109 protein-coding genes, 2 tRNA genes and 1 pseudogene (2 of these 112 cut by a window edge) are annotated in these 114874 nt (G+C 56.9%); 56 read left to right on the top strand and 56 right to left on the bottom strand.

Annotation, left to right across the window (positions count from 1 at the left end; translation table 11 throughout):
• From parE to IFT53_RS18610, 3 genes are all read left to right on the top strand, one after another.
• Positions 1–166 carry the 3' portion of a DNA topoisomerase IV subunit B gene (gene parE / locus IFT53_RS18600; protein WP_192066824.1) on the top strand. 1901 nt of this gene lie to the left of the window's left edge, so the window shows 166 of its 2067 coding nt (coding positions 1902–2067); its start codon lies beyond the left edge, outside the window; its stop codon occupies positions 164–166.
• 119 nt (positions 167–285) lie between these two features.
• Positions 286–621: a Grx4 family monothiol glutaredoxin gene (gene grxD / locus IFT53_RS18605; protein WP_042619730.1), complete on the top strand. Its 336-nt coding sequence runs from the start codon at positions 286–288 to the stop codon at positions 619–621.
• Between the two features lie 135 nt (positions 622–756).
• Complete coding sequence (locus IFT53_RS18610; protein WP_192066991.1) at positions 757–1965, top strand: multidrug effflux MFS transporter; 1209 nt, start codon at positions 757–759, stop codon at positions 1963–1965.
• A gap of 70 nt (positions 1966–2035) precedes the next feature.
• Here IFT53_RS18610 and IFT53_RS18615 read toward each other — a convergent pair whose 3' ends face one another.
• The 5 genes from IFT53_RS18615 to IFT53_RS18635 form a co-directional block, all read right to left on the bottom strand.
• Positions 2036–2860, bottom strand: a complete 825-nt coding sequence (locus IFT53_RS18615) for an inositol monophosphatase family protein (RefSeq protein WP_192066826.1) — start codon at positions 2858–2860, stop codon at positions 2036–2038.
• 63 nt (positions 2861–2923) lie between these two features.
• The gene (locus IFT53_RS18620; protein ID WP_192066827.1) at positions 2924–3751 is read right to left on the bottom strand and encodes an inositol monophosphatase family protein; all 828 of its coding nucleotides are present in this window, start codon (positions 3749–3751) and stop codon (positions 2924–2926) included.
• 32 nt (positions 3752–3783) lie between these two features.
• Complete coding sequence (gene ttcA, locus IFT53_RS18625) at positions 3784–4674, bottom strand: tRNA 2-thiocytidine(32) synthetase TtcA (protein ID WP_192066829.1); 891 nt, start codon at positions 4672–4674, stop codon at positions 3784–3786.
• 70 nt (positions 4675–4744) lie between these two features.
• Positions 4745–5674 (bottom strand): glutaminase, encoded by a 930-nt coding sequence (locus tag IFT53_RS18630; protein WP_042619368.1) that lies wholly within the window; start codon positions 5672–5674, stop codon positions 4745–4747.
• A gap of 65 nt (positions 5675–5739) precedes the next feature.
• Positions 5740–7608, bottom strand: a complete 1869-nt coding sequence (locus IFT53_RS18635) for a L,D-transpeptidase family protein (RefSeq protein WP_446737694.1) — start codon at positions 7606–7608, stop codon at positions 5740–5742.
• A 465-nt stretch (positions 7609–8073) separates the two neighbouring features.
• Here IFT53_RS18635 and fumC point away from each other — a divergent pair, with 465 nt between their 5' ends.
• Both fumC and IFT53_RS18645 read left to right on the top strand, forming a co-directional pair.
• Positions 8074–9465: a class II fumarate hydratase gene (gene fumC / locus IFT53_RS18640; protein ID WP_042619367.1), complete on the top strand. Its 1392-nt coding sequence runs from the start codon at positions 8074–8076 to the stop codon at positions 9463–9465.
• A gap of 311 nt (positions 9466–9776) precedes the next feature.
• Complete coding sequence (locus tag IFT53_RS18645; protein ID WP_042619366.1) at positions 9777–10838, top strand: GGDEF domain-containing protein; 1062 nt, start codon at positions 9777–9779, stop codon at positions 10836–10838.
• A gap of 30 nt (positions 10839–10868) precedes the next feature.
• On the opposite strand, the gene IFT53_RS18650 is transcribed toward IFT53_RS18645, so the two are convergent.
• Genes IFT53_RS18650 through IFT53_RS18660 form a run of 3 tightly spaced genes read right to left on the bottom strand, consistent with a single transcriptional unit; the run spans position 10869 to position 13731 of the window.
• Positions 10869–11477, bottom strand: coding sequence for a pyridoxamine 5'-phosphate oxidase family protein (locus IFT53_RS18650; RefSeq protein WP_192066831.1), 609 nt, complete (start codon positions 11475–11477; stop codon positions 10869–10871).
• Positions 11478–11506: 29 nt separating this feature from the next.
• The gene (locus IFT53_RS18655) at positions 11507–13324 is read right to left on the bottom strand and encodes a monovalent cation:proton antiporter-2 (CPA2) family protein (RefSeq protein WP_192066832.1); all 1818 of its coding nucleotides are present in this window, start codon (positions 13322–13324) and stop codon (positions 11507–11509) included.
• 38 nt (positions 13325–13362) lie between these two features.
• The gene (locus IFT53_RS18660; RefSeq protein WP_192066834.1) at positions 13363–13731 is read right to left on the bottom strand and encodes a gamma-butyrobetaine hydroxylase-like domain-containing protein; all 369 of its coding nucleotides are present in this window, start codon (positions 13729–13731) and stop codon (positions 13363–13365) included.
• Between the two features lie 181 nt (positions 13732–13912).
• Between IFT53_RS18660 and moaA the strand changes: the two genes are divergently transcribed.
• The 5 genes from moaA (at position 13913) to mobB (ending at position 18341) form a co-directional block, all read left to right on the top strand.
• Complete coding sequence (gene moaA, locus IFT53_RS18665; protein ID WP_446737695.1) at positions 13913–14902, top strand: GTP 3',8-cyclase MoaA; 990 nt, start codon at positions 13913–13915, stop codon at positions 14900–14902.
• A gap of 175 nt (positions 14903–15077) precedes the next feature.
• Positions 15078–15980, top strand: coding sequence for a DMT family transporter (locus IFT53_RS18670; RefSeq protein WP_192066838.1), 903 nt, complete (start codon positions 15078–15080; stop codon positions 15978–15980).
• A complete protein-coding gene (locus IFT53_RS18675; RefSeq protein ID WP_192066839.1) occupies positions 15977–17191 on the top strand; it encodes a multidrug effflux MFS transporter in 1215 nt (404 codons plus the stop codon). The genes IFT53_RS18670 and IFT53_RS18675 overlap by 4 nt, the downstream gene beginning before the upstream one ends.
• Positions 17188–17817: a molybdenum cofactor guanylyltransferase MobA gene (gene mobA / locus IFT53_RS18680; protein WP_192066841.1), complete on the top strand. Its 630-nt coding sequence runs from the start codon at positions 17188–17190 to the stop codon at positions 17815–17817. The genes IFT53_RS18675 and mobA overlap by 4 nt, the downstream gene beginning before the upstream one ends.
• Positions 17814–18341: a molybdopterin-guanine dinucleotide biosynthesis protein B gene (gene mobB / locus IFT53_RS18685; RefSeq protein WP_192066843.1), complete on the top strand. Its 528-nt coding sequence runs from the start codon at positions 17814–17816 to the stop codon at positions 18339–18341. Before mobA ends, mobB begins: the two co-directional genes overlap by 4 nt.
• A 77-nt stretch (positions 18342–18418) precedes the next feature.
• Here mobB and IFT53_RS18690 read toward each other — a convergent pair whose 3' ends face one another.
• The 13 genes from IFT53_RS18690 to IFT53_RS18750 all read right to left on the bottom strand — a co-directional run bounded on the left by IFT53_RS18690 (position 18419) and on the right by IFT53_RS18750 (position 34060).
• Positions 18419–20020 (bottom strand): peptidoglycan DD-metalloendopeptidase family protein, encoded by a 1602-nt coding sequence (locus IFT53_RS18690; protein WP_244656384.1) that lies wholly within the window; start codon positions 20018–20020, stop codon positions 18419–18421.
• 307 nt (positions 20021–20327) lie between these two features.
• A complete protein-coding gene (locus tag IFT53_RS18695) occupies positions 20328–20981 on the bottom strand; it encodes a protein-L-isoaspartate(D-aspartate) O-methyltransferase (RefSeq protein ID WP_192066845.1) in 654 nt (217 codons plus the stop codon).
• On the bottom strand, positions 20978–21754 hold the full coding sequence (surE, locus tag IFT53_RS18700; RefSeq protein WP_192066846.1) for a 5'/3'-nucleotidase SurE: 777 nt from the start codon (positions 21752–21754) through the stop codon (positions 20978–20980). Before surE ends, IFT53_RS18695 begins: the two co-directional genes overlap by 4 nt.
• A gap of 19 nt (positions 21755–21773) precedes the next feature.
• Positions 21774–23057 (bottom strand): serine--tRNA ligase, encoded by a 1284-nt coding sequence (gene serS, locus IFT53_RS18705; protein WP_192066848.1) that lies wholly within the window; start codon positions 23055–23057, stop codon positions 21774–21776.
• Between the two features lie 92 nt (positions 23058–23149).
• Positions 23150–23962, bottom strand: coding sequence for a twin-arginine translocase subunit TatC (gene tatC / locus IFT53_RS18710; RefSeq protein ID WP_192066850.1), 813 nt, complete (start codon positions 23960–23962; stop codon positions 23150–23152).
• Positions 23959–24801, bottom strand: coding sequence for a Sec-independent protein translocase protein TatB (gene tatB, locus IFT53_RS18715; protein ID WP_192066851.1), 843 nt, complete (start codon positions 24799–24801; stop codon positions 23959–23961). Before tatB ends, tatC begins: the two co-directional genes overlap by 4 nt.
• 62 nt (positions 24802–24863) lie before the next feature.
• Positions 24864–25097, bottom strand: coding sequence for a twin-arginine translocase TatA/TatE family subunit (locus IFT53_RS18720; protein WP_042619352.1), 234 nt, complete (start codon positions 25095–25097; stop codon positions 24864–24866).
• Positions 25098–25256: 159 nt separating this feature from the next.
• Entirely contained in the window at positions 25257–25988 is a 732-nt protein-coding gene (gene scpB / locus IFT53_RS18725) for an SMC-Scp complex subunit ScpB (protein ID WP_192066997.1), read from the bottom strand.
• On the bottom strand, positions 25978–26808 hold the full coding sequence (locus IFT53_RS18730) for a segregation and condensation protein A (RefSeq protein ID WP_192066853.1): 831 nt from the start codon (positions 26806–26808) through the stop codon (positions 25978–25980). Before IFT53_RS18730 ends, scpB begins: the two co-directional genes overlap by 11 nt.
• 50 nt (positions 26809–26858) lie before the next feature.
• Positions 26859–27875, bottom strand: coding sequence for a beta-N-acetylhexosaminidase (gene nagZ, locus IFT53_RS18735; RefSeq protein ID WP_192066855.1), 1017 nt, complete (start codon positions 27873–27875; stop codon positions 26859–26861).
• Between the two features lie 81 nt (positions 27876–27956).
• Positions 27957–30947 carry an SPOR domain-containing protein gene (locus tag IFT53_RS18740; protein ID WP_192066856.1) on the bottom strand — a complete coding sequence of 997 codons (2991 nt, stop codon included), beginning with the start codon at positions 30945–30947 and terminating at the stop codon, positions 27957–27959.
• A gap of 66 nt (positions 30948–31013) precedes the next feature.
• Complete coding sequence (gene argS, locus IFT53_RS18745; protein WP_192066858.1) at positions 31014–32771, bottom strand: arginine--tRNA ligase; 1758 nt, start codon at positions 32769–32771, stop codon at positions 31014–31016.
• Between the two features lie 71 nt (positions 32772–32842).
• A complete protein-coding gene (locus tag IFT53_RS18750) occupies positions 32843–34060 on the bottom strand; it encodes a deoxyguanosinetriphosphate triphosphohydrolase (RefSeq protein ID WP_192066859.1) in 1218 nt (405 codons plus the stop codon).
• 192 nt (positions 34061–34252) lie between these two features.
• Between IFT53_RS18750 and erpA the strand changes: the two genes are divergently transcribed.
• Together erpA and xth are read left to right on the top strand one after the other, a co-directional pair.
• Positions 34253–34582, top strand: a complete 330-nt coding sequence (erpA, locus tag IFT53_RS18755) for an iron-sulfur cluster insertion protein ErpA (protein ID WP_042619345.1) — start codon at positions 34253–34255, stop codon at positions 34580–34582.
• Between the two features lie 94 nt (positions 34583–34676).
• Positions 34677–35471, top strand: a complete 795-nt coding sequence (gene xth, locus IFT53_RS18760) for an exodeoxyribonuclease III (protein ID WP_192066861.1) — start codon at positions 34677–34679, stop codon at positions 35469–35471.
• An 89-nt stretch (positions 35472–35560) separates the two neighbouring features.
• On the opposite strand, the gene IFT53_RS18765 is transcribed toward xth, so the two are convergent.
• From IFT53_RS18765 to IFT53_RS18775, 3 genes are all read right to left on the bottom strand, one after another.
• Positions 35561–38404 (bottom strand): valine--tRNA ligase, encoded by a 2844-nt coding sequence (locus tag IFT53_RS18765; RefSeq protein ID WP_192066863.1) that lies wholly within the window; start codon positions 38402–38404, stop codon positions 35561–35563.
• A gap of 258 nt (positions 38405–38662) precedes the next feature.
• Complete coding sequence (locus IFT53_RS18770) at positions 38663–39592, bottom strand: PopZ family protein (RefSeq protein WP_192066865.1); 930 nt, start codon at positions 39590–39592, stop codon at positions 38663–38665.
• A gap of 206 nt (positions 39593–39798) precedes the next feature.
• Entirely contained in the window at positions 39799–40470 is a 672-nt protein-coding gene (locus IFT53_RS18775) for a protein-L-isoaspartate O-methyltransferase family protein (RefSeq protein ID WP_192066867.1), read from the bottom strand.
• 253 nt (positions 40471–40723) lie between these two features.
• Between IFT53_RS18775 and IFT53_RS18780 the strand changes: the two genes are divergently transcribed.
• The 8 genes from IFT53_RS18780 to IFT53_RS18810 all read left to right on the top strand — a co-directional run bounded on the left by IFT53_RS18780 (position 40724) and on the right by IFT53_RS18810 (position 45047).
• On the top strand, positions 40724–40876 hold the full coding sequence (locus tag IFT53_RS18780; protein WP_065701140.1) for a DUF3309 family protein: 153 nt from the start codon (positions 40724–40726) through the stop codon (positions 40874–40876).
• A 140-nt stretch (positions 40877–41016) separates the two neighbouring features.
• A tRNA-Cys gene (locus IFT53_RS18785) sits at positions 41017–41090 on the top strand.
• 190 nt (positions 41091–41280) lie between these two features.
• Positions 41281–41952 (top strand): outer membrane protein, encoded by a 672-nt coding sequence (locus tag IFT53_RS18790; protein ID WP_192066868.1) that lies wholly within the window; start codon positions 41281–41283, stop codon positions 41950–41952.
• 157 nt (positions 41953–42109) lie between these two features.
• Positions 42110–42397, top strand: a complete 288-nt coding sequence (locus IFT53_RS18795; protein WP_042619339.1) for a hypothetical protein — start codon at positions 42110–42112, stop codon at positions 42395–42397.
• A gap of 74 nt (positions 42398–42471) precedes the next feature.
• Positions 42472–42717, top strand: a complete 246-nt coding sequence (locus IFT53_RS18800; protein ID WP_192066870.1) for a DUF982 domain-containing protein — start codon at positions 42472–42474, stop codon at positions 42715–42717.
• Between the two features lie 51 nt (positions 42718–42768).
• Positions 42769–42891 carry a hypothetical protein gene (locus tag IFT53_RS23990; protein WP_269082250.1) on the top strand — a complete coding sequence of 41 codons (123 nt, stop codon included), beginning with the start codon at positions 42769–42771 and terminating at the stop codon, positions 42889–42891.
• A gap of 407 nt (positions 42892–43298) precedes the next feature.
• A complete protein-coding gene (locus IFT53_RS18805) occupies positions 43299–44072 on the top strand; it encodes a competence/damage-inducible protein A (protein ID WP_192066872.1) in 774 nt (257 codons plus the stop codon).
• A gap of 129 nt (positions 44073–44201) precedes the next feature.
• A complete protein-coding gene (locus IFT53_RS18810; protein ID WP_192066873.1) occupies positions 44202–45047 on the top strand; it encodes a universal stress protein in 846 nt (281 codons plus the stop codon).
• An 81-nt stretch (positions 45048–45128) separates the two neighbouring features.
• On the opposite strand, the gene IFT53_RS18815 is transcribed toward IFT53_RS18810, so the two are convergent.
• From IFT53_RS18815 to IFT53_RS18830, 4 genes are all read right to left on the bottom strand, one after another.
• Positions 45129–45902, bottom strand: coding sequence for an amino acid ABC transporter ATP-binding protein (locus IFT53_RS18815; protein WP_192066875.1), 774 nt, complete (start codon positions 45900–45902; stop codon positions 45129–45131).
• Positions 45903–45913: 11 nt separating this feature from the next.
• Positions 45914–47071: an amino acid ABC transporter permease gene (locus IFT53_RS18820; RefSeq protein WP_192066877.1), complete on the bottom strand. Its 1158-nt coding sequence runs from the start codon at positions 47069–47071 to the stop codon at positions 45914–45916.
• A gap of 3 nt (positions 47072–47074) precedes the next feature.
• Entirely contained in the window at positions 47075–48271 is a 1197-nt protein-coding gene (locus IFT53_RS18825) for an amino acid ABC transporter permease (protein WP_192066878.1), read from the bottom strand.
• Between the two features lie 94 nt (positions 48272–48365).
• Complete coding sequence (locus IFT53_RS18830) at positions 48366–49388, bottom strand: amino acid ABC transporter substrate-binding protein (protein WP_042619331.1); 1023 nt, start codon at positions 49386–49388, stop codon at positions 48366–48368.
• Positions 49389–49821: 433 nt separating this feature from the next.
• Here IFT53_RS18830 and IFT53_RS18835 point away from each other — a divergent pair, with 433 nt between their 5' ends.
• Positions 49822–51006, top strand: coding sequence for a cystathionine beta-lyase (locus tag IFT53_RS18835; RefSeq protein ID WP_192066879.1), 1185 nt, complete (start codon positions 49822–49824; stop codon positions 51004–51006).
• Here IFT53_RS18835 and IFT53_RS18840 read toward each other — a convergent pair.
• Together IFT53_RS18840 and IFT53_RS18845 are read right to left on the bottom strand one after the other, a co-directional pair.
• Positions 51003–52172, bottom strand: coding sequence for an FAD-dependent monooxygenase (locus IFT53_RS18840; protein WP_192066881.1), 1170 nt, complete (start codon positions 52170–52172; stop codon positions 51003–51005). The genes IFT53_RS18835 and IFT53_RS18840 overlap by 4 nt on opposite strands.
• Positions 52173–52196: 24 nt before the next feature.
• Entirely contained in the window at positions 52197–52442 is a 246-nt protein-coding gene (locus tag IFT53_RS18845; RefSeq protein WP_192066883.1) for a zinc-finger domain-containing protein, read from the bottom strand.
• Between the two features lie 153 nt (positions 52443–52595).
• On the opposite strand from IFT53_RS18845, the gene IFT53_RS18850 reads away from it, so the two are divergent.
• The 4 genes from IFT53_RS18850 (at position 52596) to IFT53_RS18865 (ending at position 55110) form a co-directional block, all read left to right on the top strand.
• Positions 52596–53384: an alpha/beta fold hydrolase gene (locus tag IFT53_RS18850; RefSeq protein WP_192066884.1), complete on the top strand. Its 789-nt coding sequence runs from the start codon at positions 52596–52598 to the stop codon at positions 53382–53384.
• A 132-nt stretch (positions 53385–53516) separates the two neighbouring features.
• Positions 53517–54341 carry a serine O-acetyltransferase gene (gene cysE, locus IFT53_RS18855; RefSeq protein ID WP_042619328.1) on the top strand — a complete coding sequence of 275 codons (825 nt, stop codon included), beginning with the start codon at positions 53517–53519 and terminating at the stop codon, positions 54339–54341.
• A gap of 94 nt (positions 54342–54435) precedes the next feature.
• Positions 54436–54639: a DUF3126 family protein gene (locus IFT53_RS18860; RefSeq protein WP_042619327.1), complete on the top strand. Its 204-nt coding sequence runs from the start codon at positions 54436–54438 to the stop codon at positions 54637–54639.
• A 396-nt stretch (positions 54640–55035) separates the two neighbouring features.
• Positions 55036–55110: transfer RNA gene (locus IFT53_RS18865), tRNA-Glu, on the top strand.
• A gap of 90 nt (positions 55111–55200) precedes the next feature.
• On the opposite strand, the gene recJ is transcribed toward IFT53_RS18865, so the two are convergent.
• From recJ to rpiA, 5 genes are all read right to left on the bottom strand, one after another.
• Positions 55201–57003 (bottom strand): single-stranded-DNA-specific exonuclease RecJ, encoded by a 1803-nt coding sequence (recJ, locus tag IFT53_RS18870; RefSeq protein ID WP_192066999.1) that lies wholly within the window; start codon positions 57001–57003, stop codon positions 55201–55203.
• Positions 57004–57100: 97 nt separating this feature from the next.
• Positions 57101–57301 carry a hypothetical protein gene (locus IFT53_RS18875; RefSeq protein ID WP_192066886.1) on the bottom strand — a complete coding sequence of 67 codons (201 nt, stop codon included), beginning with the start codon at positions 57299–57301 and terminating at the stop codon, positions 57101–57103.
• Positions 57302–57736: 435 nt separating this feature from the next.
• Positions 57737–59125 (bottom strand): glutathione-disulfide reductase, encoded by a 1389-nt coding sequence (gor, locus tag IFT53_RS18880; RefSeq protein ID WP_042619724.1) that lies wholly within the window; start codon positions 59123–59125, stop codon positions 57737–57739.
• Between the two features lie 130 nt (positions 59126–59255).
• Entirely contained in the window at positions 59256–59861 is a 606-nt protein-coding gene (locus IFT53_RS18885; RefSeq protein WP_192066888.1) for a DUF2059 domain-containing protein, read from the bottom strand.
• 17 nt (positions 59862–59878) lie between these two features.
• Positions 59879–60577 carry a ribose-5-phosphate isomerase RpiA gene (gene rpiA, locus IFT53_RS18890; protein ID WP_042619324.1) on the bottom strand — a complete coding sequence of 233 codons (699 nt, stop codon included), beginning with the start codon at positions 60575–60577 and terminating at the stop codon, positions 59879–59881.
• 204 nt (positions 60578–60781) lie between these two features.
• Here rpiA and IFT53_RS18895 point away from each other — a divergent pair, with 204 nt between their 5' ends.
• Complete coding sequence (locus IFT53_RS18895; RefSeq protein ID WP_192066890.1) at positions 60782–61474, top strand: HAD family hydrolase; 693 nt, start codon at positions 60782–60784, stop codon at positions 61472–61474.
• Positions 61475–61591: 117 nt separating this feature from the next.
• On the opposite strand, the gene rpsD is transcribed toward IFT53_RS18895, so the two are convergent.
• On the bottom strand, positions 61592–62209 hold the full coding sequence (gene rpsD, locus IFT53_RS18900) for a 30S ribosomal protein S4 (protein WP_042619322.1): 618 nt from the start codon (positions 62207–62209) through the stop codon (positions 61592–61594).
• 443 nt (positions 62210–62652) lie between these two features.
• Here rpsD and IFT53_RS18905 point away from each other — a divergent pair, with 443 nt between their 5' ends.
• Positions 62653–63636 carry a TerC family protein gene (locus tag IFT53_RS18905; protein WP_042619321.1) on the top strand — a complete coding sequence of 328 codons (984 nt, stop codon included), beginning with the start codon at positions 62653–62655 and terminating at the stop codon, positions 63634–63636.
• A gap of 37 nt (positions 63637–63673) precedes the next feature.
• Here IFT53_RS18905 and IFT53_RS18910 read toward each other — a convergent pair whose 3' ends face one another.
• The 8 genes from IFT53_RS18910 to IFT53_RS18945 all read right to left on the bottom strand — a co-directional run bounded on the left by IFT53_RS18910 (position 63674) and on the right by IFT53_RS18945 (position 70390).
• On the bottom strand, positions 63674–65194 hold the full coding sequence (locus IFT53_RS18910; protein WP_192066892.1) for an ATP-binding protein: 1521 nt from the start codon (positions 65192–65194) through the stop codon (positions 63674–63676).
• Positions 65195–65325: 131 nt separating this feature from the next.
• Positions 65326–66198, bottom strand: a complete 873-nt coding sequence (locus IFT53_RS18915; protein WP_192066894.1) for an EamA family transporter — start codon at positions 66196–66198, stop codon at positions 65326–65328.
• A gap of 38 nt (positions 66199–66236) precedes the next feature.
• Complete coding sequence (locus tag IFT53_RS18920) at positions 66237–66872, bottom strand: LysE family translocator (RefSeq protein WP_192066895.1); 636 nt, start codon at positions 66870–66872, stop codon at positions 66237–66239.
• Between the two features lie 83 nt (positions 66873–66955).
• Positions 66956–67468, bottom strand: coding sequence for a GNAT family N-acetyltransferase (locus IFT53_RS18925; RefSeq protein WP_192066897.1), 513 nt, complete (start codon positions 67466–67468; stop codon positions 66956–66958).
• Between the two features lie 70 nt (positions 67469–67538).
• Positions 67539–67775 carry a DUF1127 domain-containing protein gene (locus IFT53_RS24085; protein WP_192066898.1) on the bottom strand — a complete coding sequence of 79 codons (237 nt, stop codon included), beginning with the start codon at positions 67773–67775 and terminating at the stop codon, positions 67539–67541.
• 365 nt (positions 67776–68140) lie between these two features.
• On the bottom strand, positions 68141–68971 hold the full coding sequence (gene murI / locus IFT53_RS18935; protein WP_244656385.1) for a glutamate racemase: 831 nt from the start codon (positions 68969–68971) through the stop codon (positions 68141–68143).
• A complete protein-coding gene (locus IFT53_RS18940; RefSeq protein WP_192066900.1) occupies positions 68952–69782 on the bottom strand; it encodes an RNA methyltransferase in 831 nt (276 codons plus the stop codon). Before IFT53_RS18940 ends, murI begins: the two co-directional genes overlap by 20 nt.
• A gap of 77 nt (positions 69783–69859) precedes the next feature.
• Complete coding sequence (locus tag IFT53_RS18945; protein ID WP_192066902.1) at positions 69860–70390, bottom strand: hypothetical protein; 531 nt, start codon at positions 70388–70390, stop codon at positions 69860–69862.
• 209 nt (positions 70391–70599) lie between these two features.
• Between IFT53_RS18945 and IFT53_RS18950 the strand changes: the two genes are divergently transcribed.
• Both IFT53_RS18950 and IFT53_RS18955 read left to right on the top strand, forming a co-directional pair.
• Complete coding sequence (locus IFT53_RS18950) at positions 70600–71814, top strand: NADP-dependent isocitrate dehydrogenase (RefSeq protein ID WP_192066903.1); 1215 nt, start codon at positions 70600–70602, stop codon at positions 71812–71814.
• 107 nt (positions 71815–71921) lie between these two features.
• On the top strand, positions 71922–72548 hold the full coding sequence (locus IFT53_RS18955; RefSeq protein ID WP_192066905.1) for a glutathione S-transferase family protein: 627 nt from the start codon (positions 71922–71924) through the stop codon (positions 72546–72548).
• Between the two features lie 136 nt (positions 72549–72684).
• Here the strand turns inward: IFT53_RS18955 and alaS are convergent, their stop codons facing one another.
• Positions 72685–75348 carry an alanine--tRNA ligase gene (gene alaS / locus IFT53_RS18960; protein WP_192066906.1) on the bottom strand — a complete coding sequence of 888 codons (2664 nt, stop codon included), beginning with the start codon at positions 75346–75348 and terminating at the stop codon, positions 72685–72687.
• Between the two features lie 191 nt (positions 75349–75539).
• Positions 75540–76628 carry a recombinase RecA gene (gene recA / locus IFT53_RS18965; protein WP_042619314.1) on the bottom strand — a complete coding sequence of 363 codons (1089 nt, stop codon included), beginning with the start codon at positions 76626–76628 and terminating at the stop codon, positions 75540–75542.
• Positions 76629–76875: 247 nt separating this feature from the next.
• Between recA and IFT53_RS18970 the strand changes: the two genes are divergently transcribed.
• From IFT53_RS18970 to IFT53_RS18980, 3 genes are all read left to right on the top strand, one after another.
• Positions 76876–77814, top strand: a complete 939-nt coding sequence (locus tag IFT53_RS18970) for a PfkB family carbohydrate kinase (protein ID WP_192066908.1) — start codon at positions 76876–76878, stop codon at positions 77812–77814.
• Positions 77815–77844: 30 nt separating this feature from the next.
• Positions 77845–78768 carry a pseudouridine-5'-phosphate glycosidase gene (locus IFT53_RS18975; RefSeq protein WP_192066910.1) on the top strand — a complete coding sequence of 308 codons (924 nt, stop codon included), beginning with the start codon at positions 77845–77847 and terminating at the stop codon, positions 78766–78768.
• A gap of 383 nt (positions 78769–79151) precedes the next feature.
• Positions 79152–79802, top strand: coding sequence for an outer membrane protein (locus IFT53_RS18980; protein ID WP_192066911.1), 651 nt, complete (start codon positions 79152–79154; stop codon positions 79800–79802).
• A gap of 119 nt (positions 79803–79921) precedes the next feature.
• On the opposite strand, the gene IFT53_RS18985 is transcribed toward IFT53_RS18980, so the two are convergent.
• Positions 79922–82156 (bottom strand): OmpA family protein, encoded by a 2235-nt coding sequence (locus IFT53_RS18985; protein WP_192066913.1) that lies wholly within the window; start codon positions 82154–82156, stop codon positions 79922–79924.
• A 337-nt stretch (positions 82157–82493) separates the two neighbouring features.
• On the opposite strand from IFT53_RS18985, the gene IFT53_RS18990 reads away from it, so the two are divergent.
• From IFT53_RS18990 to IFT53_RS19010, 5 genes are all read left to right on the top strand, one after another.
• Entirely contained in the window at positions 82494–83267 is a 774-nt protein-coding gene (locus IFT53_RS18990; protein WP_192066915.1) for an ABC transporter substrate-binding protein, read from the top strand.
• Positions 83268–83382: 115 nt separating this feature from the next.
• Entirely contained in the window at positions 83383–84186 is an 804-nt protein-coding gene (locus IFT53_RS18995; protein ID WP_192066917.1) for an ABC transporter permease, read from the top strand.
• Positions 84183–85013 carry an ABC transporter permease gene (locus IFT53_RS19000; protein ID WP_192066918.1) on the top strand — a complete coding sequence of 277 codons (831 nt, stop codon included), beginning with the start codon at positions 84183–84185 and terminating at the stop codon, positions 85011–85013. The genes IFT53_RS18995 and IFT53_RS19000 overlap by 4 nt, the downstream gene beginning before the upstream one ends.
• A 163-nt stretch (positions 85014–85176) precedes the next feature.
• Positions 85177–85443: an usg protein gene (locus IFT53_RS19005; RefSeq protein ID WP_042619307.1), complete on the top strand. Its 267-nt coding sequence runs from the start codon at positions 85177–85179 to the stop codon at positions 85441–85443.
• Between the two features lie 75 nt (positions 85444–85518).
• Entirely contained in the window at positions 85519–86343 is an 825-nt protein-coding gene (locus IFT53_RS19010) for a class I SAM-dependent DNA methyltransferase (RefSeq protein ID WP_192066920.1), read from the top strand.
• A gap of 69 nt (positions 86344–86412) precedes the next feature.
• Here IFT53_RS19010 and IFT53_RS19015 read toward each other — a convergent pair whose 3' ends face one another.
• The 3 genes from IFT53_RS19015 to IFT53_RS19025 form a co-directional block, all read right to left on the bottom strand.
• Positions 86413–86904 (bottom strand): Lrp/AsnC family transcriptional regulator, encoded by a 492-nt coding sequence (locus IFT53_RS19015; protein WP_042619306.1) that lies wholly within the window; start codon positions 86902–86904, stop codon positions 86413–86415.
• Between the two features lie 65 nt (positions 86905–86969).
• The gene (locus IFT53_RS19020; protein WP_192066922.1) at positions 86970–87602 is read right to left on the bottom strand and encodes a uracil-DNA glycosylase family protein; all 633 of its coding nucleotides are present in this window, start codon (positions 87600–87602) and stop codon (positions 86970–86972) included.
• Positions 87603–87609: 7 nt separating this feature from the next.
• Positions 87610–88188, bottom strand: coding sequence for a thermonuclease family protein (locus tag IFT53_RS19025; protein WP_192066924.1), 579 nt, complete (start codon positions 88186–88188; stop codon positions 87610–87612).
• 107 nt (positions 88189–88295) lie between these two features.
• On the opposite strand from IFT53_RS19025, the gene IFT53_RS19030 reads away from it, so the two are divergent.
• Positions 88296–89831 carry a sensor histidine kinase gene (locus IFT53_RS19030; RefSeq protein ID WP_192066925.1) on the top strand — a complete coding sequence of 512 codons (1536 nt, stop codon included), beginning with the start codon at positions 88296–88298 and terminating at the stop codon, positions 89829–89831.
• Here the strand turns inward: IFT53_RS19030 and IFT53_RS19035 are convergent.
• Both IFT53_RS19035 and cobT read right to left on the bottom strand, forming a co-directional pair.
• Entirely contained in the window at positions 89828–90247 is a 420-nt protein-coding gene (locus IFT53_RS19035; RefSeq protein WP_192066928.1) for a diacylglycerol kinase, read from the bottom strand. The genes IFT53_RS19030 and IFT53_RS19035 overlap by 4 nt on opposite strands.
• Before the next feature lie 7 nt (positions 90248–90254).
• Positions 90255–91277 carry a nicotinate-nucleotide--dimethylbenzimidazole phosphoribosyltransferase gene (cobT, locus tag IFT53_RS19040; protein ID WP_042619716.1) on the bottom strand — a complete coding sequence of 341 codons (1023 nt, stop codon included), beginning with the start codon at positions 91275–91277 and terminating at the stop codon, positions 90255–90257.
• Positions 91278–91441: 164 nt separating this feature from the next.
• Here cobT and cobS point away from each other — a divergent pair, with 164 nt between their 5' ends.
• The 3 genes from cobS to IFT53_RS19055 are packed head-to-tail and all read left to right on the top strand — an operon-like array spanning position 91442 to position 93114.
• Complete coding sequence (cobS, locus tag IFT53_RS19045) at positions 91442–92197, top strand: adenosylcobinamide-GDP ribazoletransferase (RefSeq protein ID WP_192067002.1); 756 nt, start codon at positions 91442–91444, stop codon at positions 92195–92197.
• Positions 92198–92215: 18 nt separating this feature from the next.
• Entirely contained in the window at positions 92216–92410 is a 195-nt protein-coding gene (locus IFT53_RS19050; RefSeq protein ID WP_192067004.1) for a DUF1289 domain-containing protein, read from the top strand.
• Positions 92407–93114 carry a TIGR02281 family clan AA aspartic protease gene (locus IFT53_RS19055; RefSeq protein ID WP_192066929.1) on the top strand — a complete coding sequence of 236 codons (708 nt, stop codon included), beginning with the start codon at positions 92407–92409 and terminating at the stop codon, positions 93112–93114. Before IFT53_RS19050 ends, IFT53_RS19055 begins: the two co-directional genes overlap by 4 nt.
• Positions 93115–93128: 14 nt before the next feature.
• On the opposite strand, the gene IFT53_RS19060 is transcribed toward IFT53_RS19055, so the two are convergent.
• Positions 93129–96566: an AsmA-like C-terminal region-containing protein gene (locus tag IFT53_RS19060; protein WP_244656550.1), complete on the bottom strand. Its 3438-nt coding sequence runs from the start codon at positions 96564–96566 to the stop codon at positions 93129–93131.
• 135 nt (positions 96567–96701) lie between these two features.
• On the opposite strand from IFT53_RS19060, the gene bcp reads away from it, so the two are divergent.
• The 13 genes from bcp (at position 96702) to IFT53_RS19125 (ending at position 110051) form a co-directional block, all read left to right on the top strand.
• The gene (gene bcp / locus IFT53_RS19065; protein ID WP_192067006.1) at positions 96702–97169 is read left to right on the top strand and encodes a thioredoxin-dependent thiol peroxidase; all 468 of its coding nucleotides are present in this window, start codon (positions 96702–96704) and stop codon (positions 97167–97169) included.
• An 86-nt stretch (positions 97170–97255) separates the two neighbouring features.
• Positions 97256–98521 carry a M23 family metallopeptidase gene (locus tag IFT53_RS19070; RefSeq protein WP_244656387.1) on the top strand — a complete coding sequence of 422 codons (1266 nt, stop codon included), beginning with the start codon at positions 97256–97258 and terminating at the stop codon, positions 98519–98521.
• Between the two features lie 209 nt (positions 98522–98730).
• Positions 98731–100245 carry a DEAD/DEAH box helicase gene (locus IFT53_RS19075; protein ID WP_042619298.1) on the top strand — a complete coding sequence of 505 codons (1515 nt, stop codon included), beginning with the start codon at positions 98731–98733 and terminating at the stop codon, positions 100243–100245.
• Positions 100245–100664: an NUDIX domain-containing protein gene (locus tag IFT53_RS19080; protein ID WP_192067008.1), complete on the top strand. Its 420-nt coding sequence runs from the start codon at positions 100245–100247 to the stop codon at positions 100662–100664. Before IFT53_RS19075 ends, IFT53_RS19080 begins: the two co-directional genes overlap by 1 nt.
• A 137-nt stretch (positions 100665–100801) precedes the next feature.
• A complete protein-coding gene (locus IFT53_RS19085; protein ID WP_192066934.1) occupies positions 100802–101875 on the top strand; it encodes a branched-chain amino acid ABC transporter substrate-binding protein in 1074 nt (357 codons plus the stop codon).
• Positions 101876–101955: 80 nt separating this feature from the next.
• Positions 101956–102633: a ribulose-phosphate 3-epimerase gene (gene rpe / locus IFT53_RS19090; RefSeq protein ID WP_042619297.1), complete on the top strand. Its 678-nt coding sequence runs from the start codon at positions 101956–101958 to the stop codon at positions 102631–102633.
• A 127-nt stretch (positions 102634–102760) separates the two neighbouring features.
• On the top strand, positions 102761–104062 hold the full coding sequence (gene purB / locus IFT53_RS19095) for an adenylosuccinate lyase (protein ID WP_042619296.1): 1302 nt from the start codon (positions 102761–102763) through the stop codon (positions 104060–104062).
• Positions 104063–104285: 223 nt separating this feature from the next.
• Complete coding sequence (locus IFT53_RS19100) at positions 104286–104858, top strand: RBBP9/YdeN family alpha/beta hydrolase (RefSeq protein WP_192066936.1); 573 nt, start codon at positions 104286–104288, stop codon at positions 104856–104858.
• A gap of 155 nt (positions 104859–105013) precedes the next feature.
• A complete protein-coding gene (locus tag IFT53_RS19105; protein ID WP_192066938.1) occupies positions 105014–107551 on the top strand; it encodes an EAL domain-containing protein in 2538 nt (845 codons plus the stop codon).
• 312 nt (positions 107552–107863) lie between these two features.
• The gene (gene purC, locus IFT53_RS19110; RefSeq protein ID WP_042619710.1) at positions 107864–108628 is read left to right on the top strand and encodes a phosphoribosylaminoimidazolesuccinocarboxamide synthase; all 765 of its coding nucleotides are present in this window, start codon (positions 107864–107866) and stop codon (positions 108626–108628) included.
• A 17-nt stretch (positions 108629–108645) separates the two neighbouring features.
• Positions 108646–108888, top strand: a complete 243-nt coding sequence (purS, locus tag IFT53_RS19115; RefSeq protein WP_192066940.1) for a phosphoribosylformylglycinamidine synthase subunit PurS — start codon at positions 108646–108648, stop codon at positions 108886–108888.
• A 17-nt stretch (positions 108889–108905) separates the two neighbouring features.
• Complete coding sequence (gene purQ, locus IFT53_RS19120) at positions 108906–109577, top strand: phosphoribosylformylglycinamidine synthase subunit PurQ (protein WP_192066942.1); 672 nt, start codon at positions 108906–108908, stop codon at positions 109575–109577.
• A 60-nt stretch (positions 109578–109637) separates the two neighbouring features.
• A complete protein-coding gene (locus IFT53_RS19125; RefSeq protein WP_192066943.1) occupies positions 109638–110051 on the top strand; it encodes a hypothetical protein in 414 nt (137 codons plus the stop codon).
• A gap of 72 nt (positions 110052–110123) precedes the next feature.
• Here IFT53_RS19125 and IFT53_RS19130 read toward each other — a convergent pair whose 3' ends face one another.
• The 3 genes and pseudogenes from IFT53_RS19130 to IFT53_RS24190 form a co-directional block, all read right to left on the bottom strand.
• Positions 110124–111956 (bottom strand): methyl-accepting chemotaxis protein, encoded by a 1833-nt coding sequence (locus tag IFT53_RS19130; protein WP_192066945.1) that lies wholly within the window; start codon positions 111954–111956, stop codon positions 110124–110126.
• A gap of 127 nt (positions 111957–112083) precedes the next feature.
• A complete protein-coding gene (locus IFT53_RS19135) occupies positions 112084–112293 on the bottom strand; it encodes a DUF1127 domain-containing protein (protein ID WP_244656388.1) in 210 nt (69 codons plus the stop codon).
• A pseudogene (locus tag IFT53_RS24190) lies at positions 112281–112383 on the bottom strand (DUF1127 domain-containing protein); the annotation flags it as partial. The pseudogene IFT53_RS24190 and the gene IFT53_RS19135, both read right to left, overlap by 13 nt.
• Before the next feature lie 92 nt (positions 112384–112475).
• Here IFT53_RS24190 and IFT53_RS19140 point away from each other — a divergent pair.
• Positions 112476–113894, top strand: coding sequence for an aminotransferase-like domain-containing protein (locus tag IFT53_RS19140; protein WP_192066948.1), 1419 nt, complete (start codon positions 112476–112478; stop codon positions 113892–113894).
• 134 nt (positions 113895–114028) lie between these two features.
• A protein-coding gene (gene purL / locus IFT53_RS19145) for a phosphoribosylformylglycinamidine synthase subunit PurL (protein WP_192066950.1) crosses the window boundary here: on the top strand, positions 114029–114874 show its 5' portion. Its footprint extends 1389 nt past the window's final position; 846 of the gene's 2235 nt are visible here — the first part of the coding sequence; the start codon lies at positions 114029–114031; its stop codon lies off the right edge, out of view.

A 114874-nucleotide genomic window follows, 5' to 3' on the forward strand; every position in this document is an offset into this window, starting at 1 on the left:
AACCACCATGGACCCGTCCAAGCGCACACTGCTGCGGGTGGAAATCGATGATGTGGACTTTGAGGGAACCCGCGAAGCCGTTGATAATCTCATGGGTTCAAAGCCCGAGGCGCGTTTCCGTTTCATTCAGGATCGCTCGGCATTTGCGGAAAATCTCGATATCTGACGAGGCCGGTTTCGGGCGGATTTGATTTTTTGCCATTTCCGGCTGGAAATCGTGCGCTCCCGTGTTATCTAAGAACAAACGAAGCAGCGGCCTTGAACCGCATGTGAAAGGATATGGCCATGAGCGGCATTCACGAAATGATCGACGGAGAAGTGAAGAGCAACGATATCGTGCTTTTCATGAAGGGTACCCCACAGTTTCCACAGTGTGGTTTCTCCGGTCAGGTCGTTCAGGTTCTTGATTACCTCGGCGTGCAGTACAAGAGCGTCAACGTGCTTGCCGATGCAGATCTGCGCCAGGGTATCAAGGATTACTCCAATTGGCCCACCATCCCTCAGCTCTATATCAAGGGCGAGTTTCTCGGCGGTTGTGACATCATCAGAGAGATGTTCCAGTCCGGCGAACTGCAGGACCATCTTCAGGAACAGGGTATCAGCGTCCGCGGCGCGGCATGATTCCGGCCGGTGCAGACCGGCCCCCCTACTTTTAAAAACCTGTCTAGGCGTTGCCCCAAGCAACGCCTTTGCCGTTCTATTGGGACAAATTCTGTGACAAATCCTTCACAATCAGATCCGGCGCGCACCATATCCATGGGGCGTACGGAATTCATCGCGCTGGCAGCGGCGTTGATGGCGCTCAATGCGCTGGCAATCGACATCATGTTGCCGGGCTTGCAGGAAATCGGCGCTTCGCTTGGCGTCGATAATGAAAATCACCGTCAATATGTCATCTCGGCCTATCTGATAGGCTTTGGTATTTCGCAGCTCTTCTACGGCCCGCTCGCTGACCGTTTCGGTCGCCGCACGCCCATGTTGGTCGGCCTGGCGATCTACATCATCTCGTCCATCGCCGTCATTTTCGTGCCGTCCTTTGCAGGCCTTCTCGTGCTGCGCTTCATTCAGGGCATCGGCTCTGCTGCAACGCGCGTCATCACCATTTCCATCGTTCGCGATATCTATGGCGGACGCCAGATGGCGGAAGTCATGTCGCTCATCATGATGGTGTTCATGGTCGTGCCCGTCATCGCGCCCGGGACCGGACAGATCGTTCTGTTCTTCGGTGATTGGCACCTGATCTTCGGCTTCATGGCGGGCATTGCCGCCATCGTGACCCTGTGGATGTATCTTCGCTTGCCGGAAACCCTGCATGCTGAAGATGTGCGTCCGCTCACCGTCGCCTCTGTCTTGCAGGGCTTCAAGATTGTGCTGACCAACCGGATAGCGCTTTGCTACACCATCGCCAGCACGATTATCTTCGGTGCACTCTTCGGCTTCATCAACTCGGCGGAGCAGGTCTATAAGGGCATTTATGGACTGGGGCCTTGGTTTGCTGCCGCCTTTGCGGGCGTCGCACTCTTCATGGCGTTGTCCTCGTTCCTCAACTCCAAGCTCGTTGGCCGTTTTGGCATGCGTAAGCTGTCGCATGGATCGTTGATCGGTTTCATTGTCATCACTTTCGTGTGGCTCTTGGCACAGATGTACGGGCCACAGCCCATGCCATTCGTGCTGTTCATCGTCATGTTTGCGCTTGCCATGTTCCAGTTCGGCCTCATCGGCTCTAACTTCAACTCGCTTGCCATGGAACCGCTTGGCCACGTCGCTGGCACGGCCTCATCGGTCATCGGCTTCATGAGCACCATCGGCGGCTCGCTGATCGGTGCGGTCATCGGCCAGGCCTATAACGGCACGGCATTGCCCATGGTGGCTGGCTTCTTCATCGTGTCGGTCGTGGGGCTGTTGTTCGTACTGCTCGGCGAAAAGGGCGTCCTGTTCCAGCCGCAGAACAAACCCACGCATTGAACATGCGAATACAGAAAAGGCGCGGATGGTAACATCCGCGCCTTTTTCGTTTGTACGGCAGAGCCTTGGCTCAGACCGTGAAAATCTTCTCGCGCAGCAATTCCCAGGTCTCCTCATTCGCCGTCAGCAAAAGCCCGCCATCGACATGGTGCGGCAGGTAAGGCGAACCATCAAGACGTGCTGCGTAAGCGCCGGATTCCTGCGAAATCAGGGTGCCAGCAAGGTGGTCCCAAGGCATCAACTTGTTGTACATCAGGAAGTGCATGTGGCCGCCGCAGAAAATGCGGTACTCATGGGCTGCGCAGCGATAGCTTGTGAACAGGCGCACATCGGCCAGATTGTTCAGCAGCCGGCGGCGCACTTCACCTTCAAAATAGCCGGTGTTGGCGATGCCCACCATTTGTGAAAGCTCTGGCGGTGGCACGACGCTCATCTGGGTTTGTGAGCCATCGGCGCTGCACATCCATGCGCCAGAACCCTTCTCGGCAATCACCCAGTCGTTGCCCATGGGATCGTAGATCAGGCCGGCAACCGTCTCGCCCTTGGAAATGACGCTCAGCATGACGCCGAAAAGCGGCAGACCCGCTGCGAAATTGAAGGTGCCATCGATGGGATCGACAACCACGGCCAGATCCGCCTGACCCAGCTTGTTCAGCAGGGACGGATCGGCAGCAACCGCTTCTTCACCCACAAACAACGCATCCGGCATAAACTCGGCAACGCGCGCGCGGATCAGGCGTTCGGCAGCCTCATCGGCCTCCGTCACAAGGTCGATGGCCTCAGTCTTGATCCGCACATCGCCCTCGCCCAGATTGCGAAACCTTGGCAGAATTTCCACTGCCGCCGCCTCTTGCAGGGCGTTGGCAAGAGATGCGATGTCGAGTTCCACGGTCATGGGTCGTTCCTTCCTCAAGGCATGTCGCACCAGTTGACGACATGCGTTACAACTGGTCTCAAATCATAGGCCGACGATTTCGCGCCGCAGCATCTTCCAGCTTTCCTTGTCAGGGGCAGACAGGATACCGCCTGCCAGATCTCCGGGACGATAGGGCGTGCCATCGAATTTGGCAGTATATCCGCCCGCTTCCTGGTGGGTCAGCACACCGGCCAAATGATCCCAGGGCATCAGCTTTTCATGACCTATGAAGTGTATCTTGCCGCTGGCAACAAGCCAGTATTCGTGGGCCGAGCAATTCAGCGAAAGCGCCATCTTGGCCTTCGTCATGTTGGCAGCGATAACCGGGCGACGCTCCTCGACGCTATGCCCCCACGAAAACACGCCGACCATCTGCGAGAGCTCGACCGGCTTGGCGACATCAAGTTTGGCCTCAGCGCCGTTCTTGCGGATCAACCTTGCGCCAGCGCCTTTCACGGAGACGACCGTATCACCCATCACAGGATCATGGATGATGCCTGCAACGGTCTCACCCTTGATGGTCACGGCCAGCAACGTTCCGAAGGCTGGCAGGCCAGAGGCGTAATTGAACGTGCCGTCGATGGGGTCGATCACGAAGGCCAAGGGAGCATCGACCAGAGCGGGCACAACCGAGCGGTCAGCATCATAGGCCTCTTCACCGACAATATGGGCCGTTGGAAAACGCTCCAGCAGCGCGGCGGTGATGCGTTTTTCCGCCAGAAGATCGGCTTCAGTGACGAGATCGATGACCGAGGTCTTTTCCGAAACATCGGAGGCACTGAGGTTGCGAAAGCGCGGCATTATCTCAGTTACGCCAGCATCGGCAACAATGGAAACAAGGTAATAGAGATCGGAATCAGAAATGGTCATGAAGGGCTTCTTTTAAGGATGAAATGCTGTGCTCACGTAAGCTCCAAGCGTGACGGCTCCGTGACAGCAAGGCCCGCAAAATCAAAAAGCTTCGGGTCAAGCAGATGCGACGGATTGACGTGGGCCATGGCGCGCAACATCACATCCTTGCGGCCAGGCATGCGGCGCTCGATATCCGCCAGCATGTCCTTCATCGCATTTCGCTGCAAACCATCCTGTGAACCACACAGATCACAGGGAATAATCGGGAACTCCATGGCTGCGGCAAATTTCGCCATATCGTCTTCGGCGCAATAGGCCAGCGGACGCAGCACCATCAGGTTGCCTTCGTCGTTCATTAGCTTGGCCGGCATGGCCGCCAACCGTCCGCCGTGAAAGAGGTTCATGAAAAATGTTTCGAGAATATCTTCGCGATGGTGGCCCAGAAGCAGCGCATCACAGCCTTCTTCGCGCGCAATACGGTAGAGATTACCGCGGCGCAGGCGCGAACAGAGCGAGCAATAGGTGCCGCCAGCAGGCACTTTTTCCTTCACGATGGAATAGGTGTCGCGGTATTCGATGCGGTGCTGCATGCCGATCTTGGTCAGATATTCCGGCAATATGTGCTTGGGAAAGTTTGGCTGACCCTGATCGAGATTGCAGGCAATCAGCTCCACCGGCAGCAGGCCACGCCATTTCAAATCCAGCAGCAGCGCCAGTAGACCATAGCTGTCCTTGCCGCCTGACAAGCCCACCAGCCAGCGCTTCTGACCCTTCAGCATATCGAAATCATCGAAGGCCTGGCGCACATTGCGCAGCAGGCGCTTGCGCAGCTTGTTGAACGATACGGATTGCGGCACATGCGCAAACAGCGAATGAGCACCACTCTGCTCATCAAGCTCGACGCCCTCTGGCATGTCATCGATTTCTGCGGCAATGGTCATGGCAATCTCGCTTGGTCCTGAACGTTTGAAGCGTCCCGGCCTCAGGCAATGCCCGCATATGAGCGGAAGATCAAGCCCCGAATACGGACCAGCCCATTTCGTTGGCCAGCATTTCAAGTGCTGCAGAACCCAGTGCGGAGTTGCCGACCTCGTTCAGCCCCGGAGACCAGACGGCGATGGATGCCTTGCCGGGTGCGACCACCAGAATACCGCCGCCAACACCGCTCTTGCCCGGCAGGCCGACATGATAGGCAAAGTCACCAGACCCATCATAGTGTCCGCAGGTCAGCATCAGCGCGTTGATGCGTCGCGCCCGCTTGTCCGATACTACCGAATGGCCCGTAACCGGGTTGCGGCCATGATTGGCAAGAAACAGCCCTGCCCGCGCCAACTGAACGCAATTCATGGAAATGGCGCATTGGTGGAAATAAACGCCCAGCGTATGTTCTACCGGGTGGTGAAGATTGCCGAAGCTGCGCATGAAATTGGCGAGCGCCAGATTTCTGAAGCCCGTTGTCTGTTCAGATTTTGCGACTGAGTTATCGATCGAAATCGTATCGTCATTGGCCAGATACTGAATGAAGCGCAGCAACTCGCCAATGGCCTCGCGCGGCTGGTGACCTGCCAGCACCATGTCGGTGATGACGATAGCGCCAGCATTGACGAAGGGATTGCGCGGAATGCCCGCCTCGCGCTCCAACTGAACGATGGAGTTGAATGAGGACCCTGATGGTTCCCGCCCCACCCGCTTCCACACACTTTCCCCGGCTTTGCCCAGCGCAAGCGTCAGCATGAAGACCTTGGAAATACTCTGAATCGAAAAAGGAACCCGGGCGTCCCCGGCCACATAGGTTTCGCCATCGACAGTGGTCACGGCAATGCCAAATTGCTTGGGGTCAACCTTGGCCAGCTGCGGGATATAATCAGCAACCTTGCCCTCACCCAGACGGGTTTGCATGTGCTTGCAAATGGAATCGAGTACCGTCTGAATGTCCCGCATGGCCCCTGCCTTTTGATAATAAAAAAGCGCCCGTCAAGGCGCTTTCTGTTTTTGCTCGCTCGCTATCAGATGGATGACGAGCGCGTCTTGGTCGTCGCGTCAAAGGCCTTCATGACGTAGCTGTCGCGGTCATAGACGTCGTCGAAATACTGCACGTGGCCGTCCTTGTCTGGCCATGCCGTGAAGTAGGCAACATAGACGGGGATCTTGCCCGGCACCTGCACGGCGCGGTTCTGGCCTGCGGCAATCTGCTTGTCGACGTCGTTGATGCTCGTGCCCAGAACGGCAGCGGCCATGCGGCGCGGATCGACAAGACGAATGCAGCCGTGGCTGAGAGCCCGCATATCGCGGCTGAAGAAGCTCTTGGCTGGCGTGTCGTGCATGTAAATGGCGTGGGAGTTCGGGAACAGGATCTTCAGGTCACCCAGCGCATTGTCGCTGCTCGGCGGCTGGCGAACCGAGATCGCGTTGGTCGAACCGTACCAGTCAACGCTGGACGAAGACACGGTGCGGCCGTTGACGGAGACTTCATAGCCCTGACGATCCAGATAGGATGGATCACGACGCAGCTTTGGCAGCATTTCATTGACGATGATGGACTGCGGAACGCCCCAGTAAGGGTTAAATTCAACGGTCTGAATCTCATCCTGGAAGAAGTAGGTCTGGTTGGCCTTGGAGCCAATGACCACCTTCATGCCGAAATCTTCCTTACCTTCATTATGGTAGTAAGCCATGAATGCGGGCTGGTTGATGAACACGAAGCGGTCACCCAGATCTGCTGGCAGCCAGCGCACCTGTTCCATCGCCACTTCAAGCTTAGCGATCTTGGCTTCGTTGCTGTCACCGGTCATGGCGCGCACGGTTGCGCGGCCAATCACGCCATCGGCCTTTAAGCCATTTTCAGCCTGGAACGACTTCACCAGATCGACCAGATCAGGCGTGTATTCGGGCGTCTGCTGATAGCCAGCCAATGTCATGGCGTGCTCGGTCTTCAACCCGGCAGATGAGCGGTGCTCGATGGCCTTGACGACCATCGCCATCTCGGCGTTGTTTTCACCCGGCTTCAGAACGAGGTCTGTGGGAACCGCGATCTTGCTGGTGCTATCACGGTCCTCATTGCGCAGCTTCACGAGCTCCGCCTTAAGGGACTGGTATTCGACATTGGAAGGCTCGCGGCTGCGAAGATAAGCGCCGACATCAGGGCTCATGCTGGCAAGCTTCAGCACCGGTGCGAGATTGACCGTCTTACGCTTGAAATCATGGTAGCCAGACAGTTTGTTGGGATCGACGCGGCCACGCGCCGTGTCCTGCACATAGGTCAGAACCTTGACGGACAATGCCAGTTCAAACTGCATCATCGCAGGCGGAATATTCTGCTCGTCGGTCAGGGCAACATTCTGGACCTGCGCCTGCGGCTCTGCGGAAATGCTGGCGGTCACATCCTGCGATGGTGCGGAAACGGCATAGTCGGCAGGGTTGAGACCGCTGTCACCGACTGTTTCAAAGAATGCGAGGACGGCGCTTGCGCGTTCGCTGATGTCGCCGTTCGAGACCCAGATGGGCGCACCACCGGCATTGTAATAGGCTTCCACAGCCTTGGCGATTTCAGGCGTTGCGGAAACTTTGACACCGGCAAGACCAGACGAAAACTTCGAGCTGTCGATGACGCGCGTGCTGTCTGCCTTGTAGGTATAATAGCGAGGGCCGGCCACGCGTGGCAGCGGCTCTGGGTCCACATCACGGGTGGCAGCGATGCCTGGCTGGGTCACACCCGGAAGACTGCGCTCCTGACGCTCACGTTCACGCTCAACCTTGCCCGGTCCACCACGCAGAAGATCCATGAGAGTGACGGCACTGGCGGTGCTTGGCACGCCAGCCGAAACGGAAAGACCGAGAGCCAAAATCCATGCTGCCGATATTTTTCCTGATGTGATTTTCAATGTAATCCTCGCCGCGTCCCGCGCCATCATTCATCGATGCGCATATGAGAAGTATGTGTCTGTCTAGCTGATTGGTCTTCCTTTGGGAAGAAACGGAAGAAGGCCAATCCTTTATCAGACATGGGTTTCCAGCCCGACAAAAATCGTGCTGGCGTGGGCTCCACGTTTGGCCAGAATAGTTAAATTTCTCTTTAGTTTCTTATCATTGAGCAAACAAGTTTTCGTCACGCGGGTGCACATTGAGCGTCATTTCCGTGCCTCCAGTAACGTGACCCAAATGCCACGCTGCCGGACTTTCGGAACCAAGCCATGCGCGGCATCAAATCCGTGGCGAAATATGGTGTCCGGCTGCTGCGACAGGCTTTCCATGATTGCGCTATCCCTTTATATGTCGGCCCGCGCGCAAAGCCTTAAGCGAAAAGCTGGCTTGCCGGAGGATACACAGGAGAGGCAGGACTGATGACAGCCACACGCACTGAAACCGACACATTTGGCCCGATCGATGTTGCAAGCGACCGTTACTGGGGCGCCCAGGCACAGCGTTCGCTTGGAAACTTCAAGATCGGCTGGGAAAAGCAACCCGCATCGGTCGTACGTGCGCTCGGCATCGTCAAGCAGGCCGCTGCCCGCACAAACATGGCACTGGCCGGTCTCGATGCGAAGATTGGCGACACCATCATCCAGGCCGCACAAGAGGTCATCGATGGCAAGCTCAACGATCACTTCCCGCTCGTAGTGTGGCAGACCGGTTCCGGCACGCAATCCAACATGAATGCCAACGAAGTCATTTCCAACCGGGCGATTGAAATGCTCGGTGGCGAGATGGGCACCAAGAAGCCCGTTCACCCGAATGACCACGTCAATATGAGCCAGTCGTCCAACGACACATACCCAACGGCCATGCACATTGCCTGCGCCGAGCAGATGGTTCACCACCTGCTGCCAAGCCTCAAGCACCTGCATGCGAGCCTGGATGCCAAGGCAAAGGGCTTTGCCCACATCATCAAGATTGGCCGCACCCACACTCAGGACGCAACACCACTCACGCTCGGCCAGGAATTTTCCGGCTATGCAGCGCAGGTCGCTTCCGCCATCAAGCGCATCGAACTCACTCTGTCGGGTCTTTATGAACTGGCACAGGGCGGCACCGCCGTCGGTACGGGTCTGAACGCGCCCGTCGGCTTTGCAGAACAGGTTGCCGAAGAGATCGCAAAGATCACCGGCCTTCCTTTCGTAACAGCCCCCAACAAGTTCGAAGCGCTGGCTGCCCACGACGCGATGGTCTTTGCCCATGGCGCCATCAATGCCGCGGCGGCCGCACTGTTCAAGATTGCCAACGACATCCGCTTCCTCGGTTCCGGCCCACGCGCCGGTCTTGGTGAACTGGCATTGCCTGAAAACGAACCCGGCTCATCCATTATGCCGGGCAAGGTCAATCCGACCCAATCGGAAGCTCTGACCCAGGTCTGCGCACACATCTTCGGAAATCAGGCGGCGATCACATTCGCAGGCAGCCAGGGCCATTTCGAACTCAACGTCTACAACCCAATGATGGCCTATAACTTCCTGCAGTCGGTACAACTTCTGGGCGATGCAGCAGTGTCCTTCACTGATAACTGCGTTGTTGGCATTGAAGCCCGTGAAGACAACATCAAAAAGGGCGTCGAAAACTCGCTCATGCTGGTCACAGCCCTCAATGGCAAGCTGGGATATGACGCCTGCGCCAAAATCGCCAAGACCGCGCACAAGAACGGCACGACGCTCCGCGAAGAAGCGGTCGGCGGTGGGTATCTCACCAATGAAGAGTTCGATCAGTATGTTCGTCCGGAAAACATGATCGGCCCTAAATAACATAAGACTATGGAGGCGGCCCTCATGAACCGCCTCCATTTTTTTCGATAATTTTGACGATTGTTAAGACAACAAAAAAATTTTGGCCCTATAAGAAATTACCACTATAATTTTGGCTGCATGGTGATATTGGGTGCTACCCACGATTTTGTTAGGCGAATCTAATTATTTAAAAACAAGGCCTTACAGAGCCGTGGACATATTGGAATATTCGTATTTTCGACAAATACCGATTTTCGTTAATTGAGATTTCCATTAGAACTTTATGATGATCGCGGATTACAGACGCACATATTGCCGGGAGTGACTTGATGAAGATGCCGTCGACGTCCAAGGGATTGGATATATCCGCGCAGATTCTGTTTGCCATGCGCAATATGGGCGTTGTTCCCATTCCGCGCAATTACAGCCTGTTCTACGAAGCCTATATCGGCTCCAATCCGGATTTGACCAAGGATCTCGCTGCGCTGGGTAATAATGCGACGCAGGAAGATCTGGACGAACTCGGTTCGCGCTATTTCGATCATAACCAGGGGCAATTGCTGGAATCGGCCCGTGCAAAGCTGGCGACGGAACTCAGCCGCGTGCTCGGTGTTCTTCAACACGAGCAGACGAACCTTGAGAATTACAACCGCATTCTGGATGAAACCCGTGCCGGTATTGCGGATAAGAACCACGCAAGTACCCATCTTCTGCGCACCGCTGTCGCCATGCTTGTCGAGGCGACTGGAAACAAGATGGCGGAAAACGAGACGACATCTAAAAGCGTGGATCGCCACGCCGAGGAAATGCAGCAGGTTCGCCTTGAGCTTGATGAATACAAGCGCATCGCCAACACCGATTCTCTGACACGGCTTTCCAACCGCCGCGCTTTCGATGAAAAGCTGGCCTCCATGTATGACAGCACCATCGGCCTGCAATTTTCCGGTCTTGTGTTGGTGGATGTCGATAATTTCAAACGTATCAACGATACGTTCGGTCATCCCGTGGGAGACAAGATCCTCGCCAGCGTCGCCTCGGTCATCCGTGCCTGCGTGCGCAAGGATATCTTTGTTGCCCGTAGTGGCGGTGAAGAATTTGCCATCATTCTCGAAGGCAGCAGCCAGGAAGAAATCAACGTGATGTGCGAACGTATCAGAACAACGCTTGAGAAAACCCCGTTCCGCCACTCGAAATCCGGGATCGACTACGGTCAGGTCACAATATCTCTGGGCTACACGATGGCATCGCAGGCGCAAAATCCCGGCGAGTTCTATGCGAACGCCGATATCGCGCTTTATCAGGCCAAGGAAACAGGACGGAACCGCACCGTGCTTTTCCAGGACGGCATGCAGAAAAATTATGGCGGCAAGAGCTGGCTTATCTACAAGTAGAAAACCGCACCACAGCGGTTTCTCACTCACTCACCACATGGTTTTCTCAGCGATTTTCGGCCACTCGCGATCATAGGTTTCCTGATCGAAATCCGCTTTTGCATCTTTAACCAGTGCGCCCGGTGTGGGTAAGGACGCGGGATCAAGGAAATTGTCCGGGTTCCACAGTTCTGAGCGCAGCAATGCGCGCGCGCACTGAAAATAGACCTCACCGATCGTGAAAACAACGACCGTTCGCGGGTGCTTGCCATCCATCTCAAAGCTCTGAAGCAATTCGGGGTCGATTGACACCTCGGCAGTTCCGTTCACACGCATCGTTGTGTTGGAACCGGGAACCAGAAACAGAAGGGCGACGCGAGGATCGCGCACGATGTTGGTCAGCGAGTCGATACGCTTGTTGCCATGCCAATCCGGCAGCATCAACGTCTTGTCATCCACGACCCTGATAATGCCGCCCTTGTCACCACGCGGTGAGCAATCCAGGCCCTCTGGCCCCACGGTTGCCAGCGCCATAAATGGCGATGCTTCGATCATCCGCCTGTAGCCCGGCGTCAACGCCTTGGTGACCTTGGTGTAGGAGGTTTCCTTCACCTCGCCATAGATGGCTCTCAGTTCTTCGACGGAACGGATGATTGTCATGATGTCCTCTCCCTGCCTCGCATAGCGCGTCAGCCTTGCTCCTGCGCCTCTTCCCGGGCCTCTCGTTCTGCGCGCTCGCGGGCCGTGCGGGCAGCCACCAGGTCGGCTGGCTGAGAATTGCCGCGCACCAGCGAGCGCCCGGCATAGATACCGCCAACGACCTCGAGCGCGAACCGCTCCTTGTCGACATCGCGGAATTCTTCCACCAACCGCTCGGCAAGATCGGTTTCCTCACCAATAGCGGTCAGCACCTTTCCACTGAAATCCAGAGCCGACTCATAGGTCTCGCGGATCTGATAATCGACACCCGCCTTCAACAGATCCAGCGCATGGCCTCGATCATAGGCGCGCGCCAGCACCGGCACCAAGGGAAATTCGTGCTTCACAATTTCGGCGATCCGAACGGCAGCGTCCTTGTCGTCCACGCAGATCAGCACGGCCCTAGCCGACCCTGCCCCTGCCGCATGCAGAATTTCGGACCGTGATCCGTCGCCATAATAGACCTTGAAGCCGAAACCGGCAGCGTCGCGCACGAAGTCCGCATCCTTATCGATGAGCGACAGCGTGTATCCACGCGCCAGTAGCGGCTGGCTGACAATCTGGCCGAACCGGCCAAAACCGATCATGAGAATGCTGCCCTCGACATTCTCTGGCAGATCAAGATCGCCGGTATCGGGAACATGCTTGGGCATGATGCGATCATGAGCAATCACCATCAGCGGCGTCAGGATCATCGAAATGATGATGGTCGCCGTCAGCACCGCATTGGCTTCAGCGTCGAGTATTCCAGCCGCAACGGCTGCCGAATAAAGCACGAAGGCAAATTCGCCACCCTGCGCCATCAGCACGGCCCGCTCTATGCTTTCGCGCTGGCACGTTCCCAGCATCCGCGCCACGCAGTAAATCAACAGCGCCTTGATGAGCATGTAGGCAATCACGCTCATCACGACCAGTTGCCAGTTGGCGGCAATCACAGTCAGATCGATCGCCATGCCGACGCCGAGGAAAAACAGGCCGAGAAGAATGCCGCGGAAGGGTTCGATATCGGCTTCCAGCTGGTGCCGGAACGAGGATTCAGACAGCAGCACGCCCGCCAGAAACGCGCCCATCGCCATGGAAAGCCCGCTGACCTGCATCAAAAGTGCCGAACCGAGAACCACCAGCAAGGCCGCCGCCGTCATCACTTCCCGCGCGCCGGATGCCGCCAGCAGCCGGAAGAACGGGTTGAGCAGATAGCGACCAGCGACGACAAGCGCCACGACGGCGGCCAGCGCGATACCAATGGAGGTCATCCGCTCCGTCAGCGTCACGGCTTCGCCACCCGCACCCAAAAACGCGACAAGCACCAGAAGCGGCACGATGGCCAGATCTTCAAACAGAAGAATAGCGATGATGCGCTGGCCTTTCAGCGTCGACATGCTGTTGCGCTCCTGCAGCATCTGCATGACGATAGCAGTCGATGTCAGCACAAAGCCGGTGCCAGCGACAAAGGATGGAATAAGCGAGAAGCCGAGCGCAAGGCCCACCATCGTCAGGCCTGCCATGCAGGTCAGCACCTGAAAGGCACCTAGCCCGAAAATATCCTTGCGCATGGACCACAGCCGCGATGGCTGCATTTCCAGCCCAATGATGAAGAGAAACATCACCACGCCAAGTTCGGCTATATGGATGATGGCTTGTGAATCGGAAAAAGCGCCGAACCCGAACGGACCTATGACGAGACCGGCGGCGAGATAGCCGAGGACCGAACCGAGACCTATTCGTTTGAAGATAGGGGCCGCAATAACCCCCGCCGCCAACAGGACGACCACTTGCGCCAGATCGTTTGCATTTCCCTCGACTGCCAAGTGTCACCCCTGTCCCTGCATGAATTCGTTTATGTCTGCTAGCGGAGTTTAGGCTCCCTGCTCAAGCCTTTTTCCTTCAGCTCCTGCTCATATTCAGCGAACAGTGTGTCACCCGTCTGCCCAAGCTCCAGCAGATATCTCCAGGTGAAAATTCCGCTATCATGACCGTCATCGAACGCGATGCGCACGGCATAATTGCCCGTGGCGACAACGGCGCGGATGCCAACGTTGCGCTTGCCCGGAACGGTAACCTTCTGTCCCGGGCCATGGCCCTGAACCTCAGCTGACGGCGAAAGCACCCGCAGCATTTCGGCGGGCAGATCATGAGAGGCGCCATTGTCGAATGTCACGACGAGATGTCGCTTGTCTTTCGAGACGCGCAGTTCCGTGGGCCAGGGATCACTCATTTTTCATTTCCGCAACATGATAATATACTGCACACTTATGACCTTGCCGCTCTGCGGGCAAGACACTACATGAAGGCCCAAGCCTCGCCCGCCTCCCAAAGAATGCACTGGAGACCTCAGTTTGAACAGCTTTCTCGGTTCGCTGCCCCACGCGAATTCCCTGACGGAAAGCACGGCACCGATGGTCGATCCCTTCGGTCGCGCCGTCACCTACCTGCGTGTGTCGGTTACGGATCGCTGCGATTTTCGCTGCACTTACTGCATGTCCGAACACATGACCTTTCTGCCCAAGAAGGATCTTTTGACGCTGGAAGAGCTGAACCGGCTCTGTTCCGCCTTCATTTCCAAGGGTGTGCGCAAGATCAGGCTCACAGGCGGCGAACCGCTTGTGCGCAAGAACATCATGCATCTCGTCCGTGACCTCGGTCGCCATGTGCAGGCAGGTACGCTGGACGAATTGACGCTGACGACCAACGGGTCGCAACTGGCAACCCATGCAACAGAACTGTTCGATTGCGGTGTTCGCCGCATCAACGTGTCGCTGGATACGCTCGATCCCGAAAAATTCCGGCAGATCACCCGCTGGGGTGATTTCTCAAGGGTCATGAGCGGTATCGATGCCGCCCTGGCTGCGGGTATCAAGATCAAGCTCAACGCCGTGGCGCTGAAGGATTTCAACGAGCATGAAATTCCTCACCTCATGCAGTTCGCCCATGAGCGCGGCATGGATCTGACCGTCATCGAAACCATGCCGATGGGCGAAATCGAGGAAGACCGCACGGATCGCTATTTGCCGCTGTCGCAGGTGCGCGCATCGCTGGAAGAGCATTTCACGCTCGACGATATCGGCTACCAGACCGGCGGTCCGGCGCGTTATGTCCGCGTCAAGGAAACCGGCGGTCGCCTTGGCTTCATCACGCCGATGACGCATAATTTCTGCGAAAGCTGCAATCGCGTCCGCCTCACCTGCACCGGCACGCTCTACATGTGCCTTGGCCAGGATGATGCTGCAGATCTGCGCACGGCGCTGCGAGCTTCCGATGACAACGCACTTCTGTCACAGGCCATCGATGATGCCATTCTGCGCAAGCCGAAGGGGCATGATTTCATCATCGACCGCACGCACAAGCGCCCCTCTGTTGCCCGCCACATGAGTGTGACCGGCGGCTAATGGCATTTTCGGAATCCAGGCCCGTCTGACGCGAAGCTTTATTCCGTCTTCCAATATAATTCGATTGAATTCGCCTCGGCAGCATGCCACGCATTCAATGTAAGAGGAGTGGGCGGAGTCGTACGATGTGCCAGGCACCATCACGGACACCGTTGTATCTGGGAATGTGAATAAAATGGCACTGACGGACAATACGCGCGGCGCGTTGCTCATGACGCTCGCGATGGCTTGCTTCACCATAAATGACGCCTTCACCAAATCCGTCACGCCCTACATCAACACAGGCCAGATCCTTTTCGTGCGTGGCATCATCACATGCGTGCTGGTCTATGTCATTGCCCGCCAGATGGGTGCGCTGCGACCGATCAAAATGATGCTGCGGCCCATCATCGTCGCTCGCTGCCTGTGCGAGGTTGCGGCATCCATTCTTTACCTCAGCGCGCTGGCGGTCATGGGGTTTGCCAATGTGGCGGCCATCATGCAATCGCTCCCACTGGCGGTTACACTGGGTGCCGCCATCTTCCTGCGCGAACCCGTTGGCTGGCGGCGCTGGAGCGCAATTCTGGTCGGCTTTGCCGGCGTGCTCATCATTCTTCGGCCCGGCCCAGATGGCTTCACCACGGCAGCTTTGCTGGTCGTTGGCGCCGTTTTCGTTACAGCCGGGCGCGATCTGCTCACACGGCGCATGTATACCGATGTCCCGTCCATGACGATTACAATGACCACCGCCTTCGTCAACACGCTGTTTGGCGCAGCCCTGGTCCTGCCGTTTGGCGGCTGGCAGCCGATGGACGGCTATATCTGGTCGCACCTCTTCGCCTCTGCCGTTCTCGTTGTCATCGGCTATCAGGCTGTCATTCTGTCCATGCGCCGGGGCGAAATCGCCTTCGTGGCGCCGTTCCGCTACACCAGCATGATCTGGGCCTTCTCCATAGGCTTTTTCGTGTTTGGAGAGGAATTGAACGCCTTTATCCTTGTTGGCACGGCCATCATCGTTGCCTCTGGGCTTTACACGTTCTATCGCGAAAGCAGGCGCAAACAGCCCCCCATTGCTAAAACCTCTACGAGAATACCATGAGTGCGGTCGTCTTTCTAAAGCGGTCGACGCCGCCGCATATTGCGACGCTCGTTCTGATCTCAGGCGTTGCGGCGCTGAGCATGAACATCTTCCTGCCCTCGCTTGCGGCCATGGCGGTTTATTTCGAGACCGATTACGCCGTCATGCAGTTCGCAGTCTCGGGCTATCTGGCAACCACAGCTATTCTGCAACTCGTCATCGGCCCATTGTCGGATCTGTTCGGGCGTCGTCCGGTCATGCTTGTTGCCCTTGCGGTCATGGTCATCGCCACCCTCATCTGCGCGTTTGCCCCCAATGTTACTGTCTTCATGATCGGGCGCATGCTGCAAGCGGTCGTGGCATCAGGCTTCGTACTGGCGCGCGCCGTTGTGCGGGATATGGTTCCGGCAGATCAGGCGGCGTCGATGATTGGTTACGTCACCATGGGCATGTCCGTCGTTCCCATGGTCGGCCCCACCATCGGCGGTTTCCTCAATGAATTCGCGTCCTGGCATGCTAGTTTCATACTGCTCGCCTTTTGCGGCGCGGCGATCTTCACCCTGGTCTTTTTCGACCTGGGCGAAACGAACACACAGAAATCATCAAGCTTTTCCGCCCAGTTCAATGCCTGGCCGCAATTGCTGCGCTCCAGCCGCTTCTGGGGCTACGCGCTAACGTCTACATTCTCGTCAGGCCTGTTCTTCTCCTTTCTGGGTGGCGCGCCCTTCGTTGGCAATGTGCTTTACGGCCTGTCACCGGCAGTGCTCGGCATGCAATTCTTCTTCATGGCGGGCGGCTACATGTTCGGTAACTTCCTGTCCGGGCGCTATGCGCAGCGCATCGGTATCTCGCGCATGATGCTGGCAGGAAACGCCATTGCAGCAGCCGGCATTTTCGTTGCGCTGGTGCTGTCCTATCTGGGGCTGAACAGCCATTACGAATTCTTTCTTCCGCTTGCCCTGATCGGCCTCGGCAATGGCGTGACATTGCCCAGCGCCAATGCTGGCATGGTCAATGTCCAACCGCATCTGGCCGGTTCGGCATCCGGCCTTGGCGGTGCCTTGACCATTGGCGGCGGGGCGGGCCTTGCTGTTCTAGCGTCATCGCTGCTTTCAAAGGAAGCAGGCACCACGCCGTTATTGCTGGTCATGACGGTGAACGCGCTTCTTGCGCTGGCAGCAAGTGCCTATACAGGCATGCAGGAGAACCGCCATATACGAGGCATGAAATGAACCAAACAAATATGCTGCCTGGCCTCATCCTGGCCGGTGGACTATCGCGCCGCATGGGCACAAACAAGGCGCTCAGCCACCTCGGCGAAAAGCCGCTTCTGTCGCACGTGATCGATAGAGTAACACCGCAGGTGTCACAGCTTGTGCTGAACGCGCCGGAAAACTGGGCTCTCGCCTTCGCGCTTCCGCTGGTGCCAGATACCAAGTCCGGTCACGCCGGACCACTGGCCGGTATTCTGGCGGGCATGCGCCATTTTGCGGCTCACGCGCCTCAGGCCACCCACTTTCTGACTGTGCCTGCCGATAGCCCGTTCTTTCCGGCGGATCTTTCGACGCAACTCACGCAGCACGTTACAGGTGAGGATGCCATCGTCATCGCCGCGTCCAGCGGCCATGTTCATCCAGTCTTCGGTCTGTGGCCGGTCTCGATTGCTGACGATCTTGAGCTATGGCTTGATAATGACAACAATCGCCGTATCCGCAGCTATATCGCGCGGCACGTCACGCTTGGCGTAGCATTTCCCCCGGTAGAGAGCGCAACGGCCTCCATTGACCCGTTCTACAACATCAACACGCCGGATGAACTCGCAACCGCCGAGACATTTCTGAGGAGCCTGTCTGAATGACTCCAAAGGTATTTGGCATTTCCGGCTGGAAAAACTCCGGCAAGACCGGCCTTGCCGTTCGCATCGTGACCGAGCTGACTGCCCGTGGCTATCGTGTCTCCACCATCAAGCACGCGCATCATGATTTTGATATCGACAAGGTCGGTGCCGATAGCTGGCGGCACAGGCAGGCTGGCGCACATGAAGTTACCATCGTCTCAGGCACACGCTTTGCCATCATGCACGAATTGCGGGGCGGGCCGGAGCCGTCATTCGAGGAAATCCTCGCCCGCATCGCCCCTTGCGATCTGGTCTTGATCGAAGGTTACAAATACGAGCCCATTCCCAAGATCGAGGCACGCAGGCGGGACGCCGCAAAGACCGAGCCGCTTGCACCCAACGATGCAAATATCATCGCCATCGCCGCTGACCACCCCGTGCCCGACACCACGCTGCCGGTCTTTGATCTCGACGACACGGCAACCATTGCCGACTTCATCGAGCGCACGGTCGGCCTATTGAGACCTAAGCTGAACCAACCCTGAAATGCGAAAAAGCCGGGCACAAGCCCGGCTTTTCCTATCCTTGAGACGCAATACCTGATCAAGGAAAAAGGATGATCCTATTCAAGGAAAGAGGATGGGTTCACAGGTGTCGCGTCCTTGCGGACTTCGAAGTGGACCTGTGGACGCTTGGCGCTGCCCGTCATGCCTGAAGTGGCAACGGTCTGGCCGCGCTGAACCTTCTGACCACGCTGGACCTCAAGGTTCGCCGCATTGCCGTAAACCGTGACACGACCGTCGTCGTGGCGGATCAGAACCGTGTTGCCCAGCTGCTTCAGGCCGTTGCCGGAATAGATGACGACACCGTTTTCAGCAGCCTTGATCGGCGTACCCTCTGGCACGGAGATGTTGATGCCGTCATTGCGGCTGCCATCGACGTTTTCACCGAAACCGGAGATCACAGCACCGCGCACTGGCCAACGATATTTGCCGATGCCTGTAGACTCAGGCGCAAGTGACGCCATGTCGGACTTCTTCTCAACATCGCTGACGCTCGCATCTGCGGCGGCTGGTGCCTTTGGTGCCTCGACCTTGGCCGCAGCAACTGGGGCTTCGACCGGCTTGGAAGCGGCTGGCGCCTGTGGCTGAACCGATGCCGTCTTGATGCCGTCAGTGCCTGCACCCGGAATTTTCAGGGTCTGGCCGATCCGCACATTGCCATCGGTGATGCCGTTTGCAGCTTTCAGGTCTGCAACCGAAACGCCGTTAGCGCGAGCAATCTTTGCAAGGCTATCGCCCGACTGGACCTTGTAGCCACCCGTTGGCGGAAGCGGCTTGCCGCCGGGAGGCGTCAGCTTTCCGGCTTCGGCCGAAGCCTTGTCACGGGCGGCATTCTGGCTTGGCAGCACAGCGACGTTCTGCTCTGGTCCGCGTGTTGGCGCAGGGCCGTTATTGTCCTTGCTCAGATCAATATTGCCCGATGCAGCACGTGCGGCGTTACGAGACTGACCGAACTTCGGAATGACAACGGACTGGCCAGGTGTCGCAGCAGAGGCGCTCGAAAGGCCGTTTGCCTGCAGCAGAGCCTTCTCAGGCACGCCGTAACGCTTGGAAAGCGTCGCAATCGTTTCGCCGGACTTCAGCGTTACCGAAGACGCACCATCGGTGTGCCAGCCAGTATCGGCAGCCTTGACGGAACCGGTGGAGAGCGTGTCTGCGGTGTTGGAATTGACACGTGCCGACGCCATGGAAGGCGCGGCTGTGGATTTGCCCGTTGGCATTGGCTGCGCCATGGCTTCGCTGCGGTTTGCCGGTTCGCGACGTGTCGCAGGCGATGGAGCCGCAAGCTCCTGACGCTGGACAGATGCCGAAGACGAGGCCGCACGCGCCGACGAAGGCTGGACAGAGCCATAACCACCGTTGGAAGCCGGATAAGCCTGATTCATTCCAGAATTCTGGGCCATATTCTGGTTGCCGTAGCCGCCCTGCGGCGCGGAAGACGCGTATCCGCCACCGCCCATGTCGTTCTGCGGAACAGGCGCTGGCACATTACCGCTGCGAGATGGAATGGATGCCGTGGTCATCTGATCCGGGCCGCTGGAAAACAGGCCGCCAAATCGCGTGGCGTCCGAACTACAACCCGTTGCGACGCTTGCCAGCAATGCCGCTGCGAACATCTTTGCGATTGATTTTCCGATTTTGGGCGAATTACTCATACGCATGACTCGATCTACACTGACGCCAACCGCCGCATCGGGATCGATCCGGCTGAACTACACTTTGCAAGGCCCCTCTCCCGTCTCGGGAAAACCATGCGTCGATGGAGATGATTAAAGCGTGTTAGTGTTACCACGCCGTTAAAACGGCATAGGCTTTTGATAATTTTTGACAATTCGATAACCATGCGCCCAACGCAAAGCCTTGTTTGGCAGGGGGTTCCCGCACAAAGCAGCGCACATGCAATATTTTGAATAAAATCAATCCTGCACGCCACCCGCACCCCGGCGCGCGGCGCGGTGTCCCGATATGTTACAAATATCGGGCGATATGCGGCTCTATCGGCAGATAGGGAGTCTCGAACATTTCTTCGCGCTCGAATCGGCTGCCTGTCTTGGAAAAACGGGTCATGACGCAGCGCCCGTCTTCCATGGTGATGGGTACAATCATCATGCCACCCGAGACAATCTGCTCGGTAAAGAAGCGCGGCAGGGTGGGAAATGCTGCCGTTGAAATGATCCGGTCGAAAGTGCCCTCACCGACCAGCCCATTCGTGCCATCCGCGTGGCGAATCACGACATTGCGAATGCCGAGGTCATCCATCCGGTTGTGCGCCATGTCCACCAGCGTCTTGTAGCGGTCGATGGAAACCACACGCTCTGCCCGCTTGCCCAGAACAGCGGTCATGAAACCGCTGCCGGTGCCGATTTCCAGCACACGCTGGCCGGGCTTGACCTGAAGGCGGTGAACCAGCTTCACGGCCATATCCGCGCTTTCCATGAAGGCACCGCAATCGATGGGAATGGTTCGGCTAGAATAGGCGTCAGCTGCAAATTGCGCAGGCACAAATTGCGAACGCGGCGTCTGTTCCACAGCGGTCAGGAGGTCGATGTCGGAAATCCCTTCGGCCCGCAGCCGCAGAACGAGGGCGGCAAAGCCCTCTTTTTCCACCATGGCGGATTTCAACCGTCCACTCCCAGGCCCAATGCCTTCGCGACGCGATCCTTCACCGTGTAATCGGTCAGATCGAGCTTGAGCGGCGTAACCGAAATCCTGTCCGCCTTAACCGCATGGATATCGGTGCCATCGAGGAAGGTGCCCAGCCGCTCACCGAAACGCAGCCAGTAATAGGGCATGCCGCGACCATCCTGCCGCTGCTCCACCGTCATGCCGAAATCCAGCTTGCCCTGCCCCGTCACGCTTACGCCCTGCACATCATCAGGTGCGCAATTGGGGAAGTTGAGATTGAGGAAGGTTTCGTTCGGCAGCTCGACATTCATCAGCTTGCGAATCAGATCCGGTGCATAGGTCTCGGCTACTTCCCACGGAACGACCCGTTCCGCGTGACCGGTATAGGCATAGGCCTGGCTCAGCGCAAAGGAACGCACACCTTGCAGCGTGCCTTCAATAGCGCCGGCAATGGTGCCGGAATAGGTCACGTCGTCAGCCATGTTGGCACCGGAGTTGACGCCAGACAGGATCAGATCAGGCTTGCCCGGCAGCACTTCGCGCACGCCCATGATGACGCAATCGGTCGGCGTGCCACGCAGCGCAAAATGCTTGTCGGAAATCTTGCGCAGTCGCAGCGGCTCAGACAGCGTCAGCGAATGCGCAAGCCCGCTCTGGTCCGTCTCCGGCGCAACGATCCAGACATCGTCAGAGATCGTGCGGGCGATGCGTTCAAGCACCGCCAACCCTTCGGCATGAATGCCGTCGTCATTCGTAAGCAAAATCCGCATGATTGTCCTCCCAGGCTTATCAAGCAGCCTTTTCGATGCGCGTCAGGCCGCCCATGTAAGGCAGCAGCACGTCCGGAATTGTGACCGAACCATCTTCATTCAGATAGTTTTCCAGAACGGCGATAAGGCAGCGACCGACTGCCGTGCCGGAACCGTTGAGCGTGTGGACGAACTTCGTCGCCTTCTCGCCCTTGCCCCGGTAACGCGCATCCATGCGACGGCCCTGAAAATCGCCGCAGACGGAGCAGGAAGAGATTTCACGGTACGTATCCTGACCCGGCAGCCACACTTCCAGATCGTAGGTCTTGCGCGCACCAAAGCCCATATCGCCGGTGCACAGCGTCATCGTGCGGAAATGCAGGCCGAGGCGCTTCAGCACTTCTTCAGCACAGGCCGTCATCCGCTCATGCTCTTCTACCGCGCTTTCCGCATCGGTGATGGACACGAGTTCGCACTTCCAGAACTGATGCTGGCGCAGCATCCCGCGTGTGTCACGACCAGCCGAACCGGCTTCCGAGCGGAAGGAAGGTGTCAGCGCCGTGAAGCGCAACGGCAGCTTCTCAGCGTCGAGAATTTCACCGGCAACGAGGTTCGTCAGCGTCACCTCGGCAGTCGGGATCAGCCAGCGGCCATCGGTCGTACGGAACAGATCTTCGGCAAATTTCGGCAATTGGCCCGTGCCGTACATTGCCTCATCGCGCACCATCAGTGGCGAGGACACTTCCGTATAGCCATGCTCCGACGTGTGCAGGTCAATCATGAATTGCCCAAGCGCGCGCTCCAGTCGAGCGATCTGGCTTGTCAGCACCGTGAAGCGCGAACCGGAAAGCTTGGCGGCGCGGTCGAAATCCATGTAGCCGAGCGCTTCACCGATTTCGTAATGTTCCTTGGCAGGATGGTTCCAGCCGGGCTTTTCGCCAACCACACGGGCAACGATGTTGTCGTGCTCGTCCTTGCCCATGGGAACATCATCAAATGGAATGTTGGGAATGCGCGACAGGGCGTCATTGAGTTCTGCCGAAACCTGACGGTCCTCTTCTTCCAGCCGTGGCATGCTATCCTTGATGTCAGCCACTTCGGCCTTCAGCTTATCTGCAAGCTCGGTATTCTTCTGCGCCATCGCAGCACCGATTTCCTTGGAGGCAAGGTTGCGGCGGGACTGCATGTCTTGCAGGGTCTGGATCACGGAGCGGCGCTTTTCATCCAGCGCAATCAGCATGGCGGACTGCGGCTCTGCATTGCGGCGAGCAAGCCCGGCATCGAAAGCTTCAGGGTTTTCGCGTATCCATTTAATGTCGTGCATCGTGGTTCCAGACCGTAATTTACATCATGTTTTGAAAAACAAAACGCCGGGACACATGGCCCGGCGTCTGAAGAAGATACTGACGAATACCGTCAGTCGTCACTGGAATTTTCAAGCTCACGGCCTGCATTTTCCTCAGCGCGCTTCTTCTCCACGAGTCGTGCCAAATGTATGGAAATCTCGTAGAGAATGATTGCGGGCAACGCAAGACCGATCTGGGACATCGGGTCCGGCGGCGTCAGCACCGCCGCCACCACGAAGGCGGCAACAATGGCGAACTTGCGCTTTTCGCGCAGCCACTGGCTCGTCAGCAGCCCTACACGGGCCAGAAGTGTGGTCACCACAGGCAGCTGGAACACCAGACCAAAGGACAGCACCAGCGTCATGATGAGGCTGAGATATTCCGACACCTTCGGCATCAGCGAAATCGCGACTTCACCATCTTCCGGCAGTTGCTGCATGGCAAGGAAGAACCACATGACCATGGGCGTGAAGAAGAAATAGACCAGCGCACCGCCCAGAAGAAACAGAAGCGGTGAAGCAATGAGGAACGGCAGGAAAGCCGCACGCTCATTCTTGTAAAGGCCCGGTGCCACGAACTTGTAAAGCTGCGACGCGATGACCGGAAAGGAAATCACCAGCGCGCCAAACATGGCGACCTTGATCTGTGTGAAGAAGAATTCCTGCGGCGCAGTGTAGATCAGCGACGACTTGGCAACGTCGAGCCCGGCCCAGATCACCGCCCATTTATAGGGAATGACCAGCAGGTTGAAGAGGTGCTTGGCAACGGCGAAACAGCCAATGAAGGCGACGAAGAATGCGCCGAGCGACCAGATCAGCCGCGTGCGCAGCTCCATGAGATGTTCGATAAGCGGCTGCGGCTTATCATCGGTATCGGCAGTCATGCTTCACCCTTTTTGGCCTTGGCCTTCTTCACTGGTTTCGCAGCGGATGCCCCGGCACCTGATGGTTCGACCATCGATTTTGCCAGCTCGACCATGGGCGCTGCAGCTTCCACTGCCGCTTTCGCAGCTTTTGCCGTGCTGGGCTTGGGCGCATCCTTGCTCAAGGCGACACTACCCGGCTCGGCGGCACTTGCACGCTTGCGGGCAGGCTTTGCCGCCTCGTCTTTTGTAGAAACGATCTTCGCTGCGCGCTTGGGCTTTGCTGCGACCTTTTCGGCCTCGATTTCCTGCACGGATTTCTCGGCACGCTTGCGAGGGGCTTTGGGCTTTTCGCCTGGCTCGACTGCTGGCGTGGTCACAACAGGTGTTGCATTCATTGCCGTGACAGGTGACGCAGCGACGGTTGCTGGCGTTGCCGCTGCAGCAGCCACAGCTGTCGGCGTTGTCATCGGCGGTGGCCCGTCAGGCAGCTTCATTTCAGGAGCAGCAAGATCGACAGCCGGTGCACCCTCAGGCGCACTCGTCGCTGTGGACGATGTCGTCACTCCATTCAGGTCGTTGCGAAGATCGTTGCTCAGTTGGCGAAGCGGATTCATCGCATCGCGAATGGAATTTGTCGGGTTGAGATTGCGCACGTCCGAAATCGTCTGGCGCACGTCGTCCATATCGGCCTCTTTCAAGGCCTCATCGAACTGAGAGCGAAAGTCGCCCGCCATTTTGCGCAAACCAGCCATGGTCTTGCCAAAGGCGCGGATCATGGGCGGCAAGTCCTTGGGACCGACGACGACGATCAAGACGACCGCAATCACCAGCAGCTCGCTCCAGCCGATATCCAACATCATAAAGCTCCTGACATGCGCAGTGTCACGGCGCAGCGTTCAACGCCGCGCCGTAAAATCATTTACTTGAGCTCGTCAGCCTTATGGTCGACAGTCTTGGCGTGAACGGTCGTCTGCTCTGGCGCGGTATCGCGGTCAGCAGGGCGCGGCGTGCCGTCTTCGTCGGCCATGCCCTTCTTGAAGCTCTTGATGCCTTTTGCGACATCGCCCATCAATTCGGGAATCTTGCCACGGCCAAACAGGACAAGCACGATCACCAGAACGATCAGCCAGTGCCACACACTAAAAGAACCCATAACGCAAACTCCCTGAATTTTGCTTTGCACCGATGTAAGACGTTTGCGGAGGTTTTTCAAACACCAAAATGGCGATTCAACAAACGATAAGACACTATAAATCCAGCAATTGCCAAATGCTGGCAACTCTTTGTGATGTAGCCGGCAACGAAACTTCGATCATCTCTCCGGCTCGTCGCCACTGGGCGAGAGCAGACCGAGCTCTTCAAGGTCCAGCTGCGTGATGGGATCTTCATCCTCGGTCAGTTCATCGCTCATGGATGGCAACGGAATACCGAAGTTGGACGGAATGCGGCCAGAAAGCAGCCCTGCCCCCTTCAGCTCGTCCAGCCCCGGCAAATCGCGCAATTCTTCCAGCCCGAAATGGTCGAGAAACTCAATGGTCGTACCCATCGTAACGGGTCTTCCCGGCGTCCTTCTGCGTCCGCGAAAGCGCACCCACCCGGCTTCCATCAACACATCGAGTGTTCCCCGTGAGGTCTGAACGCCCCGGATTTCCTCGATTTCCGCCCGCGTCACCGGCTGGTGATAGGCGATGATGGCCAGCACTTCCAGTGCAGCGCGCGAGAGCTTTTTCGGCTCTTTCTCATCGGTTCGTATCACGAATGATAGATCGCCAGCCGTTCGGAACGCCCAGTTTCCACCAACCTGAATGAGATTGACGCCGCGCTCGCCATAATGACCCTTCAGCTTTGCCATCAGCATGGCGACATCGATTCCCTTGGACACACGCTCGGCAATGAAGGCTTCGGAGACCGGTTGCGCTGAGGCGAAGACGAGAGCTTCGGCAATGCGCTCGGCCTCTTTCATCTGCCGCTCGGTCACGCTCGCGCCGCTCGCCTGCTCTTGGCTCGATGGGGCCTCGTCATCGAGGTCCAGTTCATTTGACATCATCTGTCCTTTCCCGGCCAGACCCCTTGCGCATGAAGATAGGCTGGAAGGCTCCGTCCTGCCGGATTTCCAGTGAACCTTCACGCACCAGCTCCAGCGATGCGGCAAAGGCGCTCGCCATCGCCGTTGCCCGCATTGCGGGGTCGGCAACATATTGCAGCAAATAGCCATCCAGCTCCGTCCACTCGGCAATATCGCCCAGCATGGAGGTCAGCAACTCCCGCGCATCCACCAGCGACCAGACCTGCCGCTTTTCGATGGTGACCTGCGTAATCGCCTGACGCTGTCGCAGGTTTGCATAGGCGCTCAGAAGGTCATACAGGCTTGCCTCAAAGGATGAGCGACTCTTGTGGGGAATATGCTCAGGCGCACCGCGCGCAAACACGTCACGGCCCAGATGGTGGCGGTTGACCAGCCGCTCCGCCGCATCCCGCATGGCTTCCAGCCGCTTCAACCGGAAGGCAAGCGTTGCCGCCATCTCCTCGCCGCTCGGGCCTTCATCCTTGCTCTGCTGGGGAATGAGCAGCTTGGATTTGAGAAATGCAAGCCAGGCCGCCATCACAAGATAGTCGGCTGCAAGCTCGATACGCACCCGGCGTGCTTGCTCCACAAAGACGAGATATTGCTCAGCCAGTGCCAGCACCGAAATGCGCGACAGATCGACTTTCTGTGTGCGGGCGAGGTGCAGCAAAAGATCGAGCGGGCCTTCAAAGCCCGCTACATCGATCATCAAAGCGGATTCACCGGTGGCGCGCTCGGGCTTGATATCCTCCCAGAGCTTTTCCATCGGCACACCGCCGCGAGATTTATCTGCCGCCATTCATTCGTCCACCGGGCCTGATCTTTAAAGCCGCCCGGCCGCGCTGCCTCTCAGGCAACCGCCAGCATGGCGTTGAATTCGTCTCGTAGCGCCGCCTCTTCCGCACCATCAGCAACCGGAAAACCGGCTTCGACAGCGCGCGCGCGCTCCAGAGCTTTGCCGGAAAGAATAGGAACTTCCCTCACGACCTGAAGCATTTCATCCATCACGCCATTGCAATGCAAGACTATATCGCAGCCACCCGCAACAATATTCGCCGCCCGCTCTCCCAACGTGCCTTTCAGCGCATTCATCGAGCTGTCGTCGGAGATCAGAAGCCCATCGAAGCCGATCCGTTTGCGGATAATCTCTTCGATAACGACTGGAGATGTCGTGGCCGGGCGCTCTGAATCAATGGCGGTAAACACCAGATGTGCGCTCATCGCCATCAGCTCTTTGTTCAGGGCGCGGAAGGGTACGAAATCATGCGCGTCCAGCTCGGCCAGCGGCACATCAACCACCGGCAGCTCATGGTGGGAATCGACCATGCCTCGCCCATGGCCGGGCATATGCTTCATGACAGGCAGCATGCCGCCCGCCTTCAGGCCATCCGCCGCCGACTGCCCCATGGCCGATACCAGCGCCGGATCGAACCCATAGGCACGGTTGCCGATAACATTGCTCGCACCTTCAACCGGAACGTCCAGCACAGGCAGGCAATCCACGTTGATGCCAAGCTTCATCAGGTCAAAGGCATGCAGACGCGACATCAGCCATGCAGCTCGCAGGCCCTGGCTGCGGTCTCGTAGATAGATCTCTCCCAGCGACTGTGCATTGGGATAGGATTGCAGGATGGGTGGGCGAATGCGCTGAACGCGCCCGCCTTCCTGATCGATCAACACAGGCGCATTTGGACGCCCGACCGTATCGCGCATGGAGGCAACGAGATCGGCAACCTGCTTGGCGTCGCCAATGTTGCGCCCGAACAGAATAAAGCCCCAGGGACGCTCGGCTTTGTAAAGCGCAATCTCGTCATCCGTCAGTGTCAGGCCGCTACAGCCAAGGATCATAGCTTTTGTGTCGGTCATGGATGTGTCCTGCTTGGAAATCGGTAGGCATGAAAAAGCCGGGAGCGATAACGTCCCGGCTTCAATGTTTGTCACCCCAAATCAGCGTGCGATGAGGCAACTGCCACCGGCAGAGCGGAAGCGTTCGCAAAGTGCTGCGGCTTCATTCTTGTCACCGGCTGGAATGCGGACGCGGTAGAAGGTGCCCTTGCCTGCAATTTCAGCAGCCTTGATATCAACACCACGACCACCAATGACCGAGCCGAACTTGGCCGACAGGCTCTGGTAGGACTTCTGTGCTTCAGCTTGGCTTGGAAGCGAGGCAACCTGCACATAGTAACCACCCGTCGAGGACGTGTTGGTGGCAGGCGTTGGCGCAGCAGCGGTTTCCTGCGCAGGCTGCGAAGCCGGTGCCGGGCGGACATTGCCCTGGCTGGTAACCGTCGCCGTTACATTGGCAGGCTGGGCCGACGGACGCGATGCTGGAAGCGGTGCCGCAGTCTGGGCAGGCTTCGGTGCTGCTGCAACTGTTGTAGCAGCAGGCGTCTGTGGCTGAGCGGGCTGTTCTGGTGAGACAGGAACACGCGATGCTGCAATCACGGTTGGGGCAGCTTCTGCGGCAGCCGTGGCCTTCGGTGCGGCAAGCTCGTCGATCTTGTCAGCTTGCGGTGCTGCCTGTGCAGCGGGAGCTGGTACATCCTGCGCAACAAGCGTGCCGTCAGGCTTGACGATCATCGTGCGAACCTTGCGCGGCGATACGTTGACAGGCGAGCCACCCTGATTTTCTTCAGACCGTGCCTTTTCTTCCGGAGACAGCAAGCGCGGATCTTCCGTCTCACCCACCGGTGTCGAGGCCAGTGCCTCCATGTCTTCGTTTTCGCCCTCAAGCGGCAACTGCTCGGGGATCAGCGTGCGCTGCACGACATCCACGGGCTGCTCGTTGCTGGAAATCAGCGAAGGCTGCTTGGGGTCAGCAGGCGCGGCTCCGGCAACGCGGTCATAAACCGCCTTATCCTGGTTTGGAACAACGCGACCACCCGGATTATCGGGCACGACCTTTGTCGGTTCGCTATCGGCGGAGATGATGACAGGTGCGCCATTCGAGCCTTCGCTCGATGAGCCACCGAACATCAGCGCATAGGTACCACCGCCAACAAGCAACACGCCGATGGCAGCGGCCATTGGCACGAACCAGCGACGGCCAGCGCCGCGCTCTTCATCCTCGTAGCGCACGTTCTGCGCCAGATCTGTCGGCGTCACGCGGTCTGTGTAGGAGCCGGATTTCGCGGCTTCTTCCATGCTGCGGCGGAAATCCTGTTCCAGCGCACGTTCAAACTCATCTACCTCATCCTGCGTTGGCTGAGGCTGACGTGTGGCAGCGGCATTCTTGTGGCGATCAAGCCCGCCAGACATGGCCGGTGCAAAGAGCGCGGCCAGTTCGGTGTCAAGATCAAGATCTTCCTCCTGGCGACGTGGCGCAGGCTTTGGCTCGAAAACGCCAACGGGCAGCTCAGGAACTTCCATCTCGGCGATGGTTTCCGTCTGGTCTTCCGTTTCGCCAATCTGCGATGGGTCGAATGGCAGGCTGTCCAGTGTGGCTGGCGGTGCGGTTACGACAGGCGCAACTGGACGCGGCGGCTCCACGCGTGCAACTGGCGCGGCAGCGACTGGTGCAGCGGCAACAGGCTTTGGCTGAACGGGTGCTGGCGCGGGAGGCGCAGGGCGGGCTGCAACAACCGGCTCTGCAGGTGGAGCTACGGCCACATCGATGTTTGCAATCTCGGAAAGGTCGATATCAAAATCGAAATCATCGAGCGCCAGTTCGAAGTCATCGTCCTTGAACTCTTCGAATGCGGGTTCGGACTTCGCTGTCGCCGCCGGTGCTGCCACAGGCTGAACAGGTGCCGTCACGAAGGCAGGCTCTTCCCGTCTGGCAACAGGTGCTGGCTGCGGCGCTACGGGCTGCGCTGCGACAGGTGCAGCGACGATTGGCGGCGCGACAGAAACCACAGGCTCAATGCGCGCTGCAGGCTCTGCAACGCGGGCGTCCCTCGTACCGATTTCGTATTTTGCAACGTCGAAGATCAGCTCATCCATTGCGGACAGCTTCTGTCCGGCAGGCAATACAGGCTCAACCTGGCTGACCGGCGCTACAACCGGCTGCACGAATTGCGCCGCTACAGCTGCTGGCTCTTCAGCCTTAGGCGCAACGGGTGCTGCGCGTGGCGCACCGAAATTGGCCAACGGCAGACGAAGGCTGGAATAATCCAGCGAAGAACGACGGGCGATGGATGGGGATGCCTGAACGGGTGCTGCGACGGATGAGTCTTCAGCAACGGAAAGCTCCAGCTCGCTGGCCAGATCAATGGACGTCTCGCCAGAAGTTTCAGCCATCAGCTGCCAGTTCGGCTGGTTCGCAACCGATGCGTCAAGCTGCGACTGCGCTGGAAGGTCATAGGCCGGTTCTGCGTAAACAGGCTCAGCGACTGGCGCAGCATAATAGGCTTGCTCGACCTGCGGCGCTGGCGCGACATAGGCGGCTGGCTCAACATGCTGAGGTGCCTGCTCGATGACGTCCTGATAAACCGGCTGCGGCGCTGGCGTCTGGCGGTGCGCAACATCAAACAGTGCTGCTACCTGCTCAGGGTCATCGCTGAACTCATCACGCAGGTCGGAAGCGGCAGTTGGCTGAGCTCCATGCTCGGCAACCAGAAACTCTTCCGTTTCGGCTGGTGCATAGTGCTCCACAGCTGCAGGCGCTGGCGGGGCCATTTCTGGCTCCTTGCGGGCAAACACGGATTCGACGCGCTGCAGGAATTCGTTGGCAGGAACCGACGCACGGGTGTCGTTTGCCGCATCCAGCGCTACGGGCTCGTAGCGTGGCGAATCATATATCGCGAATTCGCGAAGCAGTTCGTCTTCGAGATTGAATTCAGGCTCCCTGCGTTGCGCCGGATGCTGCGCAGCCGGGGAAGCAACATGGGATGGGCGATCCTCTTGACCAACCAAACGGGCCAATTGCGCCAAGGGATCGTTGTCAGCGAACTCGTCTGCCCGGTTATCCCGGTTATACGCGACATTTTTTTCGACCATTACGTGTTCCACCATCTACGCATCACAGCACTTGCCAGCGTATTGTGAGCAAATAATGGTGAGATGTTATCGCATTTCGTCAGGTGCGTCCGCTCCTAAAAGCGTCAGTCCCGACCGCAGTACGTTTGCGACAGCATTCACCAGCCCTAATCTGGCAACGCTCAATTCTCGGTTTTTATCGTTAACAAAACGTAATTCTGGCTGATCTTTACCTTTATTCCAGTGTCCATGGAAGGAACTGGCCAGATCATACAGGTAAAAAGCCAGGCGGTGCGGCTCGTGATTAAGCGCCGCAGATTCGATCAGACGAGGGTATTCTGCCAGTTTAGCAATGAGCTGCAACTCATTGATATCACTAATCAAAGACGCACCATCAACCAACGTTGCCGTAGCAACATCTAGGTTCGGAAACGCCTCTTTTGCCTGCCTGAAAACAGACATGCAGCGGGCATGCGCATACTGCACATAAAATACCGGATTATCTTTGGATTGCTCCGTTACCTTGGCAAAATCGAAGTCCAGAGGCTCGGAATTCTTCCGATAGAGCATCATGAATCGCACAGGGTCGCGTCCAACCTCGTCCACGACATCGCGCAATGTCACGAAATCGCCGGAGCGTTTCGACATCTTGACCGGCTCGCCATCACGGAAAAGTTTGACCATCTGGCACAGAAGAACCGTCAGCTTGGACTTGCCTTCGGAGACAGCCCGCGCAACCGCTTCCAGACGCTTGACGTAGCCGCCATGGTCGGCACCCAGAACATAGATCATCTCGCCAAAGCCGCGATCATACTTGTCCTTGAAATAGGCAACGTCAGCGGCAAAATAGGTGTAGGAACCGTCGGACTTGATCAGCGCGCGGTCCATGTCATCGCCCACTTCGGTGGAGCGGAACAGGGTCTGTTCGCGGTCTTCCCAATCGTCCGGCAACTCACCCTTCGGTGGCGGCAGGGTTCCCTTGTAAACATGGCCCTTGAAGGTCAGATCGTTGATGGCAGACTGGATTGGTCCGCCATTAGCCGCATGCAGCGTGCGCTCCGAATAGAACAGGTCATGCTTCACGTTCAGCGCAGCCAGATCCTCGCGAATCATCACCATCATCGCGTCGATGGCACGGTCCTTGATAACAGGCAGCCACTGGTCTTCCGGCATGGCGCGAAGCTTGGGGCCAAACTCCTGCGCAAGCGATTCACCAAGCGGCACAAGGTAATCACCGGGATAGAGGCCCGGCGGGATAGCACCCACATCTTCGCCCAGCGCTTCGCGGTAACGCAGGAAAACGGAGCGGCCCAGCACATCGATCTGCGAACCGGCATCGTTGATGTAATATTCCTTGGTCACGCCATATCCGGCAAACGCCAGAATATTGGCCAGCGTATCACCCACCACAGCGCCACGGCAGTGGCCCACATGCATGGGCCCGGTCGGGTTGGCAGAAACATATTCAACGTTGATGCTCTTGCCTGCACCAACAGTCGAGCGGCCATAATTGTCGCCCTGCCCGATCATGCCCGCCAGCAGACGCTGCCAGTAGGCCACGGAAACACGGATATTGATGAAGCCGGGACCGGCAACATTGACGCTATCAATGTCCTCATCCTGCTCAAGTGCCGGAACGATCAGCTCTGCCAGCGCGCGGGGATTGGTGCCCAGCGGCTTTGCCAGCACCATGGCGGCGTTGGTCGCGACATCACCATGGCTTGGATCGCGCGGCGATTCCACGGTGATTCGGCCGAAATCGACAGCATCGCGGTTGGCTTTGACGAGGTCGATCGTCTCAAGCGCGTTTTTGATTCTGGTATCGAAATCGGCGAAAAGGTTCATGATAATATACCTGCGCGAAGGCTGTCTCTTGAGGTCCCGGCATTGAAAAACCGGTTCTGCGGTGCCGCTGCCTATCGTAAATCGGGTGTGTGGTCAAACAGGCGCTGGTGGGCTTTCAGTGCATAACTGTCGGTCATACCGGCCAGATAATCCCCCACATGCCGGGCTTTTGCCCCCACGCTCATGCCGGAGATGACATCCACCCAATGGTGGCTCTGCATTTCTGCGGGCACTTCCATGTAGCGGTGAAACAGGTCTGTCACAATTTGTGTGGCACCTGCCCGGATGCGCATGATGTCGGCATGGCGATATATATGCTTAAACAGCAGCTTCTTGATCAGCCTGTCGGTTTCGGCCATCTCAGGCGAAAACGCAGCCACCGTGAAACTGGCACCCCTGATATCGGCGGCGGAAGTTGGCTTCAGCTTCAATAGGTTTTGCTGCGCAACGCCGATCACGTCCTCCACCATGCGGGTAATCTGGCGGCGCATGATTTCATGGGCGAAGCGGTCATCTTCGAGATTCGGATATTTGCCGCGAACTTCCGCCATGAGCGACGCCAGAAAAGGCACCTCCTCCAGCATGTCGAAGGTCAGATAACCTGCCCGCAAGCCGTCATCGATGTCGTGGGTGTTGTAAGCGATATCATCAGCAATGGCCGCGACCTGCGCTTCAAGGCTGGCGAATGTGCCGATTTCCAGATCCTGCAGTTCACAATATTCCAGAATGGGCAAGGCGACCGGGCCGTGGCTGCCATTGGCGTTTTCACCCGCCAGCGGGCCGTTGTGCTTTACCAGCCCTTCCAGCGTTTCCCATGTCAGGTTGATGCCGTCATATTCGGCGTAGCGACGCTCAAGCTTGGTGACGATGCGCAGCGACTGGGCATTGTGGTCAAAGCCGCCATAGGGCTTCAGCATCTCGTCCAGCGCGTCCTCGCCGGTGTGGCCAAAGGGTGTGTGGCCAAAATCGTGAACCAGCGCCACGCCTTCCGCCAGGTCCTCATCCAGCTTCAGGGCGCGAGCCAGCGCGCGGGCAATCTGCGCCACTTCCACCGTGTGCGTCAGTCGCGTGCGGTAATGGTCGCCATCGGGGCTGATAAACACCTGTGTCTTGTGCTTGAGGCGTCTGAAGGCGGTTGTGTGAACGATGCGGTCGCGGTCACGCTGAAACTCGGAGCGCGTCAGGCTGGATGTCTCGGGAAACAGACGTCCACGCGTCGTCCATGGGTCGGTGGCATAAACCGCCCGCTCTCCGCTTCCGAAACCCAGTGCACGCTGATCGATTATCATTCGCTCTCCTGCTGAACGTTATCAGGCGGTCTTGCCATTGACCTTTGCCTTTACCCTTCATACCTATCTCGAAGGTTGCCGCAAAGCGTCATCGCCGCGCAACACGGCTATAGACCGTTAATTTGACTGGTTTATAATCGCTCTACAGAAAAACACCGCTCTCCGGTTCTTGACCCCGGTTGGAGAAACCACATGACAACACAGATTACACTCTCAGAATCCGCTGCAAAGCGAATCGCCCAGATCGTCTCTTCCGAAGAGGGCAAGCAATCCCTGCGCGTCTCCGTCGAAGGCGGCGGCTGCTCGGGCTTCTCCTACAAGTTCGACCTTGATGGCGCGCCGACCGACGACGACCTCGTGATTTCCCGAGACAATGCCAAAGTGCTGATCGACAGCATGTCGGTCGTTTACATGGAAGGCTCGGAGATCGATTTTGTCGATAACCTCCTCGGCCAGTCCTTCCAGATCAAGAACCCCAACGCAGTGGCCAGCTGCGGCTGCGGCACCAGCTTTTCGGTCTGATCGGCTCCGCTTATACCCTGTTGAAACTGTGAAAACGGGTGGCATTCGCGTGGCTATGGTTTAAATACAAACCGTAGCGAAAATGGAATGTCCGATGAAGATTGCCACCTGGAACATCAACGGCGTCAAGGCGCGCATCGAAAACCTTTGCCAATGGCTGAAGGATTCGAGCCCTGACATTGCCTGCCTTCAGGAAATCAAATCCGTCGATGAGAACTTTCCCCGCCTCGAAATAGAGGCGCTTGGCTACCATGTGGAAACACACGGCCAGAAGGGCTTCAACGGCGTTGCCCTGCTTTCCAAGATGATGCCGGATGAAATCCATCGCGGCTTGCCCGGCGATGATGCGGATGAACAGGCGCGTTTCATCGAAGGCGTCTTTTCCGTGAAGGGAGGCGTTATCCGCGTTTGCTCGCTGTATCTGCCAAACGGCAACCCGCCCGATGATCCGGTAAAATACCCTTACAAGCTGGCATGGATGGAGCGCCTGCGCCTTCACGCCAAGGACCGTCTTCTTCTCGAAGAACCGCTCATTCTGGCGGGTGATTACAACGTCATCCCGGAACCGTTCGATTGCTATGATCCACGCGCCTGGGAAGGCGATGCGCTGTTCCTGCCAAAGACCCGGGCCGCATTCCGGCAGTTGGAAAATCTCGGCCTTGTCGATGCCACCCGCACTACCACCGATGAGGCGGGCCTTTATACGTTCTGGGATTATCAGGCTGGCGCATGGCCCAAGAACAACGGCATCCGCATCGATCACCTCATGCTGTCATCGCAGGCAGCCGATAGACTTCAGTCCGTCTCTATTGAAAAGCACGTCCGCGCCTGGGAAAAGCCCTCTGACCACGTGCCGGTCTGCGGCTATTTTGATTTCGCAGCACCCTGATCGCGTTGTTACGCGATATAAGCTCTGCCATCACAACAAATATGACGCGCAAACAATTTGACCGCCCGAAGGCGGCCAAATGTTGAATGTTATCCGGCTTCGTTCACACGAAGCAGCGCGGTGCGCAGGCTTGCCACCTGCATATCAAGCTCGGCCTTTCGCTCGCGGTCCGCAGCAACGACTTCCGGGTCGGCATTTGCCACGAACTTCTCGTTCGACAGCTTCTTGTCGATCCGCTCCAGCTCAGCTTCCGCCTTGCCGATAGCCTTGTCGAGACGCGCCTTTTCAGCCGCGACATCGATGAGATTGCCGAGCGGAATGCACACGGTCGCCTCACCCAGCACCAACTGAGCAGAACCCTTCGGAGCCACATCTGCGGCCCGAATCTCGTCTGCACGTGCCAGTCTGCGGATCGCCGCCGAATGGCGGTCGAGGCGTGCTTCCGTTGTCGGGTTTGCGGCAACGATCACCAGCGGTGCTGTGGCACCCGGTGGCACGTTCATCTCAGCGCGGGTCGAGCGAATGCCGGAAACCAGATCGACCAGCCAGTTGATTTCAGCCGCCGCCGCATCATCGCGGAACTGTGGTGCGGGCCAATCCGTGTGGCACAAAAGGTCCGCACGGCTTTCGCCCTCACCTGCCGAATGCGCCCAAAGCTCTTCCGTCATGAACGGCATGAACGGGTGCAGCAGCTTGTAGATTTCTTCCAGCACATAGGCCACGCAAGCCTGCGCTTCTCTCTTGGCGTCTTCGTCGTCGCCACTGAACACAGGCTTCAGCAGTTCCAGATACCAATCGCAGACCTGATTCCACACGAAGCGATAGAGCGAGCTTGCCGCATCGTTGAAGCGGTAGTTCTCGATAAAGCCGGTGACTTCCTTTGCCGTATTGGCAAGCTCGGTCAAAATCCAGCGGTTGATCGTCTGCGTCGTCGCTTCAGGAATGAAATGCGGGTCGCGCTTCACGCCATTCATTTCGGCAAAGCGTGTCGCATTCCACAGCTTGGTACCGAAGTTGCGGTAACCGGCGATACGTGCCGGGTCCAGCTTCACGTCGCGGCCCTGCGCTGCCATCACGGCTAGCGTAAAGCGCAGCGCATCCGCGCCGTACTCGTCGATCAGGTCCAGCGGGTCGATGACGTTGCCCTTGGACTTCGACATCTTCTGGCCGTTCTTGTCACGAACCAGCGCGTGGACATAGACCGTGTTGAACGGCTCAACGGCGTTCCCCGCATCGTCCTTCATGAAGTGCAGGCCCATCATCATCATCCGGGCAACCCAGAAGAAGATGATGTCGAAGCCCGTGACGAGCACGTTGGTCGGGTAATAGCGCGCAACTTCCGGCGTCTTTTCCGGCCAGCCCAGCGTGGAGAATGGCCACAGCGCAGAGGAGAACCATGTATCGAGAACGTCTTCGTCGCGGGTCAGAATCTCACCCGGCTTGAAGTTTTCAAGCTTTTCCTCAACCCATGCCTTCCACGGTCCCTCATGGGACAGATAGTGCTGGATTGCCGCCTGCAGCGCGTCTTCTTCGGTCTTTTCAACAAAGACCTGACCATCCGGGCCGTACCATGCGGGAATCTGGTGTCCCCACCAGAGCTGGCGGGAAACGCACCACGGCTGGATGTTTTCCATCCATTCGTAATAGGTCTTGTCCCAGTTTTTCGGCACGAAATTGGTGCGGCCTTCGCGCACGCTCTCAATCGCGGGCTTTGCCAGCGTCTTGGCGTCCACATACCACTGTTCCGTCAGGCGCGGCTCGATAGGCACGCCGCCACGGTCGCCATGCGGTACCATGTGCTTGTGCGGCTCAATCTTGTCGAGAAGACCGGCTTCTTCAAAGATTTCCACGATGATCTTGCGCGCGGCAAAACGGTCCTGCCCTTCCAGACGGTCCCATGCGCCATGCAGCGCGGCGGGATGATCCAGCCCTTCGAGGAAGTCCTCGTTTTCCTTGATGCAAATCGTGCCATCGATATTCATGATGTTAATGGCGCGAAGACCCGTGCGCTTGCCGACCTCAAAGTCGTTGAAGTCATGCGCAGGCGTAATCTTCACCGCACCGGTTCCAGCGGTCGGATCGGCATAATCATCCGCAACAATCGGGATCTTGCGCCCGACGATCGGCAGAATGACATGCTTGCCAACGATACCCTTGTACCGCTCGTCTTCCGGGTTCACGGCAATGCCGGTATCACCCAGCATCGTCTCAGGCCGGGTGGTCGCAACGACGATATAATCGCGGGTCTCGAATTCGGTCGGCTTGCCCTCTTCATCGAAAGCAACCGGGAATTCGTAGGTCACGCCCTTTTCAAGCGGATAGCGGAAGTGCCAGAGATTGCCCTTGATCTCCTGCGGCTCGACTTCCAGATCGGAAATCGCCGTCAACAGCTTGGGGTCCCAGTTCACAAGGCGCTTGTCCTTGTAGATCAGGCCCTGCTTGTAGAGCGTAACGAAGACTTCCAGAACAGCCTCAGAAAGCCCCTCGTCCATGGTGAACCGCTCACGCGACCAGTCGCAGGATGCGCCCAGACGCTTCAGCTGGTTGAAGATCAACCCGCCCGATTCTTCCTTCCACTCCCAGATCTTTTCGACGAAAGCCTCACGGCCCATCTCGCGACGGCCAGGAAGCTTGTTTTCCATCAGCTTGCGCTCGACAACCATCTGCGTGGCAATGCCGGCATGGTCCATGCCCGGCTGCCACAGCACGTCCTTGCCGCGCATGCGCTCGAAGCGGACCATGATGTCCTGAAGCGTGTTGTTCAGCGCATGCCCCATGTGGAGCGAGCCGGTCACATTCGGTGGCGGGATGACAATCGTGAACGACTGCGCGCCGGGCTTTGCATTAGCACCAGCGCGAAAAGCGTTTGCATCATCCCAAGCCTTGGCGATCTTGGGTTCTACGGATGCGGAATCGTAGGTCTTCTCGAGCATTTACGGACCTGAATTTTAGAGTTCCAGAGCATGTTGCGCAAAACAATGGAGCAGTTTTGCGGTCATCACACGCGACACTTCAAACAAACTACAGCACTTCACGAATCTGACAAAACGTAACGCACCATAGGGATGAATTTTTAAATAAGGATGGGGGGTCGAGAGTCAACAGCATCTGCACATTTCAACGGCAAAGCGCTGCAAACAAAAAAGCCGCCCCATGGTGATGGAGCGGCCTGATCAGGTCTCAAATATCGCTTAACGACGCGGGCCGCGGGCCACGCGCTCGATCTCTTCGCGCACCAACCGCTCCACCAGCGTGGGAAGGTTGTCTTCGAGCCATTCCTGCAACATAGGGCGCAACATGTCCTGCGCCATCTCTTCGATGGTTGGGCGCTCCACGCCGTCGAAAAGCTCGGCAAGCTCACCGAAGGACTGCGCGATCTGCGCACCAGCGGCTTCCGAAATCAGCTTCAGCGACAGGCGATCTTCGCTCTGAGGCTTTTCTGGCGCAATGCTGACAGGCGGCTGGGCAACGATCTGCGGCATGGGTGCAGAAGGCTGTTCCGGCTCCACGGCGCCGCGAAGCTCCATGGTTTCCCACACGGGCAAAGGCATCTGCGGTGCCGGGGCTGGCGCTTCCGCTACGGGCGGCGTGTAGGCTGGCACCGCCTGTGGCTGCGGGCGTGCCTGTGCGGCATTCAGCAAGGGGCGCATGTCCGTCGGGCGCGGGGCTGGTGCAGGACGCTCCTGCTGGAAATAGGATTGGGCAACGGGCGCTGGCTGGGAGGCCGCAGCGGCTTCAGCCGCGCGCTGCTGGGCGGCAACGCCCTGCGGGCCGAGCGCCGCATTGCGGTCTGCCGCTGCACGCACGCGGGCGGCAACATCAGCCAGAGACATGGTCTTTTCACCGGAATCAGCCATGGCCATATCGACCCGCTCGATCATGCTCGGCTCATGCTGCTGGCGCGCGCCATAGCCCTGATTGGCCGCAGGCGGCACATGGGCAGGCGGGCTGGCAGGTTCTGCAGCATAGGCCGAATCCGCGTCTTCATATTCGTCATAGGCAGGAGCCAGAGGCGCAGATAGAGCATCAGCCGAGGCGGGCTCGTTGCTTTCGATTATCCGGCGAATGGATGCCAGAATTTCTTCCATCGATGGTTCGCGCGCGACGCTGGACTGAGCCATTGTTCATCCTCGATTGTCATATTCACACCGGAAGATGGTCAGCTTCCGAATCACCCACACTGTATGACACCGTGAAGAAGAAATGAATCCATCAGGCCCTCTCAAGCTGCTCACTGCACAGCTTTATTTCGATGGAATGGGCAATCAAACAAAAATGCCGGACCCTGCGGCCCGGCATTTCATGACGTTTGATGTAGCGTGACTGATCAGAAAACGAATTCGCGTGCCTTTGCAAAGCCCGGAACCGGCTTCACCGAGGCATTGAAGAATGCGGTGGACGATGTGCCCTTGCCGTCACGACGATAAACCATTGCCTTGGCCGAATTGCCGTAACCAACCACGGCAACCAGACGTCCGCCATCACCCAGCTGCTCGAGAAGTGCTGCAGGCACCTCTTCCACAGAACCGCTGATGAAGATGACATCGTAAGGCGCATCCGCTGCATGGCCGCGCGCAAGCTCGCCCTTCACCGTCGAAACATTGTCATAACCCAGTGCAGAAAGCGTCGCGGTCGCGCTGGCGCTCAACTCTTCATCCTGCTCCAGCGAGATGACGGAGCCTGCCAGCTGCGACAGAATAGCTGCCACATAGCCACGGCCACCGCCAATTTCCAGCACCAAATCATCCTTGGTGATGGCTGCCAGTTGCAGCATCTTGGCCAGAGGCGATGCCTTCATGATATAACGAGCCGCCTGCCCGTCCTTTGCTGGACAGATCTGGAGATCTTCGTCTGCATAGGCGATCTTCTTCACGTCGGCAGGAACGAACTCTTCCCGCGGCACGGCCAGAAATGCCTTCAGTACAGAATGCGAGGTCACGTCTGTCGTGCGCAACTGGCTGTCGACCATTTTGCCGCGTGCGTTTTCGAAGTCCATCATGTCGTTTCGCCTCAATACAAGCTCGAGAGCAGCCTTAAATTCTGACTGCGGTTGCCTACCGTCTTAATTGCCCGCGCGAATGCTTTCAAGCGCCAGCATACACCCGAACCGTTAAAAACACGGCTTGCCGCCCGGCCTTGCAATTTTGCACCCCTTCCCAGCTGACCTTCCCGTGCGAACTGCCCATTCAGGAACTTTTTACCTGCCTAACCATTCTTGCAGTGAGAGACGACACAAAACATTGGAGGCCACCATGCTCGGCACAATTCTCGTTATCCTGCTTATCCTCTTCCTCATCGGCGCCCTTCCAAACTGGGGCTTCCACAATTACGGATACGGTTTGTCAGGCGGCTTGGGCCTCGTCCTGGTGATTGTGCTGATCCTCGTCCTCCTCGGCCGGATCTGACACAGACAAGAAAGCCGCGTCTCCCAAATGGTGGCGACGCGGTTTTCCACAAAACTCCTGCCTTTTTTCAATCCTACCCTATTGCGCGGAAAATGGATTCGTTCTAAATCCCCGCCATGCTTGAGCAATCAGGCGCGTGAGGCCTCGTGGCGGAGTGGTGACGCAGAGGACTGCAAATCCTCGTACCCCGGTTCAATTCCGGGCGAGGCCTCCAAAATATCATCCCAATCTTCAAGACAATTTGTCCACAAGCCCTTTTGCAGTCAGGGTTTGTCTGTCACAAATCTCTTGAATCCAGCCTCGCGCAATCCTGGGTTACGCTTCCGCGCCTAAGTTGCATTTTTGCCATGGCGCTTTTTTGGCGTTGGGTTATTGAATCCCCATTGAAACGGGGGAATCGATTCATGAAAAAGACATTTACAGCCATTCTTTTTACCCTTGCTGCCTCAACAGCAATTGCTGCCGACTCCGCAACCGAAATGCCGGGCGCGGCTAAGGTTAAAGATGCAGCGGCTTTTTCGTGGACTGGCTTCACCGTTGGCGTTCAGGGCGGCTATAGCCGGAACAGCCAGGACAGTACCATTGGTGGGCTTGCGGGCCTTGCGACTGACTTTAACGGCCCGGTCGGCGGCGCATTTGCGGGTTTCAACTATCAGTTCGACAATAATCTGGTGCTCGGCATCGAGGCAGACCTAGAGAAGAACCGGAGCGACAAGACATCGTATCTTCTTCTGGCAGCCACCAATATCAACTATGGCCTGGATTGGCAGGGCTCCGTGCGCGGCCGCATCGGTTACGCGGCAGACCGGGCGTTGTTTTACGGCACGGCTGGCTGGGCGGTCGGAAGCGCCTATGCGTCGGTCGCCGGCGGGGAAGAAGAACAAGAGAACTTTACTGGCTACACCTTTGGGGCTGGTCTCGATTACGCATTTACGGACCGGGTCTTTGGCCATTTTGAATACCGCTACACCGACTTCGGTAACAACTCTTTCGTTTTCCCCGCCCTTGGCGGTGCCAAACTGGACGCTGAAATAGACCAGCAGGCCTTGCGCATCGGCCTCGGCATCAAGTTCTAGAATATTCCGCGTTCAAGGCTTTCGCCATGCAGGCTGAGCGCGATACTGGCTGGAATCACAAAGTTCCCACGCAGCGGAACATCGGCAATGCCAGCCAGTTTACTCGCCATTGGCAATTGCGTATTCAAGCGTATGCCAGTGTTATCGGGAGAAACCCATGAAACTATCCGCTGTTACTCTATGCGCAGGCCTGGCATTCGGTCTTGCCGGGTGCACGACACCCATTACGTCCTACAGCGTCGACCCAATTCCCGGCAGCATTACCTATAAGGGTCAGCCACGCTCCAAACTGACGAAGTCGCCCATCGGCAGCACATTCACTCACAACTTTCGCCGCTTCGATGACCGAGTGATTGAAACCTACCAGATCCAGCCAGACCGCTCGCTGAAGATCATCGATCGACGTATCATTCGCGACTGGTCGTTCTTTGGTCGTGACGACTAGGCGCGATTGCCCATTGATGTGGGCGGCATAAGCTTCTAAACGCTGTTTCCAACCGTGAAATCACAGGAAACATCATGCAGACGCCTTGGAAAAAGCCGGTTCTCGTCGCGTTGGAAGAACCCGGCGTTTACGTCAGTATCGAGTCCACCCAAGCCGCCTCATGGGCGCTGATCGAAGACTGGCCAGCTGAAGATGGCGAGATGCTGGATCGTGCGCTTCTGGTGTTCGCGGCTGTTGATGCTGGGAAGAAAAAGCCTGAGGATGCCCGTGAGGCCTTCGTGAAGGCGGCGATCGAGGCCGGGCTTGACGTAAAGTCATAATGACGCAGTGGGATTTTCCCGCTTAAGGTCACAGCCTTTCCTAGATAAGATGTGACCAAAATCAAAAAGACCGAGGCGTCCCTTTCCATGAAGAAATTTGTTTTTATCCTTCTCGTCGCATGCCTCGTTCTCAGCATTGTCGGACACTGGGTCTTCTCGCTGGCTGTCATGTAAAATCGTGACGCGCGGCTGATGGACATAATTTCCGCATAATTCACAGCCCCGTCATGGAACTCCGTTAACGATTGCACGTTCTTGTTCCACGAACGATGGAGAGAAAGCGATGCGCGACGGTCTTAACAGTCTGCTTGAAGTTTCACTACTTGGTTTTGTCGTTATTACTTGCCTTATGATGGTTGATCCCATTCTGTAAGCGCATTTAATTCTCAAATTTAGCGACGCTACGCAGTATAGCGATAACAAAATGCGGCCTCTGGGCCGCATTTTGTTTTTGAGATTTAAGCCTTTCCATTGGGCGGCCTTTTCCACACATCTTATTCCATTCGGCTTATTGCATTCGCTGGCAGGGGCGTTAGGCTCACCTCGGTTTCAATCGCCATTCCCCCATAAAGAGCACCCTCATGTCCGCACCCTCCCCCGCTTCCAAAGTCGTATCTGCAGCCATGCTCGCCATCGGAGATGAACTCCTGTCCGGGCGCACGAAAGACAAGAATATCGGCCATCTCGCAGATGTGCTGATAATGGCGGGTATCGATCTCAAGGAAGTGCGCATTGTCGCGGATGAAGAAGCCGACATCGTCGAAGCGCTGAACGCCCTGCGTGCACGCTATAATTATGTGTTCACCTCGGGCGGTATCGGCCCAACGCATGATGATATCACCGCAGATGCGGTCTCGGTCGCTTTCGGCCTGCCATGCGAGCATGACGCCGATGCGATGCGTCTGCTGGGTGATATGTACCGCGTCAGAGAACTGGAATTTACCGATGCCCGCAAGCGCATGGCGCGCATGCCGCGTGGCGCGAAACACATTGCCAATCCGGTTTCCACAGCGCCCGGCTTCATTGTGGAGAATGTCTATGTCATGGCGGGCGTGCCGCATATTTTCCAGGCCATGCTGGATAACGTTCTCCCAACATTGAGCACGGGAGCGAAAATCCTCTCGAATGCTGTCCATTCTCCGTTTGCGGAAGGCGATATTGGAACACCCCTTTCCGGCATCCAGAAGGCGCATCCGGAAACGAGCATTGGCTCCTATCCGAAATATGATGGCCAGCGGTTCTCTACCGAAATCGTCGTGCGCGCGCGAGATGCAGCGGCACTCGACGCTGCCGTTCAGGACGTGACCGCGATGATCGAAGAGATCGCCCGCGAAAAGGCCGCAAAGTCGGCGTAAAACACTCAGTAACGCATGAATTTGATCGCGATCAAGGCCATCAAGCCGATCTGACTGGATGATGAGGCCTGACACAACCTTTGTGCTGGCACTGGGATAATCCCGCTTATCACGATGAGGAGACAGGTCATGGGTTATAAGACGATACTGGCAGTCATGGACACTGCAGAAAATGCGCATGGGCTGGGGGACTTCGTAGCGACGCTCGCCCAGACTTATGCGTCCCACGTCATCGGTCTTCATATGGAAACTGCCGAGACGGCTCCTCTGGTAGCACCCATGGAGTTCCCCGATCCGGTGACCATTCAGGCCATGCAGGAAGTCGCTCATCAGGAAACCACTGAGGTCGAAGCAATCTTCAAGGCGAAGATGGCGGCGGAACAGATATCCAGCGAATGGCGCACCGGCATGTCATCGGTCGGATACGGGTCCAGTGCCGCAATCCAAAGCGCGCGCTGCGCCGATCTTGTGATCGCCCGGCAGTCCACGGAGTCCTCGATCTCCGACAGCCGCTTGGATCTCGATAATTTTCTTTACGAGACTGGTCGCCCCATTCTGCTCGTGCCGCATGTTCTGCGCTCGCCCAAATCTGTCCGGCGGGTGATGATTGCATGGAATGGCTCCCGCGAGGCCACCCGCGCCACATTCGATGCGATGCCTTTCCTGCTTGCCGCTGAAAGTGTCGAGATATTCTCCGTCGGCGCCGAAGACAGTGACACGCAGTCAGCCGAACTGGCCGGTTCCGAGATCGCCGCAACGCTTGCTCGCCATGGCATCAATGTCGTGATCACATCAGAGCAAACCGCCCACGGGCTTTCACCAGAGAAAGCCATCGAGCAACGCCTGTCAAATAACAGCATCGACCTGCTGGTCATGGGTGCCTATGGTCACTCGCGCTGGTGGGAAATGCTGTTTGGCGGCGTCACCCGCTCCCTGCTCGGCAAGATGACTGCGTTGACCTTGATGTCGCGCTAGTTAGCAGTCGAAGCAAATTGGACAACGAAAAAGGGGCGGTCAATGACCGCCCCTTTTTGCATTCCGTATGATGTCAGCTGATCAATGCAGGATCTGGCTCAGGAACAAACGTGTGCGCTCGTGCTGCGGGTTGTCGAAGAATTCGGCAGGCGAGTTCTGTTCGACAATCTGGCCCTGATCCATGAAGATCACACGGTTGGCGACCTGACGCGCAAAGCCCATTTCGTGGGTCACGCAGATCATGGTCATGCCATCTTCGGCGAGACCAACCATCGTATCCAGAACTTCTTTCACCATTTCAGGGTCGAGAGCAGACGTCGGCTCATCGAACAGCATGATCTTAGGCTTCATGCAGAGCGAGCGGGCAATGGCCACACGCTGCTGCTGACCACCGGAAAGCTGACCGGGATATTTGTGGGCCTGCTCAGGAATCTTGACGCGCTTCAGGTAGTGCATCGCAATTTCTTCGGCTTCCTTCTTGGGTGTCTTGCGAACCCAGATTGGAGCCAGCGTGCAGTTTTCCAAGATTGTCAGATGCGGGAAGAGGTTGAAGTGCTGGAACACCATGCCAACTTCGCGGCGCACTTCATCGATCTTTTTCAGATCGTTGGTCAGTTCGATGCCATCAACCTGGATGGTTCCCGACTGGTGCTCTTCCAACCGGTTGATGCAGCGGATCATCGTGGATTTGCCAGATCCGGACGGACCGGCAACAACGATGCGCTCGCCCTTCATGACCTTGAGGTTGACGTCACGCAGAACGTGAAAATCGCCATACCACTTGTTCATGCCGGTGATTTCAATCGCGACATCAGTCGATGAAACGGCGAGTTTTTGTGCTTGGGCTTCTGCCATGATTTTTCCCCTTATTTCTTATGCCCGGTGTCGAGGTGCCGTTCCATGAACAGCGAGTAGCGCGACATGCCGAAGCAGAATATCCAGAATATGAACCCGGCGAAGATGTAACCGGTCACAGGTGTTACGGGTGTCGCCCAGTTCGCATCCGACTGGTTGAGATTGACGATACCCAGAAGGTCGAACATGCCAATGATCGACACAAGAGAGGTATCCTTGAACAGGCCGATGAAGGTGTTGACGATGCCGGGAATGACGAGCTTCAACGCCTGCGGCAGAACGATCAAACGTGTCTTCTGCCAATAGTTCAGACCCAGAGAATCCGCACCTTCAGACTGTCCCTTCGGGATCGCCTGCAAGCCACCGCGAATGACTTCCGCCATATAGGCCGAGGCAAACAGCGAGACACCCACGAGCGCGCGCAGGAACTTGTCAAAGGTCCAGCCATCGGGAAGGAACAACGGCAACATGATGCTGGCGAAGAACAGCACGGTAATCAGCGGAATGCCTCTGATCACCTCGATGAAGGTCACACAGAGCGTCTTGATGACCGGCATGTTAGAGCGCCGTCCAAGAGCCAGAATGATGCCGAAAGGCAGCGAGACGGTGATGCCGAAGAAGGAAAGGATCAACGTCACCATCAACCCGCCCCACAGCTGTGTTTCCACAACCGGCAGACCGAAATAGCCACCCACCAGCAGGAAGAAGGACACGAACGGCAGGACGATGAACAGCAGAAGCGCGTTCAGCGCCTTGTGCGGTGCCTTCGGAATCAGCATCGGGATCAGCAGAACCGTGAAGCTCGCCAGAACCAGAAGCGGTCTCCAGCGCTCTTCCAATGGATAGCGCCCGAACATAAACTGCTCGAACTTGGCGTTGACGAAAGCCCAGCATGCGCCGGACTGCCCATCAGGCAAAGCGCCGCCCTGGGCAACGGTCAGGCAGGCCGTGCGGTCAGCACCTGTCCAAGTCGCGTCGATGAACAGCCAGTTCACCATCGGCGGGATGATATAGACCAGAAGCGCGATTGCCAGCACGGTCAGGATCGAGTCCTTGGGCGTGGCAAACAGCCGAGTGCGAAGCCAATGTATGGCACCAACCTGGCTGGAGGGCGCAGGCTCGGCAGCGGCCATGTTGGCACGAACGTAAGAGGTGGTTGTTGTTGTCATTGCTTATCTCTCCACCAGCGCCATCTTCGCGTTGAACCAGTTCATGACCAGCGCGGTTGTCAGCGACAATGAAAGGTAGACCACCAGCCAGATTGCGACGACTTCGACAGCCTGTCCGGTCTGGTTGAGGATGGTGCCACCCACGGAAACCAGATCAGAAAAGCCGACAGCGACGGCAAGCGAGGAGTTCTTGGTCAGGTTCAGAAACTGGCTCGTCAGCGGCGGAATGATGATCCGCATGGCTTGGGGAACGACGATGAGGCGTGTTGTCGTGCTGGAGCGCAAGCCCAGCGCGTCAGCCGCTTCCGTCTGTCCCTTCGGCACAGCCTTGATGCCGCCACGGACGATTTCCGCGATAAAGGATGCGGTATAGAACGACAGAGCAAGATAGAGCGACAGGAATTCCGGTGCGATGACCGATCCACCCGAGAGGTTGAAGCGTCCGGCAACGGGGTAATCGAAAGTCAGCGGTGAGCCGAGCGCCAGAAATGTCACAAGCGGCAGGCCGATGATGATGGCTGTGCCCACAAGGCCAGTGCGGAACGGTTGGCCCGTTCTCATCTGGCGGGCCTTTGCCCAGCGATAGACGAAATAGGTGATGACGATGCCGACCAGAAACGCCAGCGGAATCAACCAGCTACCATCGCCCCAGACCTGCTTGGGATAGAAGAAGCCACGGTTGTTCAGAACGGTACCAAGCGGCAGTTGCAGCGAGTCGCGCGCCTGCGGCAGAATGGTTATAACGCCCTTGTACCAGAAGAAAATGACGAGCAGCGGCGGAATGTTGCGGAAGAGTTCCACATAGGCCTGCGCCAGCTTCGAGATCAGAAAGTTGCGAGACAGGCGCGCAATACCGACGATGAAACCAATGATCGACGCGGTAATGATGCCGAGGATAGCAACCTGAAGCGTGTTGAGAATACCAACGATCAACGCACGTCCGAACGTGTTGTCGTTGTTGTACTCGATCAGCGACTGGCCGATATCGAAACCAGCTCTGCCCTCGAGAAAGCCGAAGCCTGAAGAAATGTTGGAACGCTGAAGATTATGAACTGTGTTGGATGCAACCATCCACACGAACAGCGCCAGAAGAACAACAGTAATGATTTGATAAAAAATTGCCCGCACACGCGGATCATTGATCATGGACGTCGCGCTGTTTGCGCTCGACGGTTGCGATTGGAGCGCATTGCCTGCCATCGGCACCTTTCCCTCTCTTTGCTCTTTTCGAGCTTATTGTGTGCCGGGAGGCAGAGCGTGGCCCTGCCTCCCGAAAATGCCGTTTTAAAGGATATTAACGGATTGGCGGTGCGTACTGCAGGCCGCCCTTGCTCCACAATGCATTCAGACCGCGCTCGATCTTCAGCGGAGAACCGGCACCAACGTTGCGATCAAACACTTCGCCGTAGTTACCGACCTGCTTGATGATGTTGTATGCCCATTCGTTGGTGAGGCCGAAATCGGTACCAATCTTGGTGCCTTCCTCGGTGCCGAGCAGACGCTTGATGTCTGGGTTGGCAGCAGTCTTCTGCTCATCAACGTTCTTGGAGGTGATGCCAAGTTCTTCAGCGTTGACCATGGCGTAGTGAGCAAAGCTTACAACGTCAAACCACTGGTCGTCGCCCTGGCGAACGGCAGGTCCAAGCGGCTCCTTGGAGATGATTTCAGGCAGAACGACGTTTTCGTCCGGTGTCTTCATCTTCAAACGGATGGCATAGAGACCGGACTGGTCGGTCGTGTAAACGTCGCAACGGCCGCTGTCGTAAGCAGAAGTCGCGTCGGATTCCTTTTCAAATACAACAGGGTTGTACTGTAGGTTGTTGGTCTTGAAGTAGTCAGCGAGGTTGAGTTCGGTCGTTGTGCCCTGCTGAACGCAGACGGCAGCGCCGGAAAGCTCGAGAGCAGACTTAACGTTCAGCGCCTTCTTCACAACAAAGCCCTGGCCGTCATAATAGTTGACGGTACGGAAGTTGAAGCCGAGTGATGTATCGCGGCTGGCTGTCCATGTGGTGTTACGTGTCAGAACATCGACTTCACCGGACTGAAGCGCAGGGAAGCGGTCCTTGGATGTGAGGGGAACGAACTTTGCCTTCTTTGCATCGCCGAAAACGGCAGAGGCGATCGCGCGGCAATAGTCAACGTCGATACCAGACCATTCGCCCTTGTCGTCCGGGTTAGAGAATCCTGGAATGCCAGAGCTCACGCCACAGGTTACAAAGCCCTTTGCCTTGACGTCTGCGAGCGTGGCGGCAGATGCAGCCGATGCAGCTCCGAGAACTGCTGCGCCAATGGCGGCTGACAGAATTGCCTTTTTCATTTTTTTCCCAACCTTTGTTTCTTAATTCGTCACAGAAGAAAGCCGTAATCTTGTCGTCTACGGTCAGCTCCCCGCCTCACCTCCCGGTGCGCGCACCTATCACAATCGTAATCGCAGTCAGGGTCAAGTCTCACCCCGAATAATTGTGTCCAAAAAACGGATTTTTTAAAATACCGTCCGTTTTATGGGCATATGACTATAAAATGCGCTAAAACAGATTAAATTCTGCTCATGCTGTCAGGCAGGTAGACTGAATTTTTGCGTGCGTCACACCTAATACGCGCTTTAGCGGTTCATGCTGCTGCCCATATGAGGAAGAGTATAGGCGGGCTGAAAATATCCTCAAACAATTGTGCCTGATGTAACGAAGTCTTGACCAAGGCAGGCTTTGCGTCTCATTTTCCCACGACACATCATTGAGAGACAATTCAGCATGAAATTCAAAGACGGATTCCTCGACGCCGCCGGCATCAACACGCGGCTTGCTCATCTCGGCAGTGATCCGGCCAGCAACCACGGCTTCGTCAATCCGCCTATCGTGCGCGGCTCGACTGTGCTGTTTCCAGATGCACAGACGCTCGTTTCCGAAGATCAGGCCTATACCTATGGCACGCACGGCACCCCCACCACCGATGCGCTGTGTGACATGATCAACGCGCTTGAGGGTTCGGCGGGCACCATTCTTCTGTCATCCGGCCTTGCTGCCGTCACAGTGCCGTTCCTAGCCTATCTCTCGGCTGGCGACCATGCGCTCATCGTTGATTCCGTCTATTTCCCCACCCGCCGCTTCTGTAACACCATGCTCAAGCAGTTCGGTGTCGAGGTGGAATATTATGATCCCGCTATCGGTGCCGGGATCGAAGCACTCATCCGGCCCAATACACGGCTTCTTCATCTGGAAGCCCCCGGCTCCAACACATTCGAGATGCAGGATGTGGCGCTGATGGCATCCATCGCCCACCGTCATGATTGCGTCGTCACCATGGACAATACCTGGTCCACGCCACTGTATTTCAAGCCGCTGGAGCACGGCGTCGATGTATCGATCCATGCAGCCACGAAATATCCCGCTGGCCATTCCGATGTGCTGATGGGCTTTGTGTCTGCCAATGAGAAGCATTGGAAAAAGCTGCATGATATCAACCGCGATATGGGTCTCTGCGTCACGTCAGATGATGCCTATCAGGTTCTGCGCGGCATGCGCACCATGGGCATGCGGCTGGAGCATCACCAGAAAAGCGCGCTGGAGATTGCCAACTGGCTGGAAGCGCGGGATGACGTCTTGCAGGTGCTGCACCCTGCTTTGCCAAGCTTCCCAACCCATGACCTCTGGAAGCGGGACTTCAAAGGCTCCAGCGGCGTCTTCTCCTTCGTCCTGAAGGCTGAAGCAGACCGCTTTACCGAGACATCGCACGCCTTCCTCAACGCCTTGTCGATCTTCGGCATCGGCTTTTCCTGGGGCGGTTACGAATCGCTGGCAGTGCCCGTTTCCGTGCGGGATCGCACCGTGGCGAAAGGCCCGAGCGATGGCCCGCTCATTCGCCTGCAGATCGGCCTTGAAGATGTTGCTGATCTGAAGCGGGATCTGGAAGCCGGATTTGCGGCGGCGGCGGCTTAAAGCCCTTCGGCCTTATACCCATAGAGCCAATCAAAGTCCGCCAGAAACGCTTCTGGCGGCCTGATCGATAGCATCAGGTCGCGGCCCAGCCGCATCGGCCCGCGTGCGTGGTAGGCAAACTTATTGAGCGCCGCCCGCTTGCGTGCCTTCGCAATTCGGGGAACGCGATGCGATTCGAACTGAGCCAGCGCCTCGCCAAGATTGTCGTTGCGGGTAACGAATGTCGCAAGCTCGAATGCGTCCTCGATGGCCATGGCCGCACCTTGAGCAGCGAATGGCATCATGGCATGGGCCGCATCGCCAATCAGCACCGTGTCCCGGCCGTTCTGCCACCTGCCCTCTCCGGCCTGAAACAATGGCCAGAATGTTGGCTTTGAAACAGCTTGCAGAACATGTCCAAAGGCCGGATGCCAGTTGCGAAACTGGTTCAGCAACAATGCATGCTGCTTGCCCTGCGCCTCTGCCTTCCACGTGTCGCCGGGGTTGGCACCGGTCGCGATGGCAACGATGTTGAAGCCACCGGTTTCAGCCAGCGGATAGGCCACCAGATGCGCCGATGGCCCGAGAAACGCCGTAACGCTGCGCTTTTGCAGAAAATCAGGCACCTGATCAGCGGCAATGGTGAAACGCCAGGCGATATTACCGGAAAATGTCGCGGCGGGACTTCCCGCAATGGCGTAACGGGCGCTGGACCAGACCCCATCGCTGCCAACGATCAGGTCATGTTCATGCAAGGTCATTTCGGTCAGGATGGCCGCATTGACCGCATCCACCTGTTTCCCCAGATGCAGACGGCAGAGCGGGTTTTGCCGCACCGCTGCCAGAAGGGCGTTTTGCAAGGTCGCCCTGTGCATAACGCCATAAGGCGCACCCCATCTCTGACGCGCAACCTGTCGCATTGGCAGTGAAACGAGTTGCTTGAGGGAATGCCCGGACGCAAGGTTAACCGCGTCGGGCTCCAGCCATTGCTGTTCAATCTGCGGCAGCACATCCAGCGCGCTCAATATGCGGCTGGCGTTGGGCGAGATTTGCAGGCCCGCGCCAACCTCTTCAAGCCGCTCGGCCCGCTCGATGATATCGCAACGGATGCCGTGTCTGGCAAAGGCAAGGGCCGCAGTCAGACCGGCAATACCGGCACCGACAATCGCCACAGATTTTACGGGCATGAAAAGCGCCAGTCTGAAAGGAAGTTAGGCGGCCTTCACGTGAAAGACGCAGCCGGGAGGGTTTGTCTGCGTGGCTTTGACCGCCGGATTATAGCGATAAAGCGTCGAGCAATAGGAACAGACCTTCTCATTGTCATCACCCATATCGATGAAGATATGCGGATGATCGAACGGCACGGATGCGCCCGTGCACATGAATTCCTTGACGCCGATTTCGATCATGCGATGTCCGCCGTCGTTCTGGAAGTGGGGAATGGTATGCCCGGCCATAATCGTCTCCAAATGCGATTTCATCATTGAGCAGAAGCTCAGCTTTTGCGGATATGTAACCTCAAATGCTTTTGACCTCCACAGAAATCATCGCGCAATATGTTCAACGCATCGATTTCCTGACATATGCTGCGCAAAAAAAGGATGTGCTTGATGAATCTCAATGTGCCGCAATATTTGTCGTTCACCCGCGATGGTCTGCAACTGGCCTATTTCGATGAGGGCGATCCATCAGGCGTCCCCGTTCTGCTCATCCATGGCTTTGCCTCCAGCGCATCGGTCAACTGGGTGCATCCCGGCTGGCTGAAGACGCTGGGCGATGCCGGATACCGCGTTATTGCGCTGGATAATCGCGGCCATGGCGCAAGCGACAAGCCACATGATTCCGACGCCTACTATCCCGCGACCATGGCAGAAGACGCCATCGGCCTGCTTGATCATTTGGGCATTTCCCAAGCCCATATCATGGGCTACTCCATGGGTGCGCGCATTTCCGCGTTTCTCGCCATGGCCCATCCGGAGCGCGTGCTTTCGCTGGTGTTCGGTGGGCTGGGCATTGGCATGGTGGATGGCGTCGGTGATTGGGACCCGATTGCGGATGCCCTTCGCGCCCAATCGCTCGATGTCGTGACCCATGAGCGTGGCCGCATGTTTCGTGCTTTCGCCGACCAGACAAAAAGCGACCGCATTGCCCTTGCCGCCTGTATCGAAACCTCTCGCGTTCTCGTCACCCGCGAGGAAGCGGCAAAGATCGACATTCCGACGCTGATCGCCGTTGGCACCAAGGATGATATTGCCGGTTCAGGCCAGGAACTTGCTGATCTGATGCCGCATGCGAAAGCCATCGACATCCCCGGGCGCGACCACATGCTGGCGGTTGGCGACCGCGTGTTCAAGGGTGCCGTTCTGGAATTTTATCGCGAGATCGACGCTTGCGCGTGATCAAGACAATCATTTCCAAAACTCTGTCAGAAAAACTGATGCTTTCGCGTCTTTAACCGCGTTGGTAAATCACCATTTCTAGGCAACAGTTTTTTCTGTATAAGAACGGCACGAAATCGAGGGAGACCAGTTATGGTCGCACGCACAGAGGCACGCCAGCAGGAGCACCTTTCCGTGGTTGATCCCATCTGGGGAAGTCTACAAAACGAAGCACGTGCGGCAGCAGCGCAGGATCCGCTGCTCTCGGCCTTTTTCTACTCCACAATTTTGAACCACCATTCCCTTGAAGCCTGCGTCACCTATCGCATTTGCGAGTTGCTGGACCACCGGGATATGCAGGCCGTTCTGCTGCGCCAGACATTTGAGGAAATGCTGGAAGACTGGCCGGAATGGGGCTCCATTCTGCGCGTGGATATTCAGGCGGTTTATGACCGCGACCCCGCCTGCACCCGTTTTCTGGAGCCTGTGCTTTACTTTAAGGGCTTTCAGGCCATTCAGACGCACCGGCTGGCGCATTGGCTGTGGCAGAAGGGACGCCGCGATTTTGCGCTCTATCTGCAAAGCCGTGCCTCCAGCGTGTTCCAGACCGATATCAACCCTGCGGCCCGGATCGGCAAGGGCATGTTCCTCGATCATGCCACTGGCCTCGTCGTCGGTGAAACCGCTGTCATTGGCGACAATGTCTCCATTCTGCATGGAGTCACCCTTGGTGGCACCGGCAAGGAAGGTGCAGACCGCCACCCCAAGATCAGCAGCGGCGTTCTGATTGGTGCGGGGGCGAAAATCCTCGGCAATATCGAAATCGGCGCATGCTCGCGCATTGCCGCAGGCTCCGTGGTTCTCAAGCCAGTGCCGCCCAATGCAACCGTTGCCGGTGTGCCTGCACGTGTGGTTGGCGAAGCCGGATGCAGCGAGCCATCGCGCATCATGGATCAGATCGTCGGGGCGGATATCTAGGCTTTCGGAGCTGTGCGTTTTTACAGCTCCACTTTACTTTCGCCTTTAAGCCATGCCAAAAGCGGCGCAACGTGAACCGCACAGGAGAACAGTGGTGAAAGCCGAAGAAATCAAAAAGCTCGACGCCTATTTCAAGCGTACCTTCAATGAAAACATGGTTGTGAAGGCCCGCCCACGCAAGGACGATTCGGCCGAAGTTTATGCTGGCGAAGAATTCCTTGGCGTCGTCTATATCGATGACGAAGACGGCGACCGCTCTTACAATTTCTCCATGGCCATCCTCGACGTCGATCTGTAATCGCCACAAGGCGATGCCCTTATCACCATGCGGTGATATCCAGTTTTCAAGCCGCCCGCGACGAGATGTCTGCGGGCGGTTTTGTTTTTGGAATGGGCTGCAAATATTTTGCAAAAACCGCGGAACCAGTTTCTGGATTGTCCGTTATTCCCACGTCCCCCGATGAGGCGTGGGGTTACAATGTGGGAACGCCCCCTGTACCCCGATGTAATCCCACGCTTCCCCCTTTCCCATTTAATTACGACAATGTTTTACGCCGCATCATCCTGGTGTTGCGGGAGTTTTCCACAGCCTTGCTGCATGCTGGAACAAAAAATGTCATCGAAATGCAAAAAAATGAAAATAGGCGCTTGCGGAGAATCCAGTGCCTGACTATAAGGGCGCCACACAAGGTATGCGCCCTTCGTCTATCGGTTAGGACGTCAGATTTTCATTCTGAAAAGAGGGGTTCGACTCCCCTAGGGCGTACCACTTCCCCAATGATTTCATCGTAATAGAAGCGTCAGTTAAAGCTGTTTGTAATGGCTTCCTGCTGAAGACTTTGTCTGCGTCGTGCGCTGTTTAAGGCGCGAGGGCGGCGTCCAGCACGCGCAGCTGCACCCTCTTCTGTCCCTGCCATTGATCTGCCCCCAGCGTACCAGCCACATGGATCTGGCGTCCCCGGGCGTTCATCAGCATTTGGCCAAGAGGTGCGTCTGCGGCACGGAATGCGATGCCATCCAGCCGAGAGCCATCCATGGCCTCAAGCGTGATTTTGACGTGGGACGTACCGACAACGCGCACGTCACGCAGCCGATGAGCGGGCACGGCGAAGATGGGTTGCGAGTGGCCGGAGCCAAAAGGGCCTGCCTGCTCCATCTGCTCTACCAGTTCCAACGTGGCGCCGGATGCGCCGATAGCCCCATCGATCTTCAGCACACTGTTCTCGACCAATTGAAACACGGTCTTTTGCGCCGCTTCTTCGAAGAAGGTTCTCAGGCGACCCAGATTGGCGCGCTCCACCGTCAAACCTGCCGCCATCGCGTGACCGCCACCCTTGACCAGCAGACCGGCATCCACAGCGTTGCGCACCATCTTCCCCATATCAAAGCCATTGATGGAGCGCCCTGAGCCTGTGCCCTTGCCCTGCGAGTCAAAAGCGATGGCAAAGGCCGGGCGGCGGAAGCGGTCTTTCAGGCGGGAGGCCAGCAGGCCGACGATTCCGGGGTGCCAGTTTTCCCGCGCCGTGACAATCACGCCCGCGCCGGTGCCGTCGCCATATTCATAGAGAGCCTCGGCCTCCGCTTCGGCCAGCATGGCGGCTTCCATGGCCTGGCGTTCGCGGTTCAGCTCATCCAGCTTTGCCGCGATAATTTCGGCTTGCGATTCGTCATCCAGCGTCAGCAGACGGCTGCCCAGCGCCGCATCGCCAATGCGGCCACCGGCATTGATGCGCGGGCCGACCAGAAAGCCGAAGTGGTAGGGCGTGACCGGCCCACCAAGGCCTGCCTTCTTGAAAAGTGCGGCAAGGCCAGCATTCTTCATGTGGCGCGCGGCGATCAGGCCTTTCACCACATAGGCGCGGTTCAGGCCCTTAAGCGGCACCACATCGCACACGGTGGCAAGCGCCACGATATCCAGCAACGAAAGAAGATCGAGCGTGTAGGCCCGGCTATCGCGCACGTCCTTCAAGACGCGCAGCGTGGCGACCAACACCAGAAACACAACGCCTGCCGCGCAGAGATGCCCCTGCCCGGAAAGGTCGTCCTCGCGGTTCGGATTGACCAGCGCCACGGCTGGCGGCAACTCAGTGCCAACCTGGTGGTGATCGATAACGACGACATCGGTCTTGGCGTCACGCGCAGCGGCGAGGGACTCGTGGCTTGTGGAGCCACAGTCGACCGTAATGATGAGTGAGTTGCCATTGGCGGCAAGCTGCTGCATGGCGGCGGGGTTTGGGCCGTAACCTTCGAAAATACGATCAGGAATGTAGATTTCCGGCTCCAGCCCAAAATGGTGCAGGAAGCGGAACATCAGCGCGGATGAAGAGGCTCCGTCCACGTCATAATCTCCGAAGATCGCAACCTTTTCCTGTCGCTTGATGGCGGTGGCAATGCGTGTTGCCGCCTTTTCGCAATCCGTCAGCGTCAGCGGGTCTGGCATGAGGGAGCGGATGGTGGGGTCCAGAAAGGCCAGCGCATCATCAACGCCGACACCACGGCCCGCCAGCACACGGGCGACCAGCTCGGGAATGGCGTGAACTTGCGACATGGCCAGAGCACGGTTCTGCCCGGCCTGATCCAGCCGCGACATCCACTTCTGCTCCGTTGCCGACCGATCCACCCCGAGAAAGGCTCTCGGCACAGCATCGACCGGTTCATTCATTGCCATTCGTCAGCTACCCATCCAGCCAGATTGTTCTGACCAAGGGGCTAAAGGCCGAACCGGGCTTTTTCAAGCACAAATCTCTTGTCTGCGCGGCTTACCACATGGGCAAGAAGATGAAGGCGGCAAAAGCTGCTGAAATCGCGGCAACCAGGCACGGCAAGCGCCAGTCGCGCCCCTGCCCGTCCATCTCGAATTCCAGACTACGGAGATTGTCGTTTGCCCCCGCCTTACGCGATCTATGATCGGGATCCGGGCGAACGGAATTGTCTTCCTTGAACAATATTGATGATTTCACGGCCACGCCTCCCAACGTTTTGTGAACATCCCGCATATTAGCACCACAGAGCGCCTTTGTACAAAGATTCGATTGTCAAAGATCCGCTAAACACACGTCAGCATTTGCGTGGCCCCTGGCGTCGACACGTCTTAGGACAGCAGCCGAGCCGTGAATGGTCCCGGCTGCGCCCCAAATCGTCATCCTCAAGCCCCTGCCGCCGCTCCAACCGTGAATGGTTGAGGTGGCGACCGAAGCCTGCCATCCTGGCAGCATCAGGCCTTGCCCGCACGTTCCGGGCAAAATAAATGCTTCCAGCTCCCCTGCCCGCAATGTCTCGCGATACACTGCCGTCAGGGACGCGGATGGATTTTAGGCATGGGTGTTAGGGACATTGAGAAAAGAATTTTATTTTTTTGAGCAGACGGGGAAATGGCGAGCGAAGCAAGGCTTCGCTTATAGCCTTTCCCCGTTCTTGATCCGGTAGGTCGGCGTGTACATCGTTACCAGCTCTTCCGCAGCAGTGGGGTGAACCGCCATTGTCGCGTCGAAGTCGTCCTTGGTGCAACCGGCCTTCAGCGTGATGCCCAGAAGCTGCGCCATTTCGCCCGCATCATGCCCGAGGATGTGGGCACCGACGACCTTGCGGTCTGCCGCATTGACAATGAGCTTCATGATCATCTTTTCAGACCGGCCGGAAAGGGTCGCTTTCATGGGGCGGAACTGGGCACGGTACACCTCTATTTCCTCAAACTTGGCAGAGGCTTCTTCCTCTGAAATTCCCACGGTGCCAATTTCCGGCTGGGAGAAAACGGCGGTCGCAATGAGGTGGTGGTCAGGCTTGGTGGGGTTGTTCTTGAACTCGGTTTCGATGAAGCACATGGCTTCGTGGATCGCCACAGGCGTCAGCTGTACCCGGTCAGTGACATCACCAAGCGCGAAGATGCTGGGGACATTGGTGCGCGAATAATCATCGACGATAATGGCCCCTCGCTCGTTGACCGCAACACCAGCATTTTCGAGACCGAGGCCATTTGTGTTTGGATCACGACCAAGGGCCAGCATGACCTGACCAACGGCCAATGTGTGGCCTTGCTTGGTGCGGGCAATCAAACCACCGGCTTCATCCTTGCTGACTTCCTGGATAATGTCTTCCAGAATGATGCGGATGCCTTTCTCGACCATGGCCGCATGCAGGCCCGCACGCATGTCATTATCGAAGCGCGAGAGGATTTCCTTGCCACGATAGATCAGAGTGGTTTCGACACCAAGGCCATGGAAGATATTGGCGAACTCCACCGCGATGTAACCACCACCGGCAATCAGAATGGACTTGGGCAACTCATCCAGATCAAACGCCTCATTGGAGGAAATCGTCAACTCGTGGCCGGGCAGCGAGGCATGCGGGTTCGGCGTTCCACCAACGGCAATCACGATACGCTCCGCCGTAACCGTGTGGCCAGTTTTCGTCAGCTTGACGGTGTGTGCATCAACGAGCTCGGCGCGGCTGTCGAAAATTTCGGCCTTGGCGTTCTCAAGACCCTTTCGATAGAGGCCTTCCAGGCGCGTGATTTCCTTGTCCTTGGCCGCAATCAGCTTTTTCCAGTCGAACGAGCTTTCGCCGACAGTCCAGCCAAAGCCCTCGGCATCTTCAAAATGTTCTCGGAATTGCGAGGCATAAACGAACAGCTTCTTCGGCACGCAACCACGGATGACGCATGTTCCGCCGTAGCGGTACTCTTCCGCAATACCGACTCGTTTGCCGAGGGACGCAGCCACACGGGCGCTGCGCACGCCGCCGGAACCACCGCCAATAACGAAGAGATCATAATCGTAAGATGTCATGCCAGAGCCTCTGATGGGAAGGACGACCTTGGTCATCCCCGATACAGTCATATAGGTGGCGCATGACATAAATGAAAAGCCCGGAGTTTAATCCGGGCTTTGAAATATTCTCAAACCTGTTTGAAAAAGATCAGGGCTTTGGCTTGGCAGCTGGTGCCGCTGGTGCCGGCGCAGCGGTTGCGCCTGGTGCGCCACCAACATTGGCACCATTGGCAGGAAGCGGCTGAAGATCAGCGCCAGCAACCTTCTGAAGTTCTGCCATGCTGGACGTGTTGAGATCGCGGTTGATACCAGCTGCCCAGATGTCAGCGGCCTTCATCAATTCGCGTGTGGCAATAGGGCCGTCTTTCAGCAACTTCTTGCCAGCTTCACTGCCGTAGAAAGTCGAGATCGCTTTCAGCTCATCGAGCGAGAATGCGCGCGCGTAAGTCAAAGCTGCTTCGCGCTCCAGATCGGCACGACGCGATGCGAGTTCAAGCGCCTTGGCGTCTACGGTCGCGGTAATCGCGTCTTCAACATTTGGCGAAGCCTGAATGAGCTCAGACTTCAGGCGTTCTGCAAGGCCCGGAAGAATATCGTCAAACCGGTCTGTTACGCCCAGCGTGCTGATTGCCTGCTTTGCAGCAGCAATATGCGCTTCGGAAATTTCCTGCGCACGAACGGCGGTGCCGAACACGATGCCGGAAATGAAGATCGAAGCAGCGGCAGCTTTGCCCAGTCCCGCAAGGTTGATCATGAAATCTCTCGCTCCTGTTATAGTTTCGCCTGCATTACGCGGGCGCCATCCGGCCCGGCGATAATGGCAAGCGATGCCAGATTAATGAAAAGTCCGTGCTCGACAACACCCGGTATGGCGTTCAGCTCGCGTGCCAGTGCTTCTGCATCAGGAATACGGCCAAAAGATGCGTCGAAAATGAGGTGGCCACCGTCTGTTGTGAAGGGGCCATCCTCCAGCGAACGCAGCTTCAAATCGCCTGTCAGGCCGAGTTTTGAAGCCACATTCTCAATAGCTATGCAGGTCGCAACCTGCCCGAAAATATTGATCTCGATAGGCAGTGGAAAAGCGCCAAGCGTCTCCACGACCTTTGTCTGATCGGCAATCACGATCATGCGAGATGAAGATGCCGCAACGATTTTTTCGCGCAGCAAGGCACCGCCACCGCCCTTGATGAGTCGCAGGCCGTGGTCGACCTCGTCGGCACCATCAATGGTCAGATCCAGTTCTGGAAGCTCGTCCAGCGATTTCAAGGGAACGCCCAGCTCCACACACAGACGTGCGGTGCGTTCGGATGTTGGAACGCCTTGAACTTTCAGGCCGTTGGACACTTTTTCGGCCAGAAGCCTCACGAATTCTTCTGCCGTGGAACCCGTTCCAATCCCAAGACGCATACCGTCTTCGACGTAGGACAACGCCGCTTCTGCGGCCTTGATCTTCATTTGGCGGGCATCCATGCGGCTGCAAACTCCATGTCGTGGATCGATAAACGTGGAGACCCTGCCACAGGATACCCACGCTGGCGTGCTGTTTACACGGGTCGAATAACAAACGAAAGCCCTTGCAAGGGATACGCGCAACGATTCAAAGGTTTCATTGCAAAACGCAAGAACGATGCTTAGCCTTGGTCGAACGACACACCGCACACCAAGAGGCATGCCTTGACTTCCACTCTCGTGATATTCGATCTCGACGGAACACTTGTCGAAACCGCCCCCGACCTCATCGACAGCCTGAATTATGCGATTGCCGCCGCCGGTCTAGCGCCAACAACCTATGATGACCTCAAGCACCTCGTTGGTCATGGCGCGCGCGTCATGATCAAGCGGGCTTTTGCGCTGCGCGACAGGGAACTGCCCGACAACGAGCTGGAGCCGCTCTATGAGCGCTTTCTCTCCCACTATCTCGAACAGATGCCTGGTCAGAGCGTTCCTTACCCCGGCATTGTCGATGCACTCGAAAGGCTGAAAGACGCAGGCTTTACCCTTGCCGTTTGCACCAACAAGACTACCGCGCTTGCTATACCGCTTCTGGAGAAACTGGGCCTTAGCCACTATTTCGCAGCCACGACCTGCGGCGATACGTTTGAATGGCGCAAGCCGGATGCGCGCCACATTCTGGGTACGATCGAAAAAGCTGGCGGAGAACTCGCACGCAGCGTGATGGTGGGCGACAGCCTGAACGACATCGCTTCGGCCAAGAACGCCCAGATACCATCGGTCGGCGTCACATTTGGTTACACGGATGTGCCAATGGCTGAGCTTGGACCTGACGTGGTCATTGACAGCTATGGCGAACTTGATGCGGCGCTGATCGAGCGGCTGATCAAACAGCGGGCAGCAGCAACAGTCTAAGGTGCAGGCCACCTCGCCCGTCATCCCGCATTCTGCGAGGTGACGGCACTTCCCCAAAACCGCGCATAAAAAAAGCCGCCTCGAAAGGCGGCTTTTCCAATGGATGCTACACGCAGATTAACGCGAGTAGAATTCGACCACAAGGTGTGGTTCCATGACGACGGCGTAAGGAACGTCAGCAAGAGCAGGAACGCGAACGAATGTCGCAACCATCTTGTTGTGATCAACTTCAACGTAGTCAGGAACGTCGCGCTCTGCGAGAGCAACAGCTTCCAGAACCGTTACCAGCTGCTTGGACTTCTGGCGAACTTCGATAACGTCGCCTGGCTTGCAGCGGTAAGAACCGATGTTGACGCGAACGCCGTTAACCGTGACGTGGCCATGGTTTACGAACTGGCGAGCAGCAAAAACAGTCGGAACGAACTTTGCGCGGTATACGATCGCGTCCAGACGGGACTCGAGCAGACCGATCAGGTTCTCGGATGTGTCACCCTTGCGACGGTTAGCTTCGTCGTAAGTTGCACGGAACTGCTTTTCACGGACTTCACCGTAGTAGCCCTTCAGCTTCTGCTTGGCGCGCAGCTGCGTGCCGAAGTCGCTCATCTTGCCCTTGCGGCGCTGGCCGTGCTGGCCTGGGCCGTATTCGCGGCGGTTTACTGGAGACTTAGGACGACCCCAGATATTTTCGCCCATGCGGCGGTCAATTTTATACTTAGACGATTCGCGCTTGCTCATCGTATTTCCTTTCAGAATGTTACACCGGTTTGTTGCCAAACCGGATCAAGGAAACACGCCCTCCTCTGAGGTCCCGTTTTAGGACCTCTGACAGATTTCTCACATTTGCGAATGGAGAAGCCACGGGACATGTCGGTGATGTCGATTGCCGAACGACAACTTTCGAGCTGCAAGGCAATCAACAGATAACACCGAGCATTGCTGCCCGGTGTTGTGCGGCTTCTATGGTTCCTTCATAAATATGTCAATGAGAAAAAAGTTTGACACCCCTCTTGAAACAGGATTTCGCCACATTATTTCTCGTCCGTGATCAGGACTCGGGCCCCTCTGGCGTATTACCGGACAATACGCGATGTCGAGTCTCTTGAGGGTGGGGCCACGTCTAAATATTGCTCACGCGTCCCCATCTGAAAAGCCAACCTCGTCCGGCCAAAGGTTGACTGATGGAATTTCTCTTCGCTGATTTTCTCGGCACCCCCACCTGGATGTGGGCTGTCTTTATTTCTCTCGTATTAGGTCTTCTCGCCCTTGATTTGGGCGTGTTGCACAAAAACTCCAAGGAAATCGGCATTCGCGAAAGCATGCTGATGTCCACCTTCTATATCGGTATCGGCTTGGCCTTCGGCGGCTGGATTTGGTATCAATCCGGCCAGCAACTGGCTTTGGAATATGTGACAGGCTTTGTCGTCGAGAAAAGCCTGGCGATGGACAACATCTTCATCATCGCCATGATCTTCTCCTATTTTGCCATCCCTCGCCAATATCAGCACCGCGTGCTGCTCTGGGGTATTCTGGGCGTGATCGTTCTGCGCGGTATCATGATTGCCGCTGGTGCAGCCATCGTCGAGAACTTCCACTGGGTGCTTTATATCTTCGCGGCGTTTCTGGTCTTTACCGGCCTCAAGATGCTGTTCTCGTCAGATCATGATGCGAATGATATCGGCAACAACAAGATCCTGAAGTTCCTGCGCAAGCACCTGCCGGTCACCAACGCGCTGCACGGTGAAAAATTCATCGTAAAGGAAGTCGACGAAAAGACGGGCAAGCTGAAGACGTTTGTAACGCCGCTGTTCCTCGCGCTGATCATGGTCGAAATTGCCGACCTTATCTTCGCGGTCGACTCGATCCCAGCGATCTTCGCGATCACCACCGACCCGTTCATCGTTTACACATCGAACATCTTCGCGATCCTTGGCCTTCGCGCTCTCTACTTCGCGCTGGCTGCCCTCATCCACCGCTTTGCGTATCTGAAATATGCGTTGGCTGCGGTTCTGGTCTTCGTCGGTTCCAAGATCTTCGTGGCTGACATGCTCGGCATTGCCAAGATCCCGCCGACAGTATCGCTCGGTGTGACAGTCGCGATCCTTGCGACCGGCATCATCGGCTCGCTGTGGGCGACCCGCAATGAAACGAAAGCTGTAGAATAATGACAGATGTGGAGGCGGCGAAAGCCGCCTTCATAGTTTACTCTGCTGCCAACTTTGAAGTTTCATCAGCCGCATCCGCATCTCCGGGTGCGGTTTTTGCGTCGAGGTCAGGGAACGCAACGATGCGCTTGCCGGAGAAATCCGCGTGCACGACAACCAGTTCCTTCTCCTCGAAATAGCCGAGCAGCATGCGGGCACGACGCGCGGAATGCGTGCCATAGGCGCGCGCGATGCGGGCATCTGAAGGACATGGCTCTTCGTTCAGAGCTGCCTTGACCAACAACAGGAAAACACCCTGCAAATCGTCTGACACGCTCTTGGAGAGTGCGAGCGCCCTCTGCCAGTCCTCGCTTGCCGCCATCTCCGCATCCACGCCGGAGCGGGTGATGGCCACCTGACGGCGGAACTCGGAAAGCGCCATGGGGGTGCCAGGAATGCGCCGCATGCGGGCGCGCACCAGAAACTCCTGATAGAGAACCGCATCGGTGCGATAGGCCGATTGCGGATCGTCCATGATTTCCGATAGCACGGCAGAAATCTTATCTTCGCGCTCTTCTGGCGACATTTCAGGCTGGCTGCTGCGCTGTGTCGGCTGCTGCGGCTCCGGGCCCCCAATGGCTGGCGTGGAACGAGCAAGCTCGGCCAGAATATCAGTCGTTGGGCGCGGTGCCGGCGGGGTCCGGCGCACCGGCGCGCGGGTGAATTCCTCCGGGTCAGGCGTGAAGATCAGGTCTTCCACATCCTGCGGTGAGTCGGGCAGCGGCATGAGCTTCGGCGACGACGATCGTGCCGAGGTTTCCACTGCACCAATGATGATCGGCAGAGGGCGACGCGACAGCGCCGGTCCGAGCGCCACGAAATTCCCGCGTTGCAGATCGCGGAACATTTCCGCCTGACGGCGGTCCATGCCCAGCAGATCGGCTGCACGCGCCATATCGATATCGAGGAACGTGCGGCCCATCAGGAAGTTGGATGCTTCGGCTGCGACGTTCTTGGCAAGCTTTGCCAAACGCTGCGTGGCAATAACGCCGGCCAGGCCACGTTTACGGCCACGGCACATCAGGTTCGTCATAGCACCGAGCGACATTTTGCGGGCGTCTTCCGTCACCTCACCAGCAACGGAGGGGGCAAACATCTGCGCCTCATCCACCACGACAAGGACGGGATACCAGAACTCGCGGTCTGCATCGAAAAGTCCGTTCAGGAAGGCAGCGGCGGCGCGCATCTGCTGCTCGACATCCAAGCCTTCCAGCGTCAGAACGCAGGACACCCGGTGCTGGCGAATACGGTTCGCAATGCCGGAAAGTTCGCCTTCCGTGCGCTCACCATCAACCACCACATGGCCGAACTTATCGGCCAGCGTAACGAAATCGCCTTCGGGATCGATGATGACCTGTTGCACCCAGGGAGCGGATTGCTCCAGCAAACGGCGGAGCAGATGGGATTTCCCTGAGCCGGAGTTGCCCTGCACCAGCAAGCGTGTGGCGAGCAATTCCTCAATATCGAGCTTGGCTGACTGCCCGCCCGATAGCGTTCCCATGTCGATACCGACCTGCAATTTGACAATTCCCTGCACTGCGAAAGGATGACGTGCCGACGATGCGCCGCGCGAACCTTCTCTTTACCAAATATTTCGACAAATGCGCCCGCGCATCGCGACAATGCACAGGGAATATCGCAAACGCCTTATCAGCCGCGCCCCAATGAAATGCGGCGTCCGAACACATTGAGCGCAAGTCCTGCGACCACGAGCGCGCTGCCAATGATCTCCAGCAGCGTGATCTCCTCATCGAAAGCATAATACGCACCGATAAAGCCGACAATTGGCACCAGCAGTGAAAATGGCGCGACAGTTCCAGCTGGATAACGAAGCAGAAGAAAGCTCCATATCCCTGCCCCGACGATTGTTGCACCATAAGCCATATAAACAACGACAAGAACCGTCATGAGATTTGCCGTTGCCAGACCCACTGCTATGGCCTGCGGACCTTCCAGAACAAGAGAAAGGGCTATTAGTGGCAGCACCGGCACAAGGCTGGTCCAGGCCACGAAGGAGATCGCGTTGACCCTGCCCACCTTGCGATTGACGATATTGCCAATTGCCCAGCTGAAGGCCGCGCCGACGCACATTAAAAGCGGCACCATGGCGCTGATGTTCAGCCGCTCAAGACCAATGACGGCCAGACCGCTGAACGCAACAAGTGCTCCCGCCACATGGGATTTCAAAGGAATTTCACCCAGCAGGGTTACAGCCAGCGCCATGGTGAAAAAGGCTTGCGACTGCATGACCAGCGAAGCCAACCCCGCAGGCAGGCCCCATTTAATGGCGGTGTATAAAAGCCCGAACTGCGCGCAGCCCATGACCATGCCGTAGACCACCATATGCTGCCACGGCACTTTGGGGCGCGGCAGAAAGAAGATGAGCGGGACAGCGGCGAAAAAGTACCGCAACGCCGTCAGAAACAAGGGCGGCATATTCATGACGCCGACCTTGATGACAACGAAGTTGAAGCCCCACAAAAACACAGTGATGAGGGCGAGAAATATGTGCGGCACTGCCATGTGAATTCCAATCGGTGCCGCAGGAAATCGCGGCGCTCTTAACCGACGGCCCGTTTCCAACCCATGGTCAACACACCAGCCCCGATCAACAGGCTGCCGCCCGTACGGTTGACGATACGTTGGACATTTGGCTTGCGAATGGAGTTGCGGGCCGCACTTGCCAGCAATCCATAAAGAGCCGCGTTGCAGGTGGCAAGCACAAGGAATGTAACCTCAAAGATCATGACCTGTGGCCAGAAGGGCAAAGATGGCGTGAGAAACTGCGGCAGGAACGCCACGAAAAAGATGATGCTCTTGGGATTGAGCGCCGTGACGACATAGGTATGCAGGAATATCTTGAGCGGACGTTCCCTGCCCTTTGTCTGCTCTTCCCCTGCGCCCTCGCCGCTCACCGGCGCCCGCCAGATCTTGATACCAAGATAGATGAGATAGGCGGCCCCCACCCATTTGAGGCCCGTAAACAGCGCGGCGGATGTCGCAAGCAGCGCACCCAGCCCCAGCATCGACGCCGTCATCGCCGTAAAATCCCCCAGCGCCACGCCAGCAACGGTGGCAGAACTCGCCTTCCGCCCATGGCCCAGCGCATAGGAAATGACCAGCAGGATTGTTGGTCCGGGAATGGCAAGCATAATGGCAGATGCGGCAACAAAGGCCAGCCAGTTCTCAATCGGCATAATCATGTCTCCCTTAGCGATGATAACGGAAAGCAAGCCACCAAGCTGAAACAAGATCAAGGAAAATTGCGATAACGGGAAGCTCAAGCTTGCCCATCGCGCAGCGCGAGCGCCATCAGGACGTCGTCATAATAGGTCTGCCCGACTTTGCGCGCACGTGGCTCGTATCCATATTGCTCGAAACCTAGCTTCCTATAGAGCCCGCATGCACCAACATTCGATGCCTCCACGACGAGATTGACCTGTTCAACAATTGGCCGTGCATAGTCCAGAACGTGTTGAACAAGCGCTGCACCGACGCCCAATCCGCGCATTTCCGGCCGCACATACATCCCGACAATCAACCCTTTGTGCCTGAGTTTCGCAGCTGCGGAGAGATGCAGACCCACAGTGCCAACCATGACATTCGTATCAGATCGTCGAGCACCAAAAATATCGTGTTGTTCAAGGCGCTGTGCGAAGTCTTCGAGGGATAGCAGGCACTCTTCTTCGAAGGATGAGCCAAAGGATTCCGGATGGGCGGCCAGACACTCCAGCCGAAGGGAACGATAGTCTCCAGCGTCAGGGCCGGACAGCTTGTTTATTGTAACTTGCATCAGCATTCTCAATTCTGTCGTTTAATTTGAAAACCTTCTCGGCAGCATTGCCGCCGAGAAGGTGGCCATCTCAAAAGCGCGGGGCCCAGGGGGGTATCAGTGGCGGCGCTTGCCGTTCTTTGATAACCGGCAGGCCGATGTCACGCCGCATGTGATCGGACAAATGCGAAACGTGAGCCCGGGTCTGGTGACGCTTCCATGCAACGACGAGCATCGCTCTTAATGTTACCCAGACGCCAAAATGGCTGAACAGCTCATCAACAGCGGTCGAAGCATCAGTTACACGTATAGATTGTTCATTGGACATAAGAATCCGTCCCGGTGCGTTTCAGCAACCAGGCCCTTTCGTGATGGGAAAAATGCGCAAAGGGAATCGGACGTGCAAAAATGCGACGACACGATGAGTTTGCGGTTGTTAGGTGTTGGAATGCCCAGAGGCAGAGAAAGGCCGCGTCAGCAGACCTTTATCGGAAAGATACCAAGGTAATTTCGGTAAGAACCGGCATCATCCGACGTGCTACGCCAGCGAGGCGATGGTTCGTAAATGTAGTCATATAACGCCTCCTGAGTTTGAGTTGCGAGCTTGTAATTTTTGCCACAGCTTTTTTCACAAGGCAACAGCCTCAATCGAAAATTGCAACCGAAATCAAAATTGAAGCAAATATGCAACAGTTACCGTTGCGGGGCGGCGACCTTCAGACCAAAGCCCTGCATTAGGCGTCGCGTTGTAAAGTCGGGTCGGCCGGATGTGAAAATCGCAAAGTCGAAGCCTTCGGGATGCTCAGCACCCTGCACCATTTCGACTTTTCGCCGCGCCTGTCGCGCGATGGCTTCGGCGGGATCAAGCCAGTCCACCGGCCATGGCGCCAGCTTGCGGAAGACATTGGCCATGAATGGATAATGGGTGCAGGCCAGCACAACAATATCCGTGCGCGCGCCCTTCTCCTCAACGAAGCAAGGCGATATTTCCGCTAGAACTGCATCATCCGAAACAGGCTCTCCGCGTATCCACGCTTCCGCCATGCGGGCGAGGTTTTCAGACCCAACCAACCGCACATGGCATTGAGAAGCGAAAGACTGGATGAGATCACGCGTATAGGCACGTTTCACTGTGCCGGGCGTGGCCAGAACCGAAACGAGGCCAGAACGCGTGCGCTCTGCCGCCGGCTTGATGGCGGGAACTGTGCCGACAAACGTCATATCGGGAAATTTTGCGCGAAGAGCAGCACTTGCAAGCGTAAACGCCGTATTGCAGGCAACAATGCAGATTTCCGGTTGGTGGGTCTCGATCAGCCAGCCAAACAGTGAAAGCAGCCGCTCAGTCAGCGCACCCTCTTCCCACCCGCCATAGGGAAAACCGGCATCATCAGCAACATAGATGAAGCCGCGCTCCGGCATCAGAACTCTTGCCTCGCGCAAGACGGTCAAGCCGCCAATGCCGCTATCCAGAACGAGCACCGGCTTTGACCCTGGCGGCATGGGATCACGCGTCGTCGGCGCCATCTTCCCTCACGCTTTCCTCGGCATAGGGGCCATTGCTGCCCCTCGGCGTCTGGCGTCCATATTTGTCGAATGTGCCGAAGACGCCGCGCAAAACGTTGATTTCCTGCGAAGAGAGCGCACGGCGAGACAAGACCGCCCGCAGATTTTCAATCATGCGCTGCTTCTTGCCTTCGGGGCGGAAATATCCGCGGGCATCCAGCGCTTCTTCCATCTGCTCGAACAGCCCGTAAAGCTGCTCCTTTGTCGCCTGCTGCTGCTCCAGAGGCTCAAACAGAGTCTGGCTCAGATCCTCCATGCTGGACTTCATCCACTCATAGGACATGAGCAGAACGGCCTGCGCGATGTTCAGCGAGGCAAAGGCTGGATTGACTGGAAACGTCACGATCTCATCGGCCAGCGCCACCTCTTCATTGGTCAGGCCCCAACGCTCACGACCAAACAGAATGCCGGTCTTCTCGCCGGATCTGAATTTCAAGCGCAGAGTTTCCGCCGCAACAACGGGGGCACGCACCGGCTTAAAACCATAACGCTCCCGCGCTGTCGTCGCATAGGTGAATTGCAGATCGGCAGTCGCCTCTTCGATCGTATCGAAAACCCGCGTGTTATCGATGACATGGTCGGCTTTCGAGGCGGCAGAGCGAGCCTTCTCATTCGGCCAGCCATCTCTCGGATTGACCAACCGCAACTCGGCCAGACCAAAATTGGCCATGGCGCGTGCCACCATGCCGATGTTTTCACCCAGCTGGGGTTCGACAAGAATGATCGCCGGACCCTCTGCCAGAAGCTCAAGCTCGCTGTTTGTACCTGCCATAGTCGCCTTCCAATATTTTGGCGTTTCACTGGCACAGATTTAAGGACAAATCAAAGGCACGAGCCGGGAAATGCGGCTTATTCACCCTTGATGATATTTGTCATTTCCTGAACGAGGGAATCACGGCCATCGTCGCCCACGCGGTGAATATCGCTGATCACTGGCTTACCGTCTTCCTCGATCACATCGAAATCGACCTGATCGACGCTCGCCTTCATCTCGGCCTCATCCATGCAGGCCCACAGCTTGAACTTGACGTTCACGCTGGTCATGCCATCCTTGGCGGGCACGGGCGTGATGGCAACATCCTGCAACGGGCAGCCATCCTGCGAGTTGGTGACGACGTCGTAACCGAACGGGTCTCCCTTCTCGCCGCTCTCGACTTCGGAAGCGGGCTTCTTCGACGCTTCGCGGTATTGTGCCGCAAATGCCTTGCTGAACAGCGTGCTCAGCAGGTCTTCATCGAATATGTATTTCCAGTCTTGCGCTTCGCCCGACCAGTTCTTCACGGTAATATCCATCACCTTTTTCACAGGTTCTGTCGGGTCTGCGGCAATGGCGTGGGTGGAAAAGAGAATGGCAGCAGTGGTAAGCAGAAATTTCCGCATGATGATGTCCTGGAGCAAGGCTTACCCGACGTAAGCGAATCGGCAGACTCTAAATCGCCCGCGACTTTTAGCAACGCGTTTTGGTTGTCTCACACCCAAAAAAGGCATGCATATGGCTTTGCCTTCGACGCTCGCAATGCTATAGCGCCACGGGATATTTTTTGAATATCGCGCCCTCCCGGCGCATCATTCTCGAAGGTGAGGAATTTATGACAAAGATCAAGGTAGCCAATCCGGTCGTCGATCTAGACGGCGACGAAATGACCCGTATCATCTGGCAGCTCATCAAGGACAAGCTGATCCTGCCGTACCTCGATCTCGACATCGAATACTACGATCTTTCGGTTGAAAACCGCGATGCTACCAACGACCAGGTAACGATTGATGCTGCTCACGCCATCAAGAAGCACGGCGTAGGCATCAAGTGCGCAACGATCACGCCAGACGAAGATCGCGTCAAGGAATTCAACCTCAAGCAGATGTGGAAGAGCCCGAACGGCACGATCCGCAACATCCTGGGCGGCGTTATTTTCCGCGAGCCTATCATCTGCAAGAACGTGCCGCGCCTCGTTCCCGGATGGACAAAGCCAATCGTTGTTGGCCGTCACGCTTTCGGCGACCAGTACAAGGCAACCGATTTCAAATTCCCCGGCAAGGGCAAGCTGACGATCAAGTTCGTTGGTGAAGACGGCCAGGTTATTGAAAAAGACGTTTTCGATGCGCCAAGCGCTGGCGTGGCCATGGCCATGTACAACCTGGATGAGTCGATCCGCGAATTCGCCCGCGCTTCCATGAACTACGGCCTGATGCGCAAGTGGCCTGTTTACCTGTCCACGAAGAACACCATCCTCAAGGCCTATGACGGTCGCTTCAAGGATATCTTCGAAGAAATCTATCAGGCTGAATTCAAGGCGAAGTTCGACGAAGTCGGCATCACCTATGAGCACCGCCTCATCGATGACATGGTCGCATCCGCGCTCAAGTGGTCCGGCGGTTATGTCTGGGCGTGCAAGAACTACGACGGCGACGTTCAGTCCGACACGGTTGCCCAGGGCTTCGGCTCTCTCGGCCTCATGACCTCGGTTCTTCTGTCGCCGGATGGCCGTACGGTTGAAGCAGAAGCTGCGCACGGCACAGTGACCCGTCACTACCGCCAGCACCAGAAGGGTCAGGAAACATCGACCAACTCCATCGCGTCGATCTTCGCCTGGAGCCGTGGTCTCGCTCACCGCGCCAAGCTGGATGACAATGCCGAACTGGCAAAGTTCGCAGCAACGCTTGAAACCGTTTGCGTAGACACCGTCGAAGCCGGTTACATGACTAAGGATCTGGCGCTGCTCATCGGCCCAGATCAGCCTTGGCTTTCAACAACGGCTTTCCTCGACAAGGTCGACGAAAACCTCAAGCTGGCCATGGCTGCCTAATTGGCCTTGCACAGACACTGACACTGAGAACCCGGCCACTGCGCCGGGTTTTCTTTTGAGTTAGAAAGATGCCAAGCCGCATCAACGTCAAATAGGGAGAAGACACAATGAGCGACCTCACACTCTATACCAACCCCATGTCTCGCGGGCGCATCGTGCGCTGGATGCTGGAAGAAGTTGGCGCGACCTACAACACCGAATATCTGGATTATGCAGGCGCGATGAAATCGGAAGCCTACAAGGCCATCAACCCGATGGGCAAAGTTCCGGCCATCAAGCATGGAAACACAGTGATTACCGAAACTGCGGCGATCTGCGCCTATCTCGCAGATGCATTTCCGCAGGCAAACCTTGCTCCGCCTATTGCAGAACGCGGCACATATTATCGCTGGTTTTTCTATGCGGCAGGTCCGCTGGAAATGTCTGTGACCACGAAAGCCATGGGTTTTGAGATTGGGCCAGACAAGCAGCGTATGGCGGGTTGCGGTGCCTATAGCGATGTTATGGATACAATCGAAAAGGCGCTTGAAGCCAACCGCTATATTGCAGGTGATAAGTTCACCGCCGCCGACGTCTATATCGGCTCACAACTTAGCTGGGGGATGCAATTCGGGACGATCGAGAAACGTCAGCGCTTCGTGGATTATACCGCCAATCTGAAAGAGCGTGAAGCCTACAAGCGAGCAACGCAGATGGATGACGATGCACTGAAGGCACAGCAAGCGGCTGGCTGAACCGCCGACATTTAAAGAGAAATGGGGGAGCTAAGACGCAAGTCTTACCTCCCTTCCTCACCCTCGGGCTTGTCCCGAGGGTCTAACCACATTCGATCTTGCCACTCGTTTCCGAGGTGTCAGAGAACCACTTTACTCAGCCAGCCAGAGACGCTGATACAGCTTCAATCGCCGCATCTGCCTTGTCACCATCCGGGCCACCGGCCTGAGCCATGTCTGGACGACCGCCGCCGCCCTTGCCGCCGAGTGCAGCGGAGGCTGTGCGAACGAGGTCAACCGCGCTGAGGCGCGCTGTCAGGTCTTCGGTCACGGCTGCGACAGCGCTGGCCTTGCCGTCTTCGGAGACGGCAATCAGCAGGACGACGCCGGAGCCGAGACCAGACTTGGCTTCGTCAGCAAGGCTCTTCAGATCCTTCGCATCAATGCCGGACAGGGTCTTGGCCAGGAACTTGACGCCACCGATATCCTTCACGTCACCAGCAGAGCCTTCAGAGGAGCCGCCACCCATTGCGAGCTTGCGACGGGCGTCATTCAGCTCACGCTCCATCTTCTTACGCTCATCGACAAGGCTTTCAACGCGCGCCAGCAATTCGGAAGGCTGAACCTTCAATGATGAGGCCAGAGCCTTCACACGCTCATCCTGCTCGGCAAGATAAGCCAGAGCGCCAGGACCGGTGACCGCTTCGATGCGGCGCACACCTGCACCCACTGCGCTTTCGCCCAGCACGCGCACCAAACCGATCTGGCCGGTCGCGGAGACGTGCGTGCCACCGCAAAGCTCAACGGAATATGGGCGATTGGCCTTGGCACCATGGATGCCGGTGCCCATGGATACAACGCGCACTTCATCACCGTACTTCTCACCAAACAGCGCCATAGCGCCTTCGGCAATGGCATCGTCAACGCTCATCAGGCGCGTCACGACAGGCGAGTTCTGCAGAATGATTTCATTGGCCATGTCTTCGACAATCTTCAACTCTTCAGCCGACATGGGCTTGGGATGAGAGACGTCGAAACGCAGGCGTTCTGGCGCAACCAGCGAGCCCTTCTGAGCCACATGGGTGCCAAGAACCTCGCGCAAAGCTTCGTGCAAAAGGTGCGTGGCCGAATGGTTGGCGCGCAGGCGCGACCGTCTGTCGTGATCGACAGTCAGTTGCACTTCATCACCAACCTTGATCCCGCCCTTGGAAACGGAACCGATATGCGCAAACAGGCCCTCGCCTTTCTTGTGCGTATCAGACACGGAAAACGCGCCATCGTCGGACGAGATGATGCCGGTATCGCCCATCTGGCCGCCGGACTCACCGTAGAACGGTGTCTGGTTGACGACGATCTGAACGGTCTCACCCTCGGCAGCACTTTCCACCGACTTGCCATCCTTGACGATGGCCAGGACGACACCTTCTGCGGTCTCGGTGTCGTAACCGAGGAACTCGGTCGCGCCATGCTTTTCCTTGAGCTCGAACCAGACGGTTTCGGTCGCCTTGTCGCCGGAGCCCGTCCAGTGCGAACGTGCCTCAGCCTTCTGGCGCTCCATAGCGCCGGTAAAGCCTGATACATCCACGCCGATTTCACGCGCGCGCAGCGCATCCTGTGTCAAATCAAGCGGGAAGCCATAGGTGTCATAGAGCTTGAAGGCCGTTTCGCCGTCCAGCATATCGCCCTTATTCAAGGTTGACGTTGCATCGGACAGCAGCGAGAGGCCGCGCTCCAGCGTCTTGCGGAACCGGGTTTCTTCCAGCTTCAGCGTTTCGGAAATCAGCGCCTCGGCGCGAACCAACTCAGGATAGGCGCGGCCCATCTGCTGAACGAGCGCGGGCAGCAGCTTCCAGATCAACGGCTCGCGTGAGCCAAGCAATTCGGCATGGCGCATGGCGCGACGCATGATGCGGCGCAGCACATAGCCGCGACCTTCATTCGATGGCAGGACGCCATCGGCAATCAGGAAGGCCGTCGAGCGAAGGTGATCAGCAATGATGCGGTGGCTGGCGCGGTTATCGCCTTCCGCCGGAACGCCCGTGGCCTCGACGGATGCGGCAATTAGAGCCTTGAACAGATCCGTATCGTAATTGTCGTGCTTGCCCTGAAGAAGCGCGGAAATGCGCTCAAGGCCCATGCCGGTGTCGATGGACGGACGCGGCAGGCTGATGCGCTCTTCCTTCGTGACCTGCTCATACTGCATGAAGACGAGATTCCAGATCTCAATGAAGCGATCGCCATCTTCATCTGCAGAACCGGGAGGGCCACCCCAGATATGATCGCCATGGTCATAGAAGATTTCCGAGCAGGGACCGCAAGGACCGGTATCACCCATCGCCCAGAAATTGTCGCTCGTGGGAATGCGGATGATGCGATCATCGGAGAAACCGGCAATCTTCTTCCAGAGATCAAAGGCTTCGTCGTCGGTATGGTAGACAGTCACCAGCAGGCGGTTCTTGTCGATCCCGAATTCCTTGGTGATCAGGTTCCAGGCGTGGGTAATCGCCTCTTCCTTGAAATAGTCACCGAAGGAGAAATTGCCGAGCATTTCAAAGAAGGTGTGATGGCGGGCGGTGTAGCCGACATTATCCAGATCGTTATGCTTGCCACCGGCGCGAACGCATTTCTGCGAGGATGCCGCCGTAGAATAGGGACGGCTTTCCAATCCGGTAAAGACGTTCTTGAACTGAACCATGCCCGCATTGGTAAACATCAATGTCGGATCATTGCGCGGCACAAGCGGGCTGGATGGCACGATCTCGTGACCGTTCTTCTTGAAGTAGTCGAGGAAGGTCGACCGGATTTCATTTACACCGCTCATCAGAAGTCCTTCATTTCCACGCGATCCCGCGGCCATAGCATAAAAAACACTGGCTTTTATCGTCCGCCACACTGCCTGTCCAGCCAAACAGGGCACGGACACAGCACAAATAAAGGCCGCGCGACACAATCGCACGACCTTTGATCTTCAAATACCAGAATATTGCCGAAATTTATGTCCGACAAAGCGCATCACGCGTCGGGATCAACTCCATCCGCATCCGCCTCAGGTCCACCGTTCTGGAGGAACTTTTCAGCGATGAGACCAGCATTCTGGCGCAACGCCAGTTCGATCTCTTCCGCCACGGCGGGGTTTTCCTTGAGGAAGGTCTTTGCGTTTTCACGCCCCTGCCCCAAACGCTGGCTCTTGTAGGAGAACCATGCACCCGCCTTTTCGACCAGACCAGCCTTCACACCGAGATCGACAAGCTCGCCCGTCTTGGATACGCCTTCGCCATACATGATGTCGAATTCGACCTGCTTGAAGGGAGGTGCCATCTTGTTCTTGACGACCTTAACGCGGGTCTGGTTGCCCACAACCTCTTCACGGTCCTTGACGGCGCCGATACGACGAATGTCGAGACGCACGGATGCGTAGAACTTCAAAGCATTACCGCCAGTGGTCACCTCAGGCGAACCGTAGGAAATGCCGATCTTCATGCGGATCTGGTTGATGAAGATAACCATGGTCTTCGACTTCGAAATCGAGGCGGTCAGCTTGCGCAACGCCTGGCTCATCAAACGAGCCTGAAGACCGGGAAGGCTATCGCCCATTTCGCCTTCAATTTCCGCACGCGGCGTCAGCGCAGCAACGGAGTCGATGACAAGCACGTCGACCGCGCCGGAACGCACCAGCGTATCGGTAATTTCAAGCGCCTGCTCACCCGTATCGGGCTGCGAAATCAGCAAGTTGTGGAGATCGACACCGAGCTTGCGGGCATAGACCGGATCGAGCGCATGCTCGGCATCCACAAAGGCGCAAATTCCGCCCTTTTTCTGCGCTTCTGCAATTGTCTGCAAAGCGAGCGTCGTCTTACCCGAGCTTTCAGGTCCGTAAATCTCGATGATACGGCCCTTGGGCAGACCACCAATACCGAGCGCCACATCAAGGCTGAGCGAACCTGTGGAAACGGTCTCGACCTCGACGATACTTTCATTGGAACCGAGCTTCATAATCGATCCCTTACCGAACGAACGTTCGATCTGGGAAAGCGCCGCCTCCAGTGCCTTGCTTTTATCCACTGCTTTGTCCTCTACAAGACGCAAAGAATTTTGTGCCATCTGGAAACCACCTTTAGGTTATTGAAGCCGCACAGGCAATGAAGCTCTCGATGGCCGTTTTGTACTTTATTTGTTCTCATCCCGCAATGGGGCATCATCATATTGAAATCAAATATGGATAAGTCCTTTGTTCTACATTTGTTTTTGTTTTCAAGCTGTGGAAAAACATTACCTTGCATCGGAGTTTCAAGGGCTTTCAAAAACCGAATCGATACGCATTTGACGGCTGACATGGGGAAAAACGGCAGTGAATAAATTACTCGTTCTCGGCGGCGCACATATTGACCGTCGAGGGATGATCCAGACGGAAACCGTGGTCGGAGCAAGCAATCCCGGCGGATGGATGGAGGAGGCTGGCGGCGGCGGTTTCAATGCAGCCCGCAACCTGTCGCGTCTCGGCTTCCAGGTTAGGATCATCGCGCCGCGGGGTGGCGATGCGAATGGTGAAACGGTGGCAGCGGCGGCAAGAGACGCTGGCGTCGAAGATACGCCGTTCACATTCCTCGATCGCAGCACCCCCAGCTACACAGCCATCCTTGAACGCGATGGAAATCTTGTCATCGCCATCGCAGATATGGAGCTCTACACGCTTTTCACCCCGCGACGCCTACGGGTGCGGGCCGTGCGCGAGGCCATCATGGCAAGCGATGCGATTCTTTGCGATGCCAACCTGCCGGAAGCCACTCTGCTGGCATTGAGCGTTGCTGCGCGCGTCTGCGAGAAGCCAATTGCGGCCATCGCCATATCGCCTGCGAAAGTTGGGAAGCTTAAACCCGCTTTGGCCGATATCGACATTGTCTTTATGAACGAGGCAGAGGCGCGGGCATTGACCGGCGCTGATGTGGACGATGTGCGAGAATGGCCGGAACTTTTGAAATCGCTCGGCCTTCGCGGCGGCGTCATCACCAGCGGTGCGCGGCACGTCGTGGGTTTCAACGAAAGGGAAACGGCCATTCTGCACCCGCCCCTTATTACCTCGGTACGAGATGTCACCGGTGCGGGAGATGCGATGGCCTCGGGTTATCTAGCTGCCATCAGGCAGGGGCACCCACCATCACAGGCGCTGCGCTGGGGTGCTGCGGCTGCGGCCATCACCGTGCAATCCCCTAGCGCAACTGCCCCGGAATTAAATCAGAACACGCTCGATGCTATGCTGGCCCTTGTGCCACCGGCTGAAATGGTATGAACAGACCGCTGAAATAGATCGGAAGAACCAATGACAAAATCCATTCCCCCGCTTTTGCCTATCGCTTATTCGACTGAGGTAGCCGCCGCCAAACAGCGCGGCGCGCCGATTGTCGCCCTCGAATCAACCATCATCACCCACGGCATGCCTTATCCCGGCAATATCCAGATGGCTGAAAGCGTGGAACAGATCATCCGCGATCAGGGCGCCATTCCGGCAACCATCGCTGTCATTCACGGCACTCTGCATATCGGGCTTGAAAAAGAAGAGCTCGAAGCGCTCGCAAAGACCACGGATGCGATGAAAGTATCGCGTGCCGATATCGCTTTCGCCATCGCCGAGCGTCGCACAGGCGCAACGACTGTTGCCGCCACCATGATTGCCGCTGAACACGCAGGCATCAAGGTCTTCGCAACCGGCGGCATTGGCGGCGTACATCGCGGTGCCGAGACAAGCTTCGATATCTCCGCTGACCTGACCGAACTGGCACGAACCGGCGTTATCGTTGTTTGCGCGGGCGCCAAGGCAATCCTCGACATTCCAAAGACGCTTGAGGTGTTGGAAACGAATGGCGTTCCTGTCGTGACTTTCGGATCGACGGAGTTTCCGGCATTCTGGTCGAGGGCGTCTGGCCTTAAAAGCCCGCTCTCGCTGAACAGTCCCGCTGCAATCGCCAATTTCCAGACAACGCGCGAACAGCTTGGCATCGATGGTGGCACGCTGGTTGCGAACCCCGTGCCGGAAGAGGACGAAATTTCCCGCGAGGAGATGGAGATCTACATCACCCGCGCCCTTTCCCACGCAGAGGAAGACGAGATCGCTGGAAAGTCCGTTACGCCTTATCTGCTTTCGAAAATTTTCGAGATCACCGAAGGCCGCAGCCTGGACACCAATATTGCACTGGTGCGCAACAATGCCCGTCTGGCCGCAGAGATCGCCGTCGCACTTATCTGAGCGCTTGGCGATTAAGAAAGCCCGTCGCATTTGCTCAACACTGACCCCGCAGGAGAATAAATTTTGCGGGGTCGTCTTATCTGCATGCAACGTTTGAATGAGCGATTCGTTTTCTGGAAGGCGAATTTCGCGTCAGAGTTATGCAGCTGCGAACAAACATATGGTTGTATTCGCGGTGGATGCGGGTGCAAATAGTGTAATTTTTTTACTTCATGATAAATTCATAATTTGCAATAAGCCAGGAATACTAGCGCTTTCGATATAAATTATATTTATCGAATATTTATCTCCACTGCACATAGCGAGTTCTGTGTCTTTTTTACTACATACGCGCGACGCGACGCTGATTATGCCGATACGTATCAAAGCGAGTGGAGACGCATATGTTCAGAAGTTTTATTTTTACAACCACGACGATTGCTGTGGTCTGGGGCAGCAGCGCTATCGCGGCTGATGCCGTTAATGAAGTTCCATCTGCGCCGACAGCTGTTGAAACCTCTGAGTTCTCGTGGGCTGGCGGTTATGCAGGTATCCATGGCGGCTATGGCTGGATGGAAGGCACTCTTTCACAGGGCGGCTTGACGGAAGATGGTGATTTTAATGGCGGACGCGTTGGCGGTTTTGGCGGCTGGAATTTTGACGTTGGGCACAACTTCATTCTCGGCGTTGAAGCCGATGTCAGTTACGACTGGAATGACGTCGATTTTACAAGCACCAACAAAGTCGGAACAGACGTTTCTGGCTCTGTCCGCGGACGCGCAGGTTATGCTGTAGATCACGCCCTGTTCTTTGTATCCAGCGGTTTCACCGCAACGAAGGGATATTGGGAAAACGTAATTGCAGACCAAAAAGAAACCTTTAAGGGCTGGACTGTTGGTGCCGGTGTCGATTTTGCGCTGACCAAAAACATCTTTACGCGCGTCGAATATCGCTACAATGACTACGGCGACACTGATTTTCGCATATCCAGCTCGCCACTCAACTTCGACACGAAGCAGCACGCTGTGAACATCGGCCTTGCCGTGAAGTTCTAATCGCAGTTCTGGCGGGCGAGTTTAGCGCGCCCCAATTTAAAAAGCCCCCGAAAGTTGAGATCAACTTTCGGGGGCTTAATTTGTCGGGACAATCCCGATTTATTCAGGCGTGCGTCACCTCACTTCTGAGCGACAGGCTTCACCAGCGACGTGATGCGACGGATCGTTACGCGGCGGTTTTCCTGAGAAGCGCCGAGCGTCTGGACCTTGAGGAAGCGTTCGCCGTAACCCTGTGTTGCGAAGTTTTCCGGCGGGATGCCGTAGACGTCGGTCAGCACATTGGCAACGGAGGCGGCGCGCTCATCAGACAGAACGAGGTTGCTTTGGTCATCGCCCACAGCATCCGTATGACCTTCAATCAGGAAGGTCTCGGCGGGGTTCTTTTCAAGCACCTTGTTCATGGCATCCGCCACCTTGCGCAATGACTGCGCCTGGCTCATCGGAATTTCGGCACTGCCTGTTGCGAAGGTGATGGTATCCAGATCGATACGGCGCACCTTGTCGCGGATACGGGCAGAGTAACGCACTTCATCCATGGAATAGACGCGCTCTACAGGCTCTACCGGTGGCTGCTCGAGGAAACGATAGTAGTCGCGGTCCGGCTCGCTTGATGTATCGATGATGTAGTCCTGCACCGGAATACGCAGGCGCATTGGTGGAAGATCCAGACCCGGGTCACGATACACATATTCGCGGTCTGGCTGGTCTACGAGCTCGGGCGCATAGAACAGCACATATTCACGACCACGGTCATCGATGCGCGAACGCTGGACGACATCGCCGTAACGGTTGCGGATCGTCACGACCTGACTTCCATCCCGACGCTCGACAGTTTCACGAACGCGACCTTCGGACAGGCGCTCGTAATATGGCTTGGCGCCATCACGAACGAAGCGGTCATTATCATCGCCGCGCACAACGACTCGGTCGCCATACTGCAGGAACACACGGTCGCCCATGTCGGGATCACGGCCACCACGTGGCATGTCGCGCGGCTGCCATTCACGCACGCCTTCGGGACGGTCATATTCCGGACGACGTTCTACGCGCTCACCCTGCATGGAGGTGATGGCCTGAATGACGATCTGTGCCGCATTGCTGTCACCACGACGGGACTGTGCTTCCGCGTCAGATGTCGGGACCTTGAAGTCACGAACGGCCTCACGCTCCTGACGACGCTGATCGCGTGACTGCTGGTTGCCAGAGCGTTCGGCTTCCTTGTCGCTATCCAGAACGGCTGCGCCCTTGTCGATAGGGAGAATAACCGTGTCGGCAGACTTCGAAGGATCCTTGGCAACGGCGCGAGCCTTGTCCAGCTCCTGCTTGGTCGATGGAGCGGCTTCCTGCTGAGGCGTCGCAATCTGTGCAGGAACAGGCTCACCGGCAGGTGCCTGACCGGTGGTCTGGCCATCCTGTGGTGCAGCTGGTGCTACAGGGATCGCGGGCTGCTCACCGCTCTGGGCACGCGGTGGGCGTTGCTGCTCAGATGGCTGCTGACCTGGGGCCGGGTTCGGCTGTTCACTCGGAGCAGGCGCTCTGCCGGGTGTCGGCGGCTCCTTTGGCACAGGTGCGGCCTTTGCATCAGGCTCTGGTGCGGCAGGCTTCTTGCCTGGGGTTGCAGATTCGGGTGTCGCCTCACCGGCGGCTGGCGCTTCCGCCTTCGGCGCGCGTGGACGCTCGCCTTCAGCTGCTGGCTGCTGATCGGCTTTCGGGCGACGAGGACGCTCCTGCTGCTGTTCTGCTCCTGCCTCAGCTGGGGCTGCATCGGCTGGCGCGGCTGCATCAGGCTTTGCATCACGACGAGGACGCTCGGGCTTTGCTTCACCTTCGGCAGCGGGCTGCTGGTCTGGCTTGGCACGGCGAGGACGTTCCTGCTGCTGCTCTGGTGCAGCCTGTTCGGCTGGGGCATCTGGCTTGGCTTCGCGGCGTGGGCGCTGTGGCTCGGCACCGGCTTCTGGCGCGGCTTCGCGGCGAGGACGTGGTGGAGCGGCCTCGGCTGCCGGCTCAGGTGGCGCTTCACGCTTGGGCGCGGCTTCGCGCTTTGGTTCAGCTTCGCGCTTGGGTTCGGCTTCAGGCGCAGCCTCGCGGCGCGGCGCTTCTTCCTTTGGCTGCTCAGCCTTGGGCTGCTCTGGCTCGGCCTCTTTCGCTGGTGCACGCTTTTTCGGCAGCTCTTCAGCTGGTGGTTCCGCCTGCGCCATCAACACACCCGTAACTGTGGCAGGTTCGACCTGACGGGATGTATAGTGTGCAGCGCTTTCGCCAGCAAAAGATGCCGCCATTGCGGGATCAATCGCTATTGCGAAAGACATCAGGGGAAAAACCACCCCGGTCAGCAGCTTGTTCTTCTTGAGCATTATAGTTCCTCACCTAGTGATGGTCTTGTAGCGCGTGTATTGCAGCTTGCTAAAAACAGGCTGCACATGCAGGCGCTGAACAACGCCTGAACTTCAGGCTTGTTCCCATCATGGCGAAGGCGGGCTGTACCGGAAATGAACAGATTTAGGCCATTTCGTGAACTGAATGTGGCGTATCTCGCAATGCAAAACGATTAGGGTTGCATTTTAGATGAAGGGATAAGACTATCCGCCAAGCGCAGATTGCACTTGATACCTTCAACCAATTGCGCGAAACATTTACCGTCCAGAAAAAATAACAAGCTGGACGGAAGACACGCCGAAAGAGAGGATCGCAATGCGTATTTCCACCCGTCTGCTCGCTGCTGCATCGATTGCCGCGATGTCGCTTTTCTCCGGTGCCGCCATGGCGCAGGACAAGCTGGTCATCGGCACGGAAGGCGCCTACCCCCCATTCAACGTTCTGGAAGCAGACGGCACGCTGACCGGTTTCGATATCGACATCGCCAAGGCGCTGTGTGTTGAAATGAAGACCGAGTGCACTTTCGTGACCAACGACTGGGATGGAATCATCCCTGCTCTGCAGGCCAAGAAGTTCGACGCGATTGTCGCGTCCATGTCGATCACGCCTGAGCGTCTGGAAAAGGTGGACTTCTCCAAGAAGTACTACAACACACCACCAGCCATTGCCGTGCCAAAGGACAGCACGATCAAATCTCCGGCAGACCTGAAGGGCAAGACGATTGGCGCACAGGGTTCCACCACCCATGCCAACTACGCCGAAAAGCACCTTGCTGATTCCGAGCTGAAACTTTACCCGACCGCTGACGAGTACAAGCTCGACATCACCAACGGTCGTATCGATGGCGTCATCGACGACATCGTTGTGCTGTCGCAGTGGGTCAAGTCTGACGCAGGCGCATGCTGCAAAATTCTGACCGCAATGCCTGTTGATGAAGTCATCAACGGTCAGGGCGCTGGCATTGCGGTGCGCAAGGGCGACAAGGCGCTGGCAGACAAGCTGACGGCAGCCATTGCAGCCATCCGCGCAAATGGCGAATACAAGAAGATCAACGATAAGTATTTTGATTTCGACGTTTACGGCCAGTAAGCGATTGTTCTGTTGAAATATGATGGCGGAAGGCTTGCCCTTCCGCCATTTTTGTTTGAGAACAGAAACATAAAACAATACGAAACAAGCGGCGAAGACCGTAGGGGAAATTGGCATGAGCGGAGCATTTTCCGCCATAGGTTCCTTCTGGACCTATCTCACGTATCTCTTCGATCCATTCTGCGGCCCGGCTGGCATTTTCTCCCTCTTCGGCAATGGCACACTTGTGGCCTGTGGGGACGCAGGCTGGGGCGATGAAATCGCTTTCGGCGTCAAGATCACCATCTCCGTGGCAATAGCCACCTTGCCGATTGGCCTCATCCTTGGCTTCCTGATCGCTCTGGCGGCGCAATCGCAGGAAAAGTCTCTGCGGCTCGCTGCCGGCATCTACACGACGATCTTTCGCGGCTTGCCGGAACTGCTGACGCTGTTCATCGTCTATTACGGCATTCAGATGTTGTTGCAGTCGGCGGGTGGTTACCTCGGCTTTACAGGACCAATCGAAATCAACGCCTTTGTCGCTGGCATGATTGCATTGTCGGTCGTGTTTTCGTCCTACGCTTCTGAAGTTCTGCTGTCGGCCTTCCGTGCCATTCCCAAGGGACAATATGAAGCAGGCGACGCGCTTGGCCTTTCGCGCAGCCGCACAATGGTGCTGATCATCATTCCGCAGCTCATTCGCATCGCGCTGCCGGGAATGACGAATTTGTGGATGATCCTGCTGAAAGACACGTCCTATGTGTCGATCATTGGCCTCTCGGATATTGTACGCCAGACTGGCATCGCAGCACGTGTCAGCAAAGAGGCTTTCTTCTTCTATGGCATCGCCTGTCTTCTGTACCTCATCCTTGCATTGATTTCGTCGCTGGGGCTTGGCTATATTGACCGCTGGTCGCGTCGCTCGGAGGCAAGCCGATGAGCCATGCGCAAGAACTGATTCCTGCCCGCCCCGCCCCGCCCGCCGTGGCAAGAACCCTGTCGGCCTCAAAGGTGCTGGGCTATGGCGTCATTGGTCTGTGGCTGCTGCTGGGCCTTGCCCTGCTGTCCTTCATGATATCAGGCTGGAGCCTCGACAAGTTCACCCGCTATGGCCCGCGCTATATCGATGGCCTGATCACCACGATCACGCTGGTCGGAACGTCCATCATTCTCGGTGCCATGCTGTCGCTGCCGCTTGCATTTGCTCGCATGTCGAAAAACCGTATCATCGGCACGCTGGCCTATGTCTATGTCTACGTGTTTCGCAGCACGCCTCTGCTGGCGCAGCTGTTCCTCATCTATTACGGCCTTGGCAGTTTCCGCCCGGAACTCGAAAGCGTTCACCTGTGGTGGTTCTTCCGTGAGGCGTGGTATTGCGGCCTTCTGTCGCTCACGCTGAACACGGCAGCCTATCAGGCCGAAATCCTACGTGGCGCAATTATCAGCGTTCCCAAGGGCCAGCATGAAGGCGCAGCCTCACTCGGCATTTCAAAGGCCGTGACATTCTGGAAAATCACTCTTCCGCAGGCGCTGATCGTGGCGCTGCGGCCCTATGGCAACGAGATCATTCTTATGATCAAGGGGTCAGCCGTGGTCTCAATCGTGACCGTCTTCGACCTGATGGGCCAGACCCGCTACGCCTTCTCAAGGACATTCGATTACCAGACTTATCTGTGGGCCGCGATCTTCTATCTGACCATCGTTGAAATCCTGCGCAACACATGGGCTCGGATCGAGAAGCGCCTCACACGGCATCTCATCCGGTAGAAGACTGGCAGCACTCCATCAGAACGAATGCTAACAGGCTGATAAATATAAATATTTTGTGACAAAGGGATCTTTCAGCAAGGTTCGGTTAAGGATCTCGTGTTCCCATGGTTATCGGTATCGAAGGCGATATCGGCGACCATTGAGAACGGGAGCAGCCAGCATGAACAAAGATATGGAAATGATGCTGAAGGGCTACGGCCTGACCACTGCTGAAATACTCTACAGAATGCCCGACCATCCAGTCGTTCTGCAAACCTACCTCTGGCAGAACTATGATCTTGCGCCTGACTTTCCCGAAATGCACGGCTTCCTAAAATTCTGGAAGGAGAAACTGGACGGTCCGCTGCACTCGGTTCGCTATACTCACCGCCAGCTTATTTCGGCGCAGGAGTGGCGGTCGCTGAAGGGCGAGTTCATTCTTCACTGACAAAACAAGGATTGCGCCATCCGGCTTTGCGGCTTAAGCAGACTCCGAATTTTAAGCAAAGTCCGGATGCGCGCCATGACAAACAACCAGAAGATCGACGAAGAAGCTCTTGCAGAGGCGTATAATCGCGCTCTTTCCCTGGAAAAAGCCGGCGATATCGACGCCGCCGTCAAGGCTTATGAAGAGGTTCTGGCGATTGACCCGGAAGACCATGGCGGTGCCGCCGTTCGCATCGCCTCCATGGGTCGCGGCGAAACGCCGCCCAAGGCACCCGACGCTTATGTCGAAACGCTGTTTGACCAGCAGGCTGAGGCTTTCGAGGACATTCTGGTTGATCAGTTGGGATATGCGGTGCCAATGGTCGTTCGCCAGCGCCTGCAAACTCTGGAACTGGGACCCTTCAAGCGCATGCTCGATCTGGGTTGCGGCACAGGCCTGACGGGCGAAGCGCTGCGCGATATGGCCACCGATATTACCGGCATGGATCTTTCCGAAAACATGGTCGAAATCGCCCATGAAAAGGATATCTATGAGACGCTGTACGTGGCCGAAGTCGAGGATTTTCTGGAAGACAATGACGACGATGCCTTTGACCTGATCACAGCGACGGACGTCCTGCCCTATCTCGGCGCGCTGGAGCCACTCTTCTTTGGCGCAGCGGAGAACATGGTCGAAGGTGGTTTGTTCGTCTTCTCGTCCGAAACCCTGCCTTCAGAAACCATGGCCGGTCGCCCTTACATGGTCGGTCCGCACCAACGTTTCGCGCATTCCGAAACCTATATCCGCGAGCGCCTGGCTGCCACCGGCTTTGACATTGTCGAGGTCACAGACATCAATGTTCGCATGCAGGACGGCCACCCAACACCGGGTCATCTTGTCATCGCGAAATACAAGGGTTGAAGCATGGGCGCCTCGCGCGCCCAAACCCTTCGAGCGTTTCCTTAGCGGGAAACGCTCTGACAACAGTGATCAGGAATCATCGCCGGATTTCGCGTTGTCGAGTTGCATGTAATCCAACGGCAGTTCAGTCGTGTATTTGATCTGCTCCATGGCAAAGACAGACGACACGTCACGAATCTCGATCTTGGCAATCATGCGCTTGTAGAACGCATCATAGGCCGCAATGTCAGGCACAACGACCCGTAGCAGGTAATCAACATCACCGCTCATGCGGTAGAATTCCACAACCTCGGGAAACTCGGAAACGACTTCCGAAAAGCGCTTCAACCACTCGATGGAGTGAGAGGCGGTGCGGATCGAAACGAAAACCGTGACCTTGGTGTTGACTTTACCTGCGTCGAGGATGGCAACGCGGCGACGGATGACACCGTCCTCTTCCATCTTCTGGATGCGGCGCCAGCATGGCGTGGTGGAAAGTCCGACCTTTTTTGCAAGGTCAGCGACAGCCAGCGTGGAATCTTCCTGCAAAATCCGTAGTATTTTTCGGTCGAGACGGTCCAATTTTCGCTCCTCCAGAATATTTTCCTCTGTTTATACGAAATCACAGATAAAAAAAGAAATTTGTTTCACCGGAGCAGCCTTTCCACAGACTGACGAAGCACCGGCAACAACTCCGTAGTGAACCATGGATTCTTCTTCAGCCACGCCGTGTTGCGCCAGCTGGGATGCGGCAGAGGTATGATAGGCGTATGCTGATTGGTGTGGAAAGAGCTGCGCCAGTTTTGAACCGTCTCCGTCATTGTCTTCATGCGGCGCGAGCCCAGATGCCAAGCTTGCGCATATTGGCCGACAGCCAGAACCAGCTGAATTTGCGGCATGGCTTTCATGACCTCCTCACGCCAGAACGGCGCACATTCGCGTCGTGGCGGCAGGTCGCTGCCCTTGGCGTCATAGCCCGGAAAACAGAAGCCCATGGGCACGATTGCGAACCTGTCCGCATCATAAAACGTTTCCCGGTCCACACCCAGCCATTCGCGCAGCCGGTTGCCGGACGCATCGTCGAAAGGCAGCCCGCTTTCATGAACCCGCAGGCCCGGCGCTTGTCCCGCGATAAGCACTTTTGCTTTGCTGGAAATTACCGCAACGGGCCTTGGCTCGTGCGGCAGGCGGTCTGCCTCTCCCTTCAGAGGGGCATCGCGACAGGTACGACATTGCGCAATCCGTAACCGTAAGGCCTCCAAGCTCTCCTCATCCTTCATGTTGCCATCACCAACCCAGAACATGGCGCAGAAGTGCGAGCACACCGGCAAGCGGCACATCCATATCGGCAGCCTTGCGTTCTTTGCGCCAGTCTGCGGGCATCTCGAACGTGCCGGACCAGATGCCGAGCCCCTTGTTCTGAGCAAGGGTCTGCTCACGCGAAAACAGGAAGTATTCCGTTGTCACCGCATAACCGGCAGCCACGATTTCTCCCGCCAGATCGCGTTCGCCGATATGACACCGGACAAGCAGGCGCTTGTATCGGTCCCGGCTGCTACCCTCACAATCCAAATCTCCGCTTTGCAGCAAGGTTTGAACATATGTCTTGGCCTGCCTGCCACAAGGCCAGTCATTTCCTTCGCGACTGCAAGTCTGACTCAGCTCTGGCGCATCAATCCCCATCAGGCGAAACCGCTCGCCATCCCGGGCGATTGTGTCACCATCCACCACGCTGAAGTAACCGGAAAAAGTCTGTTGATGAATGCCATCCACCCGTGCTGCAACAAGCGTTCCTGCTACCAGCAGCAGAGACGCGATGATGCCATCCTTCAACCAGCGGCTGATCTTGCCTGACTTTCGTCTCATGTACGAACAAACCCTTTTGAGAAATGGCAAACAAAACCTTTCGGCGCAGCATCTTCTTAAGAATTTGCGTTTAAGCTGCAAGCCTTTAGATCATTTGCGTTGTGTCCATGAGTAAGAGCACTAGCAACACCGCTGACAAGAACATCGTCGATCGCTCCCGCACGCGCCGTAACAAGGCGGTGTTCGAGACGGTCAAGGCGACGCGTGAGCGGCTGCAATATGGACCGGTGAGCACCAACGGCTTCGAGCGTGATCTGCTGCAAATGCACATTGTCGAGACGTTGCAGGGCGCAACGATCATGCCTCTGTTCATTATTCTCACAACAGGTGTCGGCATCTATATCAGCCGCGATCCACAGATCATTGGTTGGGCCGTTATCGCATTGACCGTGCATGCGATGACGCTGCTATTTGCCAAGCGAGCATCAAAACAGGAGATCAGCGCTTCCAACCTCTCCGCATGGCAGAACATTTTCCTTGCAGCACAGATCGTCATGGGTCTGGTCTGGGTCCTGTTCACCATCCAGCACATTGAAAGCAAAGATCCATCGCTGGTCATGTTCTACAAGGGCGGCACTCTGTTGATTGCCCTGACGATCACGGCAAGCTCCAACAACCTGCTCCGGCGGGCGATGGTGATGACGTTTTTGCCTGTGGTGGTGGCCCTCAGCGTCACGGCCATATTGTCACGCAGTCCGATGGAAATCGGCCTTGCGCTGATGTTCTCTCTGGCCATGCTGTTTTGCCACCATGTGACGAAACGGATCTACCAGTCCAGCATCAAGCTCTTGACCTTCCAGTCAGAAAAGGACGACCTGATTGCAGAGCTGGAAGTCGCCAAATCCATGTCCGATGAGGCAAGACGCCGAGCCGAGGAAGCCAATATGGCCAAATCTCGTTTTCTGGCCTCCATGTCTCACGAATTGCGCACACCGCTGAACGCCATTCTCGGCTTTTCCGAAGTCATGGCGGAAGAGGTGCTCGGGCCGCTGAACAACCCGCTCTACAAGGAATATTCCGGCGATATTCACCGCTCCGGCCAGCATCTTCTTGATCTCATCAATGAGATTCTCGACCTCTCCCGCATCGAGGCCGGACGTTACGATCTGCATGAGGAAGCCATTGCCCTTCTGGAAATCGCCGATGATTGCGTGGGCATGATCCAGCTTCGTGCACGTGCCAAGAACATCCGCATTGTTCAGCAGTTTGAAACGACCCTGCCCCATGTCTGGGCGGATGAAAAATCGATCCGTCAGGTCATCCTCAACCTCCTGTCGAATGCCGTGAAGTTCACGCCTCAGGGAGGTGAAGTTACCATCAAGGCGGGTTGGACGGCGGGTGGTGGGCAATATGTTTCGATAAGGGATAATGGCCCCGGCATTCCTGAAGAAGAAATTCCGGTGGTTCTATCGGCCTTTGGTCAGGGTTCCATTGCCATCAAGAGCGCCGAGCAAGGCACCGGGCTTGGCTTGCCCATCGTTCAGGCCATTCTGGCAAAGCATGATGGACAGTTCGTGCTGAGATCGCGTCTGCGCGAAGGCACAGAAGTCATTGCCATCCTGCCCGCCAAGCGGGTGCTTCAAAGCATTCCGGCTGTCGAAGATGTGCAGTTCGTGGAGCCGCGCCGGCGCTCGTTTGCTTAAAGCAGAACGATGGAACCGAAGATGGTGCTGACCAGCGAGTAGAGCACGAATCCACCATTGGCCAGCAGCAGACAGAACACGGCGAAGGAACCGAGGTCCTTTGCATTGCGGGCCGCAGAGGAAAATTCCGGCGATACCCGGTCAACGATTTCCTCGATAGCCGTGTTCAGTGCTTCCACCGAAAACAGAAGAAGCATCAGCACCGAAAATATCAGATAGTGCACCAGCGGAGCGCCGATGACGCCCATCAGTGCCAGCCCCGCGCCGAAGGCCAATACCTCGTGCCGGAACGCCGCTTCCTTCCAAAGACGCAACAGGCCTTGAGCCGAGTAACGCGTCGCTGCAATCAGATGTCTGAAGCCGGTCTCCTTGCGAAAGACCGGTTCGGATGGCGGTAAGGCGTCGAGCTTATCCATGGCGCTCTCAGCGGTCTGTGCGGGTCGTTACACCCGCTGCGGCAAAGGTCGCCATGCCGGAATGGCAGGCAGCAGCCGCTTTGACGATACCGGCTGCCAGTGCGGCACCGGTGCCCTCGCCTAGACGCATGCCCAACGCCAGAAGCGGTGTCTTGCCAAGCTTTTCCACCGCGGCCAGATGACCCGGCTCACCGGACACGTGGCCGATGAGGCAATGGTCAAGCGCTGCAGGGTTGGCAGCCTTGAGCAAAGCGGCAGCAGCGGTTGCGACATAACCATCGATCAGAACGGGAATTTTCTCGACACGAGCAGCGAGAATGGCTCCCGCCATGGCCGCGATTTCACGCCCGCCCAATCGACGCATGATCTCAAGCGGATCAGACAGATGATCCTTGTGGAATTCGACGGCAGCCTTCACCGCAGCAATCTTGCGCGCCATGATATCGCCTTCCGAACCGGTGCCGGGGCCGGTCCACTCTTCCGCCGTACCACCGTAAAGCGCCAGGTTGATCGCAGCTGCAATCGTGGTGTTGCCAATGCCCATCTCGCCGATGCACAGAAGATCGGTACCACCAGCAATCGCTTCCATGCCGAATGCCATGGTGGCTGCGCAATCACGTTCGGAAAGTGCGGCTTCCATGGTGATGTCGCCGGTCGGATAATCCAGCGCCAGATCGAAAATCTTCAGCCCGAGATCGTGTGCCACACAGATCTGGTTGATGGCGGCACCACCTGCAGCAAAGTTTTCGACCATCTGCTGCGTGACAGACGACGGATAAGGCGTAACGCCATGGCGGGTAACGCCGTGGTTTCCAGCAAAAATCGCCACCAGCGGACGGTTGACCGCAGGCGCACGACCGGACCAGGCAGCCAGCCACATGGCGATTTCTTCCAGACGGCCCAGAGAGCCTTCAGGCTTGGTCAGTTGCGCATTGCGCTCCTTGGCTGCGACAAGCGCAAATGTATGTGGGCCCGGCAGGTCGCGCAGCAGCGTGCGAAAATCATCAAACGGCAATCCGCTCATGCTCATGTAACAGGTCTTTCTGTTCACGCCGGACGCTTGTCTTTTCCGGCAAATCGGTCTTTGTAGGCCCTTCTCATAATCGCGGATGCGCAGAGGAACAACCTCAAATACGATATGCCGAGCCTCAACCAAAGGAGAGACGTTTGCAGGCGGGGAATTTTGTGACGGACATGATGCGTTCGCTGAGTTTTCTCAGCCGCATTCCCGTGAACGATATCTTCTTTGAAGATGATAATCGCCCGCTCGGCCAGATGGTGCGAGCCTTCCCCGTGGCCGGATTTCTCATCGCTCTCCCGGCAGCATGCCTTGCCGCTCTACTGGCCTGGGCTGACGTAGACCCGCTTATGTCTGCCATGTTGGTGCTGACCGTTGCGACGATCACCACCGGAGCCTTGCACGAGGATGGCTTTGCTGATTCTGCTGATGGCTTAGGCGGTGGCAGCACGAAAGAGCGCGCCCTGCAAATCATGAAAGACAGCCGCATCGGCTCCTATGGGGCCATCGCGCTTATCGTCTCGTTTCTCCTCAGAGCAACGGCAATCGCCGTTCTCTTTCGCGAACTCTCACCACTGGCAATCGCCGCCTGTCTGGTTGCCAGTGCTTGCTTCAGCCGGGGATTGATGGTCTGGCACTGGCAGACGCTGCCACCGGCGCGCGACGGCGGTCTGGCCGCCATGGCAGGCCAGCCGGGCGAGCGTGAACGCAAGGGCGCAATCATCTGCGGACTGGGAATTGCAGTTCTGCTCTGCCTTCCGATTGTCTCGGCTTATCTTCTGGCCATCGTCATTGCCGCGCTGTTTGGTGTTACGCATGTTTTCAACCGTTTCTGCTACCGCAGGATCGATGGCCACACGGGCGACACCATTGGCGCCACCCAGCAGATCACAGAGATCGTGATGCTGACGGCACTTGCTCTCATCGTGTGAAATACAGATATGGAAATCATGGAATCACCCTGCATCGACATATGTTCTCTCGATTCGCATGACGGCCTTTGCGACGGTTGCCATCGCAGCATTGAAGAGATCATGGCCTGGTCACGCTTAACGGCGCTTGAGCGCCGCACCATCATGGCAAGTCTTCCGCAGCGCGCCATGGATCGCATGCGCCCACCAGTTCAGGAGACAGCGACCGCATGAACCGGCTGACTTTCGTGTTCCTCGTGCTTGGCATTGGTCTGGCACTGCTCATATTCAACCACGAAAGCGGCCAGACCTTTGGCATCAGCAACGAGCAATTCGGTGAGGCCATCTACCTGATACCCATCGCCGCTCTGTTGTCAGTCGGCATTCTGGCAGGCAATCGCGGCCGCTGGGGCACAGTGCTGCGCCAGATGGCCATCTGGCTCGTCATCATTCTCAGCCTCGTTGCCATGTATCTCTATCGCTATGACGCGCAGCGTTTCGGTGAAAGACTGCTCGCAGGGCTGATGCCGGGCCGTGCCGTTGTGGTGACCACGCAGAATGGCGAACAGGAGGTCATCCTCAACAAATCCATGAGCGGACATTTTGAGGCCAATGCACAGGTCAACGGCACTACGGTGCATATGCTGGTGGATACCGGAGCGAGTTCAGTCGTTCTGTCCACAACGGATGCAAAAGCAGTCGGGATAAACATCGATACTCTTGGCTATACGGTCACCGTCATGACAGCCAACGGGCGCACGTCGGCTGCCCCGGTCCGCCTTTCAGAAGTCGCCATTGGCCCGATTGTACGTCGCAACGTCTCGGCACTCGTGGTGCAGGATGGGCAATTGGAGCAGAGCCTGCTGGGCATGACATTCCTCTCCACCCTCGGTTCACTTGAGATGCAGACAGACGAACTGAGGCTGCGGGATCGCTAGCGCCCATCGGGCGGCTACTGGAACTCGAAAATCTGGCGAAACACGCCCGGCGCGATGAGGGAGAGCGGGTTGATCGCCAGACGCGGTGAATCCGTCTGGCCCGTCAGCTTGAAGGTGATCCCCAGCAAACCGCGGTCCCGACCATTGCCGAGGAAGATGCCAATGAAGGGCAATTCTGCAAACAGACGGTTCAGGCCATAGGCAGGCATGAAGGTGCCGGTCATATCCATATTGCCGTTCTGATCCTTCACGATGCCCTGGAAGGTCGCGCCAATCTGTTCGCCGCGTATCACCCCGTTTTCCAGCGCCAGGGTGCCGTTCACATAGACGACCCGGGCAAATCCACGCTGGAATTTCTCAGAGCTGACATCGATGTTGCGACGCACAGCCGTGTTCAGGCTTCGCCCGTCGTCACCTGTCGGCGTCGCGACGATATCCTGAAGTTTCGCTTCATTCAGAACGGCGAAGTTGCGCATGTCGAGTGAGCCACTCCAGTCGTTGCCATTGGCCGTGGTCAAAGCGAGGTTCAGCAGGCCACCGCGCACGCGCGAATAGAGGTTCGTAAAGCGGGCGAAGGAACCGGCATCGCTGCTGGTCAGGTTGATCGTGCCGCCATCACCACGGTTGATGGTTTGGGCAACAAGCGCCTGCCCTCGGCTGGTCACGGCTTTCAGATCAATGGTGCGCAGCTTTCCATCCCGCAGATTGACGTCCGCATTGACGTTGCTCATCACCTCGTCATTGAAGCCGTAAACCTTGTCCAGCTGGGCCTTGATGCTGAAAGCGCCAAAATTGTTATCCGGCTTGTCCGTCGTGCCATTCTTCGCCGATGAGCTTCGCAATCTTGCGATCAGCGGGCGCAGATCAAGAGATTTACCATGGGCGTTGACGGTGTAATTCTTGCGCGATGCCGTGACCGAAACAGCAACATCATCCTGCGGTGAAAGCTGGAAACGGGAGAAATTGGCGGCAGTCAGGCCGGATTTATCGAATTTGAGATCGCCCGAGGCACCGAAACCATCGCCGTTCAGCGAGAAATCATCAACCTTTGTCACACCATCGACGGTTTCCATTACGAAGGATGCGCCGGCGGCAATACCTGCACCCTTTGTCCAGCCAATTCCTGGCAAAACAATCGAAGCATTGGACAGATCGAGTTTGACGTTCTGCCGGCGCGCATCGGACGCATCAAGCTCCAGCAAGGTGGTGCCGCCCAGAATGCTTGTCAGTTCGGGCGCAAGCTTGGCAACCTGCCCCGGCTCAAGCGTTGCCTTGACAAGCATCTGCCGCGCCACGGTGCTGGTCTTGCGTGTAGGCTGGACGATGTCGATATCCACAGGCACATCATCGACACGGGCTTTGCCTTTCAGGCGCAACGCCTCATTGTCGATGGTCATGGGGCCGTTCACAGCGGAAATCTGGCGGCCAAAGAACGGGCGCGTAAGCGATACGCCATCCATGTCCAGCTTGGCATTCCATGTCGGTTGCGGTGGGTTCTGGCTGGTCAGCAGCCCCACCATCAGCTTTGCGTTGGCCTCGATCTGCCCGGCAAAATCCTCCGGCTTGAAGTCGGAATCTCTCAACGCGTTGATCGGCTGGAATGTAGCAAGCTCCGCCACGGCATCCGCAGAGCCGGAGACGTTGAGATCAAGATCAGCCATCAACGGCTTGGCATAGACAGACTTGATCGAGAACTTGCTATTATCCAGAGCAAGCGTGCGGTTGGACGGGAAAAACGACGTTGCCTTGATGATATTGACATTGATGGCCTCGCCCACCAGCTCGAAATGCGCAGACGCATCCCGCAGCGGCGGAATGTCACCCGTTACGTTGAGACGGGTATTGTCGACATCGAATTTGATCTGCAATTCGCTGGCAGACAGTTCCAGCGGGCAACCCGGGCCACACATCCGTCCCTCTGGTATGAAGACGGAGATGGAGCCGTTTCTGACCGTGCCACCAAACAGGTTGGAAACGACCCAGGGACGTGCCTTGCGCGCCATCCAGAAGGGCCACAATTGCTTGACGGCGCTGGCCTCCATCTTGGCAATCTGGCCACCAAAGCTGATTTCGGGCGAACCGTGGCCCAGGAACCGGACCTTGAGTGAGCCCGCCATGTCGCCCAACGCGCTCTTCACATAGAGCCCGGGAATATCGAGGAGATGCGATGACCGGTCAAATGTTCCATCCGCCACAAGGTCAAAGCCGACAGGCGGCTCCCCGCCCGCTTCGGCAAGCGCTGTCGCGCTTTCCAGACGCATCATCAGGTCGTAGCCCTTGGCATTGTCCTTGATTTGGGCGCGAAGCGGAAGAACGGTCTGGCCGAGCGTCAGGTGGGAGTTTTCTACTGCCACAACGCTCTTTTCGAAGTCGTATCGGGCGTTGATGACCCCGCTGGACACCGGTTGCGCATCACCGCCAATGTAGAGCTTGCCATCGCCAATACCTGCGGAGACTGTGAGCGACGGCGCCGCGTCACCCAGCGCACGGTTGCCGATGATGTTCAATCCGGCTTTGACATTGAGGCCCTGATGCATCACCCCCTGGGGATCATGCTGCTCAAGAAGTGGACCGATATCGAAACCATCCAGCCTTGCCGTGAAATTGCCGATCTTGTCGGCCATTCCCTTGGCGGCAAGGGACAAGGTCGCCACCTCGCCGTTGAACGCCACATTGCCGTCCAGCGTATAGCCACCCTCCCCATCAGGCACCAGTGAGAGTTCGCGAAGTATAATGGTGCGAGGCTGGCCGTCATCGCGGGGTGGCAAACGAATGGCGATTTCTGAGAGATCAATCTCTTCTGTGCCGCTTGCCTTGAAGGCCTGAGCGAAGCGATCCAGCTCAACAAATGCCAGATCGAGATAGGCGGGAACATCAGCAACACGAAGCTTGGCGAAGTCGATACCCTGCCCCTTCGGCAAAAGCGCGGTATCCAGCTCCATTCCCGTTGCTTCGAGGCTTTGAACCGAAACGCGGCCCGCCAGCAATGCCAGCGGGTTGAGCGCCATGCCCATGGCGCGGGCACGGCTCAAATGCTGGCCGGTTTCCTTATCAATGATGTCAACATCCTGCGCCACCAGAGCCAGATTGAAGCCGGAGGCAAAGCGCACGGATGTGGAGCCGATTCGTGCATCGTATTTGGAGCCCAGCGCACGCTCGAGCGCCTGCTTGGCTTGTGTCGTCAATGCAGCATCGATGGAACCGGTTTCGACCGAAACGATAATGCCACCAATGGAAATGAAGGCGAGAATGACCAGCGCCCCAAACACCTTCAACAGCGATCGCGTCATGGAACGCGGGCGCGGGCAGTGAACAATAATGGGGTCTTCAACCTGGGCAGAGGGCATCGCATGCAGCGGCTTTATATCGCGCTTGCTGAAGCTGACCTTTTCGCCACGAATTTCCGCCATCCGCCTGTGCTTGCTCCCGGAACTGCCACGACCCTCGATCATTATCAGGGTCTTTTCGGCGTGACGGTCCTACCAATCACACCGTCTGTATCGCCACAAGACTGGACGAAGCACTTATTCGGTATATATCGAACAACGGCCCATTTACTCAACAATCCGGCGAAAGAAAGGTCATATATGACTGATTGGAAAATTGGCGATACAGCACCGGACTTTACCCTGCCCCGAAATGGCTCAGGTGAAGTCACTCTTTCAAGCCTCAGCGACAAGACAGTGGTCCTTTATTTCTACCCCAAGGATGACACGTCGGGCTGCACCGTGCAGGCCATTGATTTCAGCGCAATGGGTGCGGATTTCGAAGCAGCCAACACTGTTGTGATCGGCATCTCCCCCGATTCGGTCAAGAGCCACGATAAATTCGCTGCCAAGCACTCGCTTACCGTTATGCTGGCCTCCGATGAGGAGCGCACGGTGCTGGAAAGCTACGGCGTTTGGAAAGAAAAAAGCATGTATGGCAAAAAATACATGGGCGTGGAGCGCACGACCTATCTGATTTCGCCCGGTGGCGCGATTGCCAAAATTTGGACCAAGGTGAAGGCCAACGGCCATGCACAAGAGGTTCTTGAGGCCGTAAACGCTCAGTAGTTGCTGCCTTGCTGATAAAGTCAAAACTTCGTTAACCTTAACGAATTACTATCCAGCCAAATAGGATGTTGGCTGGAGGATGCGTTTTGACGAGAGCGGGTAAAGACCTGGCATTTGGCAAAAAACGCCAGCAGCACGTCCTTATTCTCGCCAGCGGCGAGAAAGTGCGCCACATCACGATCCGGCCCTGGCTTGCGGCGACTGCTTTATGCGTCGCCGGTCTGCTCAGCATCGGCTATATCGGCTCCACTGCCTACCTCATTCTGCGCGATGATCTCGTCGGCGCGACCATCGCCCGCCAGTCTCGAATGCAGACAGAATATGAAGATCGCATCGCCGCACTCCGCGCCCAAGTGGACCGCGTCACCTCCAAGCAGGTGCTGGATCAGCAAGCCGTGGAACGCAAGGTAGAGAAGCTCTTGGCGCAACAAAGCGCCCTCACCTCCAGGCATGGCCGCATGAGCGAATTGCTGGAGCGCGCTGAAAAATCCGGTCTTTCCAAACCCGTAATCGAACCCAGCGCCGCCAATGCTTACGCGCCGGATAAGAAGGCGAGCCTCTCGGGCGCTGTCAGAGCCATCGACAGCGCCCTGTCATCTCCATCCACAGGCATGAAGGGCAGCATCGGATACACATCCGGGCACGAAAAACTATCCCAGCGCAACCTGTCGCTGATGATCGCCTCGCTCGACAAGGTCGAGTCCGAACAGTTGAGCCGGATCGCCTCGTTGACATCGGGCGCTGCAAGCAAGGCAGACGCCATGGCCGATATCATCCGCAGAACCGGCATCCGCATCGACGACTCGGTCCCGCAGGACATTGGTGGCCCCTTCGTGGAGCCGGTGAATACGAGTTCTGCAACATTTGAAGAGCAACTCAGCAATCTCGACAGCGCCCTGATCCGCCTTGAAACGGTGCGCGGCGCGGCTGTATCACTGCCCTTCGGTAACCCTGCCCCCGGCCGTGAAATCTCTAGCCGCTTCGGAAACCGCATCGATCCGTTCCTCGGCCGCCTTGCCCTGCATGCGGGTATCGATTTCGTCGCCGAAACGGGTGCGTCGGTTCAGACAACAGGTGCTGGAACGGTGACAAGCGCAGGCTTTTCAGGTGGTTACGGCAACATGGTCGAGGTCGATCATGGCAACGGCATCACAACCCGCTACGGCCACCTCTCGGAAATTCTCGTGAAGGAAGGCGACAAAGTCGCACTTGGCGAGGTCATCGGCAAAGCGGGCAGCACGGGCCGTTCAACTGGCCCGCATGTGCATTATGAGGTGCGTTTGAACGATAACCCCGTCGATCCTGCACGCTTTCTGCTGGCCGGAACTGAACTTAAAACCTATCTGCAATAGATCAAACGGCGCATCACTTATCCGGTTATTGACGCGATTCCAGTCGTCAGGCACACCATAAACGGTGCGGCAACCTGTATTGTTTTGAGATAAATCCCTGTTTCCTTGACTTTCTGGCTAATTCGGCCTATTCCGCCGCTACAGTCTGCGGCGCCGCCGTTATGACAGCTAAGTGTTCTTTTCGAACCAACATGGAAACAGTTTTTCCTTTGACAACATTCTCTGATCTTGGCCTGAGCCAAAAAGTTCTTTCCGCTATTGAAAGTGCCGGCTACACGACACCGACACCTATTCAAGAAGGCGCGATACCGCCAGCGCTGGAACGTCGCGACATCTGCGGCATTGCGCAGACGGGTACGGGCAAGACTGCGTCCTTCGTACTTCCCATGTTGACCCTTCTGGAAAAAGGCCGTGCGCGCGCAAGAATGCCGCGAACCCTTATCCTTGAACCCACCCGCGAACTCGCGGCGCAGGTTGCTGAGAACTTCGAAAAATATGGCAAGAATCACAAGCTCAATGTCGCGCTGCTGATTGGTGGCGTGTCGTTTGATGAGCAGGATCGCAAGCTGGAGCGTGGCGCAGACGTCTTGATCTGCACCCCCGGCCGCCTGCTGGACCATTGCGAACGTGGCAAGCTTTTGATGACCGGCGTCGAGATCCTCGTGATCGACGAAGCCGACCGCATGCTTGATATGGGCTTCATTCCCGATATCGAGCGCATCGCGAAGATGATTCCTTTTACACGCCAGACGCTGTTCTTCTCGGCCACCATGCCACCGGAAATTCAGAAGCTGGCTGACCGCTTCCTGCAAAACCCGGTTCGCATCGAAGTGGCCAAGCCATCCTCGACGGCAAAGACCGTGACGCAGCGCATCGTTGCGACGCATGACAAGGATTATGAGAAGCGCGCCATCCTGCGTGATCTCATCAACGCGCAGACCGACCTCAAGAACGCGATCATCTTCTGCAACCGCAAGAAGGATGTCGCAGACCTGTTCCGCTCGCTGGAACGTCATGGTTTCTCGGTCGGTGCACTGCATGGTGACATGGACCAGAACTCGCGCACAAAGATGCTTGCGGGCTTCAAAGATAACCAGATCACGCTGCTCGTTGCATCAGACGTTGCAGCGCGTGGCCTCGATATCCCCGATGTCAGCCACGTGTTCAACTTCGACGTTCCGATTCACGCGGAAGACTATGTCCACCGCATTGGCCGCACGGGCCGTGCAGGCCGCTCCGGCGCTGCCTTCACGCTCGTCAACCGTCGCGACACCAAATATCTCGACGCTATCGAAAAGCTCATCAACGAGAAGATCGAATGGCTGAACGGTGACCTGACCGCCCTGCCGGAACCCATGGAAAGCTTTGCTTCCGAGCGTCCGCGCCGTGGCAAGGAAAAAGACAAGGAACGCGGTCGTGGCCGTGACAGAAACCGTCGTGATGCTGCTCCACAGGCAGAAGCACCACAGCCGGTTGTCGAAGAAAAGATCATTCAGCCAGCCGCTATCGTAGAAATCGCGGCAAATGGAGGCGACAAGTTGAAGGCAGAACGTAAGCAAGAAAGAGCACCTCGCAATTTCGAGCGCAACCACAACGCAACGCCCCCTGCAAATGATGACAACCGTCGTCGCCACTACCGCGACCACGATGATGGCCCGACACCTGTTGGTTTCGGTGATGACATTCCAGCTTTCATGCTGATCGTCGCAACCGCGAAGGCGTGATTGTGAAGCCCGGCATTAACTTTCCGGGCGTTGGCGCTGGCCTTGTCATCAGGCGCGATGGCAAGGTCCTGCTTTATAAACGGGTCAATCCGCCCGAAGCCGGGCACTGGAACATTGTGGGCGGCAAGGTCGACCACATGGAGCATTCCAGAATTGCCGCAATACGCGAAGCCGAAGAAGAAACTGGCCTGAGCATCGGCGATGCAAGCTTTCTGTGCACCAGCGAGCAGATCATTGCCGCCGATGGGCAACACTGGCTTTCGCTCATCTACATGACAGATGATTTCAAGGGTGAACCCTCGCTGACCGAGCCTGATAAACTGTCAGAGTTTGGATGGTTTGATGTGGACAATCCGCCTCAGCCACTGTCCTTTTTTGCAAGGGATGCGTTTCTCCAATTGCGCAATGCCGGCGAGTGAACGGCTCCGTTAATCCTATATCGCTGAAAATACGCGAAAATTCCTGCCTAACAGTCTTTTTGACGGGCATTTCCTCTTTTGCAAAACGTCCGGTGTCGTTAAACATCGCAGGACAGCAAGAGGAAACCCGCCACGCCATGCACCTAACTCGCCTGCTCGCAATCGCTGCCACTTTCGCCATGGCAGGCACAGCAAGTGCCGCGACCATTGGCGTGGTCGCGCCGCAGAGCGGGCCATATGAGGCGCTTGGCCTGCAAATCCGCCAGGGCGTGAAGATTGCAGCCGCAAAAGCTGGCCTTGATGTCATGGAAATTCACGAGAGCTGCGAAGAAGGAAGCGGGGGCGCAATCGCGGATGGTCTGGTCGCAGCAAAGGTTAGCATTGTCGTTGGCTTCCTGTGCACTGAAACACTGTCGCAGGGACTGCCGACCCTCAAAAACGCAAATATTCCTGCCATCACCCTGTCCAGCCGCGCATCCGGCCTGATGGAAGATACGCTGAAGCGCGGATGGCCGCTATTCCGGCTTTCGCCATCAGAGGCCGATGAAGCGGAAGCCGTGAGCGCAGCTATTTTGCGGGACTGGAAGGGCCATTCCTTGGGTCTCATCGATGACGGCACAATCTATAGCCGTGAACTGGTGGACCGCATCAGGGCCAAGCTCGAAGAATCCGGCCTGAAGCCCACCTTTACCGATACAATTCGCCCATCCCAGGAACAGCAGGTCGCGCTTGTGCGACGCCTGAGCCGCACCGGCATCACCCATGTCTTCATCGGCGCAGAGCGCAACGATGTCGCCATCATCGCCCGCGATGCCACAACTGAGAAATTTCCGCTGACCATCCTCTCGGGCGATACGATGAGGGCTGCCAACAGCCCCGTGCCGATGCCTGCTGGTGTGCTTGCTGTTACGCTTCCCGATTACGCCACGCTACCTTCAGCCGTTGATGCGGTTCAGACGTTGCGCGCAGCCAATGTCGAGCCGGAAGGCTATGCCCTGCCCGCCTTTGCGGTAACGCAGGTGGCGGCAAAGCTGGTCGAGCTATCCGAAGCCCAGAGCAAACCGGCATCCGCGCTGATGATCGGCACACGCTTTGAGACGGCCATCGGCCCCGTTATGTTCAACGAAAGCCATGAGCTTCAGGACAACCCCTACCGCCTGCAACAATGGAACGGCTCGGCCTTTGTTTCCGTGGAGCATACCGAGCGCTGAAAACAATGAAGACCCGCGCAATCATTGCTCTTCATCGGCAATGATAAGGCGCGAAAAACCTTGCTTGAGGAGCTAAGCAGATGTCCCTTCCCGTGCGGATCGCCCCGTCCATCCTTGCGTCCAACTTTGCAAAGCTTGGACAGGAAGTTGCCGATGTAACGGCTGCCGGTGCCGACTGGATTCACCTCGACATCATGGACGGCCACTTCGTGCCGAATATTTCCTTCGGACCAGATGTCATCAAGGCGCTTCGCCCCCACAGCCAGGCCTTCTTCGATTGCCATCTGATGATTGCTCCTGCCGATCCTTATCTCGAAGCTTTCGCCAAGGCCGGTTGCGATGGCATCACTGTGCATGCCGAAGCGGGTGCGCACCTGCATCGCTCGTTGCAAACCATTCGTTCGCTCGGCAAGAAGGTCGGCGTCACGCTCAACCCTGCAACACCGCTCAGCGTTCTGGAAAATGTGCTTGATGATGTCGACCTCATCCTCATCATGAGCGTCAACCCCGGCTTCGGTGGTCAGAAATTCATTCCCGCGATGCTGGACAAGATCCGCGCCGCCAAGTCTCTGATAGGTGACAGGCCGATTGAGCTGGAAGTGGATGGCGGCATCACCATCGATACGGCTGGCAGCGCCATTGCGGCGGGTGCCAATGTTCTGGTTGCCGGTTCTGCCATTTTCAAGGGAGATGGCGTGGAAGATTACCGCAAGATGGTCAGCGCCGTGCGCGCCGCCGCCGAGCAGGGTCGCGCCTAAACCCCAAAAGAGAACGGCGGCCCTCGCACAGCCGCCTATGTTTCGCGTTGCAGACGAATGCGTTGAGATTGCCGGAACACTTTGCTAAACGGGCAGAAATATTCCTTCCTGAGAGAAAGTCATTGCCATGATACCTCGTTATTCAAGACCGGAAATGGTCGCAATCTGGTCGCCGGAAACGAAGTTTCGCATCTGGTTCGAAATCGAGGCGCATGCCTGTGACGCTCTCGCAGAAATTGGCGTTATTCCAAAGGAAGCGGCCAAAACGATCTGGGAAAAGGGCGGCGCGGCTCAGTTCGATGTTGCGCGCATCGATGAGATCGAAGCCGTCACGAAGCATGACGTCATCGCCTTCCTCACTCATCTGGCAGAATTTGTCGGCCCGGACAGCCGCTTCATTCACCAGGGCATGACATCGTCAGACGTTCTCGACACGACCCTGAACATCCAGCTGGTCCGCGCTGCCGACCTTCTGCTGGCTGATATGGACCGGGTTCTAGCCGCGCTGAAAACCCGCGCCTTTGAACACAAGGACACCGTCCGCATCGGCCGCAGCCATGGCATCCATGCAGAGCCAACGACGATGGGCCTGACCTTTGCCCGCTTCTATGCCGAAATGGATCGCAACCGCGCCCGTCTGGTCAATGCCCGCGCTGAAATTGCGACCGGCGCTATCTCCGGCGCTGTCGGTACCTTCGCCAATATCGATCCTTCGGTCGAAGAGCATGTCTGCAAGGCGCTTGGCCTTGCACCGGAGCCGGTCTCGACGCAGGTCATTCCTCGGGATCGTCACGCCATGTTCTTCGCAACGCTCGGCGTCATCGCGTCTTCCATTGAGAACGTCGCGATTGAAATTCGCCACATGCAGCGCACCGAGGTTCTGGAAGCCGAAGAGTTCTTTTCTCCCGGCCAGAAGGGCTCGTCGGCCATGCCGCACAAGCGCAACCCGGTTCTGACAGAAAACCTCACCGGCCTCGCACGTCTGGTCCGCATGTCCGTCGTGCCTGCCATGGAAAACGTGGCACTCTGGCACGAACGCGATATCAGCCACTCCTCGGTTGAACGCGCCATTGGCCCAGACACGACAATCACTCTGGATTTCGCGCTGAACCGTCTGGCTGGCGTTATCGAAAAGCTGGTGATCTACCCGGACAACATGTTGAAGAACATGAACAAGTTCCGTGGCCTCGTTCACTCCCAGCGCGTTCTGCTAGCGCTGACGCAGGCTGGCGTCTCGCGTGAGGATTCCTATCGTCTGGTCCAGCGCAACGCTATGCGCGTATGGGAAGAAGGCAAGGACTTCCTGGAAGAGCTTCTAGCCGACGAAGAAGTCCGGGCCGCTCTGCCGGAAGAGAAAATCCGCGAAAAGTTCGATCTTGGCTACCACACCAAGCACGTCGACACGATTTTCTCCCGCGTCTTCGGCTGATCGACCGATCACGCTGACGAACAATCAAATCAGCCGGCGCGATCCTTCGCGTCGGCTGATTGCGTTTTCAGCTCCTGCACGGCTCAGCATTTTCGCGAAATACACACACCTGCCTGACGCGGTGCCAGAGTGCTTCGTAAAATAACACGCGCGTTGAATTAATTTTACGGGCCTTTACCGCCCCTCTCTTGACGGCGGGCGGTGGCGCTAGCAGATAAGAGGCATGAAAGCATCTGAAGCAGATATCCTCATCGTTCCCGGCTACACCAACTCTGGCCCCGAACACTGGCAAAGCCGCTGGCAGGAAAAGCTGTCCACCGCCCGCCGTGTCGAGCAGGCGGAGTGGACAAAGCCGGTCCGTGAAGACTGGGTCGCAAAGCTCATCGAAGAGGTGAACGCCTGCACGCGCCCCGTCGTGCTGGTTGCCCATTCGCTGGGCGTGCCCACTGTCATGCACGCGCTGCCGCAGATTGCCGGTAAGGTGGCGGGCGCCATGTTCGTGGCACCACCCGATGTGGCAAACCCGGATATCCGCCCCAAGCACCTGATGACCTTCGGTCCCTACCCGCGTGATCCCCTTCCTTTCCCTGCCATTACCATCGCTAGCCAGAACGATCCTTTCGGCAGCTATGAGCATGCGGGCGAGATTTCGAATGCTTGGGGCTCCACGCTCATTGATGCGGGTATGTCTGGCCATATCAATGCGGAATCTGGTCATGGCCCGTGGCCGGAAGGCACGATGGTATTTGCCCAGTTCCTCAGCAAGCTGAAACCACCGGCCAGCTTTAACCTTTAATTTGACTGAATATATCAGCAAATCAAAGAATAGTAGATTAGGCATTAAATATTCACCTATGCGCTATCAACCAGCGCGTAAGTCTGCGACAATAACCTGCAATCGATGCGACCCTTATTGCAGGGCGTCTATAGTGGGAACGGTGGCAGGGTCGCGTGAACCAAGATCTTTTACTGAAAGAAATTCTTGACGCATTGCCTGTTCCCGTTATCCAGCTTTTGCCTGGCGGAAACATTGCATATCTGCAGCCTAATTTTGCCTGCGCCTGCGCAAACCCGACCCACCTTCTGGATCTCATCCATAGGGATGACCAAGCTGCCGCGACTGAAACACTGGCCGATGTTTCAAATAACGGACCTGCAACGTTGGAGGTCCGGCTGAACGACGAGCCGACCAGACAGCGCCATGCACTTCTGTCAATGACCCGCATGCAGGCGAGCGCAGGCGGGATCATTCTCGCCCAGTTCACCGACATCACAGCGCAAAGCCTGCGTGAGCGCGAGATTGCCATGCGGGAAAGCCGCTGGAACAGTGCGCTAGTGGGTTCGCTGTCTGGCGTGTGGGATCAGAACTTCGCGACGGGCGAGATGTATGGTTCTGAAACCTGGCGCTCTATGCGTGGCATGGCACCGGATGATCCCATTGAAGCCAACCTCGAAGAGTGGTTGACCCTCGTCCATCCTGATGACCGCGCTCACACCGTGCACTGCCTCGAAAAGCAGACGGAAGGCGATCCGGCCTATGCTGCTTTTCAGTATCGCGAGCGACACAAGGATGGTCACTGGATCTGGATTGAGTGTCGTGGTGCCTGCATTGAGCGCGACGAAAACGGAAAGGCTCTGCGCATCGTCGGCACAGATACCGATGTCACCGAGCGAAAGGCATCCGAAAGCGATATGGAGCGGATGGCCCGCCACCTGAAACTCGCGCTGGAGGCATCGCAGGTCGGTGTTTTCGAAGTGGATTTCGAGACCGGCGTAACGACATGGGACGACCGTTTGTACGAGATTTTTGGCATCGACAAAAGCATGCCCATCCTCGTCGACGGGCTCTGGGAAAGCCGCGTTCACCCGGATGATCTCAGCCGTGTTCTGGTTAACGTTTCTGACAAAATGGAAAAGCTTGAGCCCTTCACGGAAGAATACCGCGCCATCCTGCCGGACGGTTCACTGCGTTACATCCGCGCGCGCTCCCTGCCCTTCATCGATATTGACGGCAAACGAAAGATGATCGGCGTCAATTGGGATGTCACAACAGATATTGCCCTTCGCAACGAGCTTGAACGCGCCAAGACCCAGACGGAGACGCGCAACCACGAACTGGAGCAGGCCCGGATCAACATCGAGCACAATGCGCTGCATGACTATCTGACCGACCTGCCAAACCGCCGGTATCTGGACGAAGTCCTGACACGGGGCGACCTTTTTACGGATCAAACCGGCCCCGGCCTTGCCATTCTTCACATCGATCTGGATCGCTTCAAGCAGATCAACGATACGCTCGGCCATCGCACCGGCGACGTCATGCTGAAATATGTCGCCAACCTGTTGCGCAAGGCCAGCAAGAAGAAAGAGTTCGTGGCGCGCATCGGTGGCGATGAATTCGTGTTCCTGTCCCCCTTCAACGGTGACACTCGCAAAATCGAGTCGATGGCCAAGCGGTTGATCAAGCAGCTGAAGCAACCCATTCTGCATGAAGGCCATGAATGTCGCATCGGTGCCAGCATTGGCATCGCCTGCGGTATCGGCGCGGATATGGACTACAAGCAGCTGCTGCTCAACGCCGATATCGCGCTTTACAATGCCAAGAAGCGAGGCCGAAATCGCTTCGAATTTTTCTCATCGGATACGCAGGACTGGTTGATCAACACGAAGCGCGTTTCGGATGAGATTCTGACCGCGCTGGAGCGAGATGAGTTCATTCCCTATTACCAGTTTCAGTTCTGCGCACAGACCCTTGATATCACCGGTGTCGAAACGCTGGCGCGCTGGAACCACTCTGCCGAAGGGATCCTGACCCCCGACCGATTTCTCGCTATCGCGGAAGATCTCGATGCTGTGTCCGCAATCGATAGCATCATCCTAAAAAAGGCGCTGGTGGATTTCAGCAAATGGAAGGCGGCGGGCCTTTCCATTCCGAAAGTGTCCGTCAACGTGTCCGCCAGACGGCTCCATGATCCGGCGCTGAGCCAGTCACTCGATGGTCTCAAGATTGAAGCAGGCACGCTGGCATTCGAGCTGCTGGAATCCATCTTTCTGGACGAAAGCGACGACATCACCCTCCACAATCTGAAGAAGCTGCGGGAGCTGGGCATCAATATTGAAATCGATGATTTCGGCACGGGCCATGCCTCCATCATCAGCCTGCTGAAGGTCAGCCCGCACACACTGAAAATCGACCGCGAACTGGTTCGGCTCATTCCCCAATCCAACGAACAGCGGAAATTGCTGGGTTCCATCATTGATATCGGCCGCTCGCTGGGCATCAGAGTTGTGGCTGAGGGCGTGGAAAGCGCCGAGCACATTCATATTCTGCAAGATATGGGTTGCGATGCCCTGCAGGGCTTCGCCCTGTGCCGCCCATTGCCTGCGGAGGCCGTGGCCGATTTCGTGGCGGCGCAGGCGTGGAGAACCGTTCCTTTTCAGACTCAGCGCTCAACAAGGGCCAGCCCCGGCATCGCCCCGTTAAAATGAACTGAGCCCACGGTAGGGCGGAGAAACCTTCGCTCCCCCATGTCTGATTATGCTACGGTTCAACCACAATTTCATCGGCGTTTTGGCCCATAGTGTTTTTACCCTCAGCAAGGCGTTGATTTTCTGATAAATAAAGCTGTTGAAAAGGCTTCATCAGTCGACCACCACCTCGCAGAAGCAGCACTCAAGGGCCACAATTGAAGCGAACGCGGCCCCAGCCTCATTGTGGAATGGCTTCTTTTCCTTTATGGGACCGCTTCAATAGACGAAACAAACGCCACCCATCCGGCGTCAACCAAGAGATTTGTTAATATGAACCGTCGCCGCCGTATTTACGAAGGCAAGGCCAAGATCCTTTATGAAGGTCCAGAGCCGGGAACTCTCATCCAGTTCTTCAAGGACGACGCAACCGCCTTCAACAAGAAAAAGCACGCAGTCATCGACGGCAAGGGTGTTCTGAACAATCGTATTTCAGAGTATCTCTTCACACATCTCAACAAGATCGGCATTCCCACGCACTTCATCCGCCGCCTCAACATGCGCGAGCAGTTGATCAAGGAAGTGGAGATGATCCCGCTTGAGATCGTCGTGCGTAATGTCGCAGCTGGCTCGCTTTCCAAAAGGCTCGGCATCGATGAAGGCGTGGTTCTGCCGCGTTCGATCATCGAGTTCTATTACAAGTCCGATGCGCTTGAAGACCCGATGGTGTCTGAAGAGCATATCACCGCATTCGGCTGGGCAAACCCGGCAGAACTTGATGACATCATGGCGCTTGCCATCCGCGTGAATGACTTCCTGTCGGGTCTTTTCCTCGGCGTCGGCATTCAACTGGTTGATTTCAAGATCGAATGCGGTCGCCTCTACGAAGGCGATATGATGCGCATCATCCTGGCCGACGAGATTTCTCCCGATAGCTGCCGCTTGTGGGATATCGAGACGCAGGAAAAGATGGACAAGGACCGCTTTCGCCGCGATATGGGTGGGCTTCTGGAAGCCTATTCGGAAGTGGCGCGCCGTCTGGGAATTATCAACGAAAACGAACCGCTCCGTGGTACCGGCCCGGTTCTGGTCAAGTGAATTCAGGAGAGCATCAGGTGATCAAGGCACGGGTGACTATTACGCTCAAGAACGGCGTTCTCGATCCGCAGGGTAAGGCAATTGAAGGCGCTCTCGGCAGCCTCGGTTTCGAAGGCGTTGGCCAGGTTCGTCAGGGCAAGGTCTTCGATCTGGAACTGGCCACCAGCGACAAGGCGAAAGCTGAAGCCGACCTGAAGGCGATGTGCGAAAAGCTCCTCGCCAACACGGTGATCGAAAACTACTCTATCGCTATTCTCTGACGCTCAGGAGCCGATCCATGAAATCCGCAGTCGTTCAGCTTCCGGGCCTCAATCGTGACCGTGACATGATCGCGGCCTTGACTCGGATTTCCGGCAAGGCACCAATCACCATCTGGCAGACGGAAACAGACATTCCCGACGTCGATCTGATCGTCATTCCCGGCGGATTTTCCTATGGCGACTATCTGCGCTGCGGAGCGATCGCTGCACGCATGCCCGTCATGCAGGCTATCCGTGAAAAGGCCGAACAGGGCGTCAAGGTTCTCGGCGTCTGCAATGGCTTTCAGATTTTGGTCGAGGCGGGCATGCTTCCGGGCGCGCTCATGCGCAACGCATCGCTGAAATTCGTCTGCCGCGAAGTGAAGCTTGAGGTCGTCAACAACGACACCGAATTCACGCGCACCTATGACAAGGGCCAGATCATCCGCTCGCCCGTTGCCCATCACGATGGCAATTACTTTGTCGAGCCGGAAGAGCTGAAATCCATCGAAGACAAGGGCCAGGTCGTGTTCCGCTATGCGGAAGGCACCAATCCGAATGGTTCGCTCAACGACATCGCCGGCATCATCAATGCCAAGGGCAATGTTTTGGGCATGATGCCTCACCCGGAAAACCTCATCGAAGCCGCCCATGGCGGCAATGATGGGCGCGGTATCTTTGCCTCAGCCCTCGGCGTCATCGCAGCTTAAAAATTAACAAAGCCGGGTTACACCGGCTTTGTTGTATTTCACTGATATGGAATTAAAGCGATGAACCGCCTGCGCCTTCCCCACGCTCTCAATCTTGCGGGCCTCGGCCTTGCAGCCCTTTCTCTGGCCGCTTGCCAGGCGGAAAGAGCACCCGTGGCCGCCGCGTCGGCATCCCGGGCAGCATTGCCGGTCATGGAACGCGTTGCACTGGGCGCCAATGCCTGCTGGTTCAAATCAGGCGACCCGGCTTTCAAGCAGTACCGCCTTGCACCGGAACTCAATTCTTTCTCCGGCCGCCCGCGCATTCTGCTGGTGCCGCGCAACAGCCCGGAATCGCGCCCTATGCTCGTTGTGCAAGCGGAAGGCAATCCAGCCAAGGTTGACGCTTTCGGCCCAGCCATGAACGAACCACACGCCGCACGCATCACCACAGACGTGAAGCGTTGGGTCAATGGCGGTAAAGGCTGCTCCTGAAATAGAAAACCCGCCAGCACCTGACAGAATGGCGCATGGCGGGCTTTTGTAACATGGCAATCGGGCGAGAAATCAAGCCACCATGCGCGCTCTGCCGCGGGCTGCGCCAGCGGCCGCAGATTGTGATGTTCCCAGGCTGAACTGAGCAACGAGATCACGAAGCTTTTCAACCTCCTGCGACAATGCCGATGAGGCTGCGGTGGATTCTTCAACCATCGCCGCATTCTGCTGTGTTGTCTGGTCCATTGAGTTGATGGCTGTATTGACTTCGGAAAGCCCGACAGACTGCTCCTTCGAAGATGTTGCAATCGCATTCATATGCTGATTGATGCCAGCGACCCGGTCGGCGATTTCGTTCAATGCAAGGCCTGTTTCACGCACGAGCTCAACCCCGCTTCCAACTTCCGCCGTTGACGTTTGGATGAGCGCCTTGATCTCCTTGGCCGCATTCGCAGAACGCTGCGCCAGTTCGCGTACTTCCTGCGCAACAACAGCAAAGCCTTTACCTGCTTCACCAGCGCGCGCAGCCTCAACACCGGCATTCAGCGCCAGAAGGTTGGTCTGGAATGCAATTTCATCAATGACGCCGATGATGTTGGAAATCTGCTGCGAGGAATTCTCGATCCGCTGCATCGCCTCTTCCGCCTGGTTCACAACCTTGGAGGACTTGGCAGCGCTATCAGTCGCAGAAGTCGCAGCCCGCTGTGCTTCCATGGTTCTCTGGCTGGAATTGGTGACATTGACGGTTATTTCATCCAGTGCAGCGGCAGTCTGCTCCAGCGAAGCCGCTTGCTGTTCTGTACGGCGTGAAAGATCATTCGCGCCAGAGGCAATTTCCTGTGTGCCATTGCCGATGGCGGAAATGCTGTCTGCAATAGACCGTAATGTATCGCCGAGCTGTTTGACGGACAGATTGAAGTCCTGCCGCAATGCCTCGAATTCTGGCGAGAAGGCTTCGTTCAGCTGGAAGGACAAGTCGCCCGATGCCAGCCGCTTCAAGCCTCCCGCCAAGCCGGATGTCGCCACACGCAAGCGTTCAGCCGCAACAGCTTCCGCTCTTTCCTGAGCTGCCAAACGATCGGTTTCCGCCTGCAAGCGCAACGCCTCAGCTTCCGCCTCCATTCGCTTTTTGGAAATGGCCGCTTCACGGAACACTTCCACCGCTGCCGCCATCGAACCAATTTCATCCTTGCGACCGACCCCGGCGCTGATAACGTCCGTGCGACCCTGCGCAAGTTGAGACATGGATTTCGAAAGCGCGAGGATCGGTGCGCTGATGGTTCGCCGAGAGATATAGAAAATGATGCCTGAGAAGAAGACGGTCAAAACGATGAGCGCCTCCAGCATGCTATTGATATAGACGCTGGTATCGCCGCTCTCTGCGCTGATACTCTCCGCGACCTTTTCAATACTGTCGCCCGCAACTTCCATAGCCGTTTCCAGCTCCGAAAATTGCTTCATGAAATCAGGCAGCACCTGCATGGCAGCGTTGGTGTCTGTTTCAGCCAAGGCCACAAGCTTGGTCGCACTGTCAATATAAGCGCGCAAGGGAGGCTCAACGCTTTTCACGACTTTTTGCGTTTCGGGGTCCGTTGCGAGAGCCTCGTTTGCCGCGATCATTTCTCGGAAAGAAGCTACGTGTTCTGCAAGGTCCTGCTTCACATCCTTCAGGGAAATTCCGGCGGATGGGTTGGAGGTCAGTAGCGACGCGAAAACATCAGACCGAAGCGCATCATGCATCATGTCTGCCTGCATGTGGTTGCGCAGCACCTCCGCTGACGTTGCGATGCGATTGGCATTACCGGTTAGTTCGGAAGCGGACCAAAGTCCAATTCCGGCGGCACTCCCGGCTAAGACAAAAATACCCAGACTGACAACAATAATTTTCTGCTGAATCGATGACATCACAATATCCCCTAGCAACGTCATGACAATATCGCCAATTATTATTAAGTTTTAATAAACTAGATTGCGCACTTCTATCCACCGCCGATTAAAAGTTGAATTTAAAAATCGTCATATACTAATTTACTTAAAGGGAACGAGATGGCCACGAGAAGAGGGATGCCTTGCGGGCCTCCTCCAATGCCTCGTGACGCGTGAGACCGAGGTCTGCCAATTGCTCTTCGGACAATTCGCGGAGGGCCAGTCTACCCGCACGCTTTGCTGCGCTGAGCGCAATCCTCTCGAACAACCGCGCAAAGAACCCCCTTGCAACGGAGACCGACTTAGGGTCAAGCATATCGCCGCTATCCCGAAAGATCCGCTCGCGCTCGTATCCATCGGGATACATTGTATCTATTGTATTGTTATATTGATCCATCTTGAGCATATTGTACCTACCGTTCAAAAAGCGCCTGTGTTTACGTTCTTGAACAGAGATACAATTGACATGAGTATGGATACAATGCATATATTGTCACCATGACAAATTGGACACCCGACCTTTCAAGCGGCACAGGCCCCATTTACATCCGGCTTGCTGATCACATCGAAGCAGCTATCGCGGATGGCACCCTGCCCGCTGGCACGAAATTGCCGCCGCAGCGAAACCTCGCCTTCGATCTCGGGGTGACAATCGGCACCATCAGCCGTGCCTATGCACTCATCCATGAACGCGGGCTTGTCAGTGGCGAAGTTGGCCGCGGCACATATGTAAATGCAAGCACGACACCGAGCCCGGCGGCAGCGCATGAACGCGCAGTCGCATCCTTCGGGGGCACAAGGCCCGCCTCGGAAACGCCCAACAAATTCCGCCTGAACACCACGGCCGCCCCGGATGTTGGCCAAAGTGTTCTTGTCGAAAAGCACATTGCAGAGATTGCCAGAGACTGCTCCTTCGAGATCACAGACTATGCAAGGGCATTTCCGCAAGAATGGGCACAGGCTGGTGTCCGCTGGCTTTCGCAGGGAGACTGGTCGCCTGCGCTGGACAGCATTGTACCCACGCTTGGCGCGCATGCAGCGATCATGAGCGTCATTACCGCCATGACTTCGCCGGGTGACCGGATCGTGTTTGAAACCGCCACCTATTCGCAGATTGCCCGGGCGGCAATTCTTGCCGGTCGGCGCGCAGCGGTGGTGGAATGCGATGAGGAGGGCATCATCCCTGAGGATCTGGAGCGCGTCTGCGCGCAACAGCATCCGAAAATGATTTTCCTGATGCCCACGGGCCAAAACCCGACCTGTGCCACCCTCCCCGAGGATCGCCGTCGCGCCATTTCCGATATCGCCCGCAGGTACAATGTCTGGATCATCGAGGACAATCTGTATGGCGCAACGGTTGCCAGCCAGCCGCCAATGATTGCAGAATTCGCTCCGGATCTGACCTTCGTCATCGGAGGTCTGTCGAAATCGGTCGCCGCTGGTGTTCGCGGTGGCTGGGTCGCATGCCCGCCAAACTTCTCGTCACGCATTCGCATTTCCCACGCCATGATGACCGGCGGCCTGCCCTTTCTGTTGGCTGAACTCTGCGCCCGCATGGTCAACAGCGGCGATGCGCATGACATCAGGCGAGACTGCACAGCAGAAATCAATGCCCGCGTAGCGATTGCCCGCCATGCCTTTGCAGATTTCGAGTTCAACTCGATGCCGGATATTCCCTTCCTCTGGCTCAAAGTACCGGAGCCATGGCTTTCCGGCACTTTCCGCAGCGCCGCCATGAAAGAGGGCATTTTGATTGATGACGAGGATGAGTTCAAAGCCGGACGCTCGGAAAAAGTCTTTCACCGCGTCCGCATCAGCTTCTCGGCACCGAAAACCCGCAACGAGCTGACCGAAGCCTTCGGCATCCTGCGGCAACTGCTGGACAATGGTTCTGCGGGTTATGAGGGTGTGGCCTGAGAGCGCAGACACTGCGAAAAACTGGGGTGAAGGCGGTTTTTGCGGGGGCTTCAGAACATTTTCCTGTCGCGCCTTGCTGTCTCTTGCGGTAAAGAACCGGAAACTCCCGTACCGGCTCGAACCCCGTGAGACCTATGACACTTCCAAATCATATCAAGATCACCCCGGAACTCATTGCATCCCATGGGCTCAAGCCCGATGAATACCAGCGCATTCTGGACCTGATTGGACGCGAGCCAAGCTTTACCGAGCTTGGTATCTTCTCCGCCATGTGGAACGAGCACTGCTCTTACAAATCCTCCAAGAAGTGGCTGAAGACCCTGCCAACCACAGGTCCACGTGTTGTGCAGGGCCCCGGTGAAAACGCTGGCGTCGTGGATATTGATGATGGTGACGTCGTCGTCTTCAAGATGGAGAGCCACAACCACCCATCTTACATCGAGCCCTATCAGGGTGCGGCAACCGGCGTTGGCGGCATTCTGCGTGACGTCTTCACCATGGGCGCTCGCCCCATTGCCGCAATGAACGCTCTGCGCTTCGGCTCCCCTGATCACCCGAAAACCCGCCACCTCGTTGCAGGTGTTGTGGCCGGCGTTGGCGGATACGGCAATTCCTTCGGCGTTCCCACGGTTGGTGGCGAAGTCGAATTCGATGCCCGCTACAACGGCAACATCCTCGTCAATGCCTTTGCGGCTGGCCTTGCAAAGTCCGACGGCATCTTCCTGTCGGAAGCCAAGGGCGTTGGCCTGCCGGTCGTCTATCTCGGCGCAAAGACGGGCCGCGATGGCGTTGGCGGCGCGACCATGGCATCTGCCGAATTTGACGAATCCATCGAGGAAAAGCGCCCGACCGTTCAGGTTGGAGACCCCTTCACTGAAAAGTGCCTGCTGGAAGCCTGCCTTGAGCTGATGAAGACGGGTGCCGTCATCGCCATTCAGGATATGGGTGCCGCTGGCCTCACTTGCTCTGCCGTTGAAATG

Origin of the sequence: Rhizobium sp. CFBP 13644 (assembly GCF_014842165.1) — a bacterium.
Taxonomy (GTDB): domain Bacteria; phylum Pseudomonadota; class Alphaproteobacteria; order Rhizobiales; family Rhizobiaceae; genus Agrobacterium; species Agrobacterium tumefaciens_C.

What these genes read in the sequence shown, in the direction of transcription:
- grxD (WP_042619730.1), top strand. Translation starts at nt 286, where the DNA reads ATGAGCGGCATTCACGAAATGATCGACGGAGAAGTGAAGAGCAACGAT.
- IFT53_RS18610 (WP_192066991.1), top strand. Translation starts at nt 757, where the DNA reads ATGGGGCGTACGGAATTCATCGCGCTGGCAGCGGCGTTGATGGCGCTC.
- IFT53_RS18615 (WP_192066826.1), bottom strand. Translation starts at nt 2,860, where the DNA reads ATGACCGTGGAACTCGACATCGCATCTCTTGCCAACGCCCTGCAAGAG.
- IFT53_RS18620 (WP_192066827.1), bottom strand. Translation starts at nt 3,751, where the DNA reads ATGACCATTTCTGATTCCGATCTCTATTACCTTGTTTCCATTGTTGCC.
- ttcA (WP_192066829.1), bottom strand. Translation starts at nt 4,674, where the DNA reads ATGACCATTGCCGCAGAAATCGATGACATGCCAGAGGGCGTCGAGCTT.
- IFT53_RS18630 (WP_042619368.1), bottom strand. Translation starts at nt 5,674, where the DNA reads ATGCGGGACATTCAGACGGTACTCGATTCCATTTGCAAGCACATGCAA.
- fumC (WP_042619367.1), top strand. Translation starts at nt 8,074, where the DNA reads ATGACAGCCACACGCACTGAAACCGACACATTTGGCCCGATCGATGTT.
- IFT53_RS18645 (WP_042619366.1), top strand. Translation starts at nt 9,777, where the DNA reads ATGAAGATGCCGTCGACGTCCAAGGGATTGGATATATCCGCGCAGATT.
- IFT53_RS18650 (WP_192066831.1), bottom strand. Translation starts at nt 11,477, where the DNA reads ATGACAATCATCCGTTCCGTCGAAGAACTGAGAGCCATCTATGGCGAG.
- IFT53_RS18660 (WP_192066834.1), bottom strand. Translation starts at nt 13,731, where the DNA reads ATGAGTGATCCCTGGCCCACGGAACTGCGCGTCTCGAAAGACAAGCGA.
- moaA (WP_446737695.1), top strand. Translation starts at nt 13,913, where the DNA reads ATGGTCGATCCCTTCGGTCGCGCCGTCACCTACCTGCGTGTGTCGGTT.
- IFT53_RS18670 (WP_192066838.1), top strand. Translation starts at nt 15,078, where the DNA reads ATGGCACTGACGGACAATACGCGCGGCGCGTTGCTCATGACGCTCGCG.
- IFT53_RS18675 (WP_192066839.1), top strand. Translation starts at nt 15,977, where the DNA reads ATGAGTGCGGTCGTCTTTCTAAAGCGGTCGACGCCGCCGCATATTGCG.
- mobA (WP_192066841.1), top strand. Translation starts at nt 17,188, where the DNA reads ATGAACCAAACAAATATGCTGCCTGGCCTCATCCTGGCCGGTGGACTA.
- mobB (WP_192066843.1), top strand. Translation starts at nt 17,814, where the DNA reads ATGACTCCAAAGGTATTTGGCATTTCCGGCTGGAAAAACTCCGGCAAG.
- IFT53_RS18690 (WP_244656384.1), bottom strand. Translation starts at nt 20,020, where the DNA reads ATGCGTATGAGTAATTCGCCCAAAATCGGAAAATCAATCGCAAAGATG.
- surE (WP_192066846.1), bottom strand. Translation starts at nt 21,754, where the DNA reads ATGCGGATTTTGCTTACGAATGACGACGGCATTCATGCCGAAGGGTTG.
- serS (WP_192066848.1), bottom strand. Translation starts at nt 23,057, where the DNA reads ATGCACGACATTAAATGGATACGCGAAAACCCTGAAGCTTTCGATGCC.
- tatC (WP_192066850.1), bottom strand. Translation starts at nt 23,962, where the DNA reads ATGACTGCCGATACCGATGATAAGCCGCAGCCGCTTATCGAACATCTC.
- tatB (WP_192066851.1), bottom strand. Translation starts at nt 24,801, where the DNA reads ATGTTGGATATCGGCTGGAGCGAGCTGCTGGTGATTGCGGTCGTCTTG.
- IFT53_RS18720 (WP_042619352.1), bottom strand. Translation starts at nt 25,097, where the DNA reads ATGGGTTCTTTTAGTGTGTGGCACTGGCTGATCGTTCTGGTGATCGTG.
- scpB (WP_192066997.1), bottom strand. Translation starts at nt 25,988, where the DNA reads ATGTCAAATGAACTGGACCTCGATGACGAGGCCCCATCGAGCCAAGAG.
- IFT53_RS18730 (WP_192066853.1), bottom strand. Translation starts at nt 26,808, where the DNA reads ATGGCGGCAGATAAATCTCGCGGCGGTGTGCCGATGGAAAAGCTCTGG.
- nagZ (WP_192066855.1), bottom strand. Translation starts at nt 27,875, where the DNA reads ATGACCGACACAAAAGCTATGATCCTTGGCTGTAGCGGCCTGACACTG.
- IFT53_RS18740 (WP_192066856.1), bottom strand. Translation starts at nt 30,947, where the DNA reads ATGGTCGAAAAAAATGTCGCGTATAACCGGGATAACCGGGCAGACGAG.
- argS (WP_192066858.1), bottom strand. Translation starts at nt 32,771, where the DNA reads ATGAACCTTTTCGCCGATTTCGATACCAGAATCAAAAACGCGCTTGAG.
- IFT53_RS18750 (WP_192066859.1), bottom strand. Translation starts at nt 34,060, where the DNA reads ATGATAATCGATCAGCGTGCACTGGGTTTCGGAAGCGGAGAGCGGGCG.
- erpA (WP_042619345.1), top strand. Translation starts at nt 34,253, where the DNA reads ATGACAACACAGATTACACTCTCAGAATCCGCTGCAAAGCGAATCGCC.
- xth (WP_192066861.1), top strand. Translation starts at nt 34,677, where the DNA reads ATGAAGATTGCCACCTGGAACATCAACGGCGTCAAGGCGCGCATCGAA.
- IFT53_RS18765 (WP_192066863.1), bottom strand. Translation starts at nt 38,404, where the DNA reads ATGCTCGAGAAGACCTACGATTCCGCATCCGTAGAACCCAAGATCGCC.
- IFT53_RS18770 (WP_192066865.1), bottom strand. Translation starts at nt 39,592, where the DNA reads ATGGCTCAGTCCAGCGTCGCGCGCGAACCATCGATGGAAGAAATTCTG.
- IFT53_RS18775 (WP_192066867.1), bottom strand. Translation starts at nt 40,470, where the DNA reads ATGATGGACTTCGAAAACGCACGCGGCAAAATGGTCGACAGCCAGTTG.
- IFT53_RS18780 (WP_065701140.1), top strand. Translation starts at nt 40,724, where the DNA reads ATGCTCGGCACAATTCTCGTTATCCTGCTTATCCTCTTCCTCATCGGC.
- IFT53_RS18790 (WP_192066868.1), top strand. Translation starts at nt 41,281, where the DNA reads ATGAAAAAGACATTTACAGCCATTCTTTTTACCCTTGCTGCCTCAACA.
- IFT53_RS18795 (WP_042619339.1), top strand. Translation starts at nt 42,110, where the DNA reads ATGAAACTATCCGCTGTTACTCTATGCGCAGGCCTGGCATTCGGTCTT.
- IFT53_RS18800 (WP_192066870.1), top strand. Translation starts at nt 42,472, where the DNA reads ATGCAGACGCCTTGGAAAAAGCCGGTTCTCGTCGCGTTGGAAGAACCC.
- IFT53_RS18805 (WP_192066872.1), top strand. Translation starts at nt 43,299, where the DNA reads ATGTCCGCACCCTCCCCCGCTTCCAAAGTCGTATCTGCAGCCATGCTC.
- IFT53_RS18810 (WP_192066873.1), top strand. Translation starts at nt 44,202, where the DNA reads ATGGGTTATAAGACGATACTGGCAGTCATGGACACTGCAGAAAATGCG.
- IFT53_RS18815 (WP_192066875.1), bottom strand. Translation starts at nt 45,902, where the DNA reads ATGGCAGAAGCCCAAGCACAAAAACTCGCCGTTTCATCGACTGATGTC.
- IFT53_RS18820 (WP_192066877.1), bottom strand. Translation starts at nt 47,071, where the DNA reads ATGACAACAACAACCACCTCTTACGTTCGTGCCAACATGGCCGCTGCC.
- IFT53_RS18825 (WP_192066878.1), bottom strand. Translation starts at nt 48,271, where the DNA reads ATGGCAGGCAATGCGCTCCAATCGCAACCGTCGAGCGCAAACAGCGCG.
- IFT53_RS18830 (WP_042619331.1), bottom strand. Translation starts at nt 49,388, where the DNA reads ATGAAAAAGGCAATTCTGTCAGCCGCCATTGGCGCAGCAGTTCTCGGA.
- IFT53_RS18835 (WP_192066879.1), top strand. Translation starts at nt 49,822, where the DNA reads ATGAAATTCAAAGACGGATTCCTCGACGCCGCCGGCATCAACACGCGG.
- IFT53_RS18840 (WP_192066881.1), bottom strand. Translation starts at nt 52,172, where the DNA reads ATGCCCGTAAAATCTGTGGCGATTGTCGGTGCCGGTATTGCCGGTCTG.
- IFT53_RS18845 (WP_192066883.1), bottom strand. Translation starts at nt 52,442, where the DNA reads ATGGCCGGGCATACCATTCCCCACTTCCAGAACGACGGCGGACATCGC.
- IFT53_RS18850 (WP_192066884.1), top strand. Translation starts at nt 52,596, where the DNA reads ATGAATCTCAATGTGCCGCAATATTTGTCGTTCACCCGCGATGGTCTG.
- cysE (WP_042619328.1), top strand. Translation starts at nt 53,517, where the DNA reads ATGGTCGCACGCACAGAGGCACGCCAGCAGGAGCACCTTTCCGTGGTT.
- recJ (WP_192066999.1), bottom strand. Translation starts at nt 57,003, where the DNA reads ATGAATGAACCGGTCGATGCTGTGCCGAGAGCCTTTCTCGGGGTGGAT.
- gor (WP_042619724.1), bottom strand. Translation starts at nt 59,125, where the DNA reads ATGACATCTTACGATTATGATCTCTTCGTTATTGGCGGTGGTTCCGGC.
- IFT53_RS18885 (WP_192066888.1), bottom strand. Translation starts at nt 59,861, where the DNA reads ATGATCAACCTTGCGGGACTGGGCAAAGCTGCCGCTGCTTCGATCTTC.
- rpiA (WP_042619324.1), bottom strand. Translation starts at nt 60,577, where the DNA reads ATGGATGCCCGCCAAATGAAGATCAAGGCCGCAGAAGCGGCGTTGTCC.
- rpsD (WP_042619322.1), bottom strand. Translation starts at nt 62,209, where the DNA reads ATGAGCAAGCGCGAATCGTCTAAGTATAAAATTGACCGCCGCATGGGC.
- IFT53_RS18905 (WP_042619321.1), top strand. Translation starts at nt 62,653, where the DNA reads ATGGAATTTCTCTTCGCTGATTTTCTCGGCACCCCCACCTGGATGTGG.
- IFT53_RS18915 (WP_192066894.1), bottom strand. Translation starts at nt 66,198, where the DNA reads ATGGCAGTGCCGCACATATTTCTCGCCCTCATCACTGTGTTTTTGTGG.
- IFT53_RS18920 (WP_192066895.1), bottom strand. Translation starts at nt 66,872, where the DNA reads ATGCCGATTGAGAACTGGCTGGCCTTTGTTGCCGCATCTGCCATTATG.
- IFT53_RS18925 (WP_192066897.1), bottom strand. Translation starts at nt 67,468, where the DNA reads ATGCAAGTTACAATAAACAAGCTGTCCGGCCCTGACGCTGGAGACTAT.
- IFT53_RS24085 (WP_192066898.1), bottom strand. Translation starts at nt 67,775, where the DNA reads ATGTCCAATGAACAATCTATACGTGTAACTGATGCTTCGACCGCTGTT.
- murI (WP_244656385.1), bottom strand. Translation starts at nt 68,971, where the DNA reads ATGGCGCCGACGACGCGTGATCCCATGCCGCCAGGGTCAAAGCCGGTG.
- IFT53_RS18940 (WP_192066900.1), bottom strand. Translation starts at nt 69,782, where the DNA reads ATGGCAGGTACAAACAGCGAGCTTGAGCTTCTGGCAGAGGGTCCGGCG.
- IFT53_RS18945 (WP_192066902.1), bottom strand. Translation starts at nt 70,390, where the DNA reads ATGCGGAAATTTCTGCTTACCACTGCTGCCATTCTCTTTTCCACCCAC.
- IFT53_RS18950 (WP_192066903.1), top strand. Translation starts at nt 70,600, where the DNA reads ATGACAAAGATCAAGGTAGCCAATCCGGTCGTCGATCTAGACGGCGAC.
- IFT53_RS18955 (WP_192066905.1), top strand. Translation starts at nt 71,922, where the DNA reads ATGAGCGACCTCACACTCTATACCAACCCCATGTCTCGCGGGCGCATC.
- alaS (WP_192066906.1), bottom strand. Translation starts at nt 75,348, where the DNA reads ATGAGCGGTGTAAATGAAATCCGGTCGACCTTCCTCGACTACTTCAAG.
- recA (WP_042619314.1), bottom strand. Translation starts at nt 76,628, where the DNA reads ATGGCACAAAATTCTTTGCGTCTTGTAGAGGACAAAGCAGTGGATAAA.
- IFT53_RS18975 (WP_192066910.1), top strand. Translation starts at nt 77,845, where the DNA reads ATGACAAAATCCATTCCCCCGCTTTTGCCTATCGCTTATTCGACTGAG.
- IFT53_RS18980 (WP_192066911.1), top strand. Translation starts at nt 79,152, where the DNA reads ATGTTCAGAAGTTTTATTTTTACAACCACGACGATTGCTGTGGTCTGG.
- IFT53_RS18985 (WP_192066913.1), bottom strand. Translation starts at nt 82,156, where the DNA reads ATGCTCAAGAAGAACAAGCTGCTGACCGGGGTGGTTTTTCCCCTGATG.
- IFT53_RS18990 (WP_192066915.1), top strand. Translation starts at nt 82,494, where the DNA reads ATGCGTATTTCCACCCGTCTGCTCGCTGCTGCATCGATTGCCGCGATG.
- IFT53_RS18995 (WP_192066917.1), top strand. Translation starts at nt 83,383, where the DNA reads ATGAGCGGAGCATTTTCCGCCATAGGTTCCTTCTGGACCTATCTCACG.
- IFT53_RS19000 (WP_192066918.1), top strand. Translation starts at nt 84,183, where the DNA reads ATGAGCCATGCGCAAGAACTGATTCCTGCCCGCCCCGCCCCGCCCGCC.
- IFT53_RS19005 (WP_042619307.1), top strand. Translation starts at nt 85,177, where the DNA reads ATGAACAAAGATATGGAAATGATGCTGAAGGGCTACGGCCTGACCACT.
- IFT53_RS19010 (WP_192066920.1), top strand. Translation starts at nt 85,519, where the DNA reads ATGACAAACAACCAGAAGATCGACGAAGAAGCTCTTGCAGAGGCGTAT.
- IFT53_RS19020 (WP_192066922.1), bottom strand. Translation starts at nt 87,602, where the DNA reads ATGAAGGATGAGGAGAGCTTGGAGGCCTTACGGTTACGGATTGCGCAA.
- IFT53_RS19025 (WP_192066924.1), bottom strand. Translation starts at nt 88,188, where the DNA reads ATGAGACGAAAGTCAGGCAAGATCAGCCGCTGGTTGAAGGATGGCATC.
- IFT53_RS19030 (WP_192066925.1), top strand. Translation starts at nt 88,296, where the DNA reads ATGAGTAAGAGCACTAGCAACACCGCTGACAAGAACATCGTCGATCGC.
- IFT53_RS19035 (WP_192066928.1), bottom strand. Translation starts at nt 90,247, where the DNA reads ATGGATAAGCTCGACGCCTTACCGCCATCCGAACCGGTCTTTCGCAAG.
- cobT (WP_042619716.1), bottom strand. Translation starts at nt 91,277, where the DNA reads ATGAGCATGAGCGGATTGCCGTTTGATGATTTTCGCACGCTGCTGCGC.
- cobS (WP_192067002.1), top strand. Translation starts at nt 91,442, where the DNA reads ATGATGCGTTCGCTGAGTTTTCTCAGCCGCATTCCCGTGAACGATATC.
- IFT53_RS19050 (WP_192067004.1), top strand. Translation starts at nt 92,216, where the DNA reads ATGGAATCACCCTGCATCGACATATGTTCTCTCGATTCGCATGACGGC.
- IFT53_RS19055 (WP_192066929.1), top strand. Translation starts at nt 92,407, where the DNA reads ATGAACCGGCTGACTTTCGTGTTCCTCGTGCTTGGCATTGGTCTGGCA.
- IFT53_RS19060 (WP_244656550.1), bottom strand. Translation starts at nt 96,566, where the DNA reads ATGATCGAGGGTCGTGGCAGTTCCGGGAGCAAGCACAGGCGGATGGCG.
- bcp (WP_192067006.1), top strand. Translation starts at nt 96,702, where the DNA reads ATGACTGATTGGAAAATTGGCGATACAGCACCGGACTTTACCCTGCCC.
- IFT53_RS19085 (WP_192066934.1), top strand. Translation starts at nt 100,802, where the DNA reads ATGCACCTAACTCGCCTGCTCGCAATCGCTGCCACTTTCGCCATGGCA.
- rpe (WP_042619297.1), top strand. Translation starts at nt 101,956, where the DNA reads ATGTCCCTTCCCGTGCGGATCGCCCCGTCCATCCTTGCGTCCAACTTT.
- purB (WP_042619296.1), top strand. Translation starts at nt 102,761, where the DNA reads ATGATACCTCGTTATTCAAGACCGGAAATGGTCGCAATCTGGTCGCCG.
- IFT53_RS19100 (WP_192066936.1), top strand. Translation starts at nt 104,286, where the DNA reads ATGAAAGCATCTGAAGCAGATATCCTCATCGTTCCCGGCTACACCAAC.
- purC (WP_042619710.1), top strand. Translation starts at nt 107,864, where the DNA reads ATGAACCGTCGCCGCCGTATTTACGAAGGCAAGGCCAAGATCCTTTAT.
- purQ (WP_192066942.1), top strand. Translation starts at nt 108,906, where the DNA reads ATGAAATCCGCAGTCGTTCAGCTTCCGGGCCTCAATCGTGACCGTGAC.
- IFT53_RS19125 (WP_192066943.1), top strand. Translation starts at nt 109,638, where the DNA reads ATGAACCGCCTGCGCCTTCCCCACGCTCTCAATCTTGCGGGCCTCGGC.
- IFT53_RS19130 (WP_192066945.1), bottom strand. Translation starts at nt 111,956, where the DNA reads ATGTCATCGATTCAGCAGAAAATTATTGTTGTCAGTCTGGGTATTTTT.
- IFT53_RS19135 (WP_244656388.1), bottom strand. Translation starts at nt 112,293, where the DNA reads ATGCTTGACCCTAAGTCGGTCTCCGTTGCAAGGGGGTTCTTTGCGCGG.
- IFT53_RS19140 (WP_192066948.1), top strand. Translation starts at nt 112,476, where the DNA reads ATGACAAATTGGACACCCGACCTTTCAAGCGGCACAGGCCCCATTTAC.